Source organism: Chryseobacterium sp. HNCC26DJ240, assembly GCF_057180485.1.
In genome coordinates this window covers 1-115343 of sequence record NZ_JBXUGK010000003.1, presented here as the reverse complement: position 1 = coordinate 115343, position 115343 = coordinate 1, and the positions used below count along the sequence as shown (strand labels likewise).

Sequence of the window (115343 nt, the reverse complement as noted above, 5' to 3'; positions counted from 1 at the left end):
CATTCCCAATTCCTCCTGCATTCGTAGGGTATGCTACCAAAGCTGTTTTGGTACTTGAATTTGCACCCACCATTATCAGTTTGATTTTAGCAGGAAAAGTTGGCTCTTACATTGCGTCAACTATAGGAACCATGCGTGTTTCTGAGCAAATTGATGCATTAGATATCATGGGGGTCAATTCGCCGAATTTTTTAATTTTACCTAAAATACTTGCATGTCTTATTTTTAATCCGATTTTGATTGCAATCAGTATCGTTTTCGGTATTTGTGGAGGTTATATCGCAGGTATGATTACAGGTAGCTGGACAACGGCAGATTATATTACCGGAATCCAAATGTATATGCCCAATCTTTTCATCTATTATGCTTTCTCCAAAACGATTGTTTTTGCTTTTGTAATTGCTACAGTTCCTTCATACTTCGGGTATAATGTGAAAGGTGGTTCATTGGAGGTAGGTAGAGCGAGTACACAGGCGGTAGTTTGGACGATGGTTTTCATCATTATTTCCGAATTACTTTTAACACAATTAATACTAAGCTGATGATTGAGGTAAAAAATCTTAAAAAGAGTTTTGGTGATGTTGAAGTGCTCAAAGGAATTTCAACCACCTTCGAAAAAGGAAAAACAAACCTGATTATCGGGCAGAGTGGATCTGGTAAAACAGTTTTCCTGAAGAGTTTATTGAATGTTTATCAGCCCTCATCAGGAGAGATTTTATTCGACGGAAGAGATATCAATGTGATGAACCGTGAAGAAAAGCAGCATTTACGTTCAGAAATCGGAACATTATTTCAGGGAAGTGCACTTTTTGACTCGATGACGGTGGAAGAAAATATTATGTTTCCACTGGATATGTTTACCAATCTTACTTTCAGAGAGAAAAAAAGAAGGGTTTTTGAGGTAATTGGAAGAGTGCATTTAGATAAAGCCAACAGAAAGTTCCCGTCTGAAATTTCAGGAGGAATGCAGAAACGTGTGGCAATTGCCAGAGCGATTGTAAACCATCCGAAATATCTATTCTGTGACGAGCCGAATTCAGGGCTAGATCCATACACATCAAATGTTATTGACGATCTTTTGGTGGAAATTACGCAGGAGTACGACACTACAACCATCATTAACACCCACGATATGAACTCCGTAATGACAATCGGACAAAAAATCGTTTATCTGAGATTAGGAATTAAAGAATGGGAGGGAGATAAAGACATTCTCATCACCGCAGGCAATAAAAATCTGATTGATTTCGTTTATTCATCAGAGTTATTCAAAGAATTGAGGGAGTATTTACTTGAAAATAATAAAACGATTGAAAATACAATCACTAATATTGACGAAAATGAAAAAAGTTCTTAGCATCGCTTTAATAGGAATTTCAATGGCAGCATCGGCACAGATTTCATTAGCCGGAAAGGCCAATTTAATCTTTCCGACTGGTTCGCCATCATGGAAAAATATCTCAAATTCTGCCACTGCAGCGTTTGAAAACAAAGGAAGTAATAACGTTGGTTTCAACGTCGGTCTTTCTGTAAAAGTTGATCTACCTTTAGGATTCTTTGCAATGCCTGAGGTCTACTACACCACTTTTAAAAACGAATTTACAGATCCGGTTTCTAACACCACTTTTGACGTAAAAAACAACAGATTAGATGTTCCGCTTTTGGTTGGGCATAAAGTTTTAGGAAATACATTAGGTGTATTTATTGGTCCTGTGATGAGTTACAATCTTGCGAAAGAAGATACTTACAATGATTTTGTAGAGAATTCTAAAAAACAGTTTACTGTAGGGTACCAGTTTGGTGCACAGATAGAATTGAAGAGTCTTATATTAAATGCAAAATATGAAGGTGCTTTAACGAAAGACCAAAGAGATTTTGTAAGAAGAATAGGAGGTGCTCAAAATACCGAAACCATTCGTTATGACAACCGAGCTAACCTTTTTATGGTAGGTGTTGGATATAAATTTTAAATCAAATTTAAATTTAAACATAAAAAATCCTCAAATTAAATTTGAGGATTTCTGTTTTGTTCTCTGTCAAGCTCTGCTTCCCGCTGAGCGATTTGCTGGGCTTTTATTTCCATTTCAGCTTTTTCCTGCTGAAGCTGTTTATATTCTTTTCTGCGCTGCTCTTCTTTAATTGCAGACCCTTTACTGGAGTAACCTACAATGCCTCCGATAATCAAGCCAATTCCTACGCCACCCATGATTCCCATCACATGGGGTAAGCCGATTTCTTCTGTTGTGAAACCATCAGTAGTAAGGTAAAAAAGCAAAATAGCTATTGCTAAAAGTACGATTCCTGTTATTGATAGATTTTTCATAGTTTTAAAATTAAATAAGCTCAAAAATGCCTGATTTTAATACAAATCAGGCAATATTTATGTTTAAAGTTTTCCTCCGGCTGCTTTATAATATTCAAGAGCCTGAGGTAGATTTTTATTTAAACCTGAAATTCTTGTCTCAGGATTCGGGTGTGTAGAAAGGAATTCCGGTTGTCTTGCTCCTGTAGAAGCCGATTCCATTCTTTGCCAGAAAGGAATAGACTGTCTTGGATCGTATCCGGCCATCGACATTAAATATAATCCCATCTGATCTGCTTCAGATTCCTGATTTCTTCCGTATTTTAAAAGTGCAACTTGAGATCCTATAGGATATGCTGCCTCAAAGACCTTTGCCCATTGTGCATTAGAAATAGATCCACCTAAGATTTGACCACCATATTGAGCAACCATCGATTGGGAAATTCTCTCATTCCCATGGCCTGCAAGAGCGTGAGAAACCTCGTGACCCATTACAACAGCCAATCCGGTGTCATCTTTTGTGATGGGAAGAATTCCTGTATAAACTGCAACTTTTCCGCCGGGCATACACCAGGCATTGATTTGTTTATCTTGAATTAAATTAAATTCCCAGGCATAGTTCACAAGATCAGCTTGTCTTCCGATACTTGTGTAATATTTTTCTGCTGCATTTTTTATTCTGTTACCTACATTTACAACTTTATTGGCATCGGCAGTTCCTTTCACAACTTTAGAACCAGTAAGTGTAGTTTTATATTCCTGAGAAGCCATTGTAAGAATCTCAGAATTGTTCGCTAACTGTAGCGAAGACCTCCCTGTAATTGGGTTTGTAGTACAAGCAGCAACTGCAAAAACAGCAGCGCCCATTCCTAAAATGAATTTAGTTTTCATTGTTTCGAGTGTTAATATTGGCTGTCTTACAATATTTATTCCAAAAAGAAAACAAATACTATATTAGCATAAAATTTGTTATGTTTAATGCTAATTCAATTTATATAAAATTATGAAAAAATATATTGTATTCATTCTAATGTTCGGATTAATTTTAAATTTCCAGCAAGTGAATGCCCAAAAGATGACTCAGACACAAACGGATGCGTTAGTGAATTCTGATGAGTTCACTTTTCATGCTGACAGAGCCAATCCTGTTAATTACGATGTCGTCAATATCGCCAATTCAATGCCGAATGCCCCAGGAATGAGAATGTTTCAGTTACAAGGCCAAGGGTATGTTATTATTATTAAAAAAAATGAATTAGAAGTTGTTCTCCCTTATTTCGGTCGAACTTTTAATCCAACCTACGGAAATCCTGATGGTAACAGCTACAGATTTACTTCGAAAGATTTTACCATTGAAAAAACTCAGAAGAAAAAAGGAAAATGGATTTTCAGAATCCAGCCCAAAGATGTGACCAATGTAAGTGATATTTATATTGAAATTTTCAAAAACGGAACTGCTCTTACTTCCATTAAAAGCAATGATAGACAGCCTATTTCGTACGATGGATATATATCAAAAACAGAGATTGAAACTAAGAAAGAAGAACTTTAATCTTTATTGTTAAGAAATCTGTCAACAAATAATTTTGCTTCAGAACTTGGATTTGAAACCTGTTCTGAAGCATTTTTTTTATGCTCAAAATAAGATTCTTCAAACATATTATTTTTTTTCAGTGAAGCTAAAATATATTCCTGAACCCAATATTCAAAGCGTTTTTCAGACTGCTGTTTTCTAATCTGTTCAAATCTTCCGGATTTCTTTTTTAATGAAATGAAATCATCTATTTTATCAAAAACATCTTCCAATCCCTGATTGTTTAAAGCTGAACCTAATAAAATCTGAACTTTCCAGTCTTTTTCTTTTGGGGGAATAAAGTCTAATGCACGTTTCAGTTCCAGTCTTGTGTTTTTAGCTTTCTGAAGATTATCGTCATCAACTTTGTTAATGAAAATCACATCAGTCATCTCCATAATCCCTCTTTTGATACCCTGAAGCTCGTCTCCGCCGCCAATAATTTTTAAGAATAAAAAAATATCCGTGATGTCGGCTACTAAAGTTTCAGATTGCCCTACACCAACAGTTTCGATTAAAATATAATCATAACCCGCAGCTTCACAGATCAGCATGGTTTCAAACGTAGCATTGGCAACGCCTCCCAAAAATCCGGAACTCGGGGAAGGGCGGATGAAAGCATTTTCTTCTTTAGTCAATTCTTCCATTCTGGTTTTGTCGCCCAAGATACTTCCTTTGTTGATGGCAGAGCTTGGATCAATTGCCAAAACCGCTACTTTTTTGCCTTTTGAAATAGCCAGAAGTCCGAAATTTTCTATAAAAGTTGACTTTCCTGCTCCCGGAACGCCTGTAATTCCTACACGAATGGATTTTCCAGTAAATGGCATAATCTGTTTCAGCAAATCTTCAGCCTGCTTTCTGTGTTCGGCTTTTTTGCTTTCAACCAGAGTAATGGCTTTGCCGATCAGGCGTTTGTTGCCTGAACGTATTCCCTCGAAAAGTTCCTGTGTAGAGATTTTCATCGATTCAAAAATATAAAAATTTAAAGGAAAAAGCGTTTAATGAAAGTCTTAATTTTAATGCTTCTAAATTAAGTTTTGAGAACACAAAATAAAATCTGAAACACTAATTTTGTTTATCAAATAATAAAAAAATGAAAAAACTCATAGGATCAGCACTCTTGGTAGCGATTTTTATTACTTCATGTACTCCGAAATCAACTGCAACAGCAACGGCTCCTGCAGCAGCAACCAGCACGGCTGAACAATTGGCTCAGGGAAAAACAATCTTTGAAAATTCTTGCAAAAAATGCCACGGTCTGCCAAAACCAGATGATTTTACTTCTGTGGAATGGGTAGGAATTATGAATTCAATGGCTCCTAAAGCAAGGTTAACTGATGAGCAGCACCAATGGGTTTACGATTATATTGTTTCAGCAAAAACGAAATAATTTTCTATAATTAAATCTCTTTCAATTTCGGAAGAGATTTTTTTATCCGAATAAGTTCTTACTCAAATAATTGTAACTTATTTTGTTACATTATAGATTTTACCAATAGAACAAATAGCCTGTTGATGGGCTTTTTTAGTACAGTTTCTTCTAATTTTGTGTCGTAAAATTTATTCAACACATGGAATTATTAGAAAAACTGAACTGGAGATTTGCTACAAAAGCAATGAACGGACAGAAAGTGTCTCAGGAAAAATTAGATAAAATATTAGAAGCGGCAAGGCTGGCTCCCACATCAAGCGGTTTGCAGCCTGTAGAAATTATTGTCATCAGCAATCAGGAAATTAAGGAACAGATAAAACCTCACGCTTGGAATCAACCGCAGATTACGGATTGTTCGCACCTGTTGGTTTTTGCAGCGTGGGATAATTACACCGAAGAAAGAATCAACAAAATGTTTGATCTGACCAATGAAATCAGAGGTTTTAAAAACGAAGGCTGGGAAAATTACAGACAGCAGCTTTTAGCAATGTATCCTCCGAGACCAGCCGAGGAAAACTTTAATCATGCGGCGAAACAGGCTTATATTCCTTTCAGCGCGGCAATTATTGCAGCAGCTTTTGAGGGAGTAGATTCAACTCCCATGGAAGGTTTTTCTCCTGAAGCTGTAGATGAAATTTTAAATTTAAAAGACAAAGGTCTGAAAAGCGTTCTTCTACTACCAATCGGTTATAGAGATTCTGAAAATGACTGGTTGGTGAACCTGACGAAAGTGAGGAAATCGAAAGAAGATTTCATCACAGAACTGAATTAAGAGCTAAATTTTTTTTCATAGAAAATCCCTTTCAAATTGTTTTGAAAGGGATTTTGTTTATTTTACCCTGACTATTTTTGCGTCAAAATCTGCCATCAAGTAAACTCTATCAAAGTTTGAATCAGTATTATAATTTTCCAAGTCATCTAATTGATAGGAAACAGATGATAACGAACCAACAATTAAAACCAACCAAAATTCATTAACTTCAAAATCTCCATTTTGATAAATTTGCAATTTAGATTCTTTCTTTTTTATTTCTTCATTTAATCTTTCATTCGTTAAATAAGGACCTTGCCAATTTTTTTCATTAAAATTAAAGCTAACAATAGAATGCCTTTTGAGTCGAACTTCATTAATAAAATTAGGCTTTTCAGCTTCATTATTAAGAATTAGAGATTGAATATAATTTGCTATTTCTTTTGCTAATTCTTTTTTTTGAAACTGCTTATATTCAAAACTATCATCATGAATTGATATAGATGCATATATTTTTTCATTAGGAAATAGCTCAATAAAAACTTTCTCGGAATATTCAAAAAGAGATTTTATACGATTATACTTATTCGAATTTTCAGTAAATATTCGTGTGTGTTCCAATCCAATTAATTTCGATTGATTTCCAATGATGAAATCTGGCTTTGGTGGGTTTGGTTTTTCAACTATATGTAAGTTGTCGTTAAGTTTATAGATAAATTTTCCTATCTGACAAACCTCAATAATCTCTTTTTGTGGTAAGTTATATTTTTCAATAATTGGTAATATTATTTTTCCAAGTTCTTCTTGTTCACTTTTAAAAATTTTAAATAAACTTTCTATATCTTGATTTTCCATCTTAGGTATTTTTAATTAAAAAAAGTTGCTCACATTGAGCAACTTTAAATTTATTTTATTAATTAATTCACCTTCCAATCCACCACCGCTCTGATAAACGCTTCCGCATTCTCCACAGGAATATTCGGTAAAATCCCGTGTCCGAGATTGACAATGTATTGATCCTTTCCAAAACGGTCGATCATCTCATGAACCATTTTTCTGATTGTTTCAGGAGTTGAATGCAGCCTTGATGGGTCAAAATTTCCCTGCAAAGTCACAGAATTACTAGTAAACTTTCTCGCTAATTCTGGTGTAATCGTCCAGTCAACGCCGAGTGCAGAGGCTTTTGACTTCGTCATATCTTCCAAAGCAAACCAGCAGCCTTTTCCGAAAACCACAACGTGCGTTAACGGTGCCAAAGCTTCAACAATCTGGTTGATGTACTGATATGAAAACTCCTGATAATCTGCCGGAGACAGCATTCCGCCCCAAGAATCGAAAACCTGAACTGCAGAAACACCTTTTTCAACTTTTCTTTTCAGATAAGCAATCGTTGTATCTGTGATTTTTTGTAATAATTTATGCGCCGCTTCGGTTTGCAGGAAACAGAAAGATTTGGCAATATTAAAATCTTTAGAACCTCTTCCTTCGATGCAGTAACACAAAATTGTCCAAGGAGAACCTGCGAATCCAATCAAAGGAATTTCGTTATCCAGCTTTTCTAAAGTCATTTCTATCGCATCAAAAACGTATCCTAAAGTGTCGTTCACATCAGGAACAACGATGTTATCCACTTGTTCTGCAGTTCTGATGGGCTCATCCAACCACGGACCGACTGATTCTTTCATTTTAAAATCAATTCCCATCGCCTGAGGAACTACCAAAATGTCTGAAAACAAAATCGCAGCATCCAACGGAAATCTTCTGATGGGCTGAACGGTGATTTCAGAAGCCAGTTCCGGAGTCTGACATCTTGTGAAGAAGTCGTATTTGTCACGAAGGGCAATGAATTCCGGCAAATATCTTCCTGCCTGTCTCATCATCCAAACCGGCGGTCTTTCTACAGTTTCGCCACGAAGTGCTTTTAAATATAGGTCGTTTTTTATCATAACTTAGCTTTTGGCTTCTGGCTCATGGCTTTAAAAGCTCAGGTTTGCAGACAGCATTTTTAATAAATCTTCTAAATTGTTTTTTCTGCTGGTAAAAATTTTATTATCAGTAAATTTTTTTAATTCTTTGGAAGTGGTTTCGCCAATCGAAAAAAGGAGTGTGTTTTCCAGAGAATTATTTTTCGCAAAACTACGAACTCCGCTTGGGCTAAAAAAAACTATGGCGTGATATTTCTCAGTAATTGTCGGATTGAGCTCTTCCGTCTCATAAACCACTACTTTTTTGTACTGAATATTTTGCAGCGGAAGTTTTTTATCCAAAACGTCAAGCGCAAGATTTCCACAGAAATGAATGAATTTTTGTTGCGAACATTTTTCAATAATAAACTTTAAAAGCGTTTCGGCATTTTTTAAAACTTTAAAGGTTCCGAAACCGTTTTTCCGAAGTTCTCTCTTGGTTTTTTCGCCAACGCAGTAGATTTTGTTGTAGTTTTTTGACGTAAAATCTTCATCAGCCTTAAAACCGTTTTCGAAAAAGGATTTTACACCGTTTGCGCTTGTGAAAATCAATGAATTGTCTTTTAAATCAAAACTTTTTACAGGAAGGGATTTTATTTTGATGACCTCAATTGTTTCAAACGAAATATCACTTTCCAATTTCTCGGAGATATATTTTTCATCTAAATTTTTGGTAAATAAAATGTTCATTGTTGTTTAACGCAATAGTTTTTTGGCTACTATCTGTTTTTAAAATTCGAAAGGGCCTTCTATAAAACTAAAATAACGAAGTTTTTTAATCAGTTTTGAATGTTCGTTCTGTTTATAATTCTCAAAAGCAACAGTCATTTTGTCGTTCCGTAGGAATCTAAACGGTTTTACATTAGCGCATTGAGATTCTTTCAGAATGACAAAAATACTACTAAAAACTAAAATATTCCTGAAAGTTTAATTTTAGATGAAAGACTGGTTTTAAGGCTTATCCTTTAATTTTAAATCAGAAATTTTCTGTCTTACTTTGTTCATAAAATCTTTTCCGGGATCTTCTTTTCCTGTGAAATATTTCGGATCAGATTCTTTCCAAAGTTTTGAATTTCTGAAAACTCTGTATTCTGAATGGCCGATGAGGTATTCAATTTTATATTTTTGAGTTAAATATCTGATTAATTGAGCGTTGGCTTCGATCTGTTTGTCTGTAAGTAGCTGAGTTTTACTTCCGATATTTTCAACTCCGATGGCGCAGTAATTTAGACCGATCGTATGTCTTGCAAACTGATTGGATTCCATTAATTGATAAACTGTTCCGTCTCTGTCGATAATAAATTGAGAAGAAACATTTAAAGTGCTTTGTTTTTTCAAAGTATTTCTGGCACTTTCGAGATGTGTATTGTTAAAATATTTAAAATTGCTTTCCACCGTTCCGCCAGCCGTGTAATGCAAAACGATCATTTTAGGAACAATCGTTGGTGTTTTCTGGATTAAACCGTGATGGTCTTTGAGATATTCCAGACTTAAACGGACTCTTTCCGCTGAATAATTAATCGGTTTTTCAACAATTTTTAAACCTGAATTCTGTGCAGAACTGAAATGTATAACAAATACGAAAAGAAGGAAAATTACCTTTTTCATGCTGAATTATTTTGAATATTGGTAATGTCCCGTAATCGTAAATTTAAACAGACAATCTTCAATCACCTGTCCGCCACCGATGTTGTGAACAATTAAATATCTTTTTCCGTCTGCTGATTTTTTGTTGACTACAATTCCGATGTGAGTTAAATTTCCGGGAAGAAGCCATGTCACGATATCTCCGGGAGCGTAGAGTGCAGGATTGGTTTCAATAGATTTCGATTTCCCGAATTTGGCAAAGAAAACCTTCAGATTGGGAACTCTTCTGTGGTCAATGTTGGTGTCCGGTCTTTTCAAACCCCAGTTTTTCGGATATTTTGAGAAGTTTTTTTTCATATCTTCATGCACTTCCTTCTGAAGATCAATTCCCAGTTTTCTGTACGCACGAATGACCACATCTGTACAAACGCCTTTGTCTGCGGGAACATCGCCGTTCGGATATTTGATTGAAAAATAGGCAGGATCGTAAACTACACGGTCTTTTGTCAGACTCAAAGCAGCATCACACAGTTTTTGGGCAAACTGATTCTGCGCGTTGGCTGCAAAAACAAAAAACAGAAGAATGAGTATGGAAAAATATTTTTTCATCACTTAGAAATTTGAAGATAGACTTTCTGTAAAGTTCAAAAATTAAATCCAAACAATAAAGAATCTAAAATATAAAGAAATGTTAAGATTCTGGAGAAGTATTAATTTTACCTAAACCTAAACCTAAACCTAAACCTAAACCTTAAATCTGACTTTTAATCTCCGCCATCAATTCTTTACCGCCGTTTTCCAAAACGATATTCGCAAACCTGGCTCCGAAATTTTCTTCTTCATTAAAATCAAAACTTTCGTCGGTAGCGATATAATTTTTACCATCGAGCGAGCAGAGTGCCGCTTTTAATCTGATTTTATCTTCAAATCTTTCTGCAAAAGCACCAATTGGAGCAGTACAGCCACCTTCCAGTGTGCTGAGGAAATTTCTTTCAATTTCCACGCAGATTTGGGTTTCTCTGTGATTGATTTTAGCTAAAATTTCGTTGATCTCCTTCTTCTTCGAATGACCGGCAACAGCCACCACGCCCTGAGACGCAGCAGGAATCATCATCGGAAGGAATTCATAATCGATATCCATTTTCATTCTTTTGATTCCGGCTAATGATAAAATTGTCGCATCAAAATCCTGTTCCTCCAGTTTCTGAAGTCGGGTTTGAATGTTTCCTCTGATGTCGAAAAATTCCGTTTCCGGATACTGTTTCAACCAAAAAGCTCTTCTTCTTAAACTGCTTGTTGCTAATTTAAGTTCGTGTAATTCTTTATTGACAGCAGATTTTCTTCTGATTAAAACATCCTGTGGGAAATCTCTCGCCAGACAGGCCACGATTTCTATGTTTTCCGGAAGTTTTGTGGGAACATCTTTCAATGAATGTACAGCAATGTCAATTTCGTCATTCAGTAAAGCAATATCTAAATCTCTCGTGAAAACACCTGTAATTCCCAATGAATAAAGTGGTTGGGTAAGATTTTTGTCGCCTGAAGAAACAATCGGAACAATCTCGGTGGTGTAATTTAATTCCTGCAGTTTTTCTGCCACTTCCTCTGCCTGCCAAAGGGCGAGCGCAGATTTTCTTGTTCCTATTCTAATGTTTTTCATTGAATTCATTGTTGGGTTGTTCCACTAAAATTTCGTGCATCAGTTTGCTGATTTCTTCGGCTTTCAAAGGATTGTCGATGATGTATTTTGCAAAACGGTTGGTGATTTTCTGAATCATTTTTTCAGAAAGTTCCATATCGTTGATGTTGATGTATTTGTTTTTTCTGTAAAAGTTATGCATTTCGTTGCGTTCCATATTTTTCAGAACGGCTTTGAAATGATGAATGTTCGGCGCCAGTTTTCTCTTTTTTTCCCATTCAAGAAAATCTTTGGTCATTTCTTTAATGATGACTTCCGCTTTCGGAATTTCCTTTTCCCTCTGCTGAATAGTTTCATGAATCTGTTTCGAAAGTTCGTCAACATCGATCAGTGTTACATTTTCAAGTTCAGAAACGTTTTTATCAACATTATGAGGAATCGAAAGATCGATAATTAAAATTTCTTTTCCGTTGCTTAAATGAGATTTGTTTATGATCGGAGTTTTGGCACCTGTTGCAACAATCAGAATATCTGTGTTTTCCAATTCTTTATCAAAATCAGCATAATCAATATTTGGAATACTGTATTTTTCAGAAATCTTCGCTGCTTTTTCCTGCGTTCGGTTGGCGATTTTTATTTTTGGCTGATAAACGTGTTTTACTAAATTCTCAACCGTGTTTTGCCCGATTTCTCCAACACCGAGAAGAAGAATGTTTTTTTCGGTAATTCTATTCTGATTGTTTAAAATATAATGAACCGCCGCATAAGAAACCGAAGCCGCTCCGTTGGAAATTCCCGTTTCATTTTTAATTCTCTTCGAAATTTGAATCGCAGAATTGATAGAACGCTCTAAAAATGGATTTGAATTTTTTCTTTCTCTTTTAAATCTTGCGTACGCTTTTTTGATTTGCCCAATAATTTCAAAGTCTCCGATGATCTGACTCTCCAATCCGGCTGCCACTCTGAAGAGATGTTTCAGTGCTTCTTCTTTAGTTAGAATATTAGCAAAATGTAGAAAATCGTTCAGCTGTACATCGATGGTTTTGCAGTACTCTTCGGCTATCAGAAGGTAGTTGTTGGTTGTAGTGTAAATTTCTGTACGGTTGCAGGTAGATACAACGAATGCGTCGCCAAGATCCTGCTCGTGAACTTTGGTGACGAAACTTTTGATGTTTTCATCAAAAAATGCAAATTTTCCTCTTGTCTCAACATCGGCTTTCTCGTAACTGATTGACAGAACGGCAAAATTGGATGTCTGATGTACTTTAGAATACTGTATCATAAACAAGTGCAAATTTAATTCTTTTTTATCAAAGCATTTTGTGATTCCATTTATGATAAATATCGTGAAAAGCTATTTATAATGATGCTAAACAACAGAAAAAGTATTGATTTTTTATAAGTCTACTGTTAAGGGATGTTTGAAAATTTAATAAAATTTTAACCAAATAATTTAAAATCAAATTTTATGGCTGATGTTAAATTTATATCTTTGTAAACTTAAATCACCAGAAACTTATGGGCTTATTCGATATGTTTACGCAAGAGATTGCGATAGACCTTGGAACCGCAAATACACTTATCATACATAATAATAAAATTGTAATTGATCAACCCTCCATAGTTGCTATTGAGCGTTCTACAGGCAAGCCTATTGCTGTAGGAGAGCAGGCAAAACACATGCAGGGAAAGACTCATGAGGATATCAAAACCATCCGTCCTTTGAAAGATGGGGTGATTGCAGATTTCCATGCTTCTGAGCATATGATTAAAGAATTTATTAAAAAAATCCCTGGTATTAAAGGTAAATTTATTCAGCCTGCTTTAAGAATTGTAATCTGTATCCCTTCAGGAATTACTGAGGTCGAGAAAAGAGCGGTGAGAGATTCTGCGCAGAAAGTAAATGCAAAAGAAGTACGTTTAATTTACGAGCCAATGGCAGCTGCAATAGGAGTTGGTATTGACGTTCAGAAGCCGGAAGGTAACATGATTATCGACATCGGTGGTGGTACAACTGAAATTGCTGTTGTTGCTTTGGGTGGTATTGTTTGTGATAAATCTGTGAAAATTGCAGGAGATGTATTCACCAATGATATCGCATATTTTTTAAGAACACATCACAATTTATATATCGGAGAAAGAACTGCTGAAAGAGTTAAAATTGAAGTGGGTTCTGCGGTTGAAGATTTGGATGTGGATATCGATGATATTCCAGTTCAGGGAAGAGACCTTATTACAGGTAAACCAAAAGAAATTATGGTTGGTTATAAAGAAATTGCAAGAGCTCTTGATAAATCAATCATCAGAATTGAAGATTCTGTAATGGAAACTTTATCACTTACTCCTCCGGAATTGGCGGCTGATATCTACAAAACAGGTATTTATCTTGCCGGTGGTGGTGCTTTACTGAGAGGTTTGGCAGACAGACTTCACAAGAAAACAGGTCTTCCTGTTTTTGTAGCAGAAGATCCTTTGAGAGCTGTTGTAAGAGGTACGGGTATCGCACTTAAGAATATGGATAAATTCAATTTCTTAATTAAATAATTTTAACTTTTTACGACCTTTTATCTGAATGGGATTTTTGCTGAGAATTTTTTCGAAGAACTCTTTGTTTATCTTCTTTATTTTTCTGCAGATCATTGCTCTTGTTCTGATATTTTCTAAAAACGCAATGCAGAAATCGTGGCTCGCCGGTCAGAGTGCAGCCTTTAATGCGTGGGTTTCCGGCTATATTGACGAAGGGGTTTCTTATCTGAAACTCAAGCAGACCAATGAAGATCTTGTTGCTCAGAATAAAATGCTGATGACTCAGCTTTATGGTAAAGGCTACAACAAAAACCCGATGTTCAGAAAGGTACACGATACTTTGGGCGGCGGTCAGATCTACACTTTTGTAGACGGCGATATTGTTTTCAACAGTATCAACAGAAGAAATAATTACTTCACAATCAACAGAGGTAAAAGAGACGGTGTTTATCCTCAAATGGGCGTTATGGCACCAAAAGGAATTGCGGGGATTGTTATTAATGCTACAGATTCTTATGCCCTTGTTCAATCTGTTTTAAGTATAAAAAACATCAGAGTAAATGCTTCTCTGAAAAAATCAGGCTACTTCGGAACACTTACCTGGAAAGGGGACAACTCACGGGTGATGCATCTTGCAGATATTCCGAAATATGTTTCTGTGCGGGTAGGCGATACGATTGTAACCGATGGTAAATCAGCAATCTTTCCTCAAGGTGTAATGATTGGTAAAGTGGCGGGATATTCTGTAGACAACCAAACCGGTTTCTGGGATATTTCTGTTGAACTGAGCGAAAAAATGGGTGCTTTAAGTAAAATTTATGTGGTTAAAAACCTGAAAAAAGCAGAAGTGCAGAAAATTCAGGATACCATGCAAGCAGTAATTAAGAAAGAACATGATTAGCAGAACCATATTTACCGACCTTTTGATCATGGCATTTCTTGTGGCACTGCAGATTTTTGTGCTTAATAGAATTACACTTTTCGGGATTTATACACCGGTTATTTATCCTGTTTTTGTTATGTTTTATCCGTTTTTCAGAAACAAATTCCAGTTTTTAGCATTAAGTTTTTTAATTGGTTTTACGATTGACACATTCCTTCATTCAGGAGGAAATAATGCTTTTGCAACCACGCTCATTGCTTATTTCAGAACATTGATTTTCAGAACATCTACAGATACTTCCACAGACTTTTTCTCATTTCAGTCTTTGCAATGGAGTCAGTTTTTACTATTCTTATTTTCAAGTATCTTCCTGCATCAGCTATTTGTGCAGTATATTGAGTTTTTCAAATTCACAAGAATTTTTGAAATTTTGCTTAATATATCGATTACAAGCTTAATTTCGTTTATATTTATAATCATTTACGCATTAATCTTTAAAATCAAACAGAAAGTTTGAATACACGCTATTTAAAAATCTTTTCCGTACTCGTTGTCATTGCTTTAATATTTGTAGCAAGGCTTTCGTATTTACAGCTGTTTACAGACAGGTATGCGTTAAATGCTGCCAATACCTCCATTAAAACCGAATATATTATTCCACAGAGAGGTGTGATTTTTGACAGAAACGGAAAAATTCTGGTAGGAAACCAACCGGCTTACGAAATTTCTTTTACTCAGGCTTTAATGAAGCCCGATTTTGATACCATTGCTTTTTGTAATTTAATGAAAATCTCAAAACCTGAATTCATTAAAAAAGTCAATGCAATCAAACAGGAAAAATATTTCTCAAAGCTCACACCAATGACTTTCTTTAAAGATTTAAGTAGAGAAGACATTGCAAGAGTTCAGGAAATTATATTTAAATATCCTGCATTCAACATCGTTTCAAGACCTCAGAGACAATATGAAGTTTCTACTTCCGGAAATCTTTTAGGGTATACCAATGAAGTGAATGATGGCGAAATCAAGAAAGACTCCACCTATTATCTTCCCGGAGATTTTATAGGTAAAAGTGGTGTTGAAAAGGCTTATGAAAAAGAACTTCGCGGAATCAAGGGTATCAAATATATCCAAAAAGATATTAAACTCAGAAATGTAGGTCCATATAAAAACGGAACTTTAGACAAAGAAGTTGTTACAGGAAAAGACATTACGCTAACCATCGATTACGACCTTCAGAGAATGGCGGAAGAAATGCTGGTAGACAAGCATGGAGCCGTAGTTGCCATCGATCCCAACAACGGTGAAGTTCTGGTTGCAGCGACAGGTCCGGATATTGATCCTAACCTTTTTACAGGACCAAACAAATCAAGAAATCTTTACAGACTTTCAAAAGACACCATTTACGAAAACAAACCCACTTTCGACAGATCTCTTCAGGCAGGCTATCCTCCGGGATCGACTTTCAAATTGCTGACCGCCCTGGCTGCGATGCAAATGGGTGTGATGACCGACAAAACAATTTTCCCGTGTGGTGGCGGATTTTATTACAGAGGAAAAAGAATCAAAGGTCACGGTGGTGCCGATCCGCTAATTCCGTCGATTCAGGTTTCGAGCAACTGTTTTTTCACTTATGCGTTTATTGCTATCATTAAGAAATATCCGGGAAATCCATCCAAAGGTGTTGATGAATGGAAAAAAATCATGAGCAGTTTTGGGGTAGGCGAATTTTTAAATAATGATTTTGCTGTTGGCGCAAAGGGCAGAATTCCTTCAGGTGATTTTTATGAAAAACGGTTTAAAGCAATTATGAAAGCCAACGGCTCGCAGAAAGTAGATTTTAAAAACTGGGACGAAATGCCAACAGGAGCGATCTACAACGGTATGGGCCAGGGTGACGTTTTGGTGACACCGATTCAGCTCGCAAATTATGTTGCAGCAATTGCCAACCGCGGTTGGTACTACACGCCTCACATCGTAAAATCAATTGACGGGAAACCTAATCCCGATCCGAGATTCAAAAAGAAACATCAGACTTTAGTTGAAGCGAGACATTTTGAACCTGTATTAAAAGGGATGGAAGCCGTAGTGCTTGCCGGAACCGCCAGAGGTTTGAAATCAACTGAGTTTACGCAATTGGCTAAAACTGGAACCGCACAGGTTCCCCAAGGAAAAGATAATTCAATTTTTGTTTTGATTGCTCCTGCTGATAAGCCTAAAATCGTAGTTGTTGCCGTAATGGAACACGCAGGTTTTGGTGCAACATGGGCAGGTCCAGCGTGTACGGTTATAGCCGAAAAATATATTACGGGCGACTTGAAGCGTGAACATCTTTACAAAAAAATGATCACTGCCAGCTTTATGCCTGAGTACAAGCGTCAATGGATTGCTGATTTAAAAAGGAAAGGTCTCTACAAAGAGCCAAAACCGGATTCTATCAAACTGAAAAAAATACAGGACAGCCTTGAATTGGTTAAAAAACAAAAAGCCAAACTTCAGGAAAAAGAAAAAGCAAAAACTTCTAAAAACCCGAAATTATGAAGTGGACAGAAGGAATAGACAAACTCGGGCTCGGACTGTATTTTTTGCTTTGCATTTTTGCGATTGCCAATATTTACAGTGTAGATCAGAAATTGGGCGAAAAACAATTGATTTTCTTCGGGATTTCAATCTTTGTAGGCTTAATTATTTTCTTCAGCAGAAGTAAGTTTTTTGAAAATCTTTCAGCGATATTTTACATCGGCGGTGTCTTGCTTTTGATCGGGCTTTTCCCTTTCGGAACCGAAATTTTAGGACAGAAAAACTGGTATAAATTCGGAAGTATAACCATGCAGCCCGTGGAGTTTTCCAAGATCGGAACAGCTTTGATGTTGGCGAGCTACGTTTCCGGAGCTGAATTTAATTTAAAAAACAGAAAATCTTTATTAACAACTTTAGCGATTATTGGAATTCCTGCTGTGGTTGTTTTAATGATTCCCGATGTTGGTTCATTGCTCGTCTTTTTGGCATTTTTCATAGCATTGTACCGTGAAGGACTGAGTGGTTGGCTTTTCGGTATTGGTGGCACGTTTGCTGCTGTATTTCTTACATCCCTGGCATTTCCGCCGGAGCATGTAATTTTATTCCTTGTCCTGATTGCTGAAATTGCGATTGCCATTTCGATGCTAAGACTATCCTTGAATTGGTTTCTAATTTTGGGAATCGTCGTGGCGCTTATATTAGCTTATTTTATCTTGATTTTCAATGCATATATTCTCTTGGGAATTGTTATTGCCATCGGGATTTATCTTGTAGTAAAATCTTTTCAAGACTCTGTTGATATTATTTCTATAGTTTCTGTTGTAGGAGTTATAGCGGTTTTATCCCTACTTTCCTTCGGGACACCTTACGTTCTCGAAAAACTCCCGAAACACCAAAGAGAAAGAATTGAAGTTCTTTACAAAGGTGAAAAGGCTTTCAGAGATACTTCAGGTTATAATTTGCTTTATTCTAAAACAGCTATCGGCTCTGGCGGAATGTTTGGCAAAGGCTACCGTGAAGGATCTGTTACGCAGGGAAAATTTGTCCCTGAGCAGGAAACAGATTATATTTTCTGTACCGTGGGCGAAGAATGGGGATTTGTAGGAAGTGCTGTTTTAGTATTATGTTACATGGTTTTCATCGGACGGATTTATTACCTCGCAGAGAAGCAAAAATCGAGTTTTAACCGTGTTTTCGGGTATTGCTTTGCTTCGATTCTCTTAATGCACTTTTCCATCAATTTAGGGATGGTTATGGGCTTGTTTCCGACGGTGGGTATTCCTTTGCCGTACTTCAGTTACGGTGGAAGTTCGCTTTTAGCATTCTCGATTATGACTTTTATTTTCTTTAAATTAAATTACGCCGATAAGAATAGCTTGGTATAGGAGAAGGAAGCTGGAAGATGGGAGATGGAAGTTTACAGCTTTTCTTTAGAATTTTATAATCTGCTCAATCGGCAAAATCTGCGTGAGATAATTTTAAAACATATATTTTACTAATTTGGAGCCTGTTTAAATTTCATCAAAATTAATTTCCCCGACCCTAAAGGGAGTTAATTCTGATGAAATTTACAAGGCATTTTTCCACCCTTTAGAGTTGGGGAAAAGAAAAATGACTTGTAAATTTGTTTTTTAATGATTTTTAAACAGGCTCTAATTGTCTAAAACATTATTTATTCCAGAAAGATTTCCATGAATTCAAATTACATTTCAGATCAACATTACAATCAGGTAAATTTCACTGAATCTCCTTTACAGTCAGGTGAATACGAAAACTGTGTTTTTCAAAACTGCAATTTTGAATACGCCGACTTTTCCGGTTTTAAATTTAATGACTGTGAATTTGTAGACTGTAATCTAAGTATGGTCAAGTTAAATTCCACTGCTTTCCGCGATATCATTTTTAAAAATTCAAAAATGCTCGGGCTTGCCTTTGATTCCTGCAATGATTTTGGACTTTCTTTCAGATTCGAAAACTGTATTCTCAACAATTCTGTATTTTACAAACTGTCGCTTAGAAAAACTGTTTTCAAAGACTGTATTTTACGCGAAACCGACTTTTCGGAAGCTGATCTCAGGAATGTAGCTTTTCTAAACTGTGATCTTTCAGGTGCAACTTTTGACCGTACAAATCTCGAACAATCAGATTTCAGAACGGCTTACAGTTTCGCTTTTAATCCCGACAATAATAAAATGAAGGGAGCGAAATTTTCTCCTTTAAATCTCTCCGGATTACTGCTTCATCACAAAATTATCATCGACAAAAACGCATAAAAAAACCACCTCGAAGGGTGGTTTAAATTTTTTATTGAAGTTAATTTTAATTAAGTTTACTTAAAGAAACAATCTTAAATTTGCCTGCAAATTCTTAATCAAACTTAACAGCTTAATAGACCTTAATGGTTCAAAATCTCAATTAACTGATCAATTCAAATCTTGCATATTCAGCAACTTTCTTCGGCAATTTGATTCCTTCCTCAGTCTGGTTATTTTCAAGCAAAGCTGCCATAATTCTAGGCAAAGCCATCGCAGAACCGTTCAAAGTATGCACCAACTGAGATTTTCCGTCCGCTTTATACCGGCACTTCAATCTGTTCGCCTGAAATGTTTCAAAATTGGAAACTGAGCTTACCTCAAGCCATTTTTCCTGAGCAGCACTCCACACTTCAAAATCGTAAGTCATTGCAGAAGCAAAGCCTGTATCGCCGCCACAAAGTCTTAAAACTCTGTACGGAAGCTCAAGGTCAACCAAAATTTCTTTGATGTGTTCTACCATTTCTTCCAAAACAGCATAAGAATTTTCCGGCTTTTCGATTCTTACAATTTCTACTTTTTCAAACTGATGAAGACGGTTCAGACCTCTTACGTGTGCACCATAACTTCCCGCTTCTCTTCTGTAACATTGCGAGAATGCTGTATTTTTAACCGGAAGATCCTTCTCCTGAAACAAAACATCACGGTAAAGATTCGTCACAGGAACTTCAGCTGTAGGAATCAGGAACAGTTTATCTTCGTTGATGTAATACATTTGTCCTTCTTTATCAGGCAATTGCCCCGTTCCGAAACCTGAAGCTTCGTTTACAACGTGAGGAGGGTTTACTTCCATGTAACCTTTTTCAACATTTTTATCTAAAAAATACTGAACCAAAGCTCTCTGTAATCTCGCACCTTTTCCAAGATAAACCGGGAAGCCTGCACCAGCAATTTTCACACCCAATTCAAAATCGATCAGGTTGTATTTTTTTGCAAGTTCCCAATGCGGAATTGCACCTTCGCCCAAACCTGCCACGTCGTGAGACTGATAGATAATTTCGTTGTCATCCGCAGATGCACCAGCTTTTACCTGCTCATTCGGAATATTCGGAATTTGATATAAAATGTTGGTCAAATCTACCTCTAAACTGCCCAGTTTTGTCTCCAGTTCTTTGCTCGACTCTTTATATTGTGCAGTTTTAGATTTCGATGATTCTGCTTCTTCTTTTTTGCCTTCTTTCATTAAAATCCCGATTTCTTTGGCGATTTTATTCATTTCGGCAAGTTGAGAATCCAATTCGAACTGAATTTTTTTTCTTTCGTCGTCGGTAGCAATTGCTTGATCTACTAACTCAGGATTCTTAAAATTTCTTTTTTTAAGACCTTCTAAAACGCGTTCCTTGTTGTCGCGCAAAAATTGAACCTGTAACATAAATGAGTTGTTGGGTGTTTGAAGATGGTTGTAAAATCATTTTTTGGTGACGGAATTTTTTTAAACTTCCACCATCCAATATCTTACATCCTGCAATTTATGAAAATTAAATTATTTCGTAATGGTAAATGTATTCCCTGAGGTTGGAGTTTTGTTGAAAACTTCATCTTTATTGTATAAAACCTTCGACACCTCAAAAAGTGTAGGCGACCACCGGTACTGAATTTCCATCGTGTCTAAAACCGTCTGAAACAAAGTGTCATTCACCTTCCGGCTTAGATTTAGGGCGATTCTTGAGTAGTAAACGCGGTTTTCGGCGCCGGCATCAGATGACAGCAGTCTTCGTGTAGCTCCTGCAGTATATTCAATGGAATATGTAGAATCTGCCTGCATCGTAGGGCCGGAAAAATTGACTGGTGAATTATCATTTTCGCCAAAGACGTCGTTCATTTTGATATTCGAGTATGAGCCGACTGCTGTAGGATTCAGAAGATCTTGTCCTGCCGCATTTTTCATGTAAAAAGTTATGATCTGATCGATGTTCTGCAGGCTTTCTTCATCACTTCTGCAGCTGAGAAGTGCCAGTAGCAACAGCGATATTCCCCAAAGATATTTCTTCATTTTACAAAGTTAAAATATTAATTTGTAGAGCCGTTAGAGATTTTCAAAATATTTCTGATACCAAAGCTCAAATGTCACGAGCTGGCATATTTTCACGCAATCGTAAACGTTGTTTTGGTTTTTCCACCACGTATCGATTGTTTCAGATGTAAAGAAATTCCGTTTTTTCAGGCTTTCAAGATTTTCAATTATAAAATTCTGAACTTTTTCTTCGTTTTTAATGAAATGATTCAATGGAAAAGAAAATCCTCTTTTTGGCATATTCAAAACTTCTTTGGGAAGATAATTTTCAGCTATTTTTCTCAGCAAAGGTTTATTTTGAATACCATTAAATCTGAATTTCTCCGGCAAGGTTGAGACGAAATCAATTAACTGATTGCTCAAATATGGATACCGGAATTCCACGCCATACTTCATTGCGCTGAGATCATCTCTGAAAACGTGATGCGACGAAAGTGAGTATTTCATATCATATTCAAAATAACCTGCATAGTTATTGGTTTCAGTTAAATGAAATCTTGTCAAATCTGTATTGACTGTTTTAAAAATATCAGATTTAAAAATATTTTCAGCCTCCAAAGGTTTCATTCCGACCTGACTCTGACGGAAAAAATCAAACACCGAATCTTGTGAGAAATAGTTTTTGACTCTTTCAGAAAACGGGTCTTTTGTCACAATAAAGTTTCTTACGAAATTAAAGTTCTTCAGCAAAAGCCACTTTTTAAGTTTTAAAGCATGACTGTAACCGCCAAAAAGTTCATCAGCACCATTTCCGCTTAAAACCACTTTGAAACCCAGTTTTTTTGCGTATTCCGCAGCATTCATCAAAACTTCCAGACTTGAATAAGGTTCTTCAAAATGCTGAATATTCTCTTTTAAATCTGCTAAAACCTCGTCATCGCTCACGGTTTTTATATGATGTTTAATTTCAAGATTTTCAGCGACCAACGAAGCGTTTTTAACTTCATCTTCAGCAAATTTATACTGAATAGTAAATGCGTTGACATTATTTTTAAAAGGTTTTGCTTTGGAAGTGATCAAAGTAGAATCAATTCCGCCACTCATCATACTTGTTACGGGCACGTCGGCATAAAGTTGCTTGGATATACTTTTTGAAAGCAATTCATCGATTTTTTTGACCGCTTCCTCCTCAGAAATTTCAGAGTTTATTTTTGAATTTAAATTCCAGAATTTTTCTTTTTTAATGGAGTGATTTTCTAAATCTAAAATCATCAAACAGCCCGATTCCAGAGAAAAAATATCTTTAAAGCAGGTTTCCGGAGCCAAAGTGGTTTGAAATAAAAAATTGGTGTAAACGCCGTTCCAGTTGATTTCGGGTTGTACAAATTCGTTTTTTAATAATGATTTTATTTCTGATGCCCAAATGAGTCCATCCTGATTTTTGATGTAAAATAATGGCTTCAAACCCATTCTGTCACGACCGAAAATGATTTTTTTCTGATTTAAATCTACAATGCAAATCGCAAACATGCCGTCCAGTTTTTTAAACATTGAATTTCCCCAGTGTTCGTAGGCTTTCAGAATGACTTCTGTGTCGGAACTGCTTTTAAAATGATAATTAAAATGTTCAAGTTCAGTGCGTAGTTCTTTAAAATTATAAATCTCTCCGTTAAAAGTGATGATCAAATTTTCATCCGTTGAAGTCATTGGCTGATGCCCGTTTTCCGAAAGATCAACGATGGAAAGTCTTCGGAAACCCAATGCCAACCGAGATTTTTCATGTTCAAGAACCGGAAAAGTTTCTTTGATTTTTTGTGTAGAATCCAATCCTGAAAAAGATTTTCCTTCGTTTTGATTTAAAAGCCAAAATCCCTCATCATCAGGACCACGATGCTGAATTGCTCTATTCATTTTCAGAATATTCTTTGTAGAAATTTCTTTTTTAAATGAATAATAACCGCAGATTCCGCACATAATTTTGATATTGTGATGTAAAAATAAGAAAACTGAAAGGTTTTATAAGAATTTTACTTTTTCAGAAATTTAAGCTTAATTTCATTGAAATCATTTTTAGAAACCAAAAAATCTTTAAAATTAAATGTCGTCGAACGATAGAAATGATAGAATAAGATGAATGCTGAAAGGCAATATGAGGCTACTGTTGCAATACAGGCACCGTAAATTCCGTATTTTGGAATCAGAATTATTGAAAGTAAAACGGTTACAAATAAACCAGCACTTGATTTGATGTTAAGAATTTTCAATTCTTTAATTCCGGAAAAATAGTAGCCAACCATGTCGCTGACGGCAATAGCGAAAATTCCTGGCGATAAAATGAGCATAATTTCTTTAGTTCCACGGAAGGCCCTACTGAAAATAAGTTCATAAACTGAGCCTGGAATAACAATGATACCTAAAAGAAAAATCAACATCAGGCTGAACGAAAGTTTTAGTGAATGCTTTGTTTTTAGAATAGATTCTGCTTTGCTTTTGCTGTTAATCACTTCCGAATACAGGACAACGGCAATACTTCGGGTAATCGTCCAGATGGCTTCAGCAAAGGTAATCCCGACAGAAAAAATTCCGACCGCGGAAATTCCCTCGTAGTGTTCAAGAAAATAAAATGAAAGTCTGTAATTCAAAAACTGAATCAATGCACTGAGCTGGTTTTTCCAGCCATAATCGAACATTTTTTTGAAAACCTCCGATGAAAATTTAAAATTTGAAGACCTACAATTTTTGATGATTTGAAAAAAACTGATTAAAAATAAAATAGCAAGGCAAAAAATCTGTGCCGTAAAATAGCTTGAAACGTCTTTTAAATTTAAAATAAAAATAAATCCAAATAAAAAAATGACGTGTAACAGCTGCTGTAAAACCGTATAAATATTGAACATTTTGATATTCCGCATTCCGATAAACAGATTGACGTTAACGGATAAAAGTGCGGAAAATATCGAAATTCCAATCAAATGAAAAAGATATGTCAACTGTATTTCTGAAAAAGAAAACAAAAGCGGAACAGAAATTCCCGTTAAAACTGACCACAAATAAGAGTAAATTAGAATCTGTTCGGTCTTAAACTTTGATGCGAAATAAGAGGTGCTGCTACCCGCAAAAATGCTGCTGAAAAAACTTACAATTGCGGCGTTGGCAATCACAATCGAGATGGTGCCTTTGCCTTCACTTCCCCAAAACTGTGTGGAAAAAATGACCAACCCGAAACTCAGAATGAGAATAAGAAAGCGGGACACAAATGTTTTGAGAATCGTGAGCATCTTACTTGCCGGTTTTTATAAATTGGATGAAGGAATCTTTGATCACATTCCAAGTGTATTTTTCTCTAAAAACTTCCGATGCTTTTTGTGCGTGATCGTGATAAAGTTCAGGATTTTTGATATAATTTAAAATGATGTCTGCAATTTTTTCTGAATCATCAGGCTCAACTAAAAAACCAAATTCTGAAACGTCAATGTGCTTGCGGATGCCTTTTAGATCTGAGTAAATGACAGGTTTTCCGGCTCCGATGTAGTAAAAAAGCTTGATGGGAAGAGAATGATTGTTTTCAAAATTCAGTTCACGCAAATCAAAACAAAGGTCAGCTTCGGCAAAACTTTCTGTGAAGCTTTCAAATGTTGTCGGCTGTTTTATTTTGATGTCTTCAAACTTAAATTCAGATAATAGTTTTTCAAAATACATTTTATCTTCTTCAGCCCTTGCAGATCCGATGATGAGAATTTTGATTTTAACTTCATTGTCTTTTTTTCTAACCAAATCAATCGCTTTAAAAAAGTTACCAATTCCTTTATCCTGAGAAATATGTCCGGTGTAACAAAGTGTAATTTCGTTTGGATTTAAACTATTAATATTCGAAAAAACAAACTTAGGATCGGGATAATAGGGAAGTGTGATGTTTCTTTTGAACGGAAAAAAATAAGCAAGCGGGAATTTCTTGGTTTCTTCACCGAAGATAAAATCTGAGCTTAAAAATCCTGCGTAAATGTTGATCAGAGAAAATTTTAGAGCGTACAAAATTTTAGCCGGATAAGGAATGGGGCTGAGCATCGACATCGCAGGATACCATTCTGTAACGTCGTAAATGACGGAAGTTTTTTTGATTTTTTGAAATTTTTTTGCTGCAAAAACAGCAAGCGGTTCTGAACATATAATTGTGTCAGGTTGAAAAGACTTACAGACTTTGAGGAAGGCTTCAGCCTTTTCCTGAGATAATCGATTTAAAATAGAGTAGGATTCAATCTGTAAATTATCTGAAACTTCAATTAAATTTTCGCAGAGGCTCGTGATCTTAACTTCAAAACTGTTTTCAGCAAGCGATTTTGCCTGATGATGATAGATGCGGTCATCTTTGGGATGGTGCGCCGTGGATAAAAAAAGCACTTTTTGCATTAGAACTATCAAAATAACAAAATTTCCTCTGAAGTCTCAAAATAAATTGGAAACCGCAAAGGAAATTTGAAATATTTAGTTGAAAATTATTTAATAACTGAAGCCCAGCTTCTCTCGAAAGGCAGAAGGAAATTTCCTAAAAACTCGAGGTACGTATTTTTTGAAAAGTCGAAAACATCAATGTCTTTAGAGATTTCTCCGCTTCTCACTTTTGATTTGAAATCGATCAGTTTTAAAGTTTTCACTTCGCCATTTTCCACGAAACTTGCTTTCATTCTGTCGAACAATCCCAGCTGATATTCATCGTCAATTTCACGCATAATTTTCCCTAGAGCATCAATGCTGCAGCCGGACGCCATTTCTTTTTCCTCATCTACACAAATGACAATGAACTGATTTTTTTCGATTTTAAATGAAGACGACAGCGGTTTGCCGTGAGCAGCCCATGTTGCGAGAAAATCGTACAGTTTTTCTGTGATTTTTTTTGCTTCAACCGTTGCAAAAGGTCGTGATGCAGGATATATAATGACTCTGTAGTCGTTGGCTTCTACAATATCAGATTCTTCAATTTTCATAAGAGTATATTTTATGATAAAATCAACATTTGTGATTTCATTTAAACAAAATTTTAAAGTGTAAAATTAAGCAATTTTCCCGATTCTAAGATTGGGATATTTCTGACTTAAACTATAGAAAAAAGTCATCAGAAGTAAAGTGATAAACGGGAAGAAAAACCGTAGTGCCGCCGACTGTGGGAAAAGTACAAATTTGATGTAAATATTTACGATAAAACATACAGCAAAAAGTCTTGTGAATCTGTCTTTCGTAAAACAGAAAATACCTATCATCATTGCAACAGACGAAACTGTTACTTTTTTGAAGTATAATAATTTAGAAATCAGAAAACTGAAATATTCATTCATTGTAAAATCAGCAGACTGTTTACTGATGAACGGTCTTCGGTAAATGAAAGTGTCGTAGAATAGAGCCTTCCAGCCTGGATAGTTGTAATAATTTAAGATGAAAGCATAAATTATAATCAGAAAAATTGATTGAATCAGAATCAAATAATTGAGTTTTTTTGAAGAGATGTATTCAAAAATAAATTGGGTTGCGTAGAAAGTAAGTGAAAATGTAATGTAATCCGGTCTTACAAAGACAATCAGAAATTGAATCAGAAACATCATCCACTGATTCCATTTTCGTAGAAAAGCAATCATAAACAGCATGACAAACTGGAAAATAAACATATCAGGCGTTGAAATTTGCGCCATGTGCGTCATTGGACCGAGTAAAGAAATGCCGATAGAAAGCAGAAGACTCAGCCACGGATTTCTCGGAAAGATTGTTTTTAAAACGAAAAATAAGAGAATTCCGGAAATAAAATAAGAAATAATGCTTAGAATTGTAACAGACATTGGCCCAGTAAAACCAATTTTGTATAAAGCTAATAACGTTAAATTATATCCAACTTTAATTTGAAAATAGGGAAGTTGCTCAGTAAAAGACTGTGTGTCTTTTGTAAACCACTGACGGGTTTCATCATAACGGTCTATTCCAACAATATCTAAATATTCTTTTTTGGGAGCTTCTTTTTTAATTTCCTGATATATTCTTGCGTGAATTTCTTTTGGTTTATCAGGTTCCAGAATGGTATAAAAACAACCCATGTAGCCGGGCATATCCCAGTCGTACATTCTGTTTTTAAAGTTCCAAATGCTTAAGACAAGCATCAGAATAAGTGTAATGAGGAAAGAAAATTTCCACTGAGATTTCAGATTTTCGAATGATTTTGTTTCCTCCAAATTAACAGTTTAAATCTTATATGCTTGTAGAAAATAGTGTGATTACTCTTTCATAAATGTTGTAAAATCAGACCATTGTTCCACACGGAAAGCTTTGATATCCCGAACAGCTTTTGCAAACCAAGGCGTTGATTTCAATTCGACCATTGCCCTAAGCAAGTTTGCCATATCTTCATTTTGAGAAAGGTAGACACTTCCCTGAGTGCTGTGAAAGTCATATTTGCGTAAAATTCTGCCAATTTCATAGTACGCATTATTGTATGGATCGCCAAAATTCTCTTTTAGATCACCAATTGTCATATCAAAAGCAATAGCAAACATCTATTTCAGAAGCTTAAAAAATTTTTCTTCACCAAAGAAAATTCGACCTAAAGCATCCTTTATTGCAATGACAATTCCTTTGAAAGGATTTTTTTCAATGTCTATCACAGTTCCTTCTACCCAAGTCTCAAGACCTGTGAATTTAGGATCTACTTTTGCTCTGTCACCAATTTTCATGATAAAATTTTTGTAAAATTAATTATTTTATTACAAATCCTCAGCTTCTGCCAAAAGTTCTACAATATCTTTTACTTCTACTTCGGTGTTTTTGTTAAAATGCTTCACGCCATCGGTCATCATTGTGTTGCAGAAAGGGCAGCCTGTGGCAATGACTTTCGGTTCGGTTGAAAGTGCTTCTTCAGTACGCTCAATGTTGACGTCTTTTTTACCTTTTTCAGGCTCTTTAAACATTTGTGCGCCACCGGCACCACAGCAGAGTCCGTTGGTTTTGCAACGCTTCATTTCTACCAGTTCGGCATCCAGTTTTTCTAGAAGCATTCTTGGTGCTTCATACTCCCCATTGGCTCTTCCGAGATAGCAGGGATCATGGAAAGTGATTTTTTTACCTTTGAATTTTCCTCCTTCAATTTTCAGACGGCCTTCTTCCATAAGGCTTTTCAGGAATTGAGTGTGGTGAATAACCTCGTAATTTCCGCCTAAGGCAGGATATTCGTTTTTTAAAGTATTAAAACAGTGCGGGCAGGCCGTTACGATTTTTTTTACTTCGTAAGCATTCAGAACTTCAATGTTAGTCAAAGCCATCATCTGGAAAACAAATTCGTTTCCGGCACGCTTTGCGGGATCTCCCGTGCAAGATTCTTCCTGACCCAAAACGGCAAATTCAACGCCGATGTTATTTAAAATTTTGCAGAATGCTCTTGTTATTTTTTTGGCTCTGTCGTCGAAACTTCCGGCACATCCTACCCAGAAGAGAACTTCCGGAGATTTGCCTTCCATTGCGTAATCGGCCATTGTTTTTATAGTGAAATCCATATAGTTTTAAATTTACCAATATAACAGTGAAACAATTTACCAATAATTGTTACATTGCTAGATTTTTACATTGTTAAATTAATTAATCATTTGCCCAATTCAATCTGTCTGCCTGATTGTACTGCCAAGGTGCTGCATTGTTTTCAACGTTGGTCATCATCAGATTCAATTCCTGTGGAGCGGCAGACTGTTCCATTACCAAAAATCTTCTCATTTCAAAAATGATAGATAGCGGATCTAAAAGTACTGGACAAGCCTGTGTGCAGGCATTACAGGTTGTACAAGCCCAAAGTTCTTCCTTCGTGATGTAATCGTTGAGCAGTTTTTTGCCATCGTCTTCAAACTTACCGTTTTTATCAATGTTTCTGCCAACTTCTTCCAGACGGTCTCTGGTTTTCATTAAAATTAACCTTGGAGACAGTTTTTTACCCGTAATATTTGCCGGACAAACTGAAGTACATCTTCCGCATTCTGTACAGGAATAGGCATTAAGAAGCTGAACCTGATTTAAATCAAAAACATCTTCCGCACCAAATTTTGACGGAGCTTCTTCTGCACCTTCTGCCGGAGCAGCGTAAGGATCAGCATTTGGATCCATCATTAATTTGATTTCTTTGGTAACGGAATCTAAATTATTAAACTTTCCATACAAATCTAAATTAGCATACCAAGTACTTGGGAAGGCTAAAATAATGTGTAAATGTTTTGAATAATAAAGATAATTCATGAAGAATAAAATTCCAACAAAGTGAAACCACCAAGCACCTCTTTCAAAGATTTCTAAGTAAATGTTATCAAAGCTGAAAATTTCCAGAAACGGAACTAAAGTCATCTGGCTGACAGGGAAACTTCCGTGTACTTCTAAAACTCCTCTTTGTTGCAAGATAAAATCCGTAGAATTCATTGTGAAGAAAGCCACCATCAAAGCAAACTCGATAATTAAAATCCAATTGGCATCGTTTTTTGGCCATCCGAAAAGTTCTTTCATCGTCAATCTTTTCACCCCATAAAAATTTCTGCGGATAAAGAAAAGTACAACTCCGATAATTACCAAAACAGCAAGGATTTCTAAAGTTGCGGTGAAAATATTATAAAATGTGTGACCGAAAATTGTTGCAAGAAAACGGTGTGTACCGAAGATTCCGTCTACAATGATTTCAATCAGTTCAATATTGATAATCACAAAACCAACGTACACGAAAAGGTGAAGAACGCCTGCGATAGGTCTTGCGCTCATACGACTTTGCCCCATTGCAACACGAGCCATGGTTTCCCATCGCTCGTTTTTTCTGTCGCTTCGGTTGATTTCTCTTCCGAGACGTATGTTTCTATAAATTTTTTGCAGACTTTTTGCGAAAAGACCAAATCCCGCAATCAGTAAAATTACAAATAGGATATTGTCGATATATTGCATACCAGAGAAGGTTAAAAGTTATTCTTTATTTGCGTTTTTGCCAAACACTGAGAAATTTACATATCGTTTTGGATTGGCTTTAAAGTCTTCAAGAAGAGCATTCAGATTAGTGGATGCAGTATTTAAATTGTTGTACAGTTGCTCATCTTTCATGATTTTGCCTAAACTTCCTTCACCACGGTCAATACCGCCGATTACTTTGTTCAATTGACCAACAGTTGCATCAAGATTGGCAATGGTAGCGTTTAGCTTTTGAGTATCTATGCTTTCAGCAAGATTTCCGTATTTGTCTAAAGTGGTTTTACCGCTCTGCATTGTAAGGCTTGCCTCATCCAAAACCCTCTGAAGTTTAGGATCATTGTTTCCAACCAATTTGTTCACGCTTCCTGCTGTATTTTCTAAAGCGCCTACAGTTCTGTTTAAGTTGTGAAGTAAAACTTTGATTTCTTCTCTGTTTTGAGCATTCATCACCTGGTTGGCGTTTGCCATCAGAGAGTCTACTCTGTAAAGTACAGTCTGTAACTGATCTTTTACGGGACCAACCTGAGAAGAAAGGCTATTCAGCATTCCTAATTTATAAGCCCCTTGTAGAGTGTCACCATCTTTGGCAGTAGCTCCACCATATTTTAAGTTCAGTTTCATTTCTTTGCCAGACATTAAGCCAGGTTCGAAAATTTCTATGCTGGAATTTTTTGAAAATTCAAATTCATCGTCTACGGTAATTTTTACTACAAAACTGATTTGCCCGTCTTTTCCGGTAATAGGAATGATTTTATCAACCTGTCCTACTTTAAGACCATTGATAGAAACGGGAGCAGACTGCGTAAGACCTTCTACATTTTCGTATTTAGCGTAAAAAATATTATCCGTTGTAAAAAGGCTTTTGCCTTTCATAAACTGGAATAAAAACACAAAACTGACTATAGCCAATAACGCAATGAGACCGGCTTTTAATTCTTTGCTGAATTTCACTTTTTAAATTTTTTCTAATAAGCAAATATAATACATTTTGAGTGTATTAAACTACTGCTCGGGGTTAAGTACAAAGAAAGCGACAAAAACTTTGCCGCTTTCAATATTATGATAAAATTAATTTTTTATTGTTGTTGTGATCCCAACTTGTCCCAGATCTCAATTCTGTAATCATCGATGTCAGCATTGTCCTGTAAGCTCTTCATCCAGGCTTGCCCAAACATACCCGCGTTTCTCTGATTGATAGATTCTGTAAACTGCTTTAAGTCTCCCGCCTGCCTGTTTACTGTTTCAGATTTTTTCACCAAAACATAAACTCCTGTTCCTCCTTCGATAGGATTTGATACTTTACCTTTCTGAATTCCGAAAGCTGCGCCTGCTACTTTAGGTTCCATAGCACCCGCTACTGATGGCTGAAGCATGTTTACCTGTGCAGACTGTTTTGTTGTAGCAAACATTTTAGCTACTGCATCAAGATTAGAAGCTTTACCGATTTTCTCAGCAATTTTTTTAGCAGCTAATTTATTCTGAACAATCGTTTCAATCTGACTTCTTACAGATTCCGGATCAGCAAGACCTTTGTCCTGTTTTCCGTTTAGGTAAACTACGATTTTATCTCCTGTTCCTTCTACTGTAAACAATTCAGTGTTTCCTTTTTCTCTCTTTTTATCAAACGCCCAAGTAAGTATTTCAGCGTCTTTATCAGTTCCTAAACCTTGAATCTGCCCGTCAAATCTTTTAGTTTGTGCAGCATTGGTATATTGGAAATTTCCTTTTTTAGCAATGTTTACAAAATCATTGAAAGATTTTCCTTCTACCTGTTGGATAAATCTTCTTGAGTTTTTATCGATTTCGTTTTCGGTAGCTTCAGAAGGTTTTACAACTTTTACAAGGTGAGCAATTTTATAACCTAATTTTTTATCATCAACTTTAATGATGTGATATCCAAAAGAAGTTTCTGCTAAACCGATATTTCCCACGTCATTTTTACGTAAAAAGTCTAAATATTCCGGTGCAAACTGACTTTGAGAAGTAGTCCAGCCCACGCTTCCTTTTCTTTCAACTGCATTTGGCTCGTCAGATAATTTTAAATCTTCACCAAATTTTGCGGGATTTGCTTTAATTCCTGCCAATAAGCTGTCAGCAATTTTCTTAGCCGCTTCTTTAGTTCTTGTTGCAGTTGAACGTTCTGCACCTTTGTATGAAATCAAAATATGACTTGAAGTAACAGAATCTGAAGCTTTCTTTTTATCTAAAAGTTTAGAAACTACGTAAAGATCCTGCTCTTTGTAAGGTCCGAAGGCCTGCCCGATTGCAGCAGTTTCAATTTTACCCTGAAGTGCCTGAGGAACTTGTTTGGCATTTACATATTGATTGTTGAAAGGAACGTCAGAATTAGCCAAAACAAATAGCGAATCACTTGCTGCGTTAGAGAAGTTTTCTCCGCTTTCTGTTCCTGTGTATAATCTGTTGATTTCTTTTAATGCAGCAGCGTCGTCTGCGGCACTAGGTTTTGCAGGGAAAAATACAACGCCAAGGTTTCTGCTGGGTTCTGTTTTGAACATCACAGGATGTTGATCGATGTAGTTTTTTAAATCTTCAGTAGTAACTTTGATTTTATTTTTTGCAAGAAATGAAGCATAATCTACTTTTACGAAATCGATGTCAGCTAACTGATCTCTCTCTTTCATTAATTCTTCAGCTTCTTTTTTACCTGTAGTAAGACCTGTTGAGATGTTGGCAAATACCTGTCTTGCCATAATTCTGTATTCAATAGCTTTTCTGCTCTTCAACCAGAAATTGTATTGTTGAGGTTGGGTATTTTGAAGTCCCTCAATCATTTTTTTAAACTCCACAGTTTTGAAGTTTCCTTTTTCATCACGGAAAGTCTGGTCCTGAGCAAACATCTGATCATACTGAATCTGGCTCCAGAAAAGATCATCTGTCATTTCAAAGCCCATTTTTTCAAATTGCTGCTTGATCAGTTTAGATTGTACCAATAATTGCCAAGCCTGCTCTTCAAGACCATTTTGTGGCTGACCCTGATTTTTTGCCTGCTCCTGCAATACAAATAGCTGATCATTAAACTCTTCACGGGTTATTTTCTCGCCATTTACCTTTCCTAAAACATCAGGATTTTTACCAAAAACCTTCTCGATGCTTTCTGGGTTTACTAAAAATGCTAAAAGTGCAAGTGCAATAATCCCCATCAATAGCCAAGGTTTACTCCTAATCTGTCCTAAAATTGCCATTTTATAATATAGTTTTATATAGTCTGCGAAAATACACATTTTTAAGAAATTAGCATAATCTAAGTTACTTTTTTAGGTTTTTAAATTTAATTTTATCTAAAAAGGAAATTTTGACCACATTTTTCAATTAAAATCAAATGGCATATCAATTGACAATTTATATTTTCCGGAATCTCAAGGCTTCTGACAAAAGCTTTTCTCAGATTCCTGTGATTAACAAATAAATTATAATGACAAATTGTCATTGAAAATACTATGACAGAATTTGAAGAAATAGATTTTGACGAAATCTTAGGTGGAAGTTTCGATATTGTAACTGAAGGAATCAATGTTTCAGACTTTTCCGAAACAGAAAAAAATGCAGAACAGAAGGTCTTTCCTATTCTTCCTGTTAGAAATATGGTAATGTTTCCGCAGGTGGTTATTCCGATTACTGCGGGTAGAAAAAACTCTATTCAACTTTTAGAAGAAGCTCAGAAAAATGGCGAGCTGATTGGGATTTTAAGTCAAAAACATTCAGATATTGAGCAGCCTGTAGAAAAAGATCTTTACACAACGGGAACTTTAGCGAAGATTATTAAAATTATCAAGCTTCCTGAAGGTAATATCACAGCAATCACAAAAGGTTTCCACAGGTTTAAAATTAAAAATTTTGTGGAATCTCAGCCTTATTTTAAAGCTGAAGTTACCAAATTAAAGGATTCAAAACCTAAAAATAAAGAAGAGTATGAGGCTTTACTTGAAAATATTAAAGACTTAGCCCTTAAAATTATTGAGCTGGATCCGAATATTCCCAACGCGGCTAATTTTGCAATAAAAAACATCAGCAACAATGAAGATCTTCTGAATTTTGTATGTACCAATGCAAGTTTCAGGTCTGAAGAAAAACAGAAACTTCTGGAGGAGAAAAGCATGTTGGAACGTGCAAAAAAGTGCTACGAGATGATGCATGAAGACTTCAGAAAGCTGGAGCTCAGAAATCAGATTCATCAGAAAACTTCGAAAGATCTGGATAAACAACAGAGAGAATATTTTCTGAATCAGCAGATCAGAACCATTCAGGATGAGTTGGGCGGCGGGCCTGAAAGTGATGTTGAAGAACTTTTAAAAAAGGCAAACGACAAAAAGTGGAGTCCTGAAGTTGAGGAGCATTTCCAGAAAGAAATTTCAAGGCTTCAAAGACAGAATCCAAACTCTCCCGACTATAATGTTCAGAGAAATTATCTTGATTTTTTCGTAGAACTTCCGTGGGAAAGCTATACCAAAGACGTTTTCGATATCGCAAAAGCTGAGAAAATTTTAGATAAAGCCCACTTCGGTCTTGAAGATATTAAGAAAAGAATTTTAGAACACATGGCGGTTCTGAAACTTAAAAACAATATGAAATCGCCGATTCTTTTGTTAGTCGGCCCTCCGGGAGTTGGTAAAACTTCGTTAGGGAAGTCAATTGCAGATGCTTTAGGCAGAAAATATGTACGCCTTTCTCTGGGCGGACTTCACGATGAGAGCGAAATCAGAGGTCACAGAAAAACCTACATCGGTGCGATGGCTGGGAGAATTCTTCAGTCTATCAAAAAGGCGGGAACTTCAAATCCGGTGATCGTTTTGGATGAAATGGATAAAATTGCACAAGGTCAGCACGGTGATCCGAGCTCGGCCTTGCTTGAAGTTTTAGACCCAGAACAGAATAATTCTTTCTACGACAATTTCCTTGAGTTGGGTTATGATTTGTCTAAAGTGATGTTTATCGCAACGGCAAATTCACTGTCAACCATTCAGACGCCGCTTTTAGACAGAACAGAAATCATTCAGATTGCAGGCTATACTTTAGAGGAAAAAATTGAGATCGCCAAAAGACATTTAATTAAAAAACAACAGGACGAAAACGGATTGGATGGAAAATCATTCAAACTCGGAAATGCCGAACTGAAACATATCGTAGAAGCGCATACGTCCGAAAGCGGTGTGCGTTCTTTAGAAAAAAGAATTGCCGGAATTGCCCGTTGGGTTGCCTTGCAGACTGCTCTTGTGAAAGAATATGACTCCAAAATTTCCATTGACAAAGTGGATGAAATTCTGGGTGTTCCAAGACCTAAAAATATTTCAGAAATCACAGATTCGCCGGGAGTTGTAACCGGTTTGGCATGGACGAGCGTAGGTGGAGACATTCTTTTCATTGAAAGTATTCTCAGCAACGGTAAAGGAACTTTGACCATGACCGGAAATCTGGGGACGGTAATGAAAGAATCTGCAACCATCGCTCTGGAGTATATCAAAGCAAAACATGAAGAACTGGGAATTGATGAAGATTTAATCGAAAAGAAAAACGTTCACGTACACGTTCCGGAAGGTGCTACACCGAAAGACGGACCGTCTGCGGGTATTGCAATGCTTTCGTCGATGATTTCTTCGTTTACCAACAAAAAACTGCGACCTCATCTTGCGATGACCGGAGAAATTACACTTCGTGGAAAAGTGCTTCCTGTGGGTGGTATTAAAGAAAAACTTCTCGCAGCAACTAGAGCCGGAATCAAAGAAGTGATTCTCTGTGAAGCCAACCGCAAAGATGTGAACGAAATAAAACAGGATTACATCAAAAACATGAAAGTGCATTACGTTACCAGAATGGAAGAGGTCATTGATATTGCATTGGAAAAGTAGCCAAAGTTTTTTTAACAAAATTTTGGACGTATCCCTTTGCATGGTCAACGCTCAACGCTGGCAGGGTTCTAAACCCTGCCAGCGTTCCCCAACGCAACATGCAAGCGGGTCGGGCTATCCGCTATATCTTTTGCTCGTCGTTCCTCCTCACAAAAGGATGCCGCTTCTATCCCTTACGCAAAACGCAGGCAGTTGAGATTTGGCTTTAAAATTAAAAACAGAATATAAATTACATCAGGCACGCTGAAAGGCGTGTTTTTTGTTTATGCCTCAGCGTGTTCCCTTATTTTAAACACAACTTTCCAAATGAATCTACTTCGACTTCCTTTTCTGCAGAAACTTGCACTTGCAGTCATTTCAATCATCGGAATTGGCTATCTCATCTGTCTTGGGCAGAGCATTCTGGCTCCGTTTTTTCTGGCATTCCTCATGGCGATGCTTTTTTTACCGTTTGCCACTTTTCTGGAAAGAAGGCTGAGGTTTCCAAGGTCGTTTTCCACCTTAGCGTCGGTTTTTTTACTGATGATTTTTTTGGCGGGGCTCATTTATTTTTTTTCGACTCAGATTGCAGGCTTTACCAATGATATTCCCAAGTTGAGGGCTCAGTTTACTAATGTTTTCGAAGATTTGCAGCAGTGGGTTTCAAGAACTTTTCATGTGAAAATCAAGGAGCAGTTCGATTATATCGATCAGGGTGTGGGCAAAATACTGTCGTCATCAGGACTGATTTTAGGCTTTACATTCGGAATTTTCTCCAGCGGACTTGGCTTTTTAGCTTTCTTTATCCTGTTTTTCATTTTTATATTGAATTATAGAAGACTATTAAACCGTTTTATCATCAGTGTTTTTAATGAAAAGCACCAGAGCAGTGTGATGGATGCAGTTTTGGAAGTAAGAGTGATGACCAAGCAGTATATCATTGGGTTGTTTATTCAGATCATAATTGTATCTGTGCTCACAACAACTTTGCTCAGCATTCTAGGGGTAAAATACGCAATCCTTCTCGGAGTACTTACAGGACTTCTAAATGTAATCCCATACATCGGAATCTGCATCTCTCTTTTAATTTCATGCTTTATCGCATTTGCTACGGGTACAGTTTCAGACTGTGTCTACACCGCAATTGGCTACATTATTATTCATGCGATAGACGGCAATATTGTACTTCCGTTTGTAGTTGGGTCAAAAGTCAAAATTAATGCACTCTTTTCCTTCATCGGAATTATTATCGGAGAACATCTTTGGGGAATTTCTGGAATGTTGCTCTGTATTCCGGCGATTGCGATTATAAAAATTATTTTTGAAAGAGTGGAAGGCCTTCAGGCGTGGGGAAAACTTCTGGGTGAAGACAGAAAACCGGACAAAAAGAAAAGAAAATACAAAATTTCAAAGAACATTACTTTCGAAGAAAAAGATTAAATTTCTGATTCTTAATCATTTAAATTTAAAACAAAATATTTTCAGGGTATGATAACATAAACTTCGGAAATGATAAGTCTTTTTTATTTACAAAATCTAAATTTGCAGAAAAATTAAGTCAATTTAGAATAAATAAAAATAAGGTTGTTATGTTTGGAAGTTTATATTCGTCGGTAGCAAAAATGAGCTTTACCGCTTTGGTGCTATCGATTGCAGGAAATAGTTTTGTCAAAGCCCAGCAATGGCAAAATGTAGGTTCATCTCCCAATGTTTCTGCGGGTGGAAGCAGTTTTAATAATTTGGTAGTTGATAATGCGGGTAATTATTATCTTTCCTATTACGATGTTTCGGTTCAGAAAGGATCTGTTCAGAAATTTAACGGAACTTTATGGTCTTACGTTGGTGGAAGCGCAGGAATTACCAACAGTTTTGCAACCTACAACTCACTCTCAATCAACGCAGCAGGAACGGATCTTTATTACACCAATCAGGGAAGCGGTCTGGAAGTCCGTCATTTTAACGGAACTTCATGGACACAACTGGCGAGTGCAGCGACTTCTACAATAAACTATCATGCTTCGGCGGTTGCTCCTTCAGGAATTTTGTTCACTTACAGCACGCTAGGTTCAGGAACGGTAAAAAGGTTGGTGAACGGAGCATGGGAACAGGTAGGAAATGCTGGTTTTTCCAGCGGCGCGGCTTTTGCGGAAATGGTAATCGGAACCAACAATAAAGTCTATACAGCCAATGTGGCAAGTGGAGTACGGGTTTACGAAAACTCAACTACTGCAACATCATCAGACAACTGGAGTTTAGTTGGCGGAAGCATTGTCGATGCTGCTTCATCAGGAGAGCAGTATACTTCTGATATCGCAATTGATGCCAATAATAATCTGTATGTTGCTTATGTTTCAAACTCATCAAATTCCAGAAAAGTTAATGTTAAAAAATTTAATGGAACATCATGGGAACAGGTCGGAAACGCTTATTTTTCTGCGGGAGGAGTACAGCACGTTGCTTTGGCGGTAACTTCAGCAGGGAAACCTTATGTTGTGGCAAGCCGTTGGGAAAATGATAACTTTTTGAAAAATACAGTCTATCAATTAAATACAGCGACAAATACGTGGTCAACTTTCGGAGGGGATTTTATCTCTGATGGTGAGGCAACTTACAATGATCTGGCCGTTGACAATGCGAATAATTATCTCGTTTTGGCGTATTCGGAAGGCAATACAAAAGTGAAGCGGATTACAATTCCATCAACATCATCAAACAATTCATGCAACAATACAGATCCAGGAGCTAATGTAGGAGATTTAGGTTGCGTAACATTTAATTACAAAGGTCAATCCGTAGCTTATACAACTGTAAGAGGTGCAGACGGTAAAATCTGGCTTCAGCAGAACTTGGGAAGTTCGCAGGTGGCGACTTCAGTTTCTGATGCTGATTCGTACGGTGATCTTTTCCAGTGGGGAAGATGGGATGATGGCCATCAGACCAGAAATTCAGCAACAGCCAATGTTCCTTCACCCAATTCTCCTGATGGATTGAATAATTTTTCATCTTTTATTCTCGGTTCATGGTGGGGCGGAAATGATCTCAACGATCAATGGACAACAACACCGAATTCCGTAAGTGCTGTCAATGGGGCTGATCCATGTAAAGCAATCGGTCCAGACTGGCAAATGCCTTCACAAGCCGACTGGACTGCTGCTAAAAACGCTGAAGGAATCAATAATCCAGCAACGGCTTATGAAAGTAAACTCAAACTTCCCGCAGGCGGAAACAGATCTTTCACAGATGGATCATTTGAATTTGTTGGTCAGAGAGGGTATTTCTGGAGTTCTACCCCTACAGGTTTAGGAGCGAAATATCTTTATGTTGGAAACACCATCGGAAATCCATCAGCAGGATCACCAAGAGGACAGGGAGCTTCGGTAAGATGTATAAAACCTACCAATTCGGCTTTAAGTGTTTCAGATATTTCAAAAAATATTTCATTTGGAATTTATCCTAATCCAACCAACGGAATTTTAAATATCAAAACAGATTCACAGGTTCAGAATGTATCTTTAATGAGTCTTGTGGGGCAAAGAATGCCGGTTGAATTGAAAAACAATCAAATTGATATGACTTCTTTTGCACAAGGGATTTACATCGTAGAAGTTCAGTTTAAAAACGGGCAGAAAGTTTCAAAAAAAATCATTAAAAACTAAACACAAATTTTATAATAAACACCAGTCACTGTTTTAATCATTAATTTTTACACAAAGCTCATCTTCGGATGGGCTTTTTTATTTTCTCTAAATGAGAATTTGATATCTAATCATAATTTTCGTTGCATTTTTTATTGTAGATTCGCTAAAAATAGAACTTTATGAAAAAGATAATGATATCCTTTTTTCTACTGATTATCGCTAATTTTTTTGGGCAGATTTCTTACACCATTTCTCCCAATCCTTTTAACGAAACACAGCAAATTTCGCTTACAGTTCCCGGAAATCAGATTGATGAAACGGCATGGGGCGTTACGAATAATGCAATTTACATCTGGACTTGGTCATTAGATCAGAACTATGCCAACAGTCAGGACTGTCCGACTAACGGAACTTGGGGAAGTTCAAATGAAACAAACCGATTGGCTTATAATGCTGGAACAGACACTTACTCATTAACTTTTACGCCAACAGTTTTTTACAACAGAACCAATATCGGAAGAATTGGTTTTCTTTTAAAGACAAAAACAGGAAGTAACCAAACTTCACCAGATATATTTGTGAACGTTGGAACATTAACTTTAAATATGACCAATCCTGCAGCCAACAGCATCACAACTGTCGCTGCAGGAAGTTCAATCAATATTTCCGCGACTGCCACCACACCGGCAACTTATCATCTAAAAGCCAACGGAACTGTTGTGAATTCTACTTCTACAGCTTCAACCTCATATTCGTACAATTACACGATGGTTGCCGATGCTGATATGGAACTGATTGCAACAGATGCCAACAACACGATAAAAAACAGAACTTTCGTTCTTCAGACTCCAAGAAATGTAGTTTCGCAGGCAATTCCAACATGGATGAAGCAGGGAATTAGTTATCACCCAACAGACCAGACAAAAGCAGGACTGGCCTTATATGCTCCGTTTAAGAACTTCGTTCATGTGATCGGAAGTTTTAACAGTTGGGCAGTCAACGATACTTATTTAATGAAACGTGACACCACAAATCCGGATTTATACTGGATTGAGCTTTCAGGTTTAACACCTCAGCAGCTTTACACTTTCCAGTACAGAACTAATGATTTAAAGAAAGTGGCAGATCCGTTTTCTCCTCAGATTCTTTCGTCATATGACGATCAGTATATTTCAGCAACAACCTATCCTAATTTACCTGCTTTTCCTGCAGGACAGGGTTTTGAGGTTTCTATGTTTAAAACTGGTGAAGCAGCTTATCCGTGGCAGGTAACCAATTTCACAAGACCGAATAAAGAAAATCTTGTCATTTACGAATTGCTTTTGAGAGACTTCACGGCAGAGAAAAACTGGCAGTCACTGATCAACAAAATTTCATATTTAAAAAATTTAAATGTTAATGCCATCGAGCTTATGCCCATCATGGAATTTGAAGGAAATATATCGTGGGGTTATAACACGTCATTTCATTATGCAATTGATAAAGCGTACGGAACTCCGGCGAAATTTAAGGAATTTGTAGACCTTTGTCACCAGCAGGGAATTGCTGTAATTCTTGATGTTGCCTTCAACCACGCAACAGGAAGAAATCCGCTGGCGAGACTTTGGAATGTAGATCCGGATGGTGACGGTTATGGTGATATCGCTGCCAATAATCCTTATTTTAATACGGTTCCGAAACATTCCTACAATGTTTTTAATGATTTCAATCACAGCACAGCTGCAACAAGATATTATGTTGAAAGATGTCTTCAGCAGTGGCTTACAGAGTATAAAGTTGACGGTTTCCGTTGGGATTTAACCAAAGGTTTTACCCAAAACTGTACTGAAAACGATGAAACCTGTACCAATGCTTATCAACAGGACAGAGTAGATGTTCTGAAATATTATGCAGACAAACAGTGGGCTATCGATCCCAATTCATACATGATTTTCGAGCACCTTGGAACCGATGCCGAAGAGCAGCAGTGGGCAAACTACAGAGTGGCAGAAGGAAAAGGTGTAATGCTTTGGAATAACCAAAATGGCCCATACAACCAAAACACGATGGGCTACAAAGACAACAGCAGTTTTGACCGTATGGATCACGAGTCGCACGGTTTTACCAACAATTACACTGTAGGTTTTGGTGAAAGTCATGACGAGGAAAGATTAATGTTTAAAAATCTTGCTTATGGTGCTAACAGCGGTGGCTATAATGTGACTACTTTAAATACGGCTTTAAACAGAATGAAAACCTTTGGAGCTACATTTTTTACCATTCCGGGACCGAAAATGATCTGGCAGTTTGGGGAGCTGGGCTATGAATTCAGCATCAACAGATGTCCGGACGGAAGCATTAACAACGCCTGCCGTACTGACGAAAAACCTGTAGCCTTCACTTTGGGTTATGACATCAATCCGAACAGAAATTCTATTTACAATACATGGTCGCAGATTATTAATTTAAGAAATATTCATCCTGTGTTTAAAACAAAAACATACACCGTAGAATCAAACAATTTAACGAATGATGTCGATGGTTTGGTTACAAGAATTTATCTTCAGGATAACACCGTTACCGGAATGAAAAATGTTGTTGTGCTGGCAAATTACGGACTTACAACGAGAAATATAGTTCCTTACTTTCCATACATCGGACAGTGGCAGAATTTGATGGATAACTCTACATACACTGTGGCATCCACTACAACTCCAATCAGCCTGGAACCGGGTGAATTTAGAATATACGGAAGTGCAGCGGGAACTTTGTCAACGTCTGAGCAGAATTTAGAAAACAGACTTTCGCTTCAGATTGCAGATAATCCTGTGAAAAATAAGGTAGCAAAACTGATTTATCATAAAGTTAAAAACGGAGAAATCACAATCTACGACCTGACAGGTAAAAAAATGGATTCTTATAAGCTTAAAACTGAAAACGGAACTTTGGAAATTAACACCAATTATCCTTCAGGAACTTATCTGGTTCATTTAAAATCAGACACCGGAGTTTCTATTGAAAAAATGATTGTGAACTAATTTTAAAACCTAGAATTTTGACAATATCAGCCCTGCCAGCATTTCAAACGCTGGCAGGGCTTTTTAAAAAATAACATTTAAGAGTAAATGCATATTTCTTTTTTGAACTTTAATGAATAAAAAAAAATTCCCTAAATCTTTTGTGACTTTTGTGGTTAGCAACAAACTTTAAGCTCATTCAAAATGGGCTTTTGTTCTTCATTGTCAATTCCGTATCTTTGCAAACTAAATTTTTAATATGTCTAAGTCATTAATTCCAAAATTAGAAGCGATAAAACAGAGATATAATGAGGTGGCAGACCTTATTATACAGCCAGACGTAATTTCGGATCAGAAAAAATATTCTTCTTTAAACAAAGAATACAGCGATTTAGGAAAAATAGTACACGTTTACAACCAATATAAAAATGCTTTAGACAATATCGCAGAATCTGAAGAAATCATTGCAGATGGTTCAGACAGAGACCTTGTTGATATGGCTAAAGAAGAAAAAGTAGAAGCTCAGCAAAAACTTCCAGGTTTGGAAGAAGAATTGAAAGTCCTTTTAATTCCTAAAGATCCTACCGACGACAAAAACGTTATTGTGGAACTTCGTGCCGGAACCGGGGGCGATGAAGCTGCGATTTTCGTGGAAGATGTTTACAGAGCTTATACCATGTTTTTTAAAACCAAAGGATGGAAGCACGAGATCACAGACTCCAGTGAAGCGGCAAAAGGTTATAAGGAATTGATCCTTAAGATCGAAGGCGATGGGGTTTATGGAATCATGAAATTTGAATCCGGCGTTCACCGTGTACAGCGTGTTCCCGAAACAGAATCTCAGGGCAGAGTTCATACATCTGCAATTACAGTTGCGGTTTTACCTGAAGCTGAAGAAATTGATTTTGAATTAAATCCTGCCGACATCGAAATGCAGACTTCACGTTCAGGTGGTGCAGGTGGACAAAACGTAAACAAGGTTGAAACTAAAGTTCAGTTGACGCACAAACCTTCCGGAATGGTGGTGGTTTGTCAGCAGGCGCGTTCTCAGCTGGCCAACAGAGAATTGGCGATGGAAATGCTTCGTACCAAATTGTATGATATTGAAGTTCAGAAATCTGTTGGAGATATTGCTGCACAACGTAAATCAATGGTTTCTACAGGTGACCGTTCTGCAAAAATTAAAACGTACAACTATCCTCAGGGAAGAGTTACAGATCACAGAATCGGTAAATCGATGTACAACCTCGATGCCTATATGAATGGCGATATTTCTGAAATGATCGACGCCGTAATTATGGCAGAAAACGCTGAAAAAATGAAAGGAGAAGAAGATAATTATTAAAATTTTCGTTCGAATATAAACTGAGCTTCCGAATTTTTTGGAAGCTTTTTTTGTGAAGGATTTTTAATCAGAAATAACCAAAATCAATAAATGCTCCAGCGGAGCAACATCTGTGTAGAGGATTATAACGTGCAAAAAGGCACTCCGGAGGAGTGCTATCTATTTTCGCAGCATGAAACTTCCATCTCCCATCTTCCCGCTTCCATCTTTATTTCTTCTCATACTTCCAATTCCTCCCTTTTCCCTCGGCAATCCATTCCAAAGCCTGCTCAATTCTTTTATTTCTCGTGGTTTCAGTTTTGGCATCAACAATCCAATTGACGTATTCTTTTCTGAAAGAAGGTGATGCCTTTTCAAAAATTTGCAAAGCCTTTTTATTTTGATTTAAAGCCTTTTGAAAATAGTCAGGAACTTCAATTTCGGTTTTTGAAGGCGCTGATTTCTTTAGCTTAACGCCCATATCCGTCAGTTCCATGGCTTCCAGGATGATTTTTTTGAGTTGAGGTCTTTTCGGAAGTTCATCCATTTTGGTAATCTTCCCGAGACTGAACATGTTTGTTTTTTCAACGTTGGTTTCGAGGTTTTTTATGGTCTGCATTTCACCATGAAGCCAAAACCCCATGCTGCAATATTGTTTGAATGAAACCATTGAGCAGAGAATTTTTCCTTTGTACATAAAAGTCGGGAACTTCCATTTGATTGCTTCTTCGATTTCAGGATAACATTCATGAACAACTTCCCGAATGAGATTTAAAATCGGTTGTGCAAACTCCGGAGCTTTCTCAATGTATTCATCAACTTTCGGGTTGTATTTTTCCATAATTTTCTGTTTAAAAGAATTTGAAACAATAAAATGTTTTAGCTTTTAAGTTTCATATAAATCTAAATTAATCTGTGTCCCTAAGCATCAACCTCAGCCTCAACCTTAAGCAAAATGCTTCACCGTTTCATTCACTAAAAACCTCACCTGATCCGGTCTTCCACGATCTGTTTTAGGCAAATTGTTATAACTACCCGTTCTCACAATAACCATTTTATGTTCAGGAATCATAATGATATACTGTCCCTGAAGTCCTAGGAAATAATAATGCTTAATAGGATTGTCGTGGTTGATCCAAAAGCCCATTCCGTAAATTTCGCTTGATTTTTTTGTCGGATTTTTCATTTCATTGATGAAATCAAGATTCAATAACTGTTGACCGTCAAATTCGCCGTCATTTAAAAACAACTGTCCGAGTTTCGCAAAATCTCTGGAAGTGGCGTGGATGCAGCAATAAGTCTTTTCCATTCCGCTTTGATCGGTGCTCCAAATCGCATCTTGTTCCATACCGAGCGGAATCCAGAATTTTTCTGATAAATAACTTGCCAGTGTTTGATTAACTGCTTTTTTAATCGCAAAACCCAAAAGCTGAGTCGAGCCACTTTGATACTCAAATCTCTCTCCTGATTTTTCTTTAAATCTTCTTTTAAAGGTAGCATTGATGAGACTCTTTCCATAGTAAGCCTTTGCATTTGGCCGGAAAGGATTTTTATAATCTTCATCCCAATCCAAGCCGGATTCCATCTGAGCCAGATTTTTTAAAGTCAGATTTTCTGCAGATGGTTTGGTTTTGAATTCGTCAAAATAATCAGAAAATTTATCATTGATATCTTTAATTTTTCCTTCCTCCAAAGCCTTTCCAAAAAGCATCACCGTTACTGCTTTCGCCATCGAAAAAGAGTTAGTCAATGAATTTTTGTTATAACTGTTCCAATATTGTTCGTGTAACAGTTTTCCATCTTTAATCACTAAAAATGAAGCGGTGTTACCTAGATTTAAATCATCAACTATATTTTTCGGTAAATCTGTTTTGTTGTAATTGTCAGCCTTCTCCCAAGGTTTTGGAGTTTTCGTTTCGATGACGTTTTTGCTGAAAAATTTACCATCATCAATGTGAGCGCTGGATTTTCCTTTAAAATATGTTTTGGAAATTCCGTTGATAAGATAGCTGTAATCTAAAATGTAGACAAGAGCAGTAAGGAAAACGAGAAATACGATGAAATAAATGAGAATTGCCATAAAAAATGATCTTGAAACAAATTTAAACTAAATTTGAAATATTGATACAAAATGATTTATTTTTGTGAATATGTGATGATTTTATGATTAAAAAACTGATGTTCCTACTGCCTTTATTTTGCGTTATAATAGGTTTTGGGCAAACGTATAAACCAATCGACACCTCAGATTATGTTCAAAGAAAAGAATTTATCAAAACATTTTCTCTGAATACCGAAAATCTGATCAAGAAAAATAAAACCAATTTTCCCGGTAAAAAGGGTAATGAACTGGCAAAAATTTATAAAGGTTTTGAAAAAGATTTTACTGAAAAAGTAAAAGACAAAAATTTTGTTTTCAATTCTGTATTTGATGAAAAAGTAAACAGTCTTATTGATGGTTTACGAAAAAACGATAATAAAATTCCGCAAAATTTAAAAATTCTGATTGCCCGAGACAATACACCTAATGCCTACTGTTTTGCGGACGGCACTTTTGTGATCAACATGGGGCTTTTCAATTGGCTGAATAATGATGATCAGTTGGCAGCGGTCATTGCACACGAGTTGGGGCACAAAATTGCAGATCATACTTTGAAGGCTTTTATTAGTTTAATAGATCAGAATCAAACCGACAGACTGGTGGTTCAAAATATTAAATCCAACAAAGAAAACCGAAATAAACGTGCTTTTGACGTACTGAAAAACAGAGTTTATAAAGAAGGAGTTGAGAACAGAAAGCAGGAAATGCAGGCTGATTCTTTGGGATACGCTATTTTTAAGAAAAGCAATTTCAAACCGGCGGAATTTATCAATACTTTAAAAAGATTGGAAGATTTTGATACGATTTCGCCAAGAACTTTAAAGATTGAGACTTATAAGAAATATTTCAGTCTTCCCAATCAGGATTTTAAAGAAAACTGGCTTAAAAAAGAAGATTTCTCGCTTTATAACTACAATCATTACAAACAAAAGCTCGATAAAGATTCTATACGTTCGCATCCGGAAATTTCATTAAGAATAGAAAACCTGAAAAAGTTTTTCCCTGAATTGAAAACCGAGGAGAAAGATGGTAAAGCATCAGAATCTTACGCCAAAATCGAGAAAATTGCCAGAATGGAAACCTTGCCCAATTTTTACTATTCCGAAGATTACGGTGTGGGAATTTACACAAGTCTGCAGTTTCTGCAGGATGGTGAGGAAGAGAAATATTACAAAGGTTGGCTCGGAAAATGTTTTTCAAAAATTTATGAAGCCCGGAAAAATTATAATTTAAACAGGTATTTGGACAGGGTAGACCCGAAAAATCAAAGTGAAAGCTACCAGCAATTTTTGAATTTTATGTGGAATCTCAGTTTGGATGAGATCAAAAATATTGCTGATTACTATAAAAAAGAATCTTAATTTTTAATTTAAACTTCCACAGATTTATGAAAATAAAAAACCTAACAAACTTAAAATCTGTTAGGTTTTTTTATGCCTCAAATTGTGGCTTTATTAATAATTCAATCTCTCCAAACGAACCTTATTAAATTTCTCCTTCTCATTATACTCACGAAGCAAAATATAACCTTCTTTCGCCACAAACGGCGTTACCACAAAATTATCTTTCTCAGAAATCGGAATTATTTCCTGCTTAAATTTTCCATTGATTACGGTGTTGATAAACAGATTCCATTTTTTCTCTTTCGTTACCTGATCTTTCTGATAATCTCGGAAGAAGAAAACAACGTCTTTGCCGTCATTCAGATATTGTGAAAATAAGTAATCGCTGTTGACCCATTTCGACTTTTCCTTTTCAAAAACCTGAACATCTTTTACTTTAAAATCTTTGTCGGTATTGATGTAAACTAAATCTGTAGTTTTAGGAGCATTATACTGACCTGCAGGTTTGAATTTTTCAGATAGAATCCCCATACTTCCGTCGCTCATCATATAAACGTCTTTTGTCTGAAGATAATAACCACTTTCTACACCGCCGTCAGCATTTAATTTCGGAATATGAGCCGAAAGATCGGGTTTAAAGTTCAATGTTTTTAAGTCAACATTATAATTATTTTTATCGAGCATCAATCTTGCGAAACCTTTAATTCCTTTATCATAATTTCTGCCCAGATAAACTATTTTATCGTCGAAAGTTTTGTCGTTGTCAATTTTACTTCCGTTTGAATATAAAACATCAATATTGTAAATTGTTTCCGGCGTAAGACCAGTCAATGCTTTGTTTGAAACTTCTTTCCCGGTTTTCATATCAAGGACTAAAAGAGAAAAAGTTTTATCATCATCATTCACTTTTCTCATAATTCCGTACAAGAATTTTTCATCCCTGTCCAAAACCGTGAGATCTGAAAACACCTTTCTATCGCCGTTGGTATTGTAGCTGTATCTCCAAAGTTCCTTTTTGTTCTCGTCAAATCTGATGATGCTGTTTTTATTGACATATCTCCCGAAATCATGGTTTTCTACAGCAAGATAACCGCCTTCTTTAATTTCTCCAACAGAAGAAACATAGTTGTAGCCTTTGTCTTTTTTCTCAGCACGGTTTTCTTTTCTTTCTTCTTTAAAGCTTTTCGGCTGAGTGATTTCCACGAAAGTTCCGTTTTCCTGATAATCGTAATATACTTTTGGTTTTACGGTATTCGTTTTTGGATCGATGACCATAGAAACGGGCATTGAAGCACCTTTAGCCAAAGACTGCATCACATTGTAATCTGAAGGCCGCAAAATAATCTGACCTTTAAAATCAACATATCCGTAATAGTTAGCAACGACCAAATTGGCTTCAAACTCTTTATTGGCAACGGGATTGAGATTTTTATCCAAAAGTACATATTCAAACTTCTGCATTTTGTTATCTGTCTTTCCGTAAGAGTAAATGGAAACATAACCGTAAAGATTGTCTTTGGTATCAAACAGCGCATTCATCCCGATATTCTGACCCGAAGCCAATGCTGCTAAATCCTGTGTCTGAGAGAATGCCATGGTTTGAGCCAAACCAAAAAGCAATAAATAAATTTTCTTCATATTTAAAAATTTGAATCCAAAAGTAGTGAATTCAAGGATATATCAAATATATTGATGAAAATATTTTTATGTTAAATCATTGTTGATTAATTTTCAGTAAAATGACACATAAGTCACAATAGATTTAATTTAAATTGGAAATATTTTAGACCACATCAGAAGAAAATCAAAGATTTTCGAAATCTAGTGTGTTCTTCTCATCGGTAGGAAGATAAAAATACTTTGTGATTTATGTGTTAAAATGTCAAAGTGATTACAACAAAAAAGCCCTGATTTCTCAAGGCTTTCAATTTATATTTTAGAAAGTAAATTTCTGAAATTTGTTTTCTCATCAATAATTCTTCTTAACTCAGAAACCGGAACTCTTTCCTGCTGCATCGTGTCTCTGTCTCTGATGGTCACGGTGTGATCGGTTAACGAATCGTGGTCAATTGTGATGCAATAAGGCGTCCCAATCGCATCCTGTCTTCTGTAACGCTTTCCGATGGCATCTTTTTCTTCGTAGAATAAATTAAAATCGTATTTCAAATCATTGAAAATATTTTCTGCATATTCAGCTAAACCATCTTTCTTCATTAAAGGAAGAATTGCTGCTTTTACCGGAGCCAACGCAGGAGGTAACGATAAAACTGTTCTTTCCGAACCATCTTCCAACACTTCGTCTTTTAAACAATGCGAGAATATAGAAAGGAATAATCGGTCTAATCCAACCGAAGTTTCCACTACATAAGGAACATAGTTTTCATTTCTTTCAGGATCAAAAAACTGCAATTTTCTACCAGAGAATTTCTCATGTGCCTTCAAATCGAAATCGGTTCTCGAGTGAATACCTTCCAGTTCTTTAAATCCAAACGGAAAATTAAATTCAATATCAGCCGCCGCGTTAGCATAATGCGCCAGTTTCTCATGGTCATGGAATCTGTAATTGTCATTTCCTAAACCAAGAGCTAAGTGCCAGTTCAGACGTTTTGTTTTCCACTGTTCGTAAAATTCCAGTTCAGTTCCCGGAGCAACGAAAAACTGCATTTCCATCTGTTCAAATTCACGCATTCTGAAAATAAACTGTCTCGCAACAATCTCGTTTCTAAATGCTTTACCAATCTGTGCAATACCAAAAGGAAGTCTGTGGCGCGAAGTTTTCTGTACGTTTAAGAAATTCACGAAAATCCCCTGAGCAGTTTCCGGTCTTAAATAAAGATCCATTGCAGAATCTGCAGAAGCACCCAGTTTAGTTCCGAACATTAAGTTAAATTGTCTTACCTCAGTCCAGTTTCTTGAACCCGTGTCAGGATCAGCAATTTCCAGTTCTTCAATTAAAGATTTTACATCGGCAAGGTCTTCATTTTCTAAAGATTTCGCCAATCTTGAAAGGATTTCAGCTCTTTTCGCACGGTATTCCAAAATCTTAGGATTTGTTGCTTCAAACTGAGCTTTATCGAAAGACTCACCAAATCTTTTGGCAGCCTTTTCAATTTCTTTATTTTCTTTATCCTCGATTTTCGCACAGTAATCTTCCACCAAAACATCCGCTCTGAAACGTTTTTTAGAATCTTTATTGTCAATCAAAGGATCATTAAAAGCATCAACGTGGCCCGAAGCTTTCCAAGTCGTTGGGTGCATCAGGATCGCCGAATCAATACCCACAATATTTTCGTTAAGCTGTACCATCGCTTTCCACCAATACTGTTTGATATTATTTTTCAGTTCTGCACCGTTTTGTCCGTAGTCGTAAACTGCAGATAAACCATCATAGATCTCACTCGAAGGGAAAATAAACCCATATTCTTTAGCGTGAGAAATCACTTTCTTGAAAACATCGTCTTGCTTTGCCATAAATTTTTCGTCTTACGTGCAAAAATAGTGAAAAAGCGGGAAGTTGGAAGCGGGATGACGGAAGTTTTTGCGTTGCAGATTTTTAGGAGCCGGGAACCTGCTGTCCACTGTATCTTTTTTGTGGCGATCTCCACTTCGTTGCGTCCGCCACAAAAAAGGATGCCGTTCCCATCAGGGCTATGGACAAAATTACGTTTTTGAACGACTGTAATTTTTCCAAAGAAAACCTCATAGGTTTCAAAAACCTATGAGGTTTAGCGACAGCTCAAAAATTAAAATCCCAATTTTACAACAGCATACTTCCAAACCTAACGGGTTTCTAAAACCCGTTAGGTTTAGATCATGCAATATTTTAATAAGGAATAAAAAAAGCAGTTTAAAAAAACCGCTTTACATTATTTCTAGAAATTATAACTTAATCCAACTCCGTTACCGCCAATCTCAAGTTTGTAAAATCTGCTGGCATGAGTATTTTGAGATTCATTGCCTTTTCTGTCAGATTCATTCTGGGTTTTAACAGCATTTTTAAGATTTTTAGAAGAGCCAATCGCAAATGGAATGGCGATACCGATTAATCCAACGCCGGCACCAACTAATCCCCAGCCACCTTTTGCCTGCTCTTTAATAACCACACCATTTTGCACTGTTTTTTTTCCGCTGATCGCCGTAGCCAGTCCCCAACCGACCAGTCCGCCGCCCATAGCTCCAAAAACCTGAGAAACAGCATTGTTGGTACGTGATTTTTTCATGTAAGCCAATGCTTCCTGATTGGTAAAAACGCTTTTGTATTCAGATGCCTTATATTTCTGGTTTCCCTTGATAAAAAATTCTCTGCCTGTTTTGCCTAAACTCAAAGTGTCAGTCGTTTGCGAAAAAAGATTCGATGACAACAGCAATGCGAATAATAGTAAGCTGAAGTTTTTCATAATTTTATTTTTTTTGCAATGATAAATAAAATAATCAATTATCAGTAAGGATAAAATGTTAATTTTTTCAACTGAGGGAGATTTGTAATTCTTCTTTTTTTAGGCATGAAAAAGCTTTTACTGTAGAATCTGAGAAGCGTTTAAAGAAAAGGAGTACTCAACTAAATCAGTAGTTGCACTCTTAAACTTAGGAATAAAAATACAAAATCTAACGGGTTTCAAAAACCCGTTAGATTTACGTCTAAATTTCAATTAATTATTTTAAATTAGATTAAAATAAAAATTTATTATGAAAAAAAGATTCGAGTACAAAACAATTATTATTGAACCGAAAGGATTTTGGGGAACCAAATATGATCCTGTTGAAATTGATAAAATTTTAAATCAGCACGGAAGTGAAGGCTGGGAATTGGTGGTCGCAGAAAGCAGGGATTACGGAGGAACCTTTTACGGTGTTATTTATACTTTTAAAAGAGAGTTGTAAAACTAATTTATCCTTAGTTTTGCGGAATGTTAGAAATTCTGTATCGCGACGAACATCTTATTGCCATCAACAAACCCAGCGGACTCTTGGTTCATAAATCTTTTTATTCCGGAGAGGCAGATACGTATGCGATTCAGGAACTGAGAAAACAGATTGGACAAAAAGTGTATCCTGTTCACCGATTAGACAGAAAAACTTCAGGCGTTCTGCTTTTCACTTTAGATAAAGACACTTTAAGAACCATGAGCGAACAGTTTGCATCACGGGAAGTCGAAAAGAAATACATTGCCATTCTCCGAGGCTGGACGAAAGATGAAGAAACCATCGATTACGATCTGGTGAATGAAAATGAGGTCAAACAGAACGCAATCACTTATTATCGCCGGTTACAGACCTCGGAAATAGATTTGCCTTTTTTAAAACATCAGACTTCAAGATACTGTTTGGTGGAAGCCATTCCTGAAACGGGTAGATTTCATCAGTTGAGAAAACATTTTAAACATATTCTGCATCCGATTTTAGGCTGTAGAAAACATGGCTGCAACAAGCAAAATAAATTGTGGCTGGAAACTTTTGGCATCAGCAAAATGACGCTTCATGCGCATCAGTTGGCTTTCACTCATCCGATTTCCAACGAAAAAATCAGCTTGAACGCAACCATTGACGAAGATTTCAAAAGAGTAGGGGATATTCTGAACTTGGATTTGAACGCGTATTCTTAGCTATATGTTCTTTTGCCATACACTTTGTCATCCTGTAAGGATCTCAACGAATTATTAGATATTTCATTGAAATGTTTTGGGGTTTAGATTCCTCCGGAAATCGAAGATTCGACGAAGTCAATGACAAACTCTATGTCTATTCGTGAAAAAATTTGTGCAATTTTTGTTTTAAAATAATTAAACTTCATTTAAATAAATTATCTCACATCAACAATCGATTTATTTTAAAATGAGTATTTTTGTAAAACTTTTTTTCAATGTACAAATCGCTCATTCGCCCAATCCTTTTCAAATTTGATCCCGAAGAAGTACACCACTTTACTTTTTCAATGCTCAAAAATTTCGGGTTTCTTACCAAATTATTCCTCCCAAAACCTATCGCAGACAAACGTCTGGAAAGAGAAGTTTTCGGATTAAAATTCAAAAATCCGGTTGGGTTGGCAGCTGGTTTTGATAAAAATGCGGTTTTGTTCAACGAACTAGGCGATTTAGGATTTGGATTTGTAGAGATTGGAACGGTAACGCCAAGAGCACAGGCCGGAAATCCTAAGAAAAGACTATTCCGTCTCATCGAAGACGGTGGAATCATCAACAGAATGGGTTTCAATAACGAAGGTCTTGAAGCAGCAATCCAAAAGCTGAAAGGCAACAAAGGAAAAATCATCATCGGCGGAAACATCGGAAAAAACACCGACACAACGCCTGAAAATTACACTCAGGATTACTTAGATTGTTTCGAAGGGCTTCATCCTTATGTAGATTATTTTGTACTGAATGTGAGTTGCCCGAATGTAGGAAGCCATGCAAAACTGGAAGATGTAGAATACCTGAGAGAGTTGATAACAGCCGTGAAAGGAATTAATCAAACTAAAGTAAATCCAAAACCTATTCTTCTAAAAATTGCTCCAGACTTAAACAATCAGCAACTTGACGAGATTATCGAACTGATTGCCGATACAAAAATAGACGGGATTGTAGTTTCAAATACATCAGTTAATAGAGAATGCTTAAAAACTTCTGCAGAAACATTGGAACAAATCGGAAACGGTGGTTTAAGTGGAAAACCTATCCGTGAGCGCAGTACAAAAATGATCAAATATCTTTCAGATAAAAGCAACCGTGCATTCCCGATCATCGGAGTCGGTGGAATTCACTCTGCAAAAGATGCGATTGAAAAACTGAATGCAGGGGCGAGTCTGGTTCAGCTGTACACAGGTTTTATCTACGAAGGTCCACAGTTGATTAACGATATTAATAAAGAAATTTTGACGAGAGCCAGTAGAATTTCCAGATAAATAAAATATTAAAAAGTATGAAAGCAAAATCGATGAGGTTTTGCTTTTTTTCTCGTTGTTAAGGCAAAATTAAACTGATTTTAATCTGCAAAATTTGCTCAATCTGCGAGAGAATTTTAAATAAAAAAATGCGAAATCGTATAAATAATCAATCCCACTAAGCCACCAACCAAAGTTCCGTTCACACGAATGAATTGCAGGTCTTTTCCCACCTCTAGTTCAAGCTTTTCACTCAGTTCTTTTCCCTGCCAGTTACCGACGGTGGAGCTGATGAGGTTTCCGGCTTGATGGGTGTTTTTCAGAATGTATTTGTAAGCAGTTACTCTAACCCAATTATCAATTTTATTCTGAAGTTTTTCGTCGGTTTTCAGGTTTTCAGAAAACTCGTTCAGGTTTTTGGTGATGTATTTTTTTAATGAAGATTCTTCTTCCTGAAGTTCGGTACTCAAAGTTTTTTTAATGGAAACCCAAATATCATTTGCGTATTCATCAAGCTTTTGATTGTTTAAAAAATCATTTTTAATGCTTTTAAACTCATCAATCCACTTTGGATCTTCTTTTAAATCATTTGAAAATTCATAAATTTTTTCTGTAATTAAAGTTCTGATTTCGTGATCGGTATCTTCCTCTATTTCGCGGAAGAAATCAGATAATCCGCTGGCGATTTTCTCGGCAATCTTTTTATCAACAAACGATGGAATAAAAGAATAACTTCCTTTTTTCACCCTTTCTTTAATCATCTCGTCATTTTCAATCAAGTATTCTTTGATTTGTTTTGAAAGATTGGTTACGATTTTCTGATGGTCGTTTTTGTCTAAAAGATAGATAATTCCGTTGCCTAAAATTTTATTCAACTGAATATCATCGGTCATTTCGCTCACTTTTTTACTGATAAAACGGCTTACTTCAGCATCATCCAGTTTATTCAGAATATCTAAAATAATATCCGAAAGATTTTTAATTAAAGCCTCCTGATTTCTCTCTTTAGTTAACCATTCACCAACAAAATTAGAGATCTTAATTTTCTGAATATAAGGACGAATAGTCTGAGGCGAAAGGAAATTAGAAACCACGAAACTTCCCAGATTATCGCCCAGTTTTTCTTTACTGTTTTCAATCAGATTTGTATGCGGAATCGGAAGTCCGAGCGGATGACGGAAAAGAGCAGTCACAGCAAACCAGTCTGCCAAAGCGCCTACCATCGCTGCTTCAGAAAAAGCACGGACGTAGCCAATCCAATGAGAAGCGTGAGTCTTCTGTAAAATCGTGGTAACAACAAAGATAATTGCCATCAAAACAAAGAGTCCCGTAGCAAAAGCCTTGTATTTATTGAGCTGTTTTCTTTTCAGTTCATCATTCATATTCTCAAATTTAGTAAATTTGGTATTGTATTTTACCACAAAAGTCACAAAAGGTTTAGTTGAATTTTAAAGTTATAATGTTGAAGTTGAAAAGAGCAAATAAGTCTTTTGCATTATTTAATGTTTAAATCTTAACATTTCGCACTTAGTTTTTAGGTGATAAGTTTATCAGCACTATCTAATTTTAACTATTACATTTTGTGAACTTTAAAAACTGAATTACGACAACACTAAACAGAAAAGATGACTTTTGTGCCTTTTGACTTCGTCGAATCTTCGATTTGTGGTTAAATATTTGCGGTAATAAAATCAATTTTTAAATTAAAATCTTATGCAAGACCAAGCAAAAAACAATCCATATTATTCAAGAACAGAAACTGAAAAACTGAATATTTCCAACGACGAATGGAGAAAAATTCTTTCACCAGAATTGTATGCAATTTCCCGTGAAGCCGCCACAGAAAGACCTTTTACAGGAAAATACAATGAGTTTGATGAGCTCGGAGAATATTACTGTGCTGTTTGTGGAAATCATCTCTTCCGTTCCAACCAGAAATTCATGAGCAGCTGCGGATGGCCAAGTTTTTTTGAAGCCGACAAAAACGGAGTTAAATATAATCGGGATTCTTCTCACGGTATGGAAAGAATAGAAGTTGTTTGCAAACGTTGTGATTCTCATTTGGGTCATGTTTTTAATGACGGGCCGGCTCCCACAGGCACGCGATACTGCATGAATTCTATAAGTCTGGAGTTTGTAGGGGATTCAGAATCAGGAAAATAATTCACTTTTTCCGGTTGTTAATATTTCATAAATTGAGTTAAACTATTCCAATGTTAAGTGTTTGATAATTATGTTTTTATAAATTTGTCTCCGCAATTTTAATTTAACATAATATTGAATGAAGTTATTGTATAGTGTATTAAGTGTAGTGTATGTAGTGACGACCTCGTTTTATCTTTCTCCAACAGATAAAAAAGAAAATTTTAAAATGAGTGAAGAAAAAAAATCTGAAAAGATTGTTAATCTGAAATCATCAGAAAAATCTGAAACATCAACTTCCGAAGAACTTTACAAATCTATTGCTTTCGCGCCCGAACATGAATTGAATTTTGAAGTGTTCTCCAAAGCGCTGACCGGTTTTGAAAATATGAAAAAAGCAGGTCTACTTGACGAAAATTCACATTTGCTTACTGTTTGCGATTTTTCTATGTCATCCAATACAAAAAGGCTTTGGGTGATTGATCTGAACGATAAGAAAGTGCTGTTTAATTCTCTGGTAGCCCACGGAAAAAACACTGGCGAAGAATTTGCCACCAATTTTTCAAATACCGACAGTTCTTTACAAAGCAGCATGGGTTTTTATATCACTGATGCCACCTACAACGGTGGAAACGGATATTCCTTAAAACTTCTTGGGATGGACAAAGGCTTTAATGATGCGGCTTACAGAAGAGCAATCGTGATGCATGGTGCAGATTACGTGAGCGAAGATTTTGCCGCAACGCACAAAAGAATAGGAAGAAGCTGGGGCTGTCCGGCGGTTCCAAGAGATTTGACTCAGCCGATCATCAATACAATCAAAGGAAGAAATCTTCTTTTTATTTATTATCCGGATCAGAATTATCTTTCGAAATCAGAGTGGCTGAATAAAGCTTAAGGCCTATGGCATCTTGCTTTTAGCTTAAAACAAAATCATATTTAATTGTTGAATTTTGTTTAGTGATTAAATGTAAATACTAAAATAAAAAAGGTTCAGAAAATTAATTCTGAACCTTTTTTATGATTTGTTGAAGATTATTTGTTGAATAATTCCTCCACTTTATCCCAGTTTACTACAGAGAAAAATGCTGCAACGTAATCAGGTCTTCTGTTTTGGTAGTTTAAGTAATATGCGTGCTCCCAAACATCCAATCCTAAAACCGGAGTACCTTTAATGTCTGCAACAGGCATCAACGGATTATCCTGATTTGGAGTAGAAGTTACAGAAACAGAACCATCTTCATTCTTAACCAACCATGCCCATCCAGATCCGAATCTTGTTTTAGCAGCTTCAGAAAAATCAGTTTTGAATTTTTCTAGTCCACCGTAGTTTTCAATTGCGTTTCTTACCAATCCTACAGGCTCATTGCTACCGCCAGGAGTAAGAATTTCCCAGAATAGAGAGTGGTTAAAATGTCCGCCTCCGTTATTTCTTACTGCAGGTTTGTCAGTACCTGTTTTGCAGATTTCTTCGATAGATTTGTCTGCAAGCTCAGTACCTTCAATTGCTTTATTTAAATTGTCGATATACGCCTGATGGTGCTTTGAGTGGTGGATTTCCATTGTTTTTGCATCAATAGTCGGCTCTAAAGCATCGTAAGCATAACCTAATTGTGGTAATTCAAATGACATAATTATATTTTTTAATGTTATTACCCAAATTTAGCCAATATTTAAGCCATTATCAAAAATTACGGATTATTTTAATAAATCTTTAACATTGATGATTCGACTTGCTGAAATAAAAAAAGCACAAACTTTTTGAGTATGTGCTTTAAATATTTTTTAAACTGAAAATTATCTGTTCATCGACATCAGGAATTCTTCATTACTGATCGTTCCTTTGATGTTTTTATTCACAAAATCCATTGCTTCCACAGGATTCATTTCAGAAAGGAATTTTCTGAAAATCCACATTCTCTGCGAAGTGTTTTCATCTAAAAGAAGGTCATCACGACGGGTGCTTGATGCAACCAAATCAATCGCAGGATAAATTCTTCTGTTGGCAATTTTTCTGTCCAACTGAAGTTCCATGTTTCCGGTACCTTTAAATTCTTCAAAGATTACCTCATCCATTTTAGAACCTGTGTCAATCAATGCAGTAGCGATGATCGTTAAAGAACCTCCTCCTTCAATTTTTCTTGCCGCTCCGAAGAATCTTTTTGGCTTGTGAAGTGCATTGGCATCCACACCACCGGAAAGAACTTTTCCAGAAGCTGGGGTTACGGTATTGTATGCTCTTGCCAGTCTTGTAATGGAATCTAAAAGAATAACAACATCATGACCACATTCTACCATTCTTTGGGCTTTGGCTAAAACCAAATTGGCAACTTTTACGTGTTTGTCTGCAGCTTCGTCAAATGTAGAGGCGATTACTTCCGCATTTACACTTCTTTCCATGTCGGTAACTTCTTCCGGACGTTCGTCGATCAAAAGTACCATCATATAAACTTCCGGGTGATTGCTTGCGATAGAGTTGGCAATGTCTTTCAAAAGCATCGTTTTACCTGTTTTTGGCTGGGCAACAATCATCGCTCTCTGGCCTTTCCCGATTGGTGCAAAAAGATCAACAATTCTTGTAGAAATCGTTGCTCCTTTTCCTGCAAGATTAAATTTCTCTTCAGGGAAAAGGGGTGTAAGGTATTCAAAAGCAACACGGTCTTTGATGAAAGCCAAATCACGACCGTTAACTTCTGTAGGTTTTAAAAGAGAAAAATATTTTTCACCTTCTTTAGGCAGTCTTACGATTCCTTTTACGTTATCTCCGGTTTTCAGTCCGAAATTTCTGATCTGTGCAGTTGAAACATACACATCGTCCGGCGAAGAAATATAAGAGAAGTCTGATGAACGCAGGAATCCGTAGTTATCCGGTAAAATTTCAAGAACACCTTCAATGCTTACCAGGCCGTCAAAACTGAAATCTTTTTTCTGCTCCACTTCCTCAGGTCTGTCCTGATTTCTGTTTTGGTGCTGATTATTCTGATTTTGATTTTGCTGTTGATGCTGGTTTTGATTCTGATTAGGGTTTTGATTTGGATTTTGATTCCGTTGTTGATTTTGCCCTTTAGAATGTTGAGGATGAACAGGTTTTCTTGGTCTTTCCTCTTGTGGAGTATTTTGTTGAGGAGCTTTTGGTTCAGAAGATTCTGTGTTTTCTTCTGTGTTGCTCTCGGTATTTTGAGGCTGGCTGTTTTCTGAAGGCAGCCTTCTTCTTTTTTTCTTATTCGCCTGATCGTTTTCGGATACTTCTGCTGAAATTTCAGGCTGTGCCGTTTCTGTTTTTTGATCAGTTTGTGCTGTAGGTTCTTCTGCTTTCACTTCCTGAGGTTCTGCTTTTACAGCTACAGGAGTTTTTGGTTTCGCAGGTGCTTTTTTTGCTGCAGGCTTTTTGGCAGGAGCTTTCGTAGGTTTTTCTGCGGTGGTTTCTTCCGTAGTTGAAGTTGGAGTACTGTCTGCTGTAGTTTCTGTGGTGTTGAAATAATCTTTTGCCACTTTAGGATTAGACGCCTGAAAGTCAAGTACTGCAAAGATTTTATCATTATCTGTGCTGTTTCTTGCAACTTTAACGCCCAAATCTCTCAGGATTTTAGTCAACTCCGTTACGGATTTTGACCTTAACGTTTCTATGTTAAACATATTTAATGTAAAAAATGTAATTTATTGTAAGTAAGAAAAGTAAGTCCGGTGACTTTTGTTTTCAAGGGTAATTGTATGATGCAAATCTACACTTATTTTTGAATTGTGCAAAATTTATGCTATTTTTGTCCTGATTTTAAAGTTTATGCTACAGAGAATACAGACCATCTGGATATTACTTGCTACTTTAGCACCTGTTTTCCTATTTATTACAGGTCAGGATGCAGAAGTTTTCGGAACATTTCCATTGATAAAAATTGTATCTGCAATTTTAGTGATTGTTGGTGCTTTGAGTATTTTCAGCTTTAAAAACAGAACAAGACAAATCATGCTGAATAACATCAGCATCGTTATAAACGCTTTGTTGATTGGTGTATTGCTGTACTGGCTGCTAAGCTTACCCGGAGGAATAGATTTTCCTGAGAAGGGTATTGAGCCGATTTTCCCGTTTATTGCTGTAATCTGTCTGGCTATTGCCAACATTTACATCAAAAAAGACGAGAGGCTCGTGAAATCTGTAGACAGACTGCGCTAACCAGACAATGATTTTTTGAGTGAGAACAGCTTTCCTTATTGGAAGGCTGTTTTTTTTATGCTAAATTTTTGATTAAATTGTAGAAAGATTATTAAAATTGAAACAAAACATTTTATCTTGCGTCTAATATTCCAATAAAACAGTATTATGAAAAAGTTATCAGTTTTAGCATTATCGTTATTTTCATTTTTCAGCCTTGCGCAGGAAGTTACTCAGGAAACTGTGAAAAAGGTCATTTCAACACTTGCTTCAGATGAAATGAAAGGCCGTCTCATCGGTACTCCGGAAAATGAGCAGGCAGCTTATTATATCTCAAAATTATTTAAAGAAAACAAACTTGATTACTGTGTAGGTGATTCTTACCTCGTTCCATTTCAGTACAAAGGAAAAACGGTTTATAATGTTTGTGGAATTAAAAAAGCAGCTTCTGAAAAAATGCTTGGCTTCTCAGGTCACTTTGATCACATAGGAACCAATGCCGACAAAGATGATAATATCTACAACGGAGCAGATGATGACGCAAGCGGAATTACAGCTTTAGTCAGTATTTCTGACTATTTTAAGAATAAAAAACCAGAATTCTCCATGGTTTTCATGGCATTCAATGGTGAAGAGGCCGGGCTTTTAGGGTCAACAGCACTTGCAGCAGATAAAGGGATGGAGAAAATTAACAAAAATCTAACCGCTCTTTTCAATTTTGAAATGATTGCCACAGAATCTGAATTTGGTAAAAATGCCATGTTTATGACAGGTGATCAATTTTCAGATCTCGATGAGCTTTTTAATGATGCAGCTTCTGGAGTTATTAAGATTCACCCTGATCCTTATGCAAAAGAACAACTCTTCTACAGAAGTGATAACGTAAGTTTTGCAAAAAAGAAAGTTGTAGCGCACTCGTTTTCTACTGCAGACATGTCGAAAATAAAACATTACCATGAAGTAAATGATGATATGACAATTGTAAATGTTGAAAATATGACCACCATGATTAACAATTTTGGCAAAACTGTTGAAAAACTCAGTACGAAAAATTTTGCTCCGAAGTATAACGATAAGGTAAAACTAAACTAAAAAACGTCTTTCTTTTAAATTCCCTATTTTTGTGGATTAATTTAATATTTAATGAATTATTATAAACGGGCAATTGACAATATACTTCCGTATAAAAAGACAATTGCAGCAGGTATTTTCTTCAATATTTTATATGCTCTTTTCAACATCGTCGCCATGCTTTTCTTCATGCCGGTATTGAATATTCTTTTTGATAAAAAGGCAGAAAAGATTGAGGCAAAGCCGGTTTACGAAGGTATTTCGGCAGCGGGAACTTTTTTGAAAGACAGTTTCAATTTTTATATTCAGCAGATGGAGGCTGAGAAAGGTGCCGAGTATATTCTTCTCATCACCTGCATCATGTTTATCACGATGTTTTTCCTGAGAAACATATTCAGTTATCTGTCAGAATTTTACCTTACATTTTCGCGAACAGGGGTTTCAAGAGACTTCAGAATTCAGCTTCATGATAAGATTTTAGATCTTCCGGTTTCATTCTTTACCAACTCCAGAAAAGGAGATGTTTTCGCAAGAATAACTTCTGATGTAGGCGAAGTGGAATCTAATATTCTGAACAGTTTAATAGACCTCATCCGTTCACCGATCGTGATTATTATCACGATGGGATATTTGCTATACTCAAATTTTCAGCTGACGGTTTTCACCTTAATTGTCTTTCCCATCATGGGAACCCTGATTTCAATAATAGGTAAAAGCCTGAAAAAAGATACCGGCGAAGCTCAGAATGAGTTGGGTAAAATGTACTCTTTTGTTGATGAAACATTAGTCGGCTTAAAGATTATCAAAATATTTGATGCGGCACCACAGATCAAAAAAAGATTTGATGAAGTACTCAACAAAATTCGTTTTCTATCTTTAAGATTATTTAAGAAAAAAGCATTGGCATCCCCCGTCAGTGAGCTTTTAGGAGCCATCACGATTGGTATGATTGTATATTTCGGAGGTCGTCTTGCCATAAAAGGTGAGGGGCTTTCCGGAAGTGAATTTATCACATACATCGCCTTGTTTTATACTATTCTGCAACCTTTGAAGTCGCTTTCTTCGGCAATATCAAATATGCAGAAAGGGGAAGTTTCCGCTAAAAGAATCTTTGATGTTCTGGATGCTGAATATGTGATCAGAGAAGAAAAAGATGCAAAAGAAATTAATGGTTTTTCTTCAAGAGTAGAATTCAAAAATATTACTTTCGGATATGAAGACAGGGACGTTCTAAAGGATTTTTCTCTCTCTATTCCAAAGGGAAAAACGGTTGCTCTGGTTGGGCAGAGTGGTAGCGGAAAAAGTACGCTCGCCAATCTGATCACAAGATTTTACGACGTAGATAATGGCGAAGTTCTTCTGGACGGAGAAAATATTAAAAATATTAAACTTTCCAACTACAGAAAGCTTTTCGGACTCGTTACACAGGATAATATTCTCTTTAACGACTCCATCAGAAATAATATTTCTTTAGGTAAACCTGATGCAACTTTAGAGGAAATTCAGGAAGCGGCAAAAATTGCCAATGCCCATGATTTTATTATGGATCTTCCGAAGCAGTATGAAACGAGTATCGGTGAAGCGGGAGGGAAACTTTCAGGCGGACAGAAGCAAAGGATTTCTATTGCGAGAGCGGTGCTTAAAAATCCACCAATTATGATATTGGATGAAGCAACTTCCGCATTAGATACAGAATCTGAAAGATTTGTACAGATCGCCCTTGAAAACATGATGCAAAACAGAACTTCACTGGTGATCGCCCACCGTCTTTCAACCATCCAAAAAGCCGACTGGATCGTCGTTATGGAGAAAGGGAAAATCGTAGAACAGGGAAATCACCATGACCTTATTGCCAAAAAAGGAATGTACAACAAGTTGGTTGAACTGCAGAATTTCGAGTAATTGATTTGAAACATTAAGATGTATAAGTTGTTGAGCTTTTTTAAGGAAACATCTGAAGATATTCATTAAGCACACTTTACATTATAATATGTAATTGAAAAGCCATTAGCTAACAGCCAAAAGCCAACAGCCACAATGAATCCATTAGAAGAGTACTATTTCAGAATCGATGAGCCTGAACGCAGTGCTCTTCTTTTTTTGCGTCAGAAAATTCTCGCCTCCGATACCGAAAAGATCACCGAAACCCTCAGCTTTGGTTTGCCTTTCTTTAAGTTTAAAAAGAAAATGCTCTGCTACTTCTATTTCAGCAAAAAGCATCAGCAATATTACGTAAGCTTCTACCACGGCGACCGCTTAGATCATCCGCTGTTGCTGAGTGAAGGCAGAAAGAAGTTTAAAATTCTGCTTTTGGATATGGAGGAAGATTTGCCTTTGGAGTTGATTTTGGAATTGATTGATGAGGTGAAGATGTTTGTGAAGTAATCTGCTAAAATGTAAAATCAAAATGTGTTTGCAGTTGCTTGTGCCACGCTAGTATCTATCGCTAATTTTTGGAGCCGACACTGGCGTGTTGCTAGTGTCAGCAGTGGGTAAAAAGTGAATCTATATCTTTCCGTCTACCATTGCAAACCTTTGTTAGCGGCTGGCATTTTTAGTGTGATGCTGATTTCGAGAAAAAATTCATAACCACAACTCCTGCTACGATTAATATAATTCCAATTATTGCAGGAATGTCTAGCGATTGTTTGAAAACAATTACGGAGATAATAGCCGTAAGCACAATTCCCAAACCTCCCCAAATTGCATAAGCAATTCCCAGTGGAATAGATTTTAGAGCTTGTGATAAGAAGAAAAAGCAAACAAGATAAGCTACGGCAGTTACGGCAGTTGGCAATAATTTTGTAAACCCATCGGATGCTTTCATAAAACTTGAACCTATGACTTCAAGTATAATTGCTAAAGATAGAAACAGATATTTCATAATAATTTAAGTTAAAAATGTTTCTTTTAAATAGATTTTCAAATCGGTTGGTTTCCGCCCCAAAAGCTGTTCAAGGTCTGAACTACAAATGTCATATTCTCGATTTTTAATAATAGCTGCTAAAAGTGATGAAAAATAGATATCGTTTTCAGTCACACCATATTCTCTAAGTTTTGCTTCATATTCGTTTGGGTCTGGACTATCATACGAAACAGATTTTCCCGATAATTCTGAAAGCATTTGAGCTATATCTTTAAAGGAATAAGTGGGAAATCCTGTAATTAGATAAATTTTGTTGTCATGTCCTTCACTTACCAAAACGTTGGCAAAAGCTTCTGCCATTTCGGTTCTTTTTGCAAATGTTGCCCTCCCTTCGCCTGCAGGAAATGAAATACCTGTGTTAACTGCATCATAACCAATGAAAAATGGAATGGTTTCAGCATATAATCCGTTTTGAAAAATTGTATAAGTAAGTCCGCTTTCTGTAATGTATTTTTCTGTAGTAATATAGGAATCGACCAAGGGACCCAACATTGATTGGTTTACATTTTTATTTAAAGCACCACCTGTATAGTAAATGTGTTTTACTCCTGCATCTTTAGCAATATCAATTACATTTTTATGGTCGAAGAATGAGTTTTCACTCTCGATACTTATCATGAACAACTTTGTTACACCTTGCATCGCTGTAATAAGTGAAGTCTTATCGGTGTAATCTCCAATCCTTACTCTCACACCTTTATCTTCAAAATATTTTGCTTTATTCGCATTGCGAATTAGTGCTACAATTTTGCTTGCCGGAACTTGATTGAGCAAGTTCTCGATTACCGATTTTCCTAAATTTCCTGTTGCCCCTGTTACTAATATCATAATTGGTTAAAATTTATGATGCAAAGGACGAAAAAATAGAAACTGACTTTTTTGACAAAAGTCAAATTCGTTATTTTTTTCTAATTCGGCTTACTGTTTCCTGTGTGATGCCTAAGTAAGATGCGATGTGTCCTAACGAAATTCTCTGTATCGCATCTGGTTGATCTTTGAGTAATGAAATGTAGCGCTGTTCTGCGCTTTCAGTTTGTAGCGAGCTTATTCTCTGTTCTAAAATAACACAATATTCTTCCGCCATTTTCCTTCCAATGGTGTTCATTTCGGAAAATCTTTTGTAAAGATCGTTAAGGTCTTTGCTTAAAATATAGTAGTAAGTGGATGTTTCTAAAAATTGAATATTTTCAAAAGACGGTTGGTCATAAAATAGGGGTAATACAGAACCTAAAATAATATTCTCAAAACCGAACCACGAATTTATTTCTCGGTCGTCTTTTACATAATACGAACGAACAAGTCCTGTTTCGATTATAAAAAGGCTTGAAACTGTTTGTCCTTTTTTTAAAAAGAAATCGCCCTTTTGTTTTGTTTGACTTTTGATGTATTTTGAAAGTTCTGTTTCAATTTCGGGGGATAAGTTTCCGTAGGTTTTGAATTTATTGATTAAAGAGTTCATTCATTGCAGGATATTGGTTTATGCTTGTCGCTAAATTTATGGGGCTTTGCGATGGTGGGGCAATCGAAGCACAAATCTTCAATTTTCCACAAAAGTTCAATCGAGGAAATGCCGTTAAACTTTGCAGTTTCGTCCCAATATTGTAAAATCCTTGTTACAGGGCGTTTTTCTTTCCATTGATTTTTAGTTTTGTAAACATTGTCAAGAGTGTCCACACTACGTTTGAAGCTATTACGAAAAATACTGTCCACCACAAACTTGTCCCTGCTCTTGATTGATAATTTCCGGTTTCTTCTCTGAGAATTATTAAGTTCTTATTGTCAAAAGATAAATTGGTTTGCTGAATTGCTTTCAAGTAATAACTTCTTTCTTCTGAATTTGTAAGGCGTTTTAAGAATGTCGTGTTGTATTCATACTTATCGTAAAGTACTACTGATAAGTCAATAAATTTTGATATTAATTTCGCCTGTATCTCTTTGTTGTCAAATGCTCTATTGCTGAATTTATCACCAAACATAGTTCCTATCCAAATATTTTTATCATAAATACTGTCGCCTTTGTTTGTTAAGGGACAAGCATAGTAACATCCAATTCCTACTTCGTTTCCTCTGTCGGGATAACCTTTTGTGACAAATAAACCACTTCTGTTTTTATGCTTTGATGAACTTTCGATTGAATAATACATTGTCGGTTTATGGGTCAAAAATTCGTCTACATTTGTTAAGTGAGTTAATTCTCCAGTTTCTCTGTCAACATAAAATTTAAAAGTCAAAACCGGTGCGGTCAATAAAATCCAAGATATGAAAAGTGTAAACTCACGATGTTTGTCTGTCGTGTCTAGCAACCTAAGTTTTTTTCTGAAATAAAACCAAATTAAAGCAGATGAAATAATTATTGGAACAAATAAACCAAAAATGTTATCATTAAGGTCAAAAAGCTTTAGTTGAATAAACACAAGCCAATAGAAAAAAGAATATATCAACAGGAAGCTTGTCGATATGAAAATGAATGGTAATATTATTTTGGTCAGTTTTTCTTTCATTTGGCTTTCGTCCGAAAGTGGCCTATAACGTTTCGAGGCTTGGCGATGATGATGCAATCGAAGTACAAATCTTCAATTCTGCGCAAAAGTTCAATCAAAGAACTGCCGTTGGACTTTGCAGTTTCACCCCACTATTGCAAAACTCTTGTTATCTGCAGTTACATTTTCACTTTATTCTTTATAATTTTCAAGTATTTTTTTTTCTTCTTCATATTTATGATGAGGAAATGTTTGAACTCCAGTAATACAAGTTTCAGGTAATACTGGTAGGAAAGCACTTCCTTTTTCAGTTATAAGTTGTATTCCACCAGTACAATAGTATTTTATTATTTCTATAAATCTTTCGGTATCATTTTCTTTGTTCATCATAACTTCGTTGAAAATATTGATTTCATTTTGAATTAATTTTTTCTTCAGAGATTTTATGTAAATGAAATTTATTAGAAGAATTGCAAAAAGTACAACAGATACTTTCCAATTAAAAAAAAGAAAAATTACTCCAGAAATAAAAAAAATGATATTTAGAAAACTTAATATTCTAGTTTTCTGAAATAAATCAACTCCACGAGCTTGTGCTAGTCTTTTTATATCTGGATTAGTTTGTATTTTATGTTGTGAAATCATTTCTTCAAATTCTGTCCAATAATTTGAAAAACTTATACTGCTTTTTATCACAGGGTCAGTTAGATTTTCTCCAAATGATTCTTTAAGAATTTTTAAAATGTAAAGGTTTCGTTTAATATCCATAGTTTTTTTTAATTGCAGATAACTTTCATCTTGACGTATTTCGCAAAGCCATTGAATTTACGCATTGCGTCAATTCATACTATTGTGCATTAAAAATAAGTAAATAATCAGCATCAGCAAATTTCAATTCAGTAAAAAATTAAAACTTTTCTCGTATTTAGGAAAGTTATTCCATGTCGGTTAAAAAAATTAGGTATCTCGTTAAAATTTTTAATCAACCTATTTAAAAATTTTTTACATTTGAATTACAGGTTTCAGCAAAAACCTCCACACACAAAAACACAAACCGTATGAAAAACCACAAAATTCTCCAAACAAGGCAGGAATTCCTGAATCGCCCTTCCAGAAAGGCCCCTGCACCCCTGCAACAGATTTGCCGGAAACCTTACAAGCTTGTCGCACCCTAGTAACGACCTTGCCGGAAGATGTAAAAGCCCAACGCACCCCCGCAACAAACTTTCCGAAAAAAAACTGCACGAGGCAGTTTAATTAATAAACAATAATTTACAAATACATGAATGCAATTGATTTAAGAGTACTTCGCAATGCAGAATACCTGCAGTACACAAAAGATTTTGCGGCTATTATTAATCTCAACAATCCTGCTACGCTGGATATTGATGCAAAATTTACAGCCTTCAACACCAAAATCGCTGAGCTGGAGTCGCTGTACAAAAAAGCATTGGCAAGTGAGAAAACGAAAGACATTATGGCGCTGGATCAGAGAAGAGACGATGCCATCAATGGGATTTATTATTTTTTGGAGAGTTACACCTATCATTACGATGTACAGCAAAGACAAAATGCACAATTGTTGCTGAGTAACCTAAGTCTGTATGGCAGTGGCATTGCCAGAATGAACTATCAGGCAGAAACCGCTACGATTAATAATATTCTTCGGGATTGGGAAAACAAAACAGAACTTGTAGCAGCAGTGAGCGGTTTTAATTTGACCGCATGGGTGAATGAACTGAAAACCGCCAATGACGCGTTCAACGAGCAATATCTTCTGCGTACACAGGAGTATGGTGATGCCAATCCGGATACCATCAGAACAAAAAGAGAGGAGACTAGTTCTGCTTTTTATGCATTAAGAGACAGGATAGATGCGCTTCATCTCCTTTCAGAAGTTTCTCCTTCGCCTCATTCTGCGGTCATCAATCAGCTTAATGCACTGACAGATCAATACAACCAGCTTTTAGTCAACAGAAAAGCTGAAACAGAAGAGCTTCCGGAAAAGCAGAAGTAAAATAGTATTCAACAAAAAATCAGAGCCAAAAGCTCTGATTTTTTATTTTAATCTATGTCTGATAACTACTGTCTCAACATCAAACATCAATTATCATTCATCCTCATCTACTTCCGGATCACCTTATGCTTAAACTGAGTTCCGTCTTCCAGAGAAATATCCAGTAAATACGTTCCCGAAGAATAGGTGGTAAGGTCTACTTTAGCATCTCTTGTTTCGTTCAGTTTTCTGCCGTCTAAAGAGTAAACAGAAATGTTTTTCACTTTTTTATCAGATTTAATATTTACAAAATCTGCTGTTGGGTTAGGATAAATAGAAACATCCACCGTAGAAATATCTTTTACAGATAAAATCTGATTGGTGCTTTGCATATAGATAGACAGAACGACTCTACCGTCCTGACCGTAAAAAACTGCTGCGGGAACTTCATATTTCAGGGTATGGCTTCCCGCAGAAAGAGTAGGGCTGGTGAAGCTTCTGATGGGTACGGCATCTCCCGGGCACCAGTTGTTCCAGGATGTCCACCATTGGGTAGTTTGTACATATGGTCCGTAGATTCCGTTGCCTTGTGTGTTGTACTGTCTGTAAGGTTCACAGGATTTTCCGCCCGGAGTAAATGTGAGTACCTGTGCATTATCCAGAGAAACAAAATTCTGCCTTCTTATATATTCTTCTCCGTTGGTGCCGGCGCCGTGGGGCGAAGTGATAATGAAAAACTTAGCATTGCTGGTAGGTTGGGTAAGATTAAAATTAACGAGTCTTACCGTTTGCCCTGCCTGATCTGTATTGTTGTAATTGTTTAATTCATTAGAATCTAAAAGCGGCAACAGATTGTCATAAGTATTGATAACTGCAGGATCGTTTGAGGTTACAAAGTTTAAAGTTCCTGCGAAAACATCGTTTCTGTTGGCACAACCTGAAACCTGAGTATTTGCAGCGTAAGGAACACCAAAAACATCAAGCTCTACATAAATATCATAAGCCGCTCTCAAAGTAAGATTTTTGAAAACAGCATACAGGTTATCTACTTCGTAAGTATAAGGAACAGAGGTAGGAGAAATGTTTTTGTTCATGAAAGGTGTGATGTATCTTCCGATTTCAAAACGTTTTACTCCCGTGTCGCTCAAGGTGTACGTTGTCTGGTTTTTCGGAACTAAAGCAATATGCACACCTCCGATTCTGTCGTAGTTATCGCAAAGAGCACCAATGCTTACATTCATCTGAATTTTGTTCTGGAAAGTATTCAGTTCTGCATCAGACAATTTTCTGGCATATCGGTAATTGGCAAGACGGATGGTGTTGGCAGGAACCGGATTCGAAACATTTGCCGCATACCCATCATAGAAAACAATAGAAGAAAAGACATTGATAGTAGTTTGAGCATGCGTCTGAGAAATCCCGGTAAAAGCTAGGAAAGCGAGTAGAAGTTTTTTCATTAATTATTAGATTTTTGATTTTAAATCAAAACTACGATTTTAAATGTTATAATTATTGATAAAAGTATTTAATGAGTATTAAAATTGCAACATATTTTAAAAAATGTTTAGTAATTAATAAATGATCATTTAATTTAAATCTTAGTTTGAATTATATTTAAATAAAACCCCTAACCAACTTTAGAGCAAAAAAAAATCAGAGCCCGTAAACCCTGATCTTGTTTATATAAATTGAATAATTTATCATCAATTATCTTCCTACTCCCATCTCCCCGCTTCCATCTCCCTAATCCCTCATCTTCGCAATCACATCAATTCCTCCTTTTGTTTTATCTCCAATCTTGCAGATAATTTCTGTGTCTAAAGGAAGGAAAATATCCATTCTTGAACCGAATTTAATGAAGCCAAATTCATGTCCTGCTTTTGCCTGATCACCTTCATTACAGTAGAAAACAATTCTTCTCGCAACATACCCTGCAATCTGTCTGAATACTACTTTATGATTGGTTAAACTTTCCACGGCAACGGTTGTTCTTTCGTTTTCTGTAGAAGACTTTTCATGCCAAGCTACCAAATATTTTCCGGGATGATACTTTTTATAAATCACATTTCCTGAAACAGGAAAACGGCAGATGTGCACATTTAAAGGTGACATAAAAATAGAAACCTGAATAGCTTTTTCTTTCAGAAACTCTGTTTCATCTACCTCTTTTATCATCACTACTTTTCCGTCTACCGGAGCAATCACATTCTCTACATGGTCCCGAATATCGCGGTTCGGAACTCTGAAGAACCAAAAAACAAGCCCATAAATAACCAAGAGCGGAACGATGATCAGCAATGACCACATTTCAAGAAAATAAATAGAAACAGCGGCAACGGCAATAAAGAAAATGCTCGCTACTGCAATGGTGCCTTTTGATTCCTTGTGTAATTTCATAAGTTGATTGTTTAAAAAAAAACGCCATGATTTAAATTCGATGACGACAGTTTAGAGTTTAAATAAATTTTTCAATAATAAAGTACAAATATACGACAGGTGCGCAGATAATAAAACTGTCGAGTCTATCTAAAATTCCGCCATGGCCGGGAATGATATTTCCGCTGTCTTTTACGCCGAAGGTTCTTTTGAGCTGGCTTTCCACCAAATCGCCAAGAGGAGCAAATGAGGCAACCAAAAATCCTACAACCATCCAGTTTCCTCTCAGTTGAGGTTGGTATAGTTCTACAAAGTAAGATAGAATTAAAGTTAAAACAACTCCGCCGATATAGCCTTCCCATGTTTTCTTAGGTGAAATTTTCGGAGCCATTTTATGTTTTCCGAAAAGCCTTCCGGCGATGTATGCAAAAGTATCGCTGCTCCAAATAAGGATAAAGAGAAAGATTACTTCAAGAGAAAAAGTCTGCTCGTAAGATGAGTATTTGGGAAGTCCCAGTGCAAGGCAAAAAGGCAGGGCAACGTAGATTACAGTGAAGATTAGTTTTCCGTTGTCAATATAAAGCTCGGCTGTAAATTTAAATAGTGTAATCGCTGCAATTCCAACCGCTGCAATCGCAAGTAAATCGGGAATACGGAAATCAAAATAAAATCCGTGCTGAAAATATCTTTTGGAAAAAATATAAAAAATAATGGCGACGATCGGAAAAACGATCCATTTCTCATAGCCGTTCCCGAATTTCATTAGTTTGATACATTCCCACGTTCCCACGGTTAAAAGTAAAGTAATTAACCCATAGTATAGGTATTGTTGCTTTACAAGTTCAGGAGAAATGTTGTTGATGAGTTGTGCACCGAAAGGCGTGGTACACAAAATAATGATTGCGATATAAATGATTCCTGAGAGGGTTCTCTGAATAAGATTTTTGTCCAAAATTTTCTGAGTTTACAGTTCTGCTTTAGTCTTCTAAGAGAAGCAGGAAAAGTTTATTGTTGGGAGCAGTTGCATCCAGTTTATTCTGACCGCCGCTGATGGAGGTAAGGTTTTTAATATTTCCGTTTCTTTTAATCTTGCCCATAGCGTCATTCAAATTGCTGACAATCTGAGATACATTCGCCATGATGATGATTTTCTCGGGAAGTTTAGAAGAATGATAATGAAGAATATTGTTGGCTGAAAGCATGATTCTGCCGTCAAAAGCAATTAGATATTCACAAGAAATAAAAGCGGCGTCATTGTGATGCTGTAATTCTGAAGTGTAATCTGTTTTCAAGACAGAAAGAAAATTCTGAAGATCTTTATCACAACAGAATATATTACGGGTTCCTTCAATCTTTAAAATTTGATTTAAAGTTTGTAATGCTTCAGCCTCGTCTGCACAGTAATTAAAAAAGCCTCCGGAGTGGGTAAAAAGCTGGGCAAATTTATAGTCGAGATCAGCATTTTTCAGCGAATCTCCTAATTTTTCCAAACTCTGCTTTTCATCATTGTCAGGCTGATTGGTAAGTTTGCTTACAATTTTCTTGAATAAACTCAACTTAATTTATTTTTAGTCAACTTTTTACAAAAGTAAAAAATTAATGAATAAGATATATGAAATATACGTATAAATGTTAAAAAACCCGACAATAATAACTGCCGGGTTTTTGTTTTTATTTAAATAAAAGATTTTTACAGTTGAGTCGGGCTTTCAGGTGCCTGAGTTTCACTGTCTTGTTCTTTATCTTTGATCAGAATTTCCTCTGAAGGCTCTTTCGCATTTGCGATGGTATTCGTTACTGGTTTCTCAGTCAATTCAGGATCCCAGGCTCTTTTTCCGAAAACATCTTCAAGATCTTCTCTGAAAATCACTTCTTTCTCCAGAAGTTTTGTTGCCAAAGCATCCAGTTTGTCTTTGTTGTCAGTCAGAATCTGTACTGCTCTGTCATACTGATTTTCGATAATGGATTTTATCTCAAGGTCAATTTTACTTGCAGTTTGTTCAGAATATGGTTTCCCAAAATTGTATTCAGACTGTCCTGTGCTGTCGTAGTAAGAAATGTTACCGATATTTGGGCTCAATCCGTAGATGGTTACCATCGCCTGAGCTCTTTTTGTTACCGTTTCAAGGTCAGAAAGTGCACCTGTTGAAATATTGTTGAAAATCACCTGCTCTGCGGCTCTTCCTCCCAATGTAGCACACATTTCGTCAAGCATCTGCTCAGTTGTTGTCAACTGTCTTTCTTCAGGTAAATACCATGCAGCTCCCAAAGATCTTCCTCTCGGAACAATGGTTACTTTTAAAAGTGGTGACGCGTGTTCTACCAACCATGAGATCGTTGCGTGACCTGCTTCATGATAAGCTACTCTTCTTTTTTCTGATGGCTTGATCGCCATGTTTTTCTTTTCAAGACCACCGATGATTCTGTCTACTGCATCAAGGAAATCCTGTTTTGTAACTGAAGTGTGACTGTTTCTTGCTGCGATTAATGCAGCTTCATTACAAACATTGGCAATATCAGCACCACTGAATCCTGGGGTTTGTTTTGCAAGAAATTCACGGTCTACAGTATCATCCAGTTTAATTTTACTTAAATGAACATCAAAAATTTCTTTTCTTTCGTGCAGTTCCGGAAGATCTACATAAACCGAACGGTCGAAACGTCCTGCTCTCATCAAGGCTTTATCTAAAATATCAGCTCTGTTGGTTGCGGCCATCACGATAACGTTTACATCTGTTCCGAAACCATCCATTTCAGTTAAAAGCTGGTTGAGTGTATTTTCTCTTTCGTCGTTTCCGCCGGAGAAATTGTTTTTACCTCTCGCTCTACCGATGGCATCAATCTCATCAATGAAGATGATTGCCGGAGATTTGGCTTTAGCCTGAGCAAAAAGATCTCTCACTCTTGAAGCACCCACCCCTACAAACATTTCCACAAAGTCTGAACCTGAAAGCGAGAAGAAAGGTACTTTAGCTTCACCTGCTACAGCTTTCGCCAATAAAGTTTTACCAGTTCCCGGAGGGCCTACCAAAAGAACACCTTTAGGAATTTTACCTCCCAGTTTTGTGTATTTTTCAGAATTTTTAAGGAAATCCACTACTTCCTGTACTTCTTCCTTAGCTCCTTCAAGACCTGCCACATCTTTAAATGTAGTCTGAATTTTTTCTTTTTCGTCAAAAAGCTTGGCTCTTGATTTCCCGATAGAGAAAATTTGTCCGCCAGGGCCGCCTCCGCCACCCATCTTTCTGAAAAGGATGAAATAGAATAGTCCTAATACAGTTACCCAAATAAGAACGTTGATTAAAATTCCCGCAAACGGGCTTTCTCCTTCAGCGTAATCTTTGGTTGTTGCCAATTTTGGATTCTGACCTTTTAAAGCATCAAATTTTTCAAGAAAAAGCTTTAAGTCACCATATTTTACTACATAATCCGGCTTTGCAGACATTCCCAGAGAACCTGAGAATGGATTGTTGTCTTTCTTCTGTACCGTTTTTGTTTTTGCTTCTTTGGTTAAAAATACATCAGCCTTTTCAGTCTGTTTGTTAATTTCAACTTTCTGAATTTTCCCTGCCTGCATCTCTTTGAAGAATGTATCTTCATTGACGGTTTTGCTGCTTCCTTCCGATAAAAAATTGGAAGCAAAGAACAGCAAAAGGGCGATAATGGCTATAGGAAAAAACCAGTTAAATCCTTTATTATTCATTTATTGCTTTTAAAAATTTAGATTGCGTTTTCGATTCGGGTGATTACAGCGTCTCCCCAAAGTTCTTCGATGTCGTAATATTCACGGGTTTCTTTCTGGAAAATGTGTACCACTACGCTTACGTAGTCTACCAAAACCCACATTGCATTTTCTGTACCTTCTACGTGCCAAGGTCTGTCTTGTAGGTCATTACGAACTTTTTTCTCGATGGATCCTGCCAATGCCGATACCTGAGTGTTGGAATTTCCGCTGCATATAATAAAAGTTTCGGCTACCGAGTTTTCGATTTTTGTAAGATCGAAGATCATTACATCTTCTCCTTTTACATCCTGAATAGCTTCTACTATTTTATCTATTAATTGTTGTTTTTCTGTCGTGTTGCTCATTAAAAAGTACTATAATCTGCAAATTTATTGTTTTTCTTTTACTTTAGACTTACTTTAGCCGTTCAATTAGTCATAAATTTTTCTTAAATGGACAGCCTCATTTATCTTGATCACTGCTCTTCTACTAATGACGAAGCAGCTTCATTTTTACTTTATCCGAATTCAAATTTTATTGCCGTTCATACTTTTAATCAAACTAAAGGTCGCGGGCAGTACGGAAATTCCTGGAAATCGGTCGCTGGTAAAAATTTGGCTTACAGTCTTGCAGTAGATTGTGCATGTGTAAAAGTCTCCGATTTCCTGTTCAATTATTGTACCGCAGTAGTGGTTAGGGATTTTCTTGCCAATCTGACGGATAAAACTGTGAAAATCAAATGGCCGAATGATATCATTGTTCAGAATAAAAAAGTGTGTGGGATTCTTTTAGAGAAAAAGAAAATGAATGATAATCAATATTTTATCATCGGTATTGGAATCAATGTTTTGCAGGAGGGATTTGACGAAATTTCCAATGCTGGGTCGCTTTTAACGCAGACTGAGACTCATTTCGAGCTTAAAGAATTTTCCGAAAAGTTTCATGATTTTATGGTTGATAATTTAAAATCAATTCCATGTGAAAATGAAATTTTGGATAGATTTAATCAAAATTTATTTAAAAAAGATGAAATTTCTGTTTTTGAAAAAGATGGAATCAGACAAAATGGCATCATCCGTTCAGCTGACAAAAACGGTGAGATTCACATTGAATTTGAAGATGGAATGAAGACTTTTTACCACAAAGAAATAAAACTTCTTTACTGATTGGCTCTTTTTAAATAAAGATAAAGCGTTAAAGGAAAAAAAGCAATATTAGGCAACCACATCGCGAGTGCCGGAGAAATTGCCTTGTTTTCTGAAACCACTTTCAAGGCTTCAAATGAAAATACAAAAACAAAAGCCAGTGAAATTCCAATCGCAAGGTTGATTCCCAAACCTCCTCTTTTCTTTTGAGATGCCAAAGAAAGTGCTAAAAATGTAAGCAAAACGATAGCGACAGGCATCGAAGTTCTTTGATGAAGCTCGTTTAAATGCGAATTTAAGTTGCTGTTTCCTTTCTGTCTTTCACGGTTTATAAAATCAACCAGTTCCGGTGTAGGTTTGTTCTGACCCAAAAGCTCGTTAGGGAAAAGTTCTTCAGGAGCCTGACCGTAACTTTTCCTGATTTCAATACCATTTCCGAGTTTTTCTGTATCGTTTCTGTTGATGGTTTTCTCCATGTAATTATTCAGGACAAATTGCTTTTTCTTGGCATCCCATAAGGCATCATTGGCTTTTAATTCGTACGTGAGTTTTCGGTCTTTATCAAATTTCTGATAGGCGAAACCGTAGCCTCTGTTGTCTTTTTTGTTCCAGGAATTAACGAAAATATATTCCGTTTTGCTCAGCTGTGCAGAAACCGGTGCTGTACCGAGAATTTTATCCTTCTTTGTGGCATTGTAAGTGTAAGCTTCCAACTCGTTTTTCTTCATATTTGCCCAAGGTAAAACGAGGTGATTTACCGTAAGCGAAATAAGTGCAATAAATAAAGAGGTTAAAAGATAGGGTTTTGCAAACCGGTGAAAACTTGCTCCACTGCTGATTATGGCAACAATTTCCGTATTGTTTGCCATTCTCGAAGTAAAGTAAATTACCGAAATAAACACCAAGATGGCTAAAAATGTCACAACAAGATTGATAATCCAAAAAGGATAAAAATGAATCAGGAAGTAAGTAACATTCAGTTTTGGATCTAACGCTGTGGCATTTTCAATTCTAGGAATTTTCTGCTGTACATCAATCACCAAAACAACTATAGACAGCAAAATAAGCATGAAACTGAATGTTCCAAGGTACTTTCTGACGATATATCTGTCTACAATTTTCAGCATTGATGATATTTTTTATAGTCTTTGTCTTAAAACCGGCATTACTGAGTTTTTCCACTCATAAAAATCTCCTGCTAAGATATGTTCTCTTGCCACTTTTACCAAATCCAGATAAAAAGCAAGATTATGAATAGAAGCAATCTGCTTTCCGAGATATTCTTTAGAAACAAATAAATGTCTCACGTAAGCTTTAGAATACTCACGATCAACAAAACTTGTCCCAAACTCGTCCAGCGGAGAAAAATCCTGCTTCCACTTTTCATTTTTCATATTCATCACGCCCTGCCATGTGAAAAGCATTGCGTTTCTGGCATTTCTGGTTGGCATTACGCAGTCCATCATGTCGATTCCGAGTCCTATAGATTCAAGAATATTCCACGGAGTGCCGACTCCCATTAAGTATCTTGGTTTTTCTTTAGGTAAAATATCTGTTACCTCGTCGGTAATCCTGTACATTTCTTCTTCAGGTTCGCCCACCGAAAGTCCGCCAATCGCATTTCCTTCAGCTCCGGCTTCTGAAATCACTTCAGCTGAAATTTTTCTTAAATCTGAAAATGTAGAACCTTGAACGATTGGGAAAAATGTTTGTTTGTTACCGTATAATTCAGGATTTTTCTCATTCCAGTCCATGCATCTTTTCAGCCAGCGGTGCGTCATTTCCATAGATTGTTTTACCTGATTGTATTCTTCGGGATAGGCAACGCACTCGTCGAAAGCCATGAAAATATCTGCTCCGATCTGTCTCTGGATTTCCATAGATTTTTCAGGAGTGAATAAATGAACGCTACCGTCGATATGAGATTTGAATTTTACGCCTTCTTCAGACATTTTTCTTGTCCCTGAAAGCGAAAATACCTGAAAACCGCCTGAGTCTGTAAGAATGGGAAGATCCCAGTTCATGAATTTATGAAGACCGCCTGCCGCCTGCATCACTTCCATTCCGGGACGGAGATAGAGGTGATAGGTATTTCCGAGGATGATCTGTGCTTTTATATCTTCTTTTAACTCTCTCTGGTGCACTGTTTTTACACTGGCAACAGTTCCAACGGGCATAAAAATTGGGGTCTGAACTTTTCCGTGTGCGGTATTCAGTTCGCCGGCTCTTGCTTTGCCCTGAGAGGTTTTTTCTATAGTAAAGAAATTCATTTATATTTTTTAAATCTGAATAATTTTTGAAAGATGAAAATTGAATTTTCGTGTAATTATCTTGCGAAAGAAGGCACGTTTTGATTGGCCTTCAACTTGTCCTGAACGTGCTTTTCTGCTTTTGGATCTTTCTCGAGAAGAATTTTTTGTGCGTCTTCTACAATATCTTTCATTTTTTGTTTGACTACATAATATTTGTAGCTTTCAACAAAATCATTGGTTTTCACATTGTAATTTTTCAGGATAAAACGGGTTCCGCTTTCGAGGTTTTTCCCCTGATACATAAAAGTTACCTGATCGTTAATCGCCATTTCTGCCATGATTTCTGCCATTGTATCCTGATCAACAAGATTTTTTGGTTTATCGATGTATTCTTTACATGAAAATAATATCAGAAAAATAAAAAAACAAAATATCTTCTTCATAACCTACCGATTATAGATTTCCATTTTAAATTTAAAACTCCAAAAACCGCTTCGTGAATAATTCCGCCATTCATTTTGCTTTCTCCCAGAATTCTGTTGGTGAAAATAATAGGAACTTCCACGATTTTAAAACCTTTCTTCAAAGTTCTGAATTTCATTTCAATCTGAAAGCCGTATCCTTTTAATTTTACATTATCTAAACCGATATCTTCCAAAACTTTTCTTGAAAAACAGACAAATCCTGCAGTTGTATCATGAATAGGCAAACCTAAAACAAAACGCACATATTTAGATGCAAAATAAGAAAGAAGAACTCTTCCCATTGGCCAGTTCACAACATTTACTCCTTTGGAATAACGGGAGCCGATTGCCATATCAGCATTTTTGCAGGCTTCAAAAAGTTTAGGCAAATCTTCAGGATTGTGAGAGAAATCGGCATCCATCTCAAAAATATAATCGTATTGATTCTGAATAGCCCATTTGAAACCGTGGATATAGGCTTTTCCCAAACCGTCTTTTACTTTTCTTACCGAAATATGTAAGTTATGCGGGAATTTTTTCTGCAAATCTTTTACAATATCTGCTGTGCCGTCTGGTGAAGAATCGTCTACCACCAAAACGTGAAACTCTTCTTCCAATGCAAAAACAGCGGAAATTATCTTTTCAATATTTTCCTTTTCGTTGTATGTTGGGATGATAACGAGTTTTTTCATTTCAGTTTGCAAAGATAGTTTTTTTAGACTTTCTATTTTATACAAAATAATCTATAATTTTGCAAAAAAAATCCTTTGCCACTACCAAAGACATTTATAGACCCCGTAAGAGTTCCCGAAAATAACGATTGGGTAATTTTTATATTAATAGGGTGCATCTTTCTCTATATATTTATGATGAATGTGATTGAGAGAGAAGCCAATCTGAAAGATTTTCTCCTTCAGAAATATTTTGACTCCAGCAATAATCTTCCCAACTGGATCATTACTTCTGTGGTTTTTGTGCTGGTGATGTCGGTTTTGATTTCTCAGTATGTTCCTGTTATTCCAAGATTTATTGAGGAAAATCAGATTTTTGGGTATCATTTAAATAAACTCGGGTATACTTTAGCAGTTGTTTCGCTTTTTTATTTTGCGAGAACGAGCCTGAGCTTTCTTTTCTACCACAGCATTGGAGACGGCAAAAAGTGGAATATTTTTTATTTTACTTCTACCAAAATGCAGTTTGTGATCAGTATCATTTTGATGATGCTGTGTATCATGCATTATTATTTTCCCGTAGAGAAGAATAAGATGTTTGAAATTTATGTGGTAGCATTTTCTTTTGTGTTCATTTTCAAGGTGTTGTTTTATATGTTTCATAAAAATAATATACTTCCTCAGAAATGGTATTATAAATTTTTGTATATTTGCACCCTCCAAATAGCACCTCTTTTGATGCTATGGAAACTTTTATTTTTCTAATAAAACTACAAGATGAGAATAAAGTCTATATTGGTTTCTCAACCAGCGCCCAGCGAGTCTTCTCCGTATTTGGAAATTGCGAAAAAGGAAAAGATAAAGATTGATTTTCGTCCTTTTATCCACGTCGCAGGAGTAGATAACAAAGAACTAAGAACGCAGAAAATTGATCTTACCCAGTTTACAGGGATTATTTTTACCAGTAAAAACGCAATAGATCATTATTTCAGGTTGGCTGAAGAATTAAGATTTAATGTACCCGATACCATGCGTTATATCTGTCAGTCGGAGGCTATTGCCAACTATCTGCAGAAGCACATTGTGTACAGAAAAAGAAAAATCAGCTTTGGCGAAAAGAACTTTGCAGATCTGGCACCGCTTTTCAAAAAATTTCCGTCAGAGAAATATCTTTTGCCTTCATCAGATGTCTTAGGACCAGAAATCCCTAAAACTTTAGATGCCGCAAATATCGAATGGACAAGAGCAATCATGTACAGAACTGTTTGCAGTGATCTTACTGATATCAACATCGCAAATTACGATATGTTGATTTTCTTCAGCCCCCAGGGCATAAAGTCTTTACAACAGAATTTCCCTGATTTTAAACAGGAAGACACAAAAATTGGTGTTTTCGGACCTACCACTTCGGCTGCTGCTGAAGAAGCGGGTTTGAAAGTTGATCTCATGGCTCCCACCAAAGAAAATCCATCAATGACGATGGCTCTGGAAAAATACATAAAAGCACTTCATAAATAAACAAAGAAGTCTTAAAAATAGTAAAGCCGTCTTTCAAGCAATAGAAAGATGGCTTTTTTAATTAAATTTGAACGAAATTTAATATTGAAAGATTTTCTTTATTAAATCACATTTAAAAAATCAAAATGAAAGCTCCACAGGCAGAAAAAATAGAAAAAATCCTCGAAATACACGGCGACAAAAGAGTCGACAATTATTTTTGGATGAACGAAAGAGAAAATCTTGAAGTTGTAAAATATCTTGAAGAAGAAAATGCCTACGCAGATTTTGTGATGAAAGATACGGAAGCCTTTCAGGAAGAGCTTTTTGAAGAAATGAAGGCGCGTTATAAAAAAGACGATGAGTCTTTGCCGTATCTTTTTAATGAATACTGGTACATCGTGCGCTATGAAGAAGGAAAAGAATATCCTATTTTTTGCAGAAAATACAAAACTTTAGAAAGTCCCGAAGAAATTCTTCTTGATGTCAATATTCTGGCAGAAGGTCAGGATTATTTTGAGGTGGGAAGCGTGGCGGTTTCTCCCAATAACGAATTGACGTCATTCTCTAGCGATAATGTGAGCCGTAGAATCTATACCATCAATTTTAAAAACTTAAAAACCGGAGAAATTCTTTCAGATAAAATTGAAAATACGACAGGGAAAGCAGTTTGGGCAAATGATAATAAGCACGTTTTTTACATCAGAAAAGATGAAAGCTTAAGGGCTTTTCAGGTGTACAGACATGAACTGGGAACTGATTCTTCAGAAGATGTTCTGATTTTTCATGAGGAGGATGAAACTTTTGATGTCAATGTTTTTAAAACCAAATCTTTAGAATATATTTTCCTTGCGAGCTCCAGTACGATTTCGGATGAGCACAGATTTATTCCGGCAAGCGATGTTTTTGCAGATTGGAAAATCATTCAGCCAAGAATCGATGATCTGGAGTATTCTGTAGAGCATTATGAAGACGAATTTTACATTATTACCAATGCAGACGATGCTACCAATTTCAAAATTGTAAAAACAAAAATTGACAATTGCCGCATGGAAAACTGGGTGGATGTAATTCCGCATCGTCCAGAAGTTCTGCTGGAAGGTTTTGAAATTTTTAAAAACTATCTTGTCATCGAAGAAAGAGAAGAAGGGTTGCTTCAGATTAAAATTATAGATGAAAAGACGCAGGAATCTTATTATCTGCCATTTTCAGATCCAACTTACACCGCGTACATCGGGACAAATCTGGAATTTGAAACTGAAGTTTTGCGTTACGGTTATACATCTCTCACTCAGCCAAGTTCGACTTATGAATTCAATATGAAGGAAAAAACCACTGTACTTTTAAAGCAACAGGAAGTTTTAGGTGGAAAATTTAATCCTGAAAATTATGTTTCAGAAAGAATTTGGGCAAATTCCAGAGATGGCGAAACAGAAATCCCAATTTCTCTGGTTTATCATAAAGATACAGTAAAATCTGCTGAAACACCCGTTCTTATGTACGGTTACGGAAGTTATGGTCACACAGTTGATGCAAGTTTTTCAAATGTAAGACTGTCGATTTTAGACCGTGGATTTATTTATGCCATCGCACACATCCGTGGAGGAGAATATTTGGGTAGAGAATGGTATGAGGAAGGGAAAATGCTCGAGAAAAAAAATACATTCTTTGATTTTATTGATGCCGGAAAGCATTTAATTAAAGAAAATTATACATCTTCGGAACATTTATATGCGATGGGAGGAAGCGCAGGCGGACTTTTAGTTGGTGCTGTAATAAATTACGAGCCGACCTTGTTCAACGGGATTGTAGCACAGGTTCCTTTTGTCGACGTGGTTACAACGATGTTGGATGAAACGATTCCTTTAACGACCGGAGAATATGACGAATGGGGAAATCCTAATGATGAAGAATATTATCAGTACATGAAAGATTATTCGCCTTATGATAATGTTGAGGCTAAAAGCTATCCGAATTTATTGATCACTACAGGGTTTCACGATTCTCAGGTGCAGTATTGGGAACCCGCAAAATGGACAGCAAAATTAAGAGAATTAAAAACAGATGATAATATTCTCATATTTAAAACCGATATGAGTGCAGGCCATGGCGGTGCAAGCGGAAGATTTGAATCACTGAAAGAAGATGCACTGGAATATGCGTTTTTATTAAAACTGGAAAATAAAATTTAGTATTGTTGGTTGAATGTTCATTTGAGTTCATTTATCACCCAACATCCATCATCCAACATAACAAATAATGATTAACGAAGCAGAATCCTGGGAAAAAATAGATCAGTTTTTCAGAGAAAACTTTGATACTGAGAAAAATGCACCCGTAGAAACTTATTTATTCCTGATTGGTCTTCAGGAATTGGGAAGCGGGCAACAGAAATATACAAAAGATGATAAGGTGAACCTCATTCACATTGCAGTTTGCAGACTTTTGGAGCCTTTCGGATATTACAAATTTTCGCATTACGATGACGATGGTTATCCGCATTGGGAAGAATTGGAACCTCTTCCCGAGCTTAAAGCGAATGAGCAACAGCTTTTAATGAAGAAGGCAATAATTCAGTATTTTCATGATGAGGAATTAATTTGAAAATAATAAAAATGGAGAGTAATTTGTGCTCTCCATTTTTATTGCCAAAATACCACTTTTAGGTGATTTCCTGTGAGCTCTCAAATTTTTAAATTTGATATTTATAATAATTATTGCTTTGTCAGAAAATAACGAAGCTGATTAATAAACAACTTTTTAAATGTATTCTAAATAATATTCGCCATGAAAAAAATCAGCGCACTTTTTCTTTTTTTTATAGGCTTGAATGTGTTTTCTCAAACCTTCAGCATTGGCAAGTATACCGTAATACTCAGTGATATTACCAAAGCAAATGCGACTATAAATTTAGGAGGTAGTTCTATCAACTCAATCAAATATGAGGGGAAATTTATCCTATATAAAAGGAATAATAAAATAGCAGAAGAAAAATTTTATGCTGAAGATATGAAGGGAGATTTTTCCACTTTTGTCCGCGGAAACAACATCAGTTATTCTCCAAAGAAAAATACATACAAATCTAAGTTCAAAGATGAGAAATCATATCCTGATTCTTCTACCTTCAGAGAAATGATAGCAAATTGTATTGTTTACTATGCGGAAGAAATTCACTGATAGTAAGCAAATTCATAAGTAGTTATCATAAAGTATAAAAAAAATCCGGTAACAGAAGTTCCGAATTTTTATGCAATAATTGAATAATGACGAACTTATTTTCAAATAACCAGAATTTCCTCCAGCTGATTCAAACCTCTCTTGAAACCTTGCTCAAAACCCATTTCTACCTGTTTTCTCATATCCTCTTCTGATGGAAAGTGAATATTGATTGTCACTTTCGTTCCTTCTTCCACTCCGGTAAAACCAATCAGCCATTTCGCTTCCGGAAAATCGGGATTGAGATTTCCGTTTTCATCGCAGAAAGAATCGAGACCGTCGAAGCTTCGGTTTTCTGTGATTTCGCCGTATTTTACCTGAGAATAATGTCTTTCGCCTTCCGGACCAATCATCGAGTAGAGCCACGTTCCGCCTTCTTTAAAATCCATGCTTTTCGTTTCACATTTCCACGGTTTTGGAGCCCACCATAGATCGAGTAATTCAGCTTTTGTCAAGTGATCCCAAACTTTTTTGACTTCAGCGTCATAGATTTTAGACACATACACTGTGTTTTCGTCAAAATCTTTGTTGAAAATAATATCAGTACTCATTGTTTTTGTTTTTATTAGAAGCAAAACACCAATTTTCTTACCACTTTTTAATTCTTTTTTAATCTTGAATTTATAATTAAATGTTAAAACCTATAATTTTAAGATAAATTAAACAATATATTGGCGTGTATTTTGTTTATAAAGTCTTAAAATGTTTACTTTTAACATTCTTAACGCTGCTATGTAATGAATAATAAATTTATTCCAATAATTTCGGTCTTTATGACCATTTCTCTTATCGTTTTTGTAACCCTTCAGTTTTACTGGTTGAAGCGTTATTATACTGCGTTGGAACAGGATTTTTCAAATAAAGTATATTCAGTTTTAGAAAATTCCGCTAAAACAGTCTCAGATTTAGAAGTGAAGAAATATCTTAATGAAGATTATAAAAATTTTAGAGATAATATTTTAGCTAATAAAAACCAACCAACTTTAACGACCATTCAGCAGGTAGAAGATTCCGGTAGTCAAAGACAGATTATTTATTCTAAAAATTTGGTTGAAAAAGTACAGTTTCCAATTTCACCAAGAGGCGACACACTGAATCTTACAAAATTATATAGTGATGATGCGGCTTATAAGGTAAAGCGGGATACTACGCAACGTGAGGCTCTTACTGCAGAAATCAATCAGGATATTCAGAATGGAGATTATACGATGAAAGAATTCGTGAAGATTAATGGTAACAATCTTCCAATCAATAAAAGAGTAAATCAGAAAACGCTTGATTCAGTTATTTCAAAGGAATTGCGAATGAAAGGAATCACTGCGGAATATGGTTTCGGGGTAATGGATAAAAACAGCAAGCCAACCAAACTCGAAACTCAGATTTTTAAGGATAAAAAAGAAAGCAACAGCTATTCTTACCCCTTGTTCACAGACAATGACGACCGAACGCTTTACACTTTAGCTTTGGTTTTTCCTAAAAAAGAATATTCCTTGGCAATGAACAACTGGCCGATGCTTTTGGGGACTTTTCTTTCGCTTCTTACGATTTTAGGGATTTACATTATCTCCATTAATTATATGATGCGCCAAAAGAAATTGGCAGAAGTAAAGACCGATTTCATCAACAATATGTCACATGAGTTTAAAACGCCTCTGGCAACCATTTCTGTGGCTACTGATTCTTTGGCGAATGATAAAATAGCCACCAACCCCGAGAAAGTAAGGTATTATTCTGCATTGATTAAGCAGGAAAATTTAAGAATGAAAAAACAGGTGGAAAATGTTTTGAATATGTCTAAACTTGAGCGGAATGAAGTAAAACTTTTCCTCAAAGAAACCAATGTGCGGGAATTGATAAAAGCAACCACAGAATCATTCAATCTTATTGTAGCACAACGAAACGGTAGCTTAAGACAGGAATTTAATGCCACAAAATACACCTTCAAAATCGATGAGTTCCACATCTCAAATATGCTGGTGAATCTTCTGGATAATGCTAATAAATATTCTTCTGAAGCACCTGAAATTTTGGTAAAAACAAGCAATGAAGGAAATTGGTATGTAATGGAAATTTCAGACAAAGGAATGGGAATGGAAACCCAGAATAAAACGAAAATCTTTGAGAAATTCTTTCGTGAAGAAACCGGAAATATTCACAATGTAAAAGGGCAGGGGCTTGGTCTTTCTTACGTGAAAAAGATTGTAGAACTGCACAAAGGTCAGGTCATTGTAGATTCAAATAAAGGTGAAGGAAGTACGTTTATTATCAAGCTTCCAATGGCTTAAAAATAAAATCAATTATTAAAATTTAAAATAAACAAAAAAAATAAAATATGAGCAACAGAATATTGTTAGTAGAAGACGACCAGAGTTTTGGCGCTGTACTGAAAGATTATCTTACCATCAACAACTTCGAGGTAACTTTGGCAATCGACGGAGAGCAGGGGTTGAAAGAATTTACCGAAAACGAATTCGATATCTGTATTTTTGATGTGATGATGCCAAAAAAAGACGGATTTTCATTAGCTGAAGACGTGAAAAAAATTGATAAAAACACGCCGATTATCTTCCTTACTGCAAGAAATATGCGTGAAGATATCTTGAAAGGTTATCAGTTGGGAGCAGACGATTATATCACAAAACCATTTGATACTGAATTGCTTTTGTATAAAATTAAAGCGATTCTTCAGAGAAGTTCCACGCTGGAAAATGAAGAGCAGGAGCAGTTTAAAATCAGCAATATCTTCTTCGATTCTATGTTGAGACAGTTAAGAGTTGGCGATAACGAATACAAGCTTTCTCCAAAGGAAAACGAACTTCTGAAATTACTTTGTCTTCACAGAAACGACTTTATGCCGAGAGATTTGGCATTAAGAAAAATCTGGAAAAAAGAAAACTACTTTACCGCTAGAAGTATGGATGTTTATATTGCTAAACTTCGTAAACTGCTGAAAGACGATGATGGTTTAGAAATTATCAATGTACATGGTGAAGGTTTCAGACTTTTGGTGAAAAACTAAAAGCTTTTTAAAGAACTTTAGATATAAATTGGCAAAGCATTTAAAAATGTTTTGCTAATTTTGTTTCCAAAGGATTTGAAACTGAATCTTTAAACAACAGATATCAACCTATGAAAAATATATTTTTAGCATTATTTTCAGTTACTTTTTTGGCAGTTTCCTGTAAAAAAGATGAAAAACCAACTTATCTTAAAGACGAAAATGGAAATCCGCAACCTACTGCGGGACTTAATAATGCCCCAAAAGCTTCTTTAATGAATCAGGCAGGTGTAGCCAGTAATACTGCAATGCCACAAGGTGTACAGCAAGTTTCAGCACCTGCGGGAATGTTGAATCCTGCTCACGGTCAGCCAGGTCACCGTTGTGAAATCCCTGTTGGGCAGCCTTTAAATTCCGCTCCGGCTCCAGGTGCAGCTCCTTCAAATCAAAATATCAATGTCAACGGAGGTCAGACCATCAATATCGATCCCAACTCTGTAAGTCCGGGAAAAATTGCCATCGACAACAGCGGAAAAGCTGTAAAAACTGCTCCTGGAATGAACCCTCCTCACGGTCAGCCAGGTCACAGATGTGATATCCCTGTTGGTGAACCTTTAAGTTCGAAACCAGCAGCGCAGCCTGCTCAAAATAATGTTCCGGTTCAGGCACCGCAACCGACTCCGGCTCCACAACCAGTAGTAGCGAATACAGGTCCAAAACCCGCTACCAATCCTGCTCACGGGCAACCTTGGCATGATTGTGCTAAACAGGTGGGTGCGCCACTTTAATTTGTCCAAATAAATGCTGTTGCTTGAAATTGATAGAAAAATAGGAGGTCCTATTCATCAAGATGATTTGATGTACGTCTTAGATAAGTATGTAACCCCAACATACAGTGATCTCTATGGAAATGAATACAATGTATCAGCTACACTTAATGATGGTACGTTTCTTCCCTGTGTCACTTTTAGACATCTTGGTAAAGCAATAAAATTAGAGTTTGATAACCTGCATGAGATTATTTTTTCGGGTGTAACAATGAGGACGCAAATACACCAAGATGATGTGAATAAACATGTTTTGAAAACACTGCTTCATCAAAATACAATCTCTCTATCCGACATAGCAAAAGTTGAAAAATGTCCCTATTCGATGCCGGATAAGTTTAGAAAAGAATTAAAATTTCATCCCACCCATTACTTTCTTGCAAAATTTAATAATGGAAGCTTTGAAAACTTCCGTGGTTCAGAGAACGGATTTTATGAAGCTCCTTTCAATGAAAACTTGGAAAACATCATTGAAATATTTCATTCTAAGATGATCTTACAAAATGGTGAAATTCTTGAATTAAAAAACTATTCAGATTGGATGAAACATCAGGATGAATTTAAAACAATTCATGTCGGAAAACCTTCTTTTGCGTGTTATTTTGGTGATGAAGATGAAGGTGGTTTTGAAAAGAAAATTCAAAAAGTCCGAATTAATTTCAGAGAATGACTTGTATCAATAACAATTTCGTAACTTTGTGGCCGTGAAACCCATTCAATTCATATTAATTATCTTCTGCTTAGGAATTTTTCTGATTCCTAAAGATAATTTCTATGCGCAGGCTTCACAGGAAAACTGTTGTAAAACAGAGTCTAAAACAGAATCATGTTGCGAAAAAAATCACGCAGATCACGATTCTAAAGATGGAAAAAAATCCAATCAGTCATGCAATGACGACTGTTGTTCGTTCTGCATGACCTGTCACACTTTCGTTGAAAATTCTTTTGCGAAAATCAATTTCTGGGAAATTCCAGCATTTTCCACAATTCAAAAAATTCAGTTTCAATACGCTGATCCTTTTATTTCAAACAGTTTAGAAGAAATCTGGCAACCGCCAAAGCTTGGATAGTTTTCAATGTAGCAATGTATCAGTGTAGCAATTCACCAATGAATGTTATACTGTGGCATTCCAATTAATTACATTAATTCAATTATTCAAAATTTTAAACAAAATGAAATTATATATTACCAAGGTAATCCTTGGAGCATTCTTATTATTTACAACCTTCATCTCCGCTCAAGATCTTTCAAAAAATAAGTTTCAGGTTAAAGGAAACTGTGAAATGTGTAAAGAAAGAATTGAATCTACAGCTGAAAAGGCAGGAGCGAAAAACGCGGTTTACTCAATCGACTCTCAGACATTGACTTTTGAAACCAAAGAAAATGTTTCACCAGATCAAATTTTGCTTAAAATCGCAGAAGCCGGTCACGATAATGAAAAATACAAAGCTACCGATGATTCTTACAAAAATCTTCCGGGTTGTTGTCATTACAAAAGAGATTCTCAATCGACTCCTAATGTTGCTGAAAATCATAATCATTCTGAAAACAGAAATGAATTTTTTGTAAAAGGAAACTGCGAATCTTGTAAAGCCAGAATTGAAAAAGCAGCAAAAGATGCAGGTGCAGACTCCGTAGAATGGAACGCTGAAAAACAAACTGTTCAGCTTCAATTCGATGAAAACAAAACTTCTGCAGATAAAATTCTAATGAAAATTGCTGAGGTTGGTCATGACAACGAAAAGTATAAAACGACAGATTCGGTTTACAAAAAACTACCATCTTGCTGTTTGTATGATAGAGAAATTCCGTTCGGAGAAGCCAATCCAAAAGTTCATATGGATGAAGCAGGAAAACAGGAACAACATTCTTCAGCTGAAAAAAATCAGCAAGACGGCCACAATCACAATGAAAAAAATATCGAAGGAGTTACGGTGACGGCTTCAAAAGCTGCGACTTCTTTAAGTAAAAAAGAGGCAGGACTTACGTTTAACATAGATTCTAAGGAACTTTTGAAAGCTGCCTGTTGTAATCTATCTGAAAGTTTTGAAACCAATGCCACCGTTGATGTTTCTTTCAGCAATGCGGTTACCGGAACAAAACAATTGAAAATGTTAGGTTTAGATCAGAAGTATACAAGCTTAACGAAAGAACTTTTACCTGAAATCAGAGGTTTGGCTTCGGCGTATGGTTTAAATTTTATTCCTGGAAGATGGATTGAAAGTATTCAGCTTACAAAAGGTGGAAGTACCGTTACAAATGGTTATGAAAGTATTACAGGGCAAATCAACACGGAATTGATCAAGCATTCAGAAAAATCTGAAACGTCTTTAAATCTTTTCGCAGATTTCAACGGAAGAGCAGAAGCTAATATTACTCATGTTGAACCAATTAATGATCATTGGACTCAAACTTTCCTTCTTCACGGAAACGGAACTTTTGGCGATACCGACATGAATGATGACACATTTCTTGACAGGCCAAAAGGTACTCAGTTAAATGCAGCTTATTTGTTGAATTATAATGATTTAGAACATTCTGGTTTCGGTTCGCATTTCGGGATAAATTTTATTAAAGATGAAAGGACTGCCGGACAGATCGGTTTTGATAAGAAAATTCCTCAAAATCAGCAATCGCTTTACGGAGTTGGAATAGACATCTCAAGATTTCAGGTGTGGAACAAAACAGGCTATGTTTTCAAAGGTAAACCTTACCAAAGCTTAGGCTGGATGAATCAATATGTATATCATCAGCAAGACAGCTTTTTTGGGTTGAGAAACTACTCAGGGAATCAACACACCTATTATTCAAATTTAATTTTTGAAAGTATCATTGGAAATACCAATCATAAGTACAAAACCGGAGCTAGTTTTATGTATGACGGTTACGAAGAAAAATATCTGAATGATGAATTTGCAAGAAACGAAATCGTTCCCGGAGCTTTTGCAGAATATACGTTAACAGGAGCAAAATATACTTTGGTAGCAGGAGCACGTGTAGATTTTCACAATTTGGCAGGAACTCAGTTTACACCAAGAATGAATTTTAAATACGACTTCACCCCGAAAACTATTTTGAGACTTTCTGCAGGTCGTGGTTTCAGAACTGCTTCTGTTTTTGCGGAAAACCAACAGTATTTTGCATCCAACAGAAATATTCAGCTGATGCAGAATGGAGGAAATATTTATGGCTTAAAACCTGAAATTGCATGGAATTACGGAGCAAGTTTGCAACAGGAATTCAAATTATTCGGAAGAAAATCAACCATTATCGCAGATTTCTTCAGAACAGATTTCCAGGATCAGGTTTTGGTAGATCTTGACCGTTCGCCACAGCAACTTACATTCTATAATCTGGAAGGAAAATCTTTTGCAAATTCATTCCAGACTCAGTTTGATTTTAGTCCGTTCAAAAATTTTGAAGTGAGATTGGCATATAAATATTATGATGTTCAGGCTGATTATCTGGATGGAAGAAGACAGGTTCCTTTTATGGCGAAACACAGAGGTTTTGTGAATTTGGCGTATGCGACCAACAAAAATAAAAATGAAGGTTTCTGGAGTTTTGACACGACTTTAAACCTTGTTGGGAAGCAGAGATTGCCGATTACATCAAGCAATCCTGCAGAATTTCAGTTGCCGACTTACTCAGATTCTTATGCCGTGTTGAATGCACAGATTTCAAGAAATTTCAATCAGAAAATCAGAGCGTATGTTGGTGGTGAAAATCTTACTTCTTATCATCAGAAAAACGCCATTGTGGATTTCAGAAATCCTTTCGGAAATTATTTTGACGGAGGAATGGTTTACGCACCCATCATGAAAGCAAATATTTATGTAGGTCTTGATGTAAGCTTCTAATTGATCTAAATATAAAAATGAAAGCGGGTAATTTCTGATTGCCCGCTTTTTTATTTGCCAAACTTTCAAAAAGATTATTCACTATGAAAATCTTTGATTTTCAAACCAATATGTTCTAAAATATTCGTAAACATTCAGATAAAAAACTTTGTGACTCATGTGTTAAGTAATTCTTTTCTCAGTTTTAAAATCAATCCCGAATTCATGGTTTCAATTTTGTATCTTTATTTGAAATTTAAACATCAAATATTTTACTATGAAACGCAACGCAACCGCCGTTTGGAACGGTACCATCAAAGAAGGAAAAGGTCACATCACCACGCAGAGTACCACTTTAAACCAAACTCAATATTCTTTTGGAAGCCGTTTTGAGGAAGGTGTGGGAACCAACCCTGAAGAATTACTGGCAGCCGCTCACGCAGGATGTTTCACGATGAAGCTCAGTGCAGAATTAACGCAGGCAGGTTTTACACCGGACGAACTGACTACAAAATCAGTGATTACTCTGGATCCTGCAGCAGGAAAAATTACAAAATCTGAATTGACATTAACCGCAAAAATTCCGGGAATTTCTGAGGAAGATTTTCAGAAGTATGCAAAAATCGCTGAAGAAGGTTGTCCTGTAAGTCAGGCTTTTAGTTTTGAAATTTCTTTGAATGCTACTTTGGTTAACTAACAATTAAAAACCACAGTTTGTTATTCCGGAGGAATCTCGCTGGGATTATTAGAGAACTAATTGTAAAATCTCTGTTTAGGTTCCTACGGAATGATAGACTAAATGGATAAATTAATGATGAGAATTTCATCAATAGAAACGGGCTTCAGCCCGTTTTTTCATTTATACAAGAATGTATTGGCTTTGGCCAAAACCTATTTCTAAACTAAAAATACATTAAATATACCAATCGGTATATTTTTCATATCTTTGCATCAGAATTTGATTTTAATCATGTCAAAAGCCGAAAAGACAAGACAATTTATCATTGAAAAAACTGCATCTTTGTTTAATACCAAAGGTTATACAGCTACGTCTCTAAGCGATATCACAGAAGCAACAGGTTTAACCAAAGGAAGCATTTACGGAAATTTTGAAAATAAAGATGAGGTTGCGATTGAGGTTTACAAATACAATTCCGGTGTGCTTAGAAAAAATCTTTCAAGGTCATTCAGCGATGAATTTCCAACGATGACTGATAAGCTGCACGCATTTGTTTCCTTCTACAGGAAAAACTGGAAATTTGTTTTTGAAAGTGGCGGATGTCCTTTGATGAATGCTGCTACGGAATCTGATGATACTTTTCCGGAACTGAAAAATCAGGTAAAATTATCATTTGAGGTTTGGATGAAAACTATTTCTGATATCATCACAACCGGGCAAGAAAGCAAAGAGTTTCGAAAAGATATCAATCCGGATGATTATGCATCACTTTTCATTATCTTTCTCGAAGGCGGAATTTTATTGTCTAAAACCACAGGAAATGAAAAACATTTGAACCTTGCTTTAGATAAAATTCTTGAACTCACCGACAAAGAAATCAAACAGAATCCTTTATAAAGAATTAGATATGGATAAATTAAAGGCATTACAATCATTTATAGGAAAAGAATTTACAGATTCTCCGTCTCCTTTTATGAAGTGGCTCAATCCAACGGTTGTTTCTGCTGAAGAAGGCAGGATTGAATTTCAGTACACCGTTCGTGAAGAATGGCTGAATCCTATGGGAAATATGCACGGTGGAATTACGGCAGCAATCATAGACGACATCATCGGAGCCACAATGTTTTCTCTGAATGAAAGTAATTTTATCGTCACCATCAACAACAGCATCGATTATTTTTCGACAGCAAAGCTGAATGAAAATATCATCGCAGAAACCAAAATCATTAAAAGAGGAAAACAGTTCGTCAATGCCGAATGCGAAGTCTGGAATGCAGATAAAACAAGACTCATCGCAAGAGGAACTTCCAATTTATTTAAAATCAACAATTAAACTTTTCTATTCAGCGCAATTGATATCAATTGAATAACTTGGTGGCCTTTTTTAAGTTTACGGCTTTGTAAACCTTAAAGAAGAAATCGTTTTTATGAAAACATTGTGCACTTTGTGTTCGAAATTACTGCAGTTTAAGTAAATAGATTATCATATTCAATTTGAAAAGATTTAATTTAGAAAATATTCAAAAATAATATTCATCAATACATGAAAAGAGTTGTCATTACAGGAATGGGCGCAGTGACGCCACTGGGAAATAATGTCGAAGAATTCTGGCAAAACAGCATCAACGGGAAAAGCGGAACGGCTTTAATTACCCATTTCGATTCAGAGAAATTTAAAGTTCATTTTGCTAATGAGGTCAAAAATTTTGATCCTAAAGTATATTTAAATCACAACGAAATAAAGAGAAGCGATCTGTTTTCTCAATATGCAATGTACGCATCTGCTGAAGCTTTGCAGGATTCCGGTTTGGATCTTGAAAATATGGATCCTTTCGATACCGGTGTGATCTGGGGAACCGGCCAAGGTGGAATGTGGACTTTCGAATCGGAAGTGATGAACTTTGCTGCCAATGATCAAAACCCAAGATTCAATCCTTTTTTCGTTCCGAAATTCATTGCCAATATGGCTTCGGGAATGATTTCGATGAAATTTGGTCTGCAGGGAATCAATTACACCACTATTTCTGCATGTGCTACAGGAAATACAGCTTTGATGGATGCTTTTAATTACATCAGATTAGGAAAAGCAAAAGCCATCGTGAGCGGAGGTTCAGAAGCAGCTATTACTCCGGCTTCGGTTGGTGGTTTTTCTGTGATGAAAGCCATGTCTACTAGAAACGATGATTTTGCTACAGCAAGCCGACCTTACGATGCCGACCGTGATGGTTTTGTAATGGGAGAAGGTGCAGGAGCTTTGGTTTTAGAAGAATACGAACACGCCAAAGCGCGGGGTGCAAAAATCTACGCAGAATTAGCCGGAGCAGCGATGACAGCAGATGCTTATCACATGACGGCGCCACATCCTGATGGTGTTGGAGCGATTAAAGCAATGGAGTTGGCATTACAAGAAGCCGGAGCGAATGTGGAAGATGTAGATTATGTAAATCCTCACGCCACTTCTACGCCTTTAGGAGATTTAATAGAAATCAACGCCATCAACAAACTGTTTAAAGGAAGCAAAAATCTGGACATCAGTGCTACCAAATCTATGACCGGTCATTTGTTGGGTGCCGCTGGAGCAGCAGAAGCTATTCTTTCAATAAAAGCGATTGAAAAAGGAATTATTCCGCCAACCATTAATCTTCATAAGATAGATGATAATATTCCTAAAGATGTCAATATTGTTTTTGGCGAGGCTAAAGAGAAAAACATCAATTTTGCCTTGAGTAATGCTTTTGGTTTTGGAGGGCATAATGCGACTTTGGTGTTTAAGAAGATTTAAACGACATTCTTTGTATTTACTGAAAAAACGCTGTCAGGGTTTCAAACCCTGACAGCGTTGCTAGTTAAAATATGCTCTTTAGAGCGAATTTTACCGATACTCGTTATGTTACGTTTTTTTAAATGTCGATTCTAACATTTGGTTCGTAGTGATAGATTCCATCTGACTTAATATTAAATTCGCCAGTTTTTTTAACTTCAATAACAAATGCTTCTTTTTTATAAGGTGAGTATGTGATTTTTGATAAGTAAATTATAAATTTATCATTAAATTCTTTGTAAATATTTCCATTTTTATAATTCTTATCAATCACATAATTATTTAACAATGCAAGAAAGAGTGCTTCCTCAATATTATCTATTTTTCCCAGAAAATTCATTATTTGTTCTTCCGAAATATATTCACTTTTTTTTCCATTTTCTGTATAAAAATAATAATAACATCCTCCAGGTAAACAAGGATAAAAGCCATTCAAGAAATTTTCATTTCTTTCAGTGGATAATTTAATTACTCCTTTTTGATATCTAATCTCATTATTTTCTCCGTTAGAATAAATCAATGCCCAATTTTTATATTTAATATTTGGCTTGATTTTCTTAATTAAATCAATATCAACGGGGCTATAATATTTAGGTATATCTAAAAACCCATTATTCATACTCTTTTGTGAATAAACAGAAATCGTTATTAAGCAGAAACTCAAAATTGAAATTGTTTTTTTCATCAAGTGTTCCATAACATTTGGCTTTACGCAATGCTTCAATCCAACCTATATGATCTTCGCAAAGCAGATTATGAAACAAATATAAATTTTATTTTGATGGATTGCATATTAGTTTCTTACGATTTCTTTTTTCTGTTAACCATGGCTTTGCATTGCTAAATTTTTTATTCTGGGTAATTCCTTTTCGCAATTACGGTTCGGTTCAGTGGTTTACTCTGTCGTTTCTCCTGGTAATGACGCATCAAAGAATCTCGCAATGATGGTGGAAATGATGCTTATTGCTCTTGAGCCGGCGGCTTCTTCCCAGCTCTTCTCGATAAAACTACGGTAGAAAAATACGTTCTTCCATTATTAATGATTCCCAAAACATCTTTATAAAAAGCATCCTGCTTCACAGGAGCATTGGAGGCGATGTAGTTTACCATCGTTTTATATTCTTCGGCAAGTGTTTTTCTTAAAGCTTTCACATCGTAAACTTCTTTTTGTGATGTCTTGAAAGACCGTTGCGAAAACAAATCATTAAAAGCCACATTAGCATTTTTTATTCGGGTAACAAATTTTTCAATGTTCAGCTCGGTAACGTGGCTGCTGTAATCAGCAGATTCCAGGCGGCTCGTAAGCTCTGCCAGTTCGTTGGTTTCGGCTTCGAAGGAAGCATCGTGGGTTTCTTTGTATTCTGCAAGAAGCAGGGAGAGGGCTTTGTGGGCATTGATTTCAGCTTCCTCCTCGCTGTTGCGGTACGGTTTCAGTGCATTGCGGAGGTTTTGCAAAGCGGCATCTCTCAAGGCATCCAGTTTGGCGATAGCTTCAGATTCTTCGCTGGCTTTTATTTGGTTGAGAGCACTGTTGAAGGCAGGAAGTTGCGCCTGCAGAGCATCGTAAAGTCTTTTAAAGTCTGCATCGTTGTCAGCATTAAGATTGGTTTGTGCAAAATCTTCAAAAAATCTTTTAATAAACTGTCCGAATTCGGAGTGGTGGAGTCTCACGAGATTAAGTGAAACAAGTTCTGATGTACTCATAATGTGTTTGTTTTAAAATTAATATTAGGTTTAAAATGTTTGAATATTTTAAAAGCTATTCTTAAATCCTAAGGATTTAACTGATATTTTTTTGATATGAAAACCTGAGGATTTTAGTCTAATCTATTTTAGTTCGTACTAAATCCTGAGCATTTGGTGCAACACTAACCTAAGGAAGGCGAAAACCTGAGGATTTTGTATTATCCAGTTTAGGTTCTTATTAAATCCTGAGGATTTGAGGCGAAACTATTTTAGGGGAGGTAAAAACCTTGGGTTTTTTAGTAAACCACTTTTTGAGCACAGAAAGTGCAGGATTTTTTGTCATCATTTTGTTTTGTTTGATTCAAATGTATTAAATATTCTGTATCGTTTTTCAATATTCGATGAAAAATTTTAAATTTTCCTTAAACATTTGTTTTAATTTAATACGAAACGTCTATTTTTACGGTATTAACCAAATCAACAGAACATTAAAAAAAATTCTTTACTCTTTTATTTTTCTGCACTATTTTGCGCAATGTCCTAAATTTTGCTTGGCAATTATTAATATTTTGGCTAAATGGTAATTATGAAAAATTTTAATTATTTGCTTTTAGTTTTATTTGCATGGTCTGTTCATGCTCAGAATTCTGTGAATAAACAATTACTCAAAGAGTGTAAGCAAAAATTTTCGAAGAAAAAATGCACATCAGACGAAGACAATGACAAAATTGTTTTCTATCTTGATGAGTGTCCAAACGAATTTGGAGTCGCTAAAAATAATGGATGTCCTGTTCGTGACGATGATCTTGATGGTATTGAAAATCAGTTTGACGATTGCCCTCAAGTTTCGGGATCTTCTGAAAACAGGGGCTGCCCATGGCCAGATACTGATAACGATGGTATATTGGATAAGGATGATGAGTACCCTTTAATTCCATCAAATTGTGATGTAATATATGCTGAAAGAAAAAAACAGGTTGAAGATTTTAAAAAAAACTATGTGGACATTCCCTTCGAAGAGTCTGCTATGAAAAAGATAATTGACCTTGTGGAAAACAAACATATTTTAACTGAAAGCATAGCAATTGTTCTTTATGAGTACGGTGTTGGGTCAAATGATCACGGACCCTGTCCCAAATTTTTCTCAAATGAAAAAAGATTATTTATCTATCAAAAAACATGGACATTAGAATCCTTGCAATATTTGCAGAAAAGATTAAACAAGAACATTTTCTTTCTCATTAAAGGCCCCTGGAATACTTCTGGATTTTTAACAGATCAACATTTTACAGAAGGTTTCTATAGTGATAAGAATTTTTTAAAATTTGATTTTATCCGTCAATTCCCAAAGACAAGAATCAATAATGATGATGTTTACTACGTGGCAAAAAACAATTCAATCGTTCAATCTACTTTTTTAGAAGATGATATAGCATTACTTAATGTAAGTGCCAATGGATATCAGGCTACTGACACGAAAAATATTTCTCACGTAATTAAAATTTACGAATCAGTTGACGGGAAATTAGTGCTAAAATTTTATGAATGGAGGGTGAAAGATGGGTATATTAAAGAACGGTATCCAAAATAAAAGTTTTAAAAAATATTCAAAATAGCCAACGTTTCGTGAAGTCTTTTGACTTTTAGCAAAATATAGACATAATAGCAGTAAGGCGAATGATAAACTATTTAAGGAGTAGCGTAATGTGTTCAACAGACTGCTTTCCCGAAGTGTCGGGACAGGCTGTCGTTTCTCCTCGCAATGACAGCTCAAGACTACTTGCTGTAACGGTTTTAATGACAGGTCGCCGGGTTATGTTTATGATTCGGGTCTGTATTGTGGCAATTGATGTCGTGTCCCGGAGATACTTTCATAGCTTCTGAAGCGGGGGAGATGTAGGGAATTCCGAGCTCGAGGCCTCTGAGAATAAATAATCCTCCCAAAACAATCATCACAACAGGTATCAGTTTTAAAACTTTAATTCTAAAACTTTGATTCATTAAATTTCCGACTAAAACTACGGTGAACATGAAAGGTAAAGTTCCCAGTCCAAAAATTGCCATAAAGGTGGCGCTTTGCCAGATTCCGCCGCTTGCTAAACTTGCTGTGAGTGCCATGTAGACCATTCCGCAGGGAAGAAATCCGTTGAGGATGCCAGTTGTAAATCTTGAGCGGTAATCTGCTTTCTGAAGGAGTTTTCCTAAGTTGGATTTTACTTTAAATAAAAACTTAGAAATAAAAGGAAGCCTTGAGGCAAAATCTTTTCCTCCAAAAGAAAATAATGCCATGATGATAAGAAAAATGCCAACCCCGATGGTAAGATATTGCTGAAATCCTGCAAACTGAAATCCTTCGCCTATAATTCCGAGTAAGGCTCCTAAAAGAGAGTAGGTAAAGATTCTTCCAAACTGATAGGTAAGATTCTGAAGATAATAATTGGTTGCCTGTTTTTTGGTTAAACCCATCGACAAGGCAATTGGCCCACACATACCGATGCAGTGAAATCCCGATGCAAAACCGAGCCCCAAAGCGGATATGATGAGTGCTATTTCCATGCTAGATCGTAATCGATTCTGTATTCTGTATTGTTTTTTACCCAGGTTAAACGGAGGGTATAACTTCCTACTTTCAAAAGTTTTGCTGGGATTGTAAATGATTTATTATCATCCAGTATTGCATCTTTTTTAACGTCGAGATTCTGGTCATCGGTTCTGTTCAGGACGTATTTTATTTTTGCATTTCCGTTGTTGTAATCTGCAGGAAATTTGATGCTGATTCCGTCTGAATTTTGACTGTAAACAGGTTTGTTGACCAGTTTATCTGCTCTGCCTTTGGCGTCAATCACTTCCTGATATTTCAGTTCTTCTTCATAATAGTTGTCTGATACCATTTCAGAATTTTGCTGCCCGTTCGGAAAAAGAAACAGCATGGAAAGGATAAAAATTATAAAAGCCGCAAGTGCTATGAAGACGCCATGTCCCCAGCTTAGATTTTTCATTTTAGATTTTTAAAATTGTAATTTAAAAGGTCCTTCGAAATAGGTTTGATAAGAATCGATTAATTTTCCTTTCATATCATAAACGCCAATGGTGATGTTCTGTTTTGAAAGTTTCATTTCGTTTTCCGGGAAACTGATGTTAACGGTTCCTTTAGAAATTTTATCTCTTTCGACCGTTATTTTGCTTGACACGCTGTAATTTACTTCGGCATGTGCCGGGGAAATTACTTTGATGGTCACAATTTTTTTATCGTTTGTCTTATTGAGGAAAGTATAATTGTAGGTATTGCTGATCTTGCCGTCTCTTACAAAATAGGTACTTCCAGCTGGCTTAATGAATTTTGCTTCCATCTCACCACGGTTGTATAAAAGAAACCCTAGAAATCCTACCAAAAGTACGAGTACTACTGCAAAACCTTTCATTCTGCCGGTAAATTTAAATTCGGTATTATTTTCGATTTCATTTTCAGAAGCATAACGGATGAGCCCTTTGGGGAGTCCGACTTTTTCCATTACCTCGTCGCAGGCATCGATACACGCAGTACAATTTACGCATTCCAACTGCTGTCCGTCACGGATGTCGATTCCCGTTGGGCAAACGACTACGCACTGATGACAATCGATACAGTCACCTTTTCCGGCTGCCTTACGGTCTTCACCTTTTCTCCATGAAGAACGGTTTTCACCTCTTTTAAAATCATAGAAAACGTTAATGGTATCTTTATCTATTAAGACTCCCTGCAATCTTCCGTAAGGACATACCAAAGTACAAACCTGCTCTCTGAACCATGCAAATACGAAATAAAACGCTGCAGTAAAGAGAATCATTACGACAAAGTTCGTAAGATTGGCAAATGGCCCTTGTGATACGATATTTAAAACCTCTTCATAACCGACGATGTACATGAACATGATGTGCGTGATGATCAGAGAAATAACAATGTAAACAGACCATTTCAGGCTTCGCTTCATAATTTTCTCATTGTTCCATTCCTGTCTGTCGAGTTTCATCTGCTTGTTTCTGTCTCCTTCAATCCAGTATTCAATTTTACGGAAAACCGATTCCATAAAAATTGTCTGAGGGCAAATCCACCCGCAGAAAATTCTTCCGAATGCAATCGTAAAAATGATAATGAAAATAAGAGAGACAATAGCGCCAAGCGTAAGAATGAAGAAATCCTGAGGGAAAAATGGCTGACCAACGATGTAGAATTCTCTGTCGATTACATTAAAGAGGAAAAAAGGATTTCCGTTGATTTTAATAAATGGAACTGTAAAATAAATAATAAGCAACAGATAGCTTACGATATCTCTGTAATTGGTATATCTGCCTTTTGGTTTTCGCGGAAAGACCCATTTTCTTTTTCCAGACCGCTCCATCGTTCCTATGGAATCTCTGTAAGTTTCAGGATCTACTACCTGACCCTGGCCGCCGCGTACGTCTAAATCTTCTGTGTCTGACATTTGCTTTGTATTTAAAAAAAGAAAAACATAATTTGTTATTTGATTTAAGATTTTAAATTAATAACAAATTATGTTTCATTTTATATTTTTCAGTTAATTACTTCTACTTCTTTTCCCATTTAGCCTCATCCCCGTATGGTGGTGCACCACCTTCTGCAGGCGTGATTGGCTTTTTCATCTGGTTGATAGAGTAAACATAAGCTGCAACATTCTGAATATCGTTTCCTGTAAGAACACCGTTTTTACCCCAAGCCTGCATTGCAGTACCTGTAACCCCGTTTTCTACTACGTGGAATACGTTTTTGAATAATGTTTTTTCAGGCTGATTGTGCCAGAAGTTATCCGTTAGGTTTGGTCCAATTCCTCCTTTACCACCTTCTGAGTGACAAGATACACAGTTGGTTTTGAAAACCTCTTCACCAGCAGCGATATTGTCTTCAGAAAATTCTGCACTTTCAATAGTAACAGGTGGCTGTTCTTTCATATAAGCAGCAACGCTTGCTTCCTGCTCTCTGTATTCTTTCTCGTATTCTTTCAGCGGGCTTGCAAAATCTGTGAATGCATACGCTGAAATGTAAAGAATCATAAATGCTGTTCCGAAGTAGAATAAACCTACCCACCATTTTGGTAAAGCATTGTCGAGCTCCATAATTCCGTCGAAGCCATGGTCGATCAAAATATCTTTCTCGTGAGAATCAGACTGCTTCTTGAAAGCCGCAGCATATAATCTTGTGAAATAAGGAACTTTTTTCTCAGCAAGGTAAGCCGCTTTTTCTTCGTCTGAAAGTTTTTTAAACTTATTGTTTTCTACCAAATCACCAATTGCACTGTGAATGTAAGCCATGATAGCTCCAATCACTACAGTGCCCCAAAAATAAGGTGACTTTAAGAAAGCATAACTCTGAACGAACAGATAATAGAAAATAATAAGCAGGCCGATTATTATAGCAATATTTACAAAAACTGGCGTTCTTTGTTTCATAATAAATTGTTTAATTTTTTAAATTAAAATCCTCTTCGTCATCCTCAAGCGGTGCATGCTCTTCTTCTCTGTAGTATTTTTTAGGCTTACTGAAAACGTAAATAATCAGAGAGACAAAAAACAGAATAAAAAGGATCAAAGCCAATGTCTGGTAAAGCCCCACGTTGTCCGTGTTGGATAAGATGTCTTTAAAATTCTGAGGAATCATCTTTAATTTTAATGTTTAGTTATTACTTGCTGTTTTTACTTCTGTCGTTTTAATATCTGTACCCAATCTCTGTAGATAAGAAATTAAAGCAATGATTTCTTTTTTCTCAAGCTCACCTTTAGGTCTTTTTGCGTAGGCATCCTTCAAATCCGGAGCTTCCACAAAGATGTCGCTAACGATTTTAGCTGCCTGGTTGTCTGCCCATTTATCCGCAGAGTCAATCTGACCTTTCGTGTAAGGAACATCGTAAGTACCTTTCATAAATTTGATTTTATCAATCATTTTAGATCTGTCTAAATTGTTTGAAATCAACCAAGGGTAACGAGGCATGATAGAACCTGCTGATGTAGATCTTGGGTTGTACATGTGTTTGTAATGCCAAGAACTTGGGTTTTTACCACCTTCTCTATGCAAATCCGGTCCGGTTCTTTTTGATCCCCAAAGGAATGGTCTGTCGTAAACAAATTCCCCTGCTTTAGAGTACTGTCCGTTTTTACCGTTGAATCTTACAATCTCATCTCTGAATGGTCTTACCATTTGAGAGTGACAGGCGTTACAACCTTCACGGATGTACAAGTCTCTACCTTCTAATTCTAATGGTGAATATGGTTTCACCGCAGAAATTGTAGGTACACTTTTCTTAAGTGAAAGGGTAGGGATAATTTCTATCATACTTCCTATTGAGATGGTAAGCAATGATAATACCGTTAGCAACATCGGCATTCTTTCCAACCAAAGGTGGAAACCTTCTCCTTCTTTTCTTTTGTTGCTGATATTTGCCAAAGCCGGAGCTTCTGCAGGAACTTCTTTTTGGAATGATCCTTTTCTGATTGTCATGTAAACATTCACAACCATCAATAAACCTCCTGAAAGATAGAATAAACCTCCTAAGAATCTTAATTTGTAGTAAGGAATAATTGCAGTAACAGTATCTAACCAGTTTTTCCACAATAAAGTTCCGTCTGGGTTAAATTGTTTCCACATCAAACCTTGTGTAAATCCTGCGATATACATTGGTACAGCGTAGAAAATAATACCCAAAGTACCTAACCAGAAATGCCAGTTGGCTAATTTCACAGAGAACATTTTAGTTCTCCAAAGGATTGGTACCAAATAATAGATTACACCGAATGCCATGAAACCATTCCATCCTAATGCACCTAAGTGAACGTGACCAATTACCCAGTCGGTAAAGTGACCGATTTTGTTGATGTTTTTTGTTGCCAATAAAGGCCCTTCGAAAGTTGCCATACCATAACAGGTAACTGCCACTACGAAGAATTTCAAAATAGGATTTTCTCTTACTTTATCCCAAGCTCCTCTCAATGTAAGAAGCCCGTTCAGCATTCCTCCCCAAGATGGTGCAATAAGCATGATTGAGAAGCCAGTTCCCACTGCCTGAGCCCAAGCCGGTAATGCTGTATACTGAAGGTGGTGAGGACCAGCCCAGATATATACGAAAATTAATGACCAGAAGTGAATAATCGAAAGTTTATACGAGAATACAGGTCTGTCTGCAGCTTTTGGTAAGAAATAATACATCAAACCTAAAACCGGAGTTGTCAATACGAATGCAACCGCATTGTGACCATACCACCACTGAACGATAGCATCTTTTACCCCAGCGTAAGCTGAATAAGATTTCCATCCTGAGAATGATAAAGGTACTTCAAGGTTGTTGAAGATGTGAAGCATCGCTACCGCTACCCAAGTTCCTAAATAGAACCAAATAGCTACATAAAGGTGTCTTACTCTTCTCTTTTTGATGGTAAGAATCATGTTTACCCCGAAGATAATCCATGAAATTGCAATTAATATGTCGATTGGCCACTCGTGCTCAGCATATTCTTTTGAAGTATTGATCCCCATAAAGAACGTTACAAACGTAGCAACGATCATAAACTGCCATGTCCAGAAATGAATCCAAGAAAGCGTATCGCTATACATTCTTGTTTTTAATAATCTCTGTGTAGAGTAATACACCCCTACGTAAACAATGTTACAAACAAAGGCAAAGATTACCGTGGTGGTGTGTAGCATTCTAATTCTACCAAACCCTAAGGCTCCATTGGTATTAATCAACCCCTGAATGTTCCCTGATGCCAGACTGTTGATGGTTGTATCATCAGTACCAAACAAAAACTCAGGAAGCTCGGGATAGAAAAGCATCAATGCTGCCGTCAAACCAAACGTAAAACCGATAATTCCAAAAACTATGGTTGCGTAAAGGAATGCACGAACAATACTGTTGTCATAACTAAACTTTTGTGTCTCCATATTAACTATTCACTTTTATCTTCAAATTTATTTTTATCTCCGTCTTCTTTTTTATTTTTTTCCTGTGTTTCCTTTTTGTCCTTTATTTCACCGGAGTCAAAAAGTATTCTCACAGCGGGAGATTCATCGTCCTCAAACTGTCCTTTTCTGGCATTTACAATGAAGATTACCAGGAAAACTGCAGCCAAAGAAACACTGCAAAGGATCATTAAATATAAAATATCCATTTGCTACAAAATTAACCCTTTTTCGGGGTTCAAATTTAAGGAAAAATAATGAGAATTATCACGAAATACGGGGTTTCGCTAATTTAAAACCAATCTAAATAAGCCTGTTTAAGCCTGTTTTTGGAAATGTTTCCTGCCCAGAATCCAGGTTGAAATTGTTGTAAATGAAATCACCGTAATCGAACTTGCCGGCATAATTAAAGCAGCAAAAAGCGGACTCATATTTCCGGTTACAGCAAACGTTAAACCGACAACATTGTACAAAAAGCTGATAAGGAAAGTCAGTTTTACAATCGTAATTGATCCTTTGCAGACTTGAAGATAGTTATCTAATTGAGAAACTTTTTCACCATTCATAATGACATCGGAAGAGGGTGTAAAGCTGTTGCTGTCGTCAGAAATCGCAATTCCCACGTTGCTTTGTTTTAAAGCTCCGGCGTCGTTTAATCCGTCGCCCAACATGATTACTTTCAAGCCCTGATCCTGGAGATTTTTAATGTAATTCAATTTGTCTTCCGGATTTTGATTGAAAGCCATCGAACTGTAATTCGGGATGATTTCCTGAAGCTGATTTTCCTCGGAAGAATTGTCTCCGCTCAGAATAAAAATCTTATAACTTGTAAGTTTTTTAAAGAGATTTTTAAGGTTTTCACGGTATTCATTTTTAAAAATAAATTTTCCGATAAACTGATTATTTTTGCTGATGTAAACTGCTGTTTCAAGATTTTTAGATTCCTGATGATTGTATTTTGCAGAACCGATTTTGTAAATATTACTTCTTACGCTTGCTTCATAACCTTTACCTGAAATTTCTTCAAAATTGTCTACCGGGAAATAATCATCCTTAACTTCTAAGAATTCATATAAAGATTTTGAAAGCGGATGATTTGAATTTTTAACCAAACTTTTAATATTCAATAAATCAAATTCCGGAATTTCAGAACCTTCGTATTTGATATTTGATTTTTTTCTGTGCGTAATGGTTCCGGTTTTATCAAAAACTAAAGTGTTGACTTTCGCAATTTTCTCAATCGTTAAGGTGTCTTTTACGTAGAATTTATTTCTGCCTAAAATTCTCATAATGTGACCAAAAGTAAACGGAGAAGACAAGGCTAAGGCACACGGGCAGGCAATAATTAAAACTGCTGAAATCACCTGAAACATGGTTTCCAAATCAATGAAATACCAATAAATTCCGGCCACTAGTGCAATTCCTAAAATAATGAAAGTGAAATATTTACTGATGTTATTAATTAAAGTATCAAGTCCGGTTTCGTGTTTTTTGAAGGCTTCTTTGTTCCAAAGTTGGGTAAGGTAACTTTGATCAACGTTTTTAATCACTTCAAGTTCAAGGGAAGAACCGATCTGTTTTCCTCCGGCAAAAATTTTGTCGCCAGGATTTTTTGAAATGCTTTCACTTTCTCCAGTGATAAAACTGTTGTCTATATTTCCGTTTCCGCTGATTAAAATTGCATCAACCGGAATAATTTCCTGATTTCTTACTAAAATTCTGTCACCGATTTTAATTTCAGAAAGTAAAATATTTTCCTGTTTTCCATTAAAATCAACTTTGGTTACCGCAATCGGGTAGAAAGATTTATAATCTCTGTCATAGGAAAGCGAGCTGTAGGTTCTTTTCTGGAAGATTTTACCTAAAAGCATAAAGAATAACAATCCGCACAAGGTGTCGAAATATCCCGGTCCGTAATCGGTTGCTACTTCATAAATACTTCTTCCAAATAAAACAAAAATCCCCAAGACAATCGGAACATCAATATTAACGATTTTGTTTTTTAAACCATACCAAGCTGATTTGTAATAATCTGAAGCGGAATAAAATACCACAGGAACGGAAAGCAGGAACATAAGAAACCTGAATAATCCTTTGTAATGCTCCATCCAGTAATCTTCACCTCCGATGTACTCCGGAAAGGCTAAAAACATTCCGTTTCCAAAAGCAAATCCGGCAATGGCAAGTTTTACCAATAAAGATTTGTCTAAATGATCTTCATTTTTTTCGGCAGTTTCGAGATTGATAGCGGGTTTATATCCAAGATTGGTTAAAAATTTAGCTAAATCACTTAATTTTAATTCGTTATGATTGAATGAAACCTGTAAAGTTTTTCTTGTAAAGTTGACCTGAGAATAATGAATGTCTTTATTGAGGGTATGAAGACTTTCCAGAAGCCAGATGCACGATGAGCAGTGAATAACAGGAATTCTGAAAGTGACAAGGCTCGTATTTCCTTCAGAAAAATCGGCAACACGGTCAAAAATTTCAGGGGTATCGAGATAATCAAACTGAGATGAATTTTCATCGGGTCTAATTCCTGCTTTTTTGTTGAGTTCGTAAAAATTACCGAGATTATTGGTGTTCAGAATTTCAAAAACAGACTTACATCCTGCACAGCAAAAGAGCTTTTCATCAAATAAAATACGCTCTTTTTCTATCTCCTGATCACAATGAAAACAGTTCTCGCTCACCTTCATAAATTATTGGCTTACAAAATTATAACAATTTTTTTTGTTTATCGAGTTAAAATGTTCTATTTTTGTGATAAATGTCATATTAGAATGTCGCAGGAACAACAAGTTGCCATTGAAGAAAGATTCGCAAAAATATTTAATGATATATCTTTTAAAGAAAGGCTTTCATCACAGGATTACGAAAGATATTTTAACGCTAAAAAGAAAGTAACTTTTCAGAAACACGATATCATTTTTGAAGATGGAGAAATCCCGAAAGGTATCTTCGTGATTGAAAGTGGTGCAGCAAAATTATCAAAATCCGGAGCTTTTGGGAAAGATCAGATTTTAAGATTTATAAAAGAAGGTGACCTTATTGGCTACCGTGCTTTGCTTTGCGGGGAAAATTTTCAGGCAAAAGCAGAAGCAATGACTGATATTGAATGTACTTTTTTGCCGTCTGATGTTTTTATGCATCTTTTGGAGGTAGATTCTCAGCTGTCTTTTGTAATGCTGCAAAAAATTTCTTACGAATTGGGAGAGTCTTCCAATACCATTACTTTTCTTGCTCAAAAAACGGTGAGAGAAAGACTTGCGGAGATTTTAATTTTGCTTGAACAAAAATTGGGCACAGATCCTGAAGGTTTTATTAAAATATCTTTAACGAGAGAAGAAATTGCCAACATCATCGGTACTGCAACAGAAAGTGCCATCAGATTGATTTCTGAATTTAAAGGAGATCAACTGATAGAAGTAGATGGCAGAAACATCAAGATTCTCAACCATGATAAACTCATGAAACTCGGTCACGTAGTTTTATAGAAAATACCTAATACAAGTCGGCTTTAGCCGACTTTTTAACTTTAAATAATCACACCAATTATGTCTGTTCATTCTGAAATCAAAAGAGTTACAACGGAAACCTTGCGAAAAATGAAATTCGATAAGGAGAAAATTACCATGCTTACTGCCTACGATTTTACCACTGCGAAAATGGTAGATGCCGGAGGAGTAGATACCATCCTTATTGGCGACTCGGCAGCAAATGTGATGGCGGGTTTTGAAACTACGCTTCCTATTACTTTAGATCACATGATTTATCATACTCAAAGTGTGGTGAGAGGGGTGGAAAGAGCTTTGGTTATAGCAGATCTACCTTTCGGAACTTATCAGAGTAATCCTGATCTTGCTTTGGAATCTGCCGTAAGAATGATGAAAGAGGGTGGTGCTCATGCCATAAAAATAGAAGGCGGAAAAGAAATTTCAAAATCTATAAAAAAGATTATCAATGCCGGAATTCCTATTATGGGACATTTAGGATTGACGCCACAGTCGATTTATCAATTCGGAACTTATAAAGTAAGAGCGAAAGAAGAAGCTGAGGCTGAAAAATTAATTAATGATGCTAAATTATTGGAAGAATTAGGCTGTTTTGGGGTGGTTTTAGAAAAAATCCCTGCAGATTTGGCAAAAAAAGTGACGGAAAGTATTTCAATTCCAACTATCGGAATTGGGGCTGGTCCTCATTGCGACGGACAGGTTTTGGTCTACCATGATATGGTTGGTATGAATAAAGGTTTTTCTCCTAAATTTTTGAGAAGATATTTAGATTTATATACTGAAATTACCGGCGCAGTTTCACAATACGTAAAAGATGTGAAGTCGGCTGATTTTCCTAATCAAAATGAAAGTTATTAATGAGAGGTAATAATCTTCAGACGGCTCAGGGAGTTTTGTCTATTGTCGCTTTACTTTGCCTTGTAGTAGGCTGGTTTCATATTTTCCCTGAAAATATCAATCTTTTTCTTTCCAAAAGACTTTTCTACGTTTTGGTAGGGATCAGTTTTATTCTACAGGCACCTTCTGTGGGCAACAGAAATTTTGTTTATCCAATGTATGCGGCGGCAGGCTTATGTATTGTTGGTGCGTTTTTGCCTTATGACTCGTCTTTCAATTATATCAAAACAATAGGTTTGCTGGCAGGAATTGTCATTAGTTTTTCAAACAGGTCATATCAGGGAAGATAGTTTTTATGGAAGAGCAAATTGTTTATGAAGACAACCATCTTTTAGTTATCAATAAAAAAGTGGGACAGCTTGTTCAAGGCGATAGAACAGGTGATTTGTCTTTATTGGAACTCATAAAAGATTTTATAAAAAAAAGAGATAACAAACCCGGAAATGTTTTTCTGGGTTTGGTGCATCGTATTGACAGACCAACTTCAGGTTTGGTCATTTATGCCAAAACTTCAAAAGCTTTGTCAAGATTGACTCAGATGGTTAAAAACCGCGAGGTAAAAAAGACCTATTGGGCAGTTGTAGCGAAAGAGATGATTCCGAAAAGCCAAAGATTGGTGCATTATTTACAGAAAAACGAGAAAAGTAATAAAGCCATCGTTTATCCTAAAGCTACAGATGGAGCTAAAGAAGCAATTTTGACTTACAATATTATTAAAACTCTAGATAACTATCTTCTTCTGGAAATTGATTTGGAAACAGGAAGACATCATCAAATTCGTGCACAATTATCCAAAACCGGAGTTCCCATCAAAGGGGATTTAAAATACGGAGCGCCACGTTCCAATCCCGATGGAGGAATAAATCTTCATGCAAGAAAATTAAATTTTATCCATCCTGTTACCAAAGAAGATGTAGAAATTGTTGCTCCAGTTCCGCAGAATGACGCAATTTGGCGGGCTTGTGAAGAAATGTAATATTTATTTCCGGAAGTTCTTTTTATTGTTTTTTATTCAATAAAACAATTTGATGTTTGAAATCATGATGTTTTATTAAGATTTTTTATTATATTAGTGACAATCTAAAAACCACTATTTATGAAAAATCTATATCTTTTGTTAAGTAAGAGACTTCTTATTCTTACCCCTTTGTTTTCGGCCTTTATTCTGTTGTCGGGCTTAAAGATTTCGGCACAGGTAAATGCTTATAGTTTTACACAGTCTTCAGGAACATACACGCCGATTACAGGTGCTATTTTGGGCGCAGCAACAGGAAATACGAGTGCTACAAATTTAAACAGCAATGTGTATGCTCTTTCCCTGCCTTACAATTTTATTTTTAATGGTGTTTCTTACAACTCAGTAAATATTTCTTCAAACGGATTTATCACTTTTGGAGCGACAGCTCCTGGTACAACTGTAACTTCTCCTATAAGCAGCACAACAGCTTATGATGGAGCAGTTTCTGCATTCGGTAGAGATATTAGCAGTGTATATGATGCAAATGGTGTAACTGGAAATATCAGTTGGGAAGTCGTTGGCACAACACCTAATAGTGAAATTGTGATTCAATGGAAAGATTTCAGACCAGCAAGCTCAACTTCTACAACTGCGGTTTATACTTTTTCTTTCCAGATCAGGCTACAGGAAACGACTAATAAAATTTCGGTAGTTTATTCTGCAGGTTCAGATGTCGTAGGAACAACTTCTTCTTCTTCAACTGCACAAATAGGCTTAAGAGGAACAAGTGTTGCAGATTTTAATAACAGATTGAATGCTTCAACATTAAATTTCGGAAGTTCTACAACCGGAACTGCCAACAGCAGCACCCAATCTTATAGCACCGTAAATGCTGTTCCGGGAATGCCTGCTTCAGGATTAACATATGTTTGGACGCCACCGACTTGTTGGACACCTTTAACAGTAACCGTAAACGGAATTACCACAAGCTCAGCTACTGTCAACTGGACTGCCCCTGCAATCGCACCAGGAAGCTATGATGTTTACTATTCTACTTCAAATACAGCTCCTACCTCTGCAACAACGCCAGATCAAACTGGGATTACAGCTCTTACAACATCAATAGGACCTTTGCAGCCTTCTACAAATTATTATGTTTGGGTACGATCTTCTTGTGGGTCTGCAGATAAAAGTAGCTGGACAGCGGTTACTAATTTTGCAACACAATGCAACCCACTTCCTGGATCTTATTTTGAAGATTTTGAAAGCTACCCTGGTGTAACAAATGGTGCTTCGGGCGGTGTATTGCCATTATGCTGGAATAATCTTGGCACTGCTCAAGGTGGTCATGTTTCCAGTAGTGCTTCTTCTGTTGTCTCAGGAACTAAAGGCTTGTATCTGTGGACATCAGGAACTACATATGTAGCATACGTGGCGCTTCCTGCAATGAGCACTTTGCAATCAGGAAATTACAAACTTAAATTTGATGCCAAAGCTTCGGTTACAGCAAACGGAATTCTACAAATTGGATACTTAGATACTGCGAACGCATTTGTTCAGCTTACAACATTCAGTGTGCCAACGGCAGGAACGGTTTATCCTTTTTCATTTGATATTCCTGCGCTACCTGCGGGAGTTACCCAGTTAGCATTAAAAAATCCGGGAACTCCGGCAAACAGTTTGTCGATTGATAATCTTTCCTATGAATTGCAAATCTTATCAACTTCTGAAGTGGCAGCGAAAAAAGGATTGAAAATTTATCCAAATCCGTTCAGTGATGTTGTTACTATTGATAAGGTGACAGATGTAAAATCAGCTTCGGTGATTGATGTTTCAGGAAGAACCCTGAAAACATTTAAGGAAGTATCTTCATCTCTTAATTTATCAGATTTAAAAGAAGGAATGTATATTCTTGTTTTAGATCATAAAGATAAAACGAGAACGACACACAAGATAATCAAAAAATAATTTTGAATTGATATCAACCAAAAGACCGAAGCATCACTTCGGTCTTTTTTTAGTTTAAATATTTAATCAAGTTACTGCCCCTGCTGCAAAATTCCACCATTGCTTTCGCCTTGGTTGGTAGATTTGATCATATTCGGATCTTCTTTTGCCAGCTTGTTTTTGGTAGGTATTTTATAATTTACTGAAATCCCAAAACTGCGGCTGTCAAATTTATTGGAAGTGAAAACAGTGCCTCCTACAGAACGGGCAAGAATGACACTTTTATTTTGGTTAAAAATATCCCGTGCATAAAGAGAAAGATTAAGTCTGTCACTCATAAATTTCTTTGAAACTGTGAGATCGAATGCGTTATTCAGCGGTTTGTCGATTTCAAAATAATAGAAATTTCCTCTCGGCGTAAGAATGTTATAGTTTGCCTGAAGTCTGATGTCCTTAGGTAAAATAAACTGTCCCATCACACTGTACACCCAAAAACCTTTGGTCTTGATATCGGGTATTTCCTGAATTTGATATCCTGCATATAGATAAAGAAGATTCATTTTATCAGGATTAACATCAAATTTCATCAGCTCGCTGAACGGTTTTGTAAACAACATAAAAGGAATTGGCATCCCGAAGTTGAAACTGTGCGTTCTCAAACTGTTGACCTGTACCTGCTCATTGCTGATCAAGTTATTGTTTCGGGTAATTCTCTGCACAATCTGATCTTTCACCCAACTCGTGTTGTAGCTGATAAATGCATAATCGAAAGCACTGATCTTAAATTCTGCATTATCATAAATCGTTGGCTGAAGATTCGGGTTACCTGTAGATGTTACAACGCTTGTTCCCAAAGTGGTGTTGTTTGGGTTTAAGACAGAAATACTCGGTAACGTAATTTTTTTGTTGTAATTAAGATTTGCAAAAAGCTGCTTCATCAAATTATACTGAATGCTTGCATTCGGGAAAACCTTAAACTTTTTAAATGGAATTAAATCTTTCTGTACTAATGCTCCAGTGTTGTCAGTGGCTCTCGTAATTCCCGTAATGTCGTAATTTTCAGCTCTTGCTCCAGCTATGAAATCAAACTTTTTTAAGGTTGCCTGAAATTCCAGATATCCTGCAAAAGTCTGTCTTGTATAATCAAGATTTACCGTGCTTCTGTTTAAAGCCTGAAAATCCTGCTGGTCATAAAGTCCACCAAAGCTTACTTTTCCTTCGTCAAGAATTTTAAGCGGTTGCGAATAATCTACTTTAAAATTGTATAGGTTAAATTTCGAAGAGTTTTCAAGATCAAAAAACTGCAGATTGTTTGCATTTCTTTGGTTGAATTCAGAATCGCTGTTGTTGTAAGTAAATTTGAAGTCTAATTTTTTGTTTTTATCATCAAATTTTTTCTGATAGGTTGCCGAAACTTCCTGTCTTAAACCTTCAGAATCGCTTAAATAATCAGTAGTAGTTGTTCCATTAAGGAATACATCTGTGGTGATGTCAGAATTATTATTGTTGTGGCTCACGTCATAATTGACCAATAATCTGTCCTTTCCAAGCTCAAATGTAAAAGCAGAATTTATATAATACGTTCTTCCCACAGAGTTTGAATGATTTTTCGTTAAAACATCAAACTGAGAATCAGAAAGACTTTCACGGTAATACTGACCCAGATTTACCTGCCATCCAAACCATTTATTTCTTGAATTTAACGCAATTGAATTGTTAAATCTGCTTCTGTATCTGTCGTAATTAGAAAAACGATATCCACCGTTGTAGACTGCAGTAAGGTAGTTTTTTGCAGATTTGCTGGTGATAATATTCATAATTGCGCCCCCAGAAGTTGCCGGAAATTCTGCTCCAGGTTGCGTAATCACCTCGATTCTGTCTACGGAGTTTGCGGGCATTCCTTCAAGAAAAGCAGTCAATTCGTTGCTTGAAATATTCAGAGGTCTGCCATCCATATACACTTCAAGAGGTTTTCCCTGATACATCATTCCCACCATTTCGGAAGCGACAAGACCGGGAAGTTTTTTCACACCTTCCATTACTGATCCGTTGTTGAGATGTGCCTGTTCGGAAAAGTCAAAAATCGTACGGTCGGCTTTCTGCTCGATTGCTTTTTTGGTTTTTGTAATCGTGACACCTTCAATCTGCTTCTCTTTTTCTTTTGGAGTTTCATCAGGTTTTTCCTGTGCGAATGCAAAAATACTTCCTAAAAATGAGAGGGTAATAAGCGTTTTTTTCATGGATTGTTTTCTAATACTTTGTTAGACGCAGTTTTTTGGGAATTGTTACAGAGATTACTGTAGATATTTGAAAACATTTTCGACCTTGTATTTTGGACTGCGATTTAAAAAATCATTAAAAAATGCGGTGTGTGTACCTCCCATTAAAATAAAAATTCTGTCATCTTTTGTTACCGGAATTTGATTTAAATTAGAAAACATAACCAGATTTCTATGATAAAATTTTGCTGCTTCGTCGGCGCCTTCAGATTTTCCTTTTGTGGAAACATATGTAAGCATGTCTGCGTTGATATTAATTAAACTCTCCAAATATTGTGGATGATTATTGAGTTTAAACAAATCAGAAAAAGG

At 36.2% G+C, this 115343-nt stretch carries 109 protein-coding genes (1 of these 109 running past the window's edge); 50 read left to right on the top strand and 59 right to left on the bottom strand.

What is annotated here, in order from left to right; translation table 11 throughout:
* The 3 genes in view from AC2A1G_RS06585 to AC2A1G_RS06575 are tightly spaced (each overlapping or abutting the next) and all read left to right on the top strand, a layout consistent with a single transcriptional unit that may run on beyond the window.
* Nucleotides 1-542, top strand: the 3' portion of a protein-coding gene (locus AC2A1G_RS06585; RefSeq protein ID WP_191737184.1) for an MlaE family ABC transporter permease. 211 nt of this gene lie to the left of the window's left edge; only the last 542 of its 753 coding nucleotides appear in the window; its start codon lies beyond the left edge, outside the window; its stop codon occupies nt 540-542.
* Nucleotides 542-1357: an ABC transporter ATP-binding protein gene (locus AC2A1G_RS06580; protein WP_484046136.1), complete on the top strand. Its 816-nt coding sequence runs from the start codon at nt 542-544 to the stop codon at nt 1355-1357. The genes AC2A1G_RS06585 and AC2A1G_RS06580 overlap by 1 nt, the downstream gene beginning before the upstream one ends.
* Nucleotides 1341-1970, top strand: coding sequence for an outer membrane beta-barrel protein (locus AC2A1G_RS06575; protein WP_484046135.1), 630 nt, complete (start codon nt 1341-1343; stop codon nt 1968-1970). The genes AC2A1G_RS06580 and AC2A1G_RS06575 overlap by 17 nt, the downstream gene beginning before the upstream one ends.
* 35 nt (nt 1971-2005) lie before the next feature.
* Here AC2A1G_RS06575 and AC2A1G_RS06570 read toward each other — a convergent pair whose 3' ends face one another.
* Both AC2A1G_RS06570 and AC2A1G_RS06565 read right to left on the bottom strand, forming a co-directional pair.
* Entirely contained in the window at nt 2006-2323 is a 318-nt protein-coding gene (locus tag AC2A1G_RS06570; RefSeq protein ID WP_484046134.1) for a hypothetical protein, read from the bottom strand.
* Nucleotides 2324-2386: 63 nt separating this feature from the next.
* Complete coding sequence (locus tag AC2A1G_RS06565; protein ID WP_484046133.1) at nt 2387-3193, bottom strand: M48 family metallopeptidase; 807 nt, start codon at nt 3191-3193, stop codon at nt 2387-2389.
* A 112-nt stretch (nt 3194-3305) separates the two neighbouring features.
* On the opposite strand from AC2A1G_RS06565, the gene AC2A1G_RS06560 reads away from it, so the two are divergent.
* Complete coding sequence (locus AC2A1G_RS06560; protein ID WP_484046132.1) at nt 3306-3854, top strand: DUF4251 domain-containing protein; 549 nt, start codon at nt 3306-3308, stop codon at nt 3852-3854.
* Here the strand turns inward: AC2A1G_RS06560 and meaB are convergent.
* Complete coding sequence (gene meaB / locus AC2A1G_RS06555) at nt 3851-4837, bottom strand: methylmalonyl Co-A mutase-associated GTPase MeaB (RefSeq protein ID WP_484046131.1); 987 nt, start codon at nt 4835-4837, stop codon at nt 3851-3853. The two genes, AC2A1G_RS06560 and meaB, sit on opposite strands and share 4 nt — an antisense overlap.
* Nucleotides 4838-4968: 131 nt before the next feature.
* On the opposite strand from meaB, the gene AC2A1G_RS06550 reads away from it, so the two are divergent.
* Together AC2A1G_RS06550 and AC2A1G_RS06545 are read left to right on the top strand one after the other, a co-directional pair.
* Nucleotides 4969-5265 carry a cytochrome C gene (locus AC2A1G_RS06550; protein ID WP_484046130.1) on the top strand — a complete coding sequence of 99 codons (297 nt, stop codon included), beginning with the start codon at nt 4969-4971 and terminating at the stop codon, nt 5263-5265.
* 181 nt (nt 5266-5446) lie between these two features.
* Nucleotides 5447-6079, top strand: a complete 633-nt coding sequence (locus AC2A1G_RS06545) for an NAD(P)H-dependent oxidoreductase (protein ID WP_484046129.1) — start codon at nt 5447-5449, stop codon at nt 6077-6079.
* Between the two features lie 57 nt (nt 6080-6136).
* Here AC2A1G_RS06545 and AC2A1G_RS06540 read toward each other — a convergent pair whose 3' ends face one another.
* The 7 genes from AC2A1G_RS06540 to hemA form a co-directional block, all read right to left on the bottom strand.
* Nucleotides 6137-6913 carry a hypothetical protein gene (locus tag AC2A1G_RS06540; protein ID WP_484046128.1) on the bottom strand — a complete coding sequence of 259 codons (777 nt, stop codon included), beginning with the start codon at nt 6911-6913 and terminating at the stop codon, nt 6137-6139.
* 62 nt (nt 6914-6975) lie between these two features.
* The gene (hemE, locus tag AC2A1G_RS06535; RefSeq protein ID WP_484046127.1) at nt 6976-8004 is read right to left on the bottom strand and encodes a uroporphyrinogen decarboxylase; all 1029 of its coding nucleotides are present in this window, start codon (nt 8002-8004) and stop codon (nt 6976-6978) included.
* Between the two features lie 30 nt (nt 8005-8034).
* Nucleotides 8035-8712 (bottom strand): uroporphyrinogen-III synthase, encoded by a 678-nt coding sequence (locus tag AC2A1G_RS06530; protein WP_484046126.1) that lies wholly within the window; start codon nt 8710-8712, stop codon nt 8035-8037.
* A gap of 261 nt (nt 8713-8973) precedes the next feature.
* On the bottom strand, nt 8974-9630 hold the full coding sequence (locus AC2A1G_RS06525; RefSeq protein ID WP_484046125.1) for a peptidoglycan recognition protein family protein: 657 nt from the start codon (nt 9628-9630) through the stop codon (nt 8974-8976).
* A gap of 6 nt (nt 9631-9636) precedes the next feature.
* Entirely contained in the window at nt 9637-10218 is a 582-nt protein-coding gene (locus AC2A1G_RS06520) for a DUF1287 domain-containing protein (RefSeq protein WP_484046124.1), read from the bottom strand.
* 142 nt (nt 10219-10360) lie between these two features.
* Complete coding sequence (gene hemC, locus AC2A1G_RS06515) at nt 10361-11269, bottom strand: hydroxymethylbilane synthase (RefSeq protein ID WP_484046123.1); 909 nt, start codon at nt 11267-11269, stop codon at nt 10361-10363.
* Nucleotides 11256-12530: a glutamyl-tRNA reductase gene (hemA, locus tag AC2A1G_RS06510; protein ID WP_484046122.1), complete on the bottom strand. Its 1275-nt coding sequence runs from the start codon at nt 12528-12530 to the stop codon at nt 11256-11258. Before hemA ends, hemC begins: the two co-directional genes overlap by 14 nt.
* 236 nt (nt 12531-12766) lie before the next feature.
* Here hemA and AC2A1G_RS06505 point away from each other — a divergent pair, with 236 nt between their 5' ends.
* The 6 genes from AC2A1G_RS06505 to AC2A1G_RS06480 all read left to right on the top strand — a co-directional run bounded on the left by AC2A1G_RS06505 (nt 12767) and on the right by AC2A1G_RS06480 (nt 19450).
* A complete protein-coding gene (locus AC2A1G_RS06505; RefSeq protein WP_262149884.1) occupies nt 12767-13792 on the top strand; it encodes a rod shape-determining protein in 1026 nt (341 codons plus the stop codon).
* 28 nt (nt 13793-13820) lie between these two features.
* Nucleotides 13821-14675, top strand: a complete 855-nt coding sequence (gene mreC / locus AC2A1G_RS06500; RefSeq protein ID WP_484046121.1) for a rod shape-determining protein MreC — start codon at nt 13821-13823, stop codon at nt 14673-14675.
* A complete protein-coding gene (locus AC2A1G_RS06495) occupies nt 14668-15174 on the top strand; it encodes a rod shape-determining protein MreD (protein ID WP_484046120.1) in 507 nt (168 codons plus the stop codon). Before mreC ends, AC2A1G_RS06495 begins: the two co-directional genes overlap by 8 nt.
* A complete protein-coding gene (locus AC2A1G_RS06490) occupies nt 15171-17198 on the top strand; it encodes a peptidoglycan D,D-transpeptidase FtsI family protein (protein ID WP_484046119.1) in 2028 nt (675 codons plus the stop codon). The genes AC2A1G_RS06495 and AC2A1G_RS06490 overlap by 4 nt, the downstream gene beginning before the upstream one ends.
* A complete protein-coding gene (gene rodA, locus AC2A1G_RS06485) occupies nt 17195-18562 on the top strand; it encodes a rod shape-determining protein RodA (RefSeq protein WP_484046118.1) in 1368 nt (455 codons plus the stop codon). The genes AC2A1G_RS06490 and rodA overlap by 4 nt, the downstream gene beginning before the upstream one ends.
* A gap of 306 nt (nt 18563-18868) precedes the next feature.
* Nucleotides 18869-19450, top strand: a complete 582-nt coding sequence (locus AC2A1G_RS06480) for a pentapeptide repeat-containing protein (RefSeq protein ID WP_484046117.1) — start codon at nt 18869-18871, stop codon at nt 19448-19450.
* 142 nt (nt 19451-19592) lie between these two features.
* Here the strand turns inward: AC2A1G_RS06480 and serS are convergent, their stop codons facing one another.
* From serS to AC2A1G_RS06415, 13 genes are all read right to left on the bottom strand, one after another.
* On the bottom strand, nt 19593-20861 hold the full coding sequence (gene serS, locus AC2A1G_RS06475) for a serine--tRNA ligase (RefSeq protein WP_484046116.1): 1269 nt from the start codon (nt 20859-20861) through the stop codon (nt 19593-19595).
* 111 nt (nt 20862-20972) lie between these two features.
* Complete coding sequence (locus AC2A1G_RS06470; RefSeq protein WP_484046115.1) at nt 20973-21482, bottom strand: hypothetical protein; 510 nt, start codon at nt 21480-21482, stop codon at nt 20973-20975.
* Nucleotides 21483-21515: 33 nt separating this feature from the next.
* Nucleotides 21516-23417 (bottom strand): asparagine synthase (glutamine-hydrolyzing), encoded by a 1902-nt coding sequence (gene asnB / locus AC2A1G_RS06465; protein ID WP_484046114.1) that lies wholly within the window; start codon nt 23415-23417, stop codon nt 21516-21518.
* 53 nt (nt 23418-23470) lie between these two features.
* Nucleotides 23471-24721, bottom strand: a complete 1251-nt coding sequence (locus AC2A1G_RS06460) for an MATE family efflux transporter (protein WP_484046113.1) — start codon at nt 24719-24721, stop codon at nt 23471-23473.
* Nucleotide 24722: 1 nt separating this feature from the next.
* The gene (locus tag AC2A1G_RS06455; protein ID WP_484046112.1) at nt 24723-25850 is read right to left on the bottom strand and encodes a glycosyltransferase; all 1128 of its coding nucleotides are present in this window, start codon (nt 25848-25850) and stop codon (nt 24723-24725) included.
* Nucleotides 25851-25936: 86 nt separating this feature from the next.
* A complete protein-coding gene (locus AC2A1G_RS06450; protein ID WP_262149868.1) occupies nt 25937-26425 on the bottom strand; it encodes a hypothetical protein in 489 nt (162 codons plus the stop codon).
* A 66-nt stretch (nt 26426-26491) separates the two neighbouring features.
* Nucleotides 26492-27655, bottom strand: a complete 1164-nt coding sequence (locus AC2A1G_RS06445) for a hypothetical protein (protein WP_484046111.1) — start codon at nt 27653-27655, stop codon at nt 26492-26494.
* A gap of 42 nt (nt 27656-27697) precedes the next feature.
* Nucleotides 27698-27955, bottom strand: a complete 258-nt coding sequence (locus tag AC2A1G_RS06440; RefSeq protein WP_484046110.1) for a virulence protein — start codon at nt 27953-27955, stop codon at nt 27698-27700.
* A 21-nt stretch (nt 27956-27976) separates the two neighbouring features.
* Nucleotides 27977-28153: a hypothetical protein gene (locus tag AC2A1G_RS06435; protein ID WP_484046109.1), complete on the bottom strand. Its 177-nt coding sequence runs from the start codon at nt 28151-28153 to the stop codon at nt 27977-27979.
* Between the two features lie 30 nt (nt 28154-28183).
* Nucleotides 28184-28969: a (Fe-S)-binding protein gene (locus AC2A1G_RS06430; RefSeq protein WP_484046108.1), complete on the bottom strand. Its 786-nt coding sequence runs from the start codon at nt 28967-28969 to the stop codon at nt 28184-28186.
* A gap of 82 nt (nt 28970-29051) precedes the next feature.
* Nucleotides 29052-30383: a 4Fe-4S dicluster domain-containing protein gene (locus tag AC2A1G_RS06425; protein ID WP_484046107.1), complete on the bottom strand. Its 1332-nt coding sequence runs from the start codon at nt 30381-30383 to the stop codon at nt 29052-29054.
* 18 nt (nt 30384-30401) lie between these two features.
* The gene (locus AC2A1G_RS06420) at nt 30402-31355 is read right to left on the bottom strand and encodes an MlaD family protein (RefSeq protein WP_484046106.1); all 954 of its coding nucleotides are present in this window, start codon (nt 31353-31355) and stop codon (nt 30402-30404) included.
* Nucleotides 31356-31480: 125 nt separating this feature from the next.
* Nucleotides 31481-33607: a peptidylprolyl isomerase gene (locus AC2A1G_RS06415; protein WP_484046105.1), complete on the bottom strand. Its 2127-nt coding sequence runs from the start codon at nt 33605-33607 to the stop codon at nt 31481-31483.
* Between the two features lie 255 nt (nt 33608-33862).
* Between AC2A1G_RS06415 and lon the strand changes: the two genes are divergently transcribed.
* The 5 genes from lon to prfA all read left to right on the top strand — a co-directional run bounded on the left by lon (nt 33863) and on the right by prfA (nt 44226).
* Nucleotides 33863-36268 (top strand): endopeptidase La, encoded by a 2406-nt coding sequence (lon, locus tag AC2A1G_RS06410; RefSeq protein WP_484046104.1) that lies wholly within the window; start codon nt 33863-33865, stop codon nt 36266-36268.
* A 306-nt stretch (nt 36269-36574) separates the two neighbouring features.
* Complete coding sequence (locus AC2A1G_RS06405) at nt 36575-37687, top strand: AI-2E family transporter (protein WP_484046103.1); 1113 nt, start codon at nt 36575-36577, stop codon at nt 37685-37687.
* A gap of 149 nt (nt 37688-37836) precedes the next feature.
* Nucleotides 37837-39903 (top strand): T9SS type A sorting domain-containing protein, encoded by a 2067-nt coding sequence (locus AC2A1G_RS06400; protein WP_484046102.1) that lies wholly within the window; start codon nt 37837-37839, stop codon nt 39901-39903.
* Nucleotides 39904-40064: 161 nt separating this feature from the next.
* A complete protein-coding gene (locus AC2A1G_RS06395; RefSeq protein WP_484046101.1) occupies nt 40065-42902 on the top strand; it encodes an alpha-amylase family glycosyl hydrolase in 2838 nt (945 codons plus the stop codon).
* A gap of 238 nt (nt 42903-43140) precedes the next feature.
* The gene (prfA, locus tag AC2A1G_RS06390; RefSeq protein ID WP_262149853.1) at nt 43141-44226 is read left to right on the top strand and encodes a peptide chain release factor 1; all 1086 of its coding nucleotides are present in this window, start codon (nt 43141-43143) and stop codon (nt 44224-44226) included.
* 208 nt (nt 44227-44434) lie between these two features.
* Here prfA and AC2A1G_RS06385 read toward each other — a convergent pair whose 3' ends face one another.
* The gene (locus tag AC2A1G_RS06385; protein ID WP_484046100.1) at nt 44435-45046 is read right to left on the bottom strand and encodes a YdeI/OmpD-associated family protein; all 612 of its coding nucleotides are present in this window, start codon (nt 45044-45046) and stop codon (nt 44435-44437) included.
* Nucleotides 45047-45151: 105 nt separating this feature from the next.
* Nucleotides 45152-46285 carry a serine hydrolase domain-containing protein gene (locus AC2A1G_RS06380; protein ID WP_484046099.1) on the bottom strand — a complete coding sequence of 378 codons (1134 nt, stop codon included), beginning with the start codon at nt 46283-46285 and terminating at the stop codon, nt 45152-45154.
* A gap of 83 nt (nt 46286-46368) precedes the next feature.
* Between AC2A1G_RS06380 and AC2A1G_RS06375 the strand changes: the two genes are divergently transcribed.
* Nucleotides 46369-47667 (top strand): M48 family metallopeptidase, encoded by a 1299-nt coding sequence (locus AC2A1G_RS06375; RefSeq protein ID WP_484046098.1) that lies wholly within the window; start codon nt 46369-46371, stop codon nt 47665-47667.
* Nucleotides 47668-47760: 93 nt separating this feature from the next.
* Here AC2A1G_RS06375 and AC2A1G_RS06370 read toward each other — a convergent pair whose 3' ends face one another.
* The 3 genes from AC2A1G_RS06370 to AC2A1G_RS06360 all read right to left on the bottom strand — a co-directional run bounded on the left by AC2A1G_RS06370 (nt 47761) and on the right by AC2A1G_RS06360 (nt 52046).
* The gene (locus AC2A1G_RS06370) at nt 47761-49287 is read right to left on the bottom strand and encodes a hypothetical protein (protein ID WP_484046097.1); all 1527 of its coding nucleotides are present in this window, start codon (nt 49285-49287) and stop codon (nt 47761-47763) included.
* 291 nt (nt 49288-49578) lie between these two features.
* Nucleotides 49579-51120, bottom strand: coding sequence for a glycine--tRNA ligase (locus AC2A1G_RS06365; protein ID WP_484046096.1), 1542 nt, complete (start codon nt 51118-51120; stop codon nt 49579-49581).
* 401 nt (nt 51121-51521) lie between these two features.
* The gene (locus AC2A1G_RS06360) at nt 51522-52046 is read right to left on the bottom strand and encodes a hypothetical protein (protein WP_484046095.1); all 525 of its coding nucleotides are present in this window, start codon (nt 52044-52046) and stop codon (nt 51522-51524) included.
* A 289-nt stretch (nt 52047-52335) separates the two neighbouring features.
* Between AC2A1G_RS06360 and AC2A1G_RS06355 the strand changes: the two genes are divergently transcribed.
* From AC2A1G_RS06355 to AC2A1G_RS06345, 3 genes are all read left to right on the top strand, one after another.
* The gene (locus AC2A1G_RS06355; protein WP_484046094.1) at nt 52336-52530 is read left to right on the top strand and encodes a DUF4177 domain-containing protein; all 195 of its coding nucleotides are present in this window, start codon (nt 52336-52338) and stop codon (nt 52528-52530) included.
* Between the two features lie 26 nt (nt 52531-52556).
* Complete coding sequence (locus tag AC2A1G_RS06350) at nt 52557-53252, top strand: pseudouridine synthase (RefSeq protein ID WP_484046093.1); 696 nt, start codon at nt 52557-52559, stop codon at nt 53250-53252.
* A gap of 257 nt (nt 53253-53509) precedes the next feature.
* Entirely contained in the window at nt 53510-54547 is a 1038-nt protein-coding gene (locus AC2A1G_RS06345) for a quinone-dependent dihydroorotate dehydrogenase (RefSeq protein ID WP_484046092.1), read from the top strand.
* A 116-nt stretch (nt 54548-54663) separates the two neighbouring features.
* On the opposite strand, the gene AC2A1G_RS06340 is transcribed toward AC2A1G_RS06345, so the two are convergent.
* The gene (locus tag AC2A1G_RS06340; RefSeq protein WP_484046091.1) at nt 54664-55908 is read right to left on the bottom strand and encodes a DUF445 domain-containing protein; all 1245 of its coding nucleotides are present in this window, start codon (nt 55906-55908) and stop codon (nt 54664-54666) included.
* Nucleotides 55909-56239: 331 nt separating this feature from the next.
* Here AC2A1G_RS06340 and msrB point away from each other — a divergent pair, with 331 nt between their 5' ends.
* A complete protein-coding gene (gene msrB / locus AC2A1G_RS06335) occupies nt 56240-56689 on the top strand; it encodes a peptide-methionine (R)-S-oxide reductase MsrB (protein ID WP_484046090.1) in 450 nt (149 codons plus the stop codon).
* 118 nt (nt 56690-56807) lie between these two features.
* Complete coding sequence (locus AC2A1G_RS06330; protein ID WP_484046089.1) at nt 56808-57566, top strand: murein L,D-transpeptidase catalytic domain family protein; 759 nt, start codon at nt 56808-56810, stop codon at nt 57564-57566.
* 137 nt (nt 57567-57703) lie between these two features.
* Here the strand turns inward: AC2A1G_RS06330 and AC2A1G_RS06325 are convergent, their stop codons facing one another.
* Both AC2A1G_RS06325 and rho read right to left on the bottom strand, forming a co-directional pair.
* Nucleotides 57704-58300 carry a superoxide dismutase gene (locus AC2A1G_RS06325; protein WP_056027230.1) on the bottom strand — a complete coding sequence of 199 codons (597 nt, stop codon included), beginning with the start codon at nt 58298-58300 and terminating at the stop codon, nt 57704-57706.
* A 165-nt stretch (nt 58301-58465) separates the two neighbouring features.
* Entirely contained in the window at nt 58466-60304 is a 1839-nt protein-coding gene (gene rho / locus AC2A1G_RS06320; protein WP_484046088.1) for a transcription termination factor Rho, read from the bottom strand.
* Nucleotides 60305-60449: 145 nt separating this feature from the next.
* Between rho and AC2A1G_RS06315 the strand changes: the two genes are divergently transcribed.
* The 4 genes from AC2A1G_RS06315 to AC2A1G_RS06300 all read left to right on the top strand — a co-directional run bounded on the left by AC2A1G_RS06315 (nt 60450) and on the right by AC2A1G_RS06300 (nt 64274).
* On the top strand, nt 60450-60839 hold the full coding sequence (locus AC2A1G_RS06315) for a DUF4293 family protein (protein ID WP_484046087.1): 390 nt from the start codon (nt 60450-60452) through the stop codon (nt 60837-60839).
* A gap of 147 nt (nt 60840-60986) precedes the next feature.
* Complete coding sequence (locus AC2A1G_RS06310; protein WP_484046086.1) at nt 60987-61910, top strand: M28 family peptidase; 924 nt, start codon at nt 60987-60989, stop codon at nt 61908-61910.
* A gap of 51 nt (nt 61911-61961) precedes the next feature.
* Nucleotides 61962-63791 (top strand): ABC transporter ATP-binding protein, encoded by a 1830-nt coding sequence (locus AC2A1G_RS06305; RefSeq protein WP_484046085.1) that lies wholly within the window; start codon nt 61962-61964, stop codon nt 63789-63791.
* 135 nt (nt 63792-63926) lie between these two features.
* Complete coding sequence (locus tag AC2A1G_RS06300; RefSeq protein WP_484046084.1) at nt 63927-64274, top strand: DUF1801 domain-containing protein; 348 nt, start codon at nt 63927-63929, stop codon at nt 64272-64274.
* A gap of 169 nt (nt 64275-64443) precedes the next feature.
* Here the strand turns inward: AC2A1G_RS06300 and AC2A1G_RS06295 are convergent, their stop codons facing one another.
* From AC2A1G_RS06295 to AC2A1G_RS06275, 5 genes are all read right to left on the bottom strand, one after another.
* Complete coding sequence (locus AC2A1G_RS06295; protein ID WP_484046083.1) at nt 64444-64773, bottom strand: DMT family transporter; 330 nt, start codon at nt 64771-64773, stop codon at nt 64444-64446.
* 6 nt (nt 64774-64779) lie between these two features.
* Nucleotides 64780-65643, bottom strand: coding sequence for an SDR family oxidoreductase (locus tag AC2A1G_RS06290; RefSeq protein ID WP_484046082.1), 864 nt, complete (start codon nt 65641-65643; stop codon nt 64780-64782).
* Between the two features lie 70 nt (nt 65644-65713).
* Nucleotides 65714-66274 carry a Crp/Fnr family transcriptional regulator gene (locus AC2A1G_RS06285; RefSeq protein ID WP_484046081.1) on the bottom strand — a complete coding sequence of 187 codons (561 nt, stop codon included), beginning with the start codon at nt 66272-66274 and terminating at the stop codon, nt 65714-65716.
* 154 nt (nt 66275-66428) lie between these two features.
* Entirely contained in the window at nt 66429-67316 is an 888-nt protein-coding gene (locus AC2A1G_RS06280) for a hypothetical protein (protein ID WP_484046080.1), read from the bottom strand.
* A gap of 171 nt (nt 67317-67487) precedes the next feature.
* Nucleotides 67488-68063, bottom strand: coding sequence for a hypothetical protein (locus tag AC2A1G_RS06275; protein ID WP_484046079.1), 576 nt, complete (start codon nt 68061-68063; stop codon nt 67488-67490).
* Between the two features lie 514 nt (nt 68064-68577).
* On the opposite strand from AC2A1G_RS06275, the gene AC2A1G_RS06270 reads away from it, so the two are divergent.
* Nucleotides 68578-69312 carry a DUF6261 family protein gene (locus AC2A1G_RS06270; RefSeq protein WP_484046078.1) on the top strand — a complete coding sequence of 245 codons (735 nt, stop codon included), beginning with the start codon at nt 68578-68580 and terminating at the stop codon, nt 69310-69312.
* Between the two features lie 107 nt (nt 69313-69419).
* Here AC2A1G_RS06270 and AC2A1G_RS06265 read toward each other — a convergent pair whose 3' ends face one another.
* The 6 genes from AC2A1G_RS06265 to rsfS form a co-directional block, all read right to left on the bottom strand.
* On the bottom strand, nt 69420-70748 hold the full coding sequence (locus AC2A1G_RS06265; RefSeq protein WP_484046077.1) for a peptide-N-glycosidase F-related protein: 1329 nt from the start codon (nt 70746-70748) through the stop codon (nt 69420-69422).
* A 286-nt stretch (nt 70749-71034) separates the two neighbouring features.
* On the bottom strand, nt 71035-71688 hold the full coding sequence (locus AC2A1G_RS06260) for a phosphatidylserine decarboxylase family protein (protein ID WP_484046076.1): 654 nt from the start codon (nt 71686-71688) through the stop codon (nt 71035-71037).
* A gap of 58 nt (nt 71689-71746) precedes the next feature.
* Nucleotides 71747-72619: a phosphatidate cytidylyltransferase gene (locus AC2A1G_RS06255; protein ID WP_484046075.1), complete on the bottom strand. Its 873-nt coding sequence runs from the start codon at nt 72617-72619 to the stop codon at nt 71747-71749.
* 25 nt (nt 72620-72644) lie between these two features.
* The gene (locus tag AC2A1G_RS06250) at nt 72645-73223 is read right to left on the bottom strand and encodes an LUD domain-containing protein (RefSeq protein WP_484046074.1); all 579 of its coding nucleotides are present in this window, start codon (nt 73221-73223) and stop codon (nt 72645-72647) included.
* Nucleotides 73224-73357: 134 nt separating this feature from the next.
* Entirely contained in the window at nt 73358-75370 is a 2013-nt protein-coding gene (ftsH, locus tag AC2A1G_RS06245; RefSeq protein ID WP_484046073.1) for an ATP-dependent zinc metalloprotease FtsH, read from the bottom strand.
* Between the two features lie 17 nt (nt 75371-75387).
* Entirely contained in the window at nt 75388-75756 is a 369-nt protein-coding gene (gene rsfS / locus AC2A1G_RS06240) for a ribosome silencing factor (protein WP_262149794.1), read from the bottom strand.
* 87 nt (nt 75757-75843) lie between these two features.
* Between rsfS and AC2A1G_RS06235 the strand changes: the two genes are divergently transcribed.
* On the top strand, nt 75844-76557 hold the full coding sequence (locus AC2A1G_RS06235; RefSeq protein WP_484046072.1) for a biotin--[acetyl-CoA-carboxylase] ligase: 714 nt from the start codon (nt 75844-75846) through the stop codon (nt 76555-76557).
* On the opposite strand, the gene AC2A1G_RS06230 is transcribed toward AC2A1G_RS06235, so the two are convergent.
* The 4 genes from AC2A1G_RS06230 to AC2A1G_RS06215 are packed head-to-tail and all read right to left on the bottom strand — an operon-like array spanning nt 76551 to nt 79944.
* Nucleotides 76551-77660 (bottom strand): LptF/LptG family permease, encoded by a 1110-nt coding sequence (locus AC2A1G_RS06230; RefSeq protein WP_484046511.1) that lies wholly within the window; start codon nt 77658-77660, stop codon nt 76551-76553. The genes AC2A1G_RS06235 and AC2A1G_RS06230 overlap by 7 nt on opposite strands.
* A gap of 15 nt (nt 77661-77675) precedes the next feature.
* Complete coding sequence (gene tgt / locus AC2A1G_RS06225) at nt 77676-78806, bottom strand: tRNA guanosine(34) transglycosylase Tgt (RefSeq protein WP_484046071.1); 1131 nt, start codon at nt 78804-78806, stop codon at nt 77676-77678.
* 56 nt (nt 78807-78862) lie between these two features.
* Nucleotides 78863-79231 carry a DUF4296 domain-containing protein gene (locus AC2A1G_RS06220; RefSeq protein WP_484046070.1) on the bottom strand — a complete coding sequence of 123 codons (369 nt, stop codon included), beginning with the start codon at nt 79229-79231 and terminating at the stop codon, nt 78863-78865.
* Nucleotides 79228-79944 carry a polyprenol monophosphomannose synthase gene (locus tag AC2A1G_RS06215; protein WP_484046069.1) on the bottom strand — a complete coding sequence of 239 codons (717 nt, stop codon included), beginning with the start codon at nt 79942-79944 and terminating at the stop codon, nt 79228-79230. The genes AC2A1G_RS06220 and AC2A1G_RS06215 overlap by 4 nt, the downstream gene beginning before the upstream one ends.
* A gap of 75 nt (nt 79945-80019) precedes the next feature.
* On the opposite strand from AC2A1G_RS06215, the gene AC2A1G_RS06210 reads away from it, so the two are divergent.
* The 5 genes from AC2A1G_RS06210 to AC2A1G_RS06190 all read left to right on the top strand — a co-directional run bounded on the left by AC2A1G_RS06210 (nt 80020) and on the right by AC2A1G_RS06190 (nt 84597).
* Nucleotides 80020-80688 carry a DUF4271 domain-containing protein gene (locus AC2A1G_RS06210; protein WP_484046068.1) on the top strand — a complete coding sequence of 223 codons (669 nt, stop codon included), beginning with the start codon at nt 80020-80022 and terminating at the stop codon, nt 80686-80688.
* Between the two features lie 12 nt (nt 80689-80700).
* Nucleotides 80701-81441, top strand: coding sequence for a uroporphyrinogen-III synthase (locus AC2A1G_RS06205; RefSeq protein ID WP_484046067.1), 741 nt, complete (start codon nt 80701-80703; stop codon nt 81439-81441).
* Nucleotides 81442-81566: 125 nt separating this feature from the next.
* A complete protein-coding gene (locus AC2A1G_RS06200) occupies nt 81567-83612 on the top strand; it encodes a S9 family peptidase (protein WP_484046066.1) in 2046 nt (681 codons plus the stop codon).
* A gap of 67 nt (nt 83613-83679) precedes the next feature.
* On the top strand, nt 83680-84024 hold the full coding sequence (locus tag AC2A1G_RS06195; protein WP_484046065.1) for a hypothetical protein: 345 nt from the start codon (nt 83680-83682) through the stop codon (nt 84022-84024).
* A gap of 183 nt (nt 84025-84207) precedes the next feature.
* Complete coding sequence (locus AC2A1G_RS06190; protein ID WP_484046064.1) at nt 84208-84597, top strand: hypothetical protein; 390 nt, start codon at nt 84208-84210, stop codon at nt 84595-84597.
* A gap of 101 nt (nt 84598-84698) precedes the next feature.
* Here AC2A1G_RS06190 and AC2A1G_RS06185 read toward each other — a convergent pair whose 3' ends face one another.
* Nucleotides 84699-85187: an SRPBCC family protein gene (locus tag AC2A1G_RS06185; RefSeq protein WP_484046063.1), complete on the bottom strand. Its 489-nt coding sequence runs from the start codon at nt 85185-85187 to the stop codon at nt 84699-84701.
* Between the two features lie 186 nt (nt 85188-85373).
* On the opposite strand from AC2A1G_RS06185, the gene AC2A1G_RS06180 reads away from it, so the two are divergent.
* The 10 genes from AC2A1G_RS06180 to fabF all read left to right on the top strand — a co-directional run bounded on the left by AC2A1G_RS06180 (nt 85374) and on the right by fabF (nt 95762).
* Nucleotides 85374-86921, top strand: a complete 1548-nt coding sequence (locus AC2A1G_RS06180; protein ID WP_484046062.1) for a sensor histidine kinase — start codon at nt 85374-85376, stop codon at nt 86919-86921.
* 47 nt (nt 86922-86968) lie between these two features.
* Nucleotides 86969-87655 (top strand): response regulator transcription factor, encoded by a 687-nt coding sequence (locus AC2A1G_RS06175; protein ID WP_056075610.1) that lies wholly within the window; start codon nt 86969-86971, stop codon nt 87653-87655.
* A gap of 110 nt (nt 87656-87765) precedes the next feature.
* A complete protein-coding gene (locus AC2A1G_RS06170) occupies nt 87766-88422 on the top strand; it encodes a hypothetical protein (protein WP_484046061.1) in 657 nt (218 codons plus the stop codon).
* 19 nt (nt 88423-88441) lie between these two features.
* Nucleotides 88442-89131 (top strand): hypothetical protein, encoded by a 690-nt coding sequence (locus AC2A1G_RS06165; RefSeq protein WP_484046060.1) that lies wholly within the window; start codon nt 88442-88444, stop codon nt 89129-89131.
* A 34-nt stretch (nt 89132-89165) separates the two neighbouring features.
* A complete protein-coding gene (locus AC2A1G_RS06160) occupies nt 89166-89531 on the top strand; it encodes a hypothetical protein (RefSeq protein ID WP_484046059.1) in 366 nt (121 codons plus the stop codon).
* Nucleotides 89532-89634: 103 nt separating this feature from the next.
* Entirely contained in the window at nt 89635-92322 is a 2688-nt protein-coding gene (locus AC2A1G_RS06155) for a TonB-dependent receptor domain-containing protein (protein ID WP_484046058.1), read from the top strand.
* Nucleotides 92323-92578: 256 nt separating this feature from the next.
* Nucleotides 92579-92998, top strand: a complete 420-nt coding sequence (locus AC2A1G_RS06150; protein WP_484046057.1) for an OsmC family protein — start codon at nt 92579-92581, stop codon at nt 92996-92998.
* A 273-nt stretch (nt 92999-93271) separates the two neighbouring features.
* On the top strand, nt 93272-93877 hold the full coding sequence (locus tag AC2A1G_RS06145) for a TetR/AcrR family transcriptional regulator (protein WP_484046056.1): 606 nt from the start codon (nt 93272-93274) through the stop codon (nt 93875-93877).
* 10 nt (nt 93878-93887) lie between these two features.
* Nucleotides 93888-94313 carry a PaaI family thioesterase gene (locus AC2A1G_RS06140; RefSeq protein WP_484046055.1) on the top strand — a complete coding sequence of 142 codons (426 nt, stop codon included), beginning with the start codon at nt 93888-93890 and terminating at the stop codon, nt 94311-94313.
* Between the two features lie 210 nt (nt 94314-94523).
* The gene (fabF, locus tag AC2A1G_RS06135; protein ID WP_484046054.1) at nt 94524-95762 is read left to right on the top strand and encodes a beta-ketoacyl-ACP synthase II; all 1239 of its coding nucleotides are present in this window, start codon (nt 94524-94526) and stop codon (nt 95760-95762) included.
* A 118-nt stretch (nt 95763-95880) separates the two neighbouring features.
* On the opposite strand, the gene AC2A1G_RS06130 is transcribed toward fabF, so the two are convergent.
* Nucleotides 95881-96498 carry a hypothetical protein gene (locus tag AC2A1G_RS06130; protein WP_484046053.1) on the bottom strand — a complete coding sequence of 206 codons (618 nt, stop codon included), beginning with the start codon at nt 96496-96498 and terminating at the stop codon, nt 95881-95883.
* A 263-nt stretch (nt 96499-96761) separates the two neighbouring features.
* The gene (locus AC2A1G_RS06125) at nt 96762-97505 is read right to left on the bottom strand and encodes a DUF6261 family protein (RefSeq protein WP_484046052.1); all 744 of its coding nucleotides are present in this window, start codon (nt 97503-97505) and stop codon (nt 96762-96764) included.
* Nucleotides 97506-98073: 568 nt separating this feature from the next.
* Here AC2A1G_RS06125 and AC2A1G_RS06120 point away from each other — a divergent pair.
* Nucleotides 98074-99078 carry a hypothetical protein gene (locus tag AC2A1G_RS06120; RefSeq protein ID WP_484046051.1) on the top strand — a complete coding sequence of 335 codons (1005 nt, stop codon included), beginning with the start codon at nt 98074-98076 and terminating at the stop codon, nt 99076-99078.
* A 203-nt stretch (nt 99079-99281) separates the two neighbouring features.
* Here AC2A1G_RS06120 and AC2A1G_RS06115 read toward each other — a convergent pair whose 3' ends face one another.
* The 8 genes from AC2A1G_RS06115 to AC2A1G_RS06080 form a co-directional block, all read right to left on the bottom strand.
* Nucleotides 99282-100043, bottom strand: coding sequence for a sulfite exporter TauE/SafE family protein (locus AC2A1G_RS06115; protein ID WP_484046050.1), 762 nt, complete (start codon nt 100041-100043; stop codon nt 99282-99284).
* On the bottom strand, nt 100034-100486 hold the full coding sequence (locus AC2A1G_RS06110) for a FixH family protein (protein ID WP_484046049.1): 453 nt from the start codon (nt 100484-100486) through the stop codon (nt 100034-100036). Before AC2A1G_RS06110 ends, AC2A1G_RS06115 begins: the two co-directional genes overlap by 10 nt.
* Nucleotides 100487-100495: 9 nt before the next feature.
* Entirely contained in the window at nt 100496-101950 is a 1455-nt protein-coding gene (gene ccoG, locus AC2A1G_RS06105; protein ID WP_484046048.1) for a cytochrome c oxidase accessory protein CcoG, read from the bottom strand.
* 103 nt (nt 101951-102053) lie between these two features.
* Entirely contained in the window at nt 102054-102932 is an 879-nt protein-coding gene (locus AC2A1G_RS06100; protein ID WP_484046047.1) for a c-type cytochrome, read from the bottom strand.
* Between the two features lie 10 nt (nt 102933-102942).
* Complete coding sequence (locus AC2A1G_RS06095) at nt 102943-103140, bottom strand: cbb3-type cytochrome oxidase subunit 3 (RefSeq protein ID WP_484046046.1); 198 nt, start codon at nt 103138-103140, stop codon at nt 102943-102945.
* A gap of 15 nt (nt 103141-103155) precedes the next feature.
* The gene (gene ccoN / locus AC2A1G_RS06090; protein ID WP_484046045.1) at nt 103156-105417 is read right to left on the bottom strand and encodes a cytochrome-c oxidase, cbb3-type subunit I; all 2262 of its coding nucleotides are present in this window, start codon (nt 105415-105417) and stop codon (nt 103156-103158) included.
* Between the two features lie 5 nt (nt 105418-105422).
* The gene (gene ccoS / locus AC2A1G_RS06085; RefSeq protein WP_484046044.1) at nt 105423-105644 is read right to left on the bottom strand and encodes a cbb3-type cytochrome oxidase assembly protein CcoS; all 222 of its coding nucleotides are present in this window, start codon (nt 105642-105644) and stop codon (nt 105423-105425) included.
* A 108-nt stretch (nt 105645-105752) separates the two neighbouring features.
* A complete protein-coding gene (locus AC2A1G_RS06080; protein ID WP_484046510.1) occupies nt 105753-108128 on the bottom strand; it encodes a heavy metal translocating P-type ATPase in 2376 nt (791 codons plus the stop codon).
* A 90-nt stretch (nt 108129-108218) separates the two neighbouring features.
* On the opposite strand from AC2A1G_RS06080, the gene AC2A1G_RS06075 reads away from it, so the two are divergent.
* The 5 genes from AC2A1G_RS06075 (at nt 108219) to AC2A1G_RS06055 (ending at nt 112773) form a co-directional block, all read left to right on the top strand.
* Nucleotides 108219-108932, top strand: a complete 714-nt coding sequence (locus AC2A1G_RS06075) for a Crp/Fnr family transcriptional regulator (RefSeq protein ID WP_484046043.1) — start codon at nt 108219-108221, stop codon at nt 108930-108932.
* 60 nt (nt 108933-108992) lie between these two features.
* Nucleotides 108993-109808, top strand: a complete 816-nt coding sequence (gene panB, locus AC2A1G_RS06070) for a 3-methyl-2-oxobutanoate hydroxymethyltransferase (RefSeq protein WP_484046042.1) — start codon at nt 108993-108995, stop codon at nt 109806-109808.
* Nucleotides 109808-110137, top strand: coding sequence for a hypothetical protein (locus tag AC2A1G_RS06065; RefSeq protein WP_484046041.1), 330 nt, complete (start codon nt 109808-109810; stop codon nt 110135-110137). Before panB ends, AC2A1G_RS06065 begins: the two co-directional genes overlap by 1 nt.
* Nucleotides 110138-110142: 5 nt before the next feature.
* Complete coding sequence (locus AC2A1G_RS06060) at nt 110143-110823, top strand: RluA family pseudouridine synthase (protein ID WP_484046040.1); 681 nt, start codon at nt 110143-110145, stop codon at nt 110821-110823.
* Nucleotides 110824-110943: 120 nt separating this feature from the next.
* Complete coding sequence (locus AC2A1G_RS06055; protein ID WP_484046039.1) at nt 110944-112773, top strand: T9SS type A sorting domain-containing protein; 1830 nt, start codon at nt 110944-110946, stop codon at nt 112771-112773.
* A 71-nt stretch (nt 112774-112844) separates the two neighbouring features.
* Here the strand turns inward: AC2A1G_RS06055 and AC2A1G_RS06050 are convergent, their stop codons facing one another.
* The gene (locus tag AC2A1G_RS06050) at nt 112845-114992 is read right to left on the bottom strand and encodes an outer membrane beta-barrel protein (RefSeq protein ID WP_484046038.1); all 2148 of its coding nucleotides are present in this window, start codon (nt 114990-114992) and stop codon (nt 112845-112847) included.
* A gap of 54 nt (nt 114993-115046) precedes the next feature.
* Nucleotides 115047-115343, bottom strand: a 297-nt coding sequence (locus tag AC2A1G_RS06045; RefSeq protein WP_484046037.1) for a DUF5694 domain-containing protein, incomplete at its 5' end; no start/stop codon positions are given.

What these genes read in the sequence shown, in the direction of transcription:
- AC2A1G_RS06415 (WP_484046105.1), bottom strand. Translation starts at nt 33,607, where the DNA reads ATGGCAATTTTAGGACAGATTAGGAGTAAACCTTGGCTATTGATGGGG.
- AC2A1G_RS06330 (WP_484046089.1), top strand. Translation starts at nt 56,808, where the DNA reads ATGAAGTTATTGTATAGTGTATTAAGTGTAGTGTATGTAGTGACGACC.
- AC2A1G_RS06170 (WP_484046061.1), top strand. Translation starts at nt 87,766, where the DNA reads ATGAAAAATATATTTTTAGCATTATTTTCAGTTACTTTTTTGGCAGTT.
- AC2A1G_RS06520 (WP_484046124.1), bottom strand. Translation starts at nt 10,218, where the DNA reads ATGAAAAAATATTTTTCCATACTCATTCTTCTGTTTTTTGTTTTTGCA.
- AC2A1G_RS06050 (WP_484046038.1), bottom strand. Translation starts at nt 114,992, where the DNA reads ATGAAAAAAACGCTTATTACCCTCTCATTTTTAGGAAGTATTTTTGCA.
- AC2A1G_RS06325 (WP_056027230.1), bottom strand. Translation starts at nt 58,300, where the DNA reads ATGTCATTTGAATTACCACAATTAGGTTATGCTTACGATGCTTTAGAG.
- AC2A1G_RS06365 (WP_484046096.1), bottom strand. Translation starts at nt 51,120, where the DNA reads ATGGCAAAGCAAGACGATGTTTTCAAGAAAGTGATTTCTCACGCTAAA.
- AC2A1G_RS06140 (WP_484046055.1), top strand. Translation starts at nt 93,888, where the DNA reads ATGGATAAATTAAAGGCATTACAATCATTTATAGGAAAAGAATTTACA.
- prfA (WP_262149853.1), top strand. Translation starts at nt 43,141, where the DNA reads ATGTCTAAGTCATTAATTCCAAAATTAGAAGCGATAAAACAGAGATAT.
- AC2A1G_RS06300 (WP_484046084.1), top strand. Translation starts at nt 63,927, where the DNA reads ATGAATCCATTAGAAGAGTACTATTTCAGAATCGATGAGCCTGAACGC.
- AC2A1G_RS06310 (WP_484046086.1), top strand. Translation starts at nt 60,987, where the DNA reads ATGAAAAAGTTATCAGTTTTAGCATTATCGTTATTTTCATTTTTCAGC.
- msrB (WP_484046090.1), top strand. Translation starts at nt 56,240, where the DNA reads ATGCAAGACCAAGCAAAAAACAATCCATATTATTCAAGAACAGAAACT.
- rsfS (WP_262149794.1), bottom strand. Translation starts at nt 75,756, where the DNA reads ATGAGCAACACGACAGAAAAACAACAATTAATAGATAAAATAGTAGAA.
- AC2A1G_RS06185 (WP_484046063.1), bottom strand. Translation starts at nt 85,187, where the DNA reads ATGAGTACTGATATTATTTTCAACAAAGATTTTGACGAAAACACAGTG.
- AC2A1G_RS06505 (WP_262149884.1), top strand. Translation starts at nt 12,767, where the DNA reads ATGGGCTTATTCGATATGTTTACGCAAGAGATTGCGATAGACCTTGGA.
- tgt (WP_484046071.1), bottom strand. Translation starts at nt 78,806, where the DNA reads ATGAATTTCTTTACTATAGAAAAAACCTCTCAGGGCAAAGCAAGAGCC.
- AC2A1G_RS06235 (WP_484046072.1), top strand. Translation starts at nt 75,844, where the DNA reads ATGGACAGCCTCATTTATCTTGATCACTGCTCTTCTACTAATGACGAA.
- AC2A1G_RS06360 (WP_484046095.1), bottom strand. Translation starts at nt 52,046, where the DNA reads ATGAAAAACTTCAGCTTACTATTATTCGCATTGCTGTTGTCATCGAAT.
- AC2A1G_RS06550 (WP_484046130.1), top strand. Translation starts at nt 4,969, where the DNA reads ATGAAAAAACTCATAGGATCAGCACTCTTGGTAGCGATTTTTATTACT.
- AC2A1G_RS06370 (WP_484046097.1), bottom strand. Translation starts at nt 49,287, where the DNA reads ATGAAGAAAATTTATTTATTGCTTTTTGGTTTGGCTCAAACCATGGCA.
- AC2A1G_RS06460 (WP_484046113.1), bottom strand. Translation starts at nt 24,721, where the DNA reads ATGCTCACGATTCTCAAAACATTTGTGTCCCGCTTTCTTATTCTCATT.
- AC2A1G_RS06275 (WP_484046079.1), bottom strand. Translation starts at nt 68,063, where the DNA reads ATGGATATTAAACGAAACCTTTACATTTTAAAAATTCTTAAAGAATCA.
- AC2A1G_RS06305 (WP_484046085.1), top strand. Translation starts at nt 61,962, where the DNA reads ATGAATTATTATAAACGGGCAATTGACAATATACTTCCGTATAAAAAG.
- AC2A1G_RS06530 (WP_484046126.1), bottom strand. Translation starts at nt 8,712, where the DNA reads ATGAACATTTTATTTACCAAAAATTTAGATGAAAAATATATCTCCGAG.
- AC2A1G_RS06430 (WP_484046108.1), bottom strand. Translation starts at nt 28,969, where the DNA reads ATGGATTTCACTATAAAAACAATGGCCGATTACGCAATGGAAGGCAAA.
- AC2A1G_RS06350 (WP_484046093.1), top strand. Translation starts at nt 52,557, where the DNA reads ATGTTAGAAATTCTGTATCGCGACGAACATCTTATTGCCATCAACAAA.
- rodA (WP_484046118.1), top strand. Translation starts at nt 17,195, where the DNA reads ATGAAGTGGACAGAAGGAATAGACAAACTCGGGCTCGGACTGTATTTT.
- AC2A1G_RS06455 (WP_484046112.1), bottom strand. Translation starts at nt 25,850, where the DNA reads ATGCAAAAAGTGCTTTTTTTATCCACGGCGCACCATCCCAAAGATGAC.
- AC2A1G_RS06220 (WP_484046070.1), bottom strand. Translation starts at nt 79,231, where the DNA reads ATGAAGAAGATATTTTGTTTTTTTATTTTTCTGATATTATTTTCATGT.
- AC2A1G_RS06495 (WP_484046120.1), top strand. Translation starts at nt 14,668, where the DNA reads ATGATTAGCAGAACCATATTTACCGACCTTTTGATCATGGCATTTCTT.
- AC2A1G_RS06125 (WP_484046052.1), bottom strand. Translation starts at nt 97,505, where the DNA reads ATGAGTACATCAGAACTTGTTTCACTTAATCTCGTGAGACTCCACCAC.
- AC2A1G_RS06570 (WP_484046134.1), bottom strand. Translation starts at nt 2,323, where the DNA reads ATGAAAAATCTATCAATAACAGGAATCGTACTTTTAGCAATAGCTATT.
- ccoG (WP_484046048.1), bottom strand. Translation starts at nt 101,950, where the DNA reads ATGTCAGACACAGAAGATTTAGACGTACGCGGCGGCCAGGGTCAGGTA.
- AC2A1G_RS06195 (WP_484046065.1), top strand. Translation starts at nt 83,680, where the DNA reads ATGATTAACGAAGCAGAATCCTGGGAAAAAATAGATCAGTTTTTCAGA.
- asnB (WP_484046114.1), bottom strand. Translation starts at nt 23,417, where the DNA reads ATGTGCGGAATCTGCGGTTATTATTCATTTAAAAAAGAAATTTCTACA.
- AC2A1G_RS06055 (WP_484046039.1), top strand. Translation starts at nt 110,944, where the DNA reads ATGAAAAATCTATATCTTTTGTTAAGTAAGAGACTTCTTATTCTTACC.
- fabF (WP_484046054.1), top strand. Translation starts at nt 94,524, where the DNA reads ATGAAAAGAGTTGTCATTACAGGAATGGGCGCAGTGACGCCACTGGGA.
- AC2A1G_RS06295 (WP_484046083.1), bottom strand. Translation starts at nt 64,773, where the DNA reads ATGAAATATCTGTTTCTATCTTTAGCAATTATACTTGAAGTCATAGGT.
- lon (WP_484046104.1), top strand. Translation starts at nt 33,863, where the DNA reads ATGACAGAATTTGAAGAAATAGATTTTGACGAAATCTTAGGTGGAAGT.
- ccoS (WP_484046044.1), bottom strand. Translation starts at nt 105,644, where the DNA reads ATGGATATTTTATATTTAATGATCCTTTGCAGTGTTTCTTTGGCTGCA.
- panB (WP_484046042.1), top strand. Translation starts at nt 108,993, where the DNA reads ATGTCTGTTCATTCTGAAATCAAAAGAGTTACAACGGAAACCTTGCGA.
- AC2A1G_RS06450 (WP_262149868.1), bottom strand. Translation starts at nt 26,425, where the DNA reads ATGAAAATTGAAGAATCTGATATTGTAGAAGCCAACGACTACAGAGTC.
- AC2A1G_RS06425 (WP_484046107.1), bottom strand. Translation starts at nt 30,383, where the DNA reads ATGCAATATATCGACAATATCCTATTTGTAATTTTACTGATTGCGGGA.
- hemA (WP_484046122.1), bottom strand. Translation starts at nt 12,530, where the DNA reads ATGATACAGTATTCTAAAGTACATCAGACATCCAATTTTGCCGTTCTG.
- AC2A1G_RS06340 (WP_484046091.1), bottom strand. Translation starts at nt 55,908, where the DNA reads ATGAATGATGAACTGAAAAGAAAACAGCTCAATAAATACAAGGCTTTT.
- AC2A1G_RS06355 (WP_484046094.1), top strand. Translation starts at nt 52,336, where the DNA reads ATGAAAAAAAGATTCGAGTACAAAACAATTATTATTGAACCGAAAGGA.
- AC2A1G_RS06575 (WP_484046135.1), top strand. Translation starts at nt 1,341, where the DNA reads ATGAAAAAAGTTCTTAGCATCGCTTTAATAGGAATTTCAATGGCAGCA.
- AC2A1G_RS06150 (WP_484046057.1), top strand. Translation starts at nt 92,579, where the DNA reads ATGAAACGCAACGCAACCGCCGTTTGGAACGGTACCATCAAAGAAGGA.
- AC2A1G_RS06120 (WP_484046051.1), top strand. Translation starts at nt 98,074, where the DNA reads ATGAAAAATTTTAATTATTTGCTTTTAGTTTTATTTGCATGGTCTGTT.
- AC2A1G_RS06110 (WP_484046049.1), bottom strand. Translation starts at nt 100,486, where the DNA reads ATGAAAAATCTAAGCTGGGGACATGGCGTCTTCATAGCACTTGCGGCT.
- AC2A1G_RS06435 (WP_484046109.1), bottom strand. Translation starts at nt 28,153, where the DNA reads ATGAAAATTGGTGACAGAGCAAAAGTAGATCCTAAATTCACAGGTCTT.
- AC2A1G_RS06385 (WP_484046100.1), bottom strand. Translation starts at nt 45,046, where the DNA reads ATGGAAAAATACAACCCGAAAGTTGATGAATACATTGAGAAAGCTCCG.
- AC2A1G_RS06205 (WP_484046067.1), top strand. Translation starts at nt 80,701, where the DNA reads ATGAGAATAAAGTCTATATTGGTTTCTCAACCAGCGCCCAGCGAGTCT.
- AC2A1G_RS06285 (WP_484046081.1), bottom strand. Translation starts at nt 66,274, where the DNA reads ATGAACTCTTTAATCAATAAATTCAAAACCTACGGAAACTTATCCCCC.
- AC2A1G_RS06095 (WP_484046046.1), bottom strand. Translation starts at nt 103,140, where the DNA reads ATGATTCCTCAGAATTTTAAAGACATCTTATCCAACACGGACAACGTG.
- AC2A1G_RS06180 (WP_484046062.1), top strand. Translation starts at nt 85,374, where the DNA reads ATGAATAATAAATTTATTCCAATAATTTCGGTCTTTATGACCATTTCT.
- AC2A1G_RS06470 (WP_484046115.1), bottom strand. Translation starts at nt 21,482, where the DNA reads ATGAAGAAATATCTTTGGGGAATATCGCTGTTGCTACTGGCACTTCTC.
- rho (WP_484046088.1), bottom strand. Translation starts at nt 60,304, where the DNA reads ATGTTTAACATAGAAACGTTAAGGTCAAAATCCGTAACGGAGTTGACT.
- AC2A1G_RS06315 (WP_484046087.1), top strand. Translation starts at nt 60,450, where the DNA reads ATGCTACAGAGAATACAGACCATCTGGATATTACTTGCTACTTTAGCA.
- meaB (WP_484046131.1), bottom strand. Translation starts at nt 4,837, where the DNA reads ATGAAAATCTCTACACAGGAACTTTTCGAGGGAATACGTTCAGGCAAC.
- AC2A1G_RS06440 (WP_484046110.1), bottom strand. Translation starts at nt 27,955, where the DNA reads ATGACAATTGGTGATCTAAAAGAGAATTTTGGCGATCCATACAATAAT.
- AC2A1G_RS06280 (WP_484046080.1), bottom strand. Translation starts at nt 67,316, where the DNA reads ATGAAAGAAAAACTGACCAAAATAATATTACCATTCATTTTCATATCG.
- AC2A1G_RS06480 (WP_484046117.1), top strand. Translation starts at nt 18,869, where the DNA reads ATGAATTCAAATTACATTTCAGATCAACATTACAATCAGGTAAATTTC.
- hemC (WP_484046123.1), bottom strand. Translation starts at nt 11,269, where the DNA reads ATGAAAAACATTAGAATAGGAACAAGAAAATCTGCGCTCGCCCTTTGG.
- AC2A1G_RS06565 (WP_484046133.1), bottom strand. Translation starts at nt 3,193, where the DNA reads ATGAAAACTAAATTCATTTTAGGAATGGGCGCTGCTGTTTTTGCAGTT.
- AC2A1G_RS06380 (WP_484046099.1), bottom strand. Translation starts at nt 46,285, where the DNA reads ATGGCAATTCTCATTTATTTCATCGTATTTCTCGTTTTCCTTACTGCT.
- AC2A1G_RS06345 (WP_484046092.1), top strand. Translation starts at nt 53,510, where the DNA reads ATGTACAAATCGCTCATTCGCCCAATCCTTTTCAAATTTGATCCCGAA.
- hemE (WP_484046127.1), bottom strand. Translation starts at nt 8,004, where the DNA reads ATGATAAAAAACGACCTATATTTAAAAGCACTTCGTGGCGAAACTGTA.
- ftsH (WP_484046073.1), bottom strand. Translation starts at nt 75,370, where the DNA reads ATGAATAATAAAGGATTTAACTGGTTTTTTCCTATAGCCATTATCGCC.
- AC2A1G_RS06175 (WP_056075610.1), top strand. Translation starts at nt 86,969, where the DNA reads ATGAGCAACAGAATATTGTTAGTAGAAGACGACCAGAGTTTTGGCGCT.
- AC2A1G_RS06405 (WP_484046103.1), top strand. Translation starts at nt 36,575, where the DNA reads ATGAATCTACTTCGACTTCCTTTTCTGCAGAAACTTGCACTTGCAGTC.
- AC2A1G_RS06260 (WP_484046076.1), bottom strand. Translation starts at nt 71,688, where the DNA reads ATGAAATTACACAAGGAATCAAAAGGCACCATTGCAGTAGCGAGCATT.
- serS (WP_484046116.1), bottom strand. Translation starts at nt 20,861, where the DNA reads ATGTTACAGGTTCAATTTTTGCGCGACAACAAGGAACGCGTTTTAGAA.
- AC2A1G_RS06395 (WP_484046101.1), top strand. Translation starts at nt 40,065, where the DNA reads ATGAAAAAGATAATGATATCCTTTTTTCTACTGATTATCGCTAATTTT.
- AC2A1G_RS06065 (WP_484046041.1), top strand. Translation starts at nt 109,808, where the DNA reads ATGAGAGGTAATAATCTTCAGACGGCTCAGGGAGTTTTGTCTATTGTC.
- AC2A1G_RS06540 (WP_484046128.1), bottom strand. Translation starts at nt 6,913, where the DNA reads ATGGAAAATCAAGATATAGAAAGTTTATTTAAAATTTTTAAAAGTGAA.
- mreC (WP_484046121.1), top strand. Translation starts at nt 13,821, where the DNA reads ATGGGATTTTTGCTGAGAATTTTTTCGAAGAACTCTTTGTTTATCTTC.
- AC2A1G_RS06400 (WP_484046102.1), top strand. Translation starts at nt 37,837, where the DNA reads ATGTTTGGAAGTTTATATTCGTCGGTAGCAAAAATGAGCTTTACCGCT.
- AC2A1G_RS06525 (WP_484046125.1), bottom strand. Translation starts at nt 9,630, where the DNA reads ATGAAAAAGGTAATTTTCCTTCTTTTCGTATTTGTTATACATTTCAGT.
- AC2A1G_RS06115 (WP_484046050.1), bottom strand. Translation starts at nt 100,043, where the DNA reads ATGGAAATAGCACTCATCATATCCGCTTTGGGGCTCGGTTTTGCATCG.
- AC2A1G_RS06265 (WP_484046077.1), bottom strand. Translation starts at nt 70,748, where the DNA reads ATGAAAAAACTTCTACTCGCTTTCCTAGCTTTTACCGGGATTTCTCAG.
- AC2A1G_RS06130 (WP_484046053.1), bottom strand. Translation starts at nt 96,498, where the DNA reads ATGGAACACTTGATGAAAAAAACAATTTCAATTTTGAGTTTCTGCTTA.
- AC2A1G_RS06060 (WP_484046040.1), top strand. Translation starts at nt 110,143, where the DNA reads ATGGAAGAGCAAATTGTTTATGAAGACAACCATCTTTTAGTTATCAAT.
- AC2A1G_RS06580 (WP_484046136.1), top strand. Translation starts at nt 542, where the DNA reads ATGATTGAGGTAAAAAATCTTAAAAAGAGTTTTGGTGATGTTGAAGTG.
- AC2A1G_RS06155 (WP_484046058.1), top strand. Translation starts at nt 89,635, where the DNA reads ATGAAATTATATATTACCAAGGTAATCCTTGGAGCATTCTTATTATTT.
- AC2A1G_RS06145 (WP_484046056.1), top strand. Translation starts at nt 93,272, where the DNA reads ATGTCAAAAGCCGAAAAGACAAGACAATTTATCATTGAAAAAACTGCA.
- AC2A1G_RS06270 (WP_484046078.1), top strand. Translation starts at nt 68,578, where the DNA reads ATGAATGCAATTGATTTAAGAGTACTTCGCAATGCAGAATACCTGCAG.
- AC2A1G_RS06100 (WP_484046047.1), bottom strand. Translation starts at nt 102,932, where the DNA reads ATGAAACAAAGAACGCCAGTTTTTGTAAATATTGCTATAATAATCGGC.
- AC2A1G_RS06200 (WP_484046066.1), top strand. Translation starts at nt 81,567, where the DNA reads ATGAAAGCTCCACAGGCAGAAAAAATAGAAAAAATCCTCGAAATACAC.
- AC2A1G_RS06075 (WP_484046043.1), top strand. Translation starts at nt 108,219, where the DNA reads ATGTCGCAGGAACAACAAGTTGCCATTGAAGAAAGATTCGCAAAAATA.
- AC2A1G_RS06290 (WP_484046082.1), bottom strand. Translation starts at nt 65,643, where the DNA reads ATGATATTAGTAACAGGGGCAACAGGAAATTTAGGAAAATCGGTAATC.
- AC2A1G_RS06545 (WP_484046129.1), top strand. Translation starts at nt 5,447, where the DNA reads ATGGAATTATTAGAAAAACTGAACTGGAGATTTGCTACAAAAGCAATG.
- AC2A1G_RS06560 (WP_484046132.1), top strand. Translation starts at nt 3,306, where the DNA reads ATGAAAAAATATATTGTATTCATTCTAATGTTCGGATTAATTTTAAAT.
- AC2A1G_RS06190 (WP_484046064.1), top strand. Translation starts at nt 84,208, where the DNA reads ATGAAAAAAATCAGCGCACTTTTTCTTTTTTTTATAGGCTTGAATGTG.
- AC2A1G_RS06215 (WP_484046069.1), bottom strand. Translation starts at nt 79,944, where the DNA reads ATGAAAAAACTCGTTATCATCCCAACATACAACGAAAAGGAAAATATT.
- ccoN (WP_484046045.1), bottom strand. Translation starts at nt 105,417, where the DNA reads ATGGAGACACAAAAGTTTAGTTATGACAACAGTATTGTTCGTGCATTC.
- AC2A1G_RS06375 (WP_484046098.1), top strand. Translation starts at nt 46,369, where the DNA reads ATGATTAAAAAACTGATGTTCCTACTGCCTTTATTTTGCGTTATAATA.